The following is a 115343-nucleotide window of genomic DNA, read 5'->3' on the forward strand; positions in this document are numbered from 1 at the left end:
TTGCAGAAGGAGTTAGTTAGCGAATATGGGCCCAGCCCCGCTAGACCACAGAATTACCGTTGAGATAAGTACTGTCACTAACATCACTAAGCCTACGGTAACTAAACTACTGGCGAAGATGAATCCACGCTCTTCAGGGATATGCATAATAATTGGTACTCCCGTGTAGAGTAAGTAGATAGCGTAAGTAACGCCTACTAAGCCTGCCACCATAACAAACCAAGGTTCAGGATAGAGCGCTGCAAAGCCCACCATATACACTGGTGTAGCAACGTAAGCTGATAGTTCTAGAGTTTGTTGATAAGTGGTATCGGTATTAAAGGTTTTTGCCATCCATAACGCAGCATAAGCTAGGCACAATACCACCGTAACCAATGCGGCATACATCGCCACAGACATAAACACCGCACTTTCACTGGTGAGAGAGAAGCTATTTGCTCCTACTTTCCAGCCAATATGTACCGTAGAAAAGTAACCACAAATGGCAGGAATTAATGCCATTAATAATAAGTGAGATAAGCTCGCTCCGATCCCTTCGTGGTGCTTATCAATGTCTTGCCATTCTTCTTTTGTATGTGAAGCTAGTCCCCAAACATGACTAAATAACATAGGCGCATCCTCGCAAAATTAACATTAGTGCAACATTAATAATTAAGTTATGCGTGATGACTGCTAAGTCGTCAAGTAGTTTATAAAATAAACAAATCGGCTTTGGCGGTGCTTAATGATTGATTAGGCTAGGTTTTGCGCTATTTTTATAACAAATGGCAATAGCAAAGCGCGAATGCTTAATGTTGATTTTATTGACCAAGCTCAAGCTTCTGAGCCTGACCATTCGCGGTTAAAACTAAACCGTTGGTATCAACACTTAATATGCTCATTTGTTGATACCAATCGCCTAATACTACACGGTATTTGGTACCGCTTAATGCTAGCTGGTGGATCTCTGGGCGGTGGGTATGCCCATGAATCATGTAGTCAATTGGCTGCTCGGCAAAACGTTGCTCAACGGCTTGTTGGTTAACATCCATAATACCCAATGATTTACTGGTATTCGCTTGTTTACTTTTACTGCGAATTTTATTGGCAATGCGTTGCCGAACAAACAAGGGCAGTAGTAAAAACAGTCTTCTTAACCAAAGCTTTTGAGTGACTTCGCGGTATTCTTGATAACCAACATCGTCTGTACACAGGGTATCACCGTGAAGAATGAGCACTTTTTTGCCGTATAAATCAACAAGTTTCTCTTCTTCGAGTAAGGTCATGCCACAGCGTTTAGCGTAGGCTTTGCCAACCATAAAGTCTCGATTACCATGAATGAAGTAACTAGGTACGCCAGAATCGCTTAGGGCTTTTAAGGCTAATTCTACTTGTTTAGCAACGGGCGTTTTATCATCGTCACCAATCCAAAACTCAAACAAGTCGCCTAGTATGTAAAGTGCGTCGGCTTTTGGGGCTTGTTGCTCAATAAAGTCTAGAAAGGCCCGAATGATATCGGGCCGATCGTCACTAAGATGTAAATCCGCAATAAAATAGGTTAGCACCTAAGCTTATTCCGCAACACTTACAGATTTAATAACCACTTCTTCTAGTGGTACATCAGAGTGAACGTAACCAAAGTTGCCGGTATCTACACCTTTAATTTTGTTTACTACGTCCATCCCTTCAACCACTTCAGCAAATACGCAGTAACCCCAACCTTCGGTAGTTTCTGCTTTAAAGTCCAAAAAGGTATTGTCATTCACGTTAATGAAAAACTGAGCAGAAGCCGAATGAGGATCCATGGTGCGTGCCATTGCTAAAGTACCGGTTTTGTTTGATAAACCGTTGTTCGCTTCGTTTTTAATTGGCGCATTGGTTTCTTTTTCTTCCATGCCAGCAGCGAAACCACCGCCCTGAACCATGAAACCGTCAATAACACGGTGGAAGAGAGTGTCAGTGTAAAAACCGTCGTTTGCATAAGCTAAGAAGTTTTTAGATGTTTCAGGCGCTTCTGCAGTGTTTAATTTAACAACGATATCGCCAAAGTTTGTGTGTAAAGTAACCATTTTTTCAGCCTTTTTTGGTAAGTGAACCGATTCTAAACTTTCCCATGCGCAGTGACTAGTCACAGTGCTTAAATCGGCTGTTTTTCCTTATCGGCGATGGTAGAATAGCCAGCTTAAGAATTTACCCGTAGATGGAACAGGAAAACAAATAGATGTTACAGATATACAATACCTTAACCCGCAAGAAACAAGCTTTTAAACCTTTAGAAGAAGGGAAAGTGGGTATGTATGTTTGTGGAGTGACCATTTACGATTACTGCCATATTGGCCATGCTCGCACCTTCGCCGCTTTCGATACCGTAGCTCGTTACTTACGTTGGTCAGGCTATGAATTAAATTTTGTACGTAATATCACTGATGTTGACGACAAGATTATCAAGCGTGCGGCTGAAAATGGCGAAAGTTGTGAAGCGCTAACAGAGCGTTTTACCGATGCTATGCATGCCGACTTTGACGCTCTAAATATGCTACGCCCAGATATAGAGCCTCGGGTAACCACCCACATGCCTGAAATCATAGAGGTAATCGAGAAATTGTTAGCTAATGGTCACGCATATGTAGCGGATAGTGGTGACGTATTGTTTGAAGTGAATACTTTTGCTGACTATGGAAAGCTGAGCTTGCAGAACCTTGAAATGCTGCAAGCAGGCGCGCGGGTAGAAGTCGAAGAAGATAAACGTAACCCCTTGGATTTTGTGCTGTGGAAAAGCGCTAAGCCGGGCGAACCAATGTGGGAATCGCCTTGGGGTGATGGTAGACCTGGTTGGCATATAGAATGTTCAGCAATGAACATGAAGCACCTTGGCGATGTTTTCGATATTCATGGTGGTGGCTCAGATTTAGCCTTTCCTCATCACGAGAACGAAATCGCCCAGTCTTGCTGTGCCCATAAAACCAATTATGTGAACTATTGGATGCACTCGGGCATGGTGCAAGTAGACAAAGAAAAAATGTCGAAATCCTTGGGTAACTTCTTCACCATTAAAGATGTGCTAGAAGTGTACGATCCGGAAACGGTGCGTTACTTCTTATTGTCTGGTCACTACCGCAGCCAATTGAACTACTCAGAAGATAATCTTAAGCAATCTCGCTCTGCACTAGAGCGTTTATATACCGCTTTACGCGGAGTTGAACTGCAAGATATTGCCGGAGAAAAGGCCGAAGTTTACCGAGCGCAATTTAAAGCGGCGATGGACGATGACTTTAATACGCCAGAAGCCTTACCAGTATTGTTTGAGTTAGCCAAAGAGATTAACCGTGTTAAAGAGAGCGATGTGAAGTTGGCTGGGCAATATGCCAGTTTGTTACTTGAGTTAAGCAGCGTACTAGGTGTTCTTAACCAAGACGTAGATAGCTTTTTACAAGGCGGACACGATAGCGAAGTAGCTGAGATTGAAGCATTGATTGTTGCCCGTAATGAAGCCCGAGCTAACAAAGATTGGGCTGCCGCAGACATTGCGCGTAATCGCTTAAGTGAAATGGGCATTGTGCTAGAAGATGGAGCGGGCGGAACTACTTGGCGTAAGGCTTAAATAAAGTATTCAAACTAATAAAAGGGCAGCTTAGGCTGCCTTTTTTACATCTGGTATTTGTCTAGCAGGCGTTGATATTGCTCGGTAGCTGTGACTTTTGACAGTGCTCGGCGAAATCGTTCTAAATACTCAGGATCTGTGCCTTGGCTAAAGGCGTAACAACCTTCAAGTTTTCCAAGTGGGTAAACTGATTCAAACAACTCTTCTTCAAAACCTAAAGCCGCAGCGGTTTGGTTAATTACTTCCGGTTCAGACGCTATCACGTCAACTCGCTCACGCTTTAACATTCGTAGAGCTTTCTCAAGGTCATCAGTTAACGATATCTGTTCAAACTCTACACCTTTATAAAGCAACAACTGTTCACCAACACCGGCTTTCATTGCGCCATATAAAATTTTGGAGTCAGAGCCAACTTCGTCTATTTCTATGGCGCGTGACTTTAAGGCAATTAACTCTATATCTGAGGTGGTGATTGGGCAGGCCCAATGAAACATGTGTTCTCTACGTGGGCTACGCATGGTCAAAAACAAGGCCATATTAGGCCGATGTTGCAGTAAGTAGTAGGCTTTTTCCCAAGTTTTTACTTGAATTGGTTGTGGGTCTTCGCCCATTTCTTGCCAAACTAAGCGCAACAATTCAACCGAAATACCTGTTAAGTGGGCGTCTTCAACGTAGTTAAATGGGCGGAGGTTTTCCGTTACAAAATTAATTGTGGTCGCCCGAGAGGCGAGGGGCAGTAACAAAACACATGCCAATAAGTAACGGCCGAACATAAGCTATCCTAGTCAAGTTCCTTGTTTAAAATTAGCTTACTTTTGATTAAGTTGCATTAGAAAAGGCGAATACTTTGAGTAAAGTACTCGCCAGTTTTAATTATTGGTCGTGGAACTCTTCACAGGCTTCTAAGGTATTTTGAATCAAGGTGGCTACAGTCATTGGGCCAACGCCGCCTGGTACCGGCGTAATAAACGCTGCATTTTGACGCGCTACTTCGTACTCAACATCGCCGGCTAGCTTTCCGCTGTCTAATCGGTTAATACCTACATCGATAACCATCGCTCCTGGTTTAATCCATTCACCGGGGATAAATTGCGGCTTGCCAACGGCGACTACCACTAAATCAGCGCGGCGCACGTGCGCTTCTAAGTCTTTAGTGAAGCGGTGACATGTGGTGGTGGTGCAACCTGCGAGTAATAGCTCTAAGGTCATTGGTCGACCCACAATGTTCGATGCACCAACCACTACGGCTTCTAAGCCATAAGGGCTTACACCGGTAGATTCGATTAGCGTGATAATACCTTTAGGGGTGCATGGGCGCAAAGCGGGAATGCGCTGGGCTAAGCGGCCAATATTGTAGGGGTGAAAGCCATCAACGTCCTTATCTGGACGGATACGCTCAACAACTTTGGTTTCATCGATGCCTTTTGGTAGCGGTAGTTGAACTAAAATACCGTCTATTAGTGGGTCATCGTTTAGTTTGTCAATCTCTGCTAATAGAGTTAGCTCATCAGTATAGTCATCTAAATCGATTGATTTAGAAATAAAGCCTACGGCCTCACATACTCGGCGTTTACTGCCTACATATACTTGAGAGGCGGGGTTATCACCCACCAAAATTACCGCGAGTCCAGGAGCACGTTTTCCTTCAGCGACTCTTTGCTTTACCCGTTCAGCAACCTTATCTTGAACTTGCTGGGCGATTTTTTTTCCATCAATTATTTGTGCAGACATTGATTCTTCTTTAACGAATGATTGGCGATGTTAGAGGGCGCTATTTTGGCATGATAGGCGAAAAAATGTCAGATTTTTTTGAAGAGAATTGTGGCTTTATTAGTCACGGAATGAAAAAGCCCGCATTAAGCGGGCCTTTAAGATTACGCTGCTACCCAAAGCAACACGGCAATAACCTGTGGAGATAAGATGCGTAAACACATCACCAAAGGGTAAACGGTGGCATAGGCAAGCGCAGAAGCGCCTGAAGTGCTGTGTATTGAGTTAGCAAAGGCTAAGGCTGGTGGATCGGTCATCGATCCAGCCATTAAGCCACATAAACTGAGATAGTTAACTTTAAGTATGTAACGGCCAATAAACCCAATGATTAACAATGGGATTAAGGTGATAAACGCTCCGTAGAACATCCAACTTAAGCCATCACCCTCTACTAAGGTTTCAATAAAGTTAGCGCCTGAGTTAATTCCTACCACCGCTAAGAACAACACAATACCTATTTCTCGTAAGGCCAAGTTGGCACTCGGTGGCATAAACCAATACAAGCGACCTATACTACCGATTCGGGCTAATATAATGGCTACAATCAGCGGCCCACCGGCTAAACCTAGTTTTAGTGGGGCTGGCAAACTTGGAATAGCCAAAGGCATAGAGCCTAACAATACACCCAAACCAATGCCTATAAAGATAGGTAGCATTTGTACGTGTTGTAGTTTACTGCGCACATTACCGAGGCTTTTTGCCACTTTTTCGATGTCTTCACTGGGGCCGACAATATTTAGAATGTCACCAAATTGTAAGATGGTGTCTTTGTTGGCAACTAGCTCCACACCGGCACGGTTTAGTCGCGAGATGATAACGTCAAAACTGTGTTTTAAATCGAGCTCACTAAGCTTTTTACCAAGAATGCGTTCTTCAGTAACCACCACCCGTTCACTACGAAGTAGTGTACCTTTGGTGGATAATGACTCGCTAATTTCCTGGCCAATAATCAATGTGGCCTGGTCTAACTTAATCCGGCTGGGTCCAACTAAATGCAGGTAGTCGCCTTTGTGCATAAGCATGTCGGGACTAGGGACTTTAAGCTCGCCATCCGATTTAACCCGCGAGCAAATAACATCTTCACCAATAAGCTTACTTAAATCAGAAAATGCTAAGCCATTTAAATTGGGGTTTTCAATGATGACATTGATGTCTAATAGGCTTTGCTTCTTTTTACCTTTAGCGTTGTCAAACTCATCAGCTTCTTTATCTATATCTATTCTAAAGGCTAAGCGAATAATCCACATCGTTAGTAAGATGCCTAAAATGCCGAACGGGTAAGCCATGGCGTAGCCCAAACCAAGCACAGTGGTGTCCTCGGTTGCCATACCTAGTTCTTGCAATATTTGCTGCCCAGCCGCTAAAGAGGGGGTATTGGTTACTGCACCACTATATATGCCTAAAAAGACGTTTAAAGGAAGATCGAAGATATAATGTAAGGCTACGGCGGTCACACCGCCAAGCAATACAATGCCAACCGCGAGTAAATTAAGCCTTAGTCCACTGGCTTTTAAGGAAGCAAAGAAACCAGGACCTACTTGAATACCAATAGTGTAAACAAACAGAATAAGGCCAAATTCTTTAATAAAGTGCAGGGCATGGGGGTCGAGGTGCCAACCAAATTGCTTAATAAAGTGGCCAACAAATAAGCCGCCAAATAATACGCCGCCAATGCCTAAGCCAACACCGCGAATTTTTAAGCCACCAAACCAAAGGCCAATAACAGCCACGGCCGATAAGACCAAGATGGATAACGCTACATCACTCATGAGATTCCATTCCAACTGTAACAATTGAGTTGTGTTTAATGTGTGTTTTATAAAACACCCAAAGACTACTACTTTAGTCGTATTAGCCTTTTGATTTGGATTAACAAATAACAATGATCTTAATAATCACTTGTTGCGTTTAGAATGAGGAGAGTGCTGTAAGCTCATCTAACCTTTATAGAAGGTAAGTTGATGATAAATGGAGCGCGATACTGTCGAAAACTACTCAATTTGGCTATGCTGTAACCAATCGGTAAATAAGCGTTAAAAACTGTTTGACGCTGACCATCCAAGTGGGTAGTATTCGCCTCCGTTGAAGGGCACAAAGCTTTGCTTTAAACAAATCGGTGATTAGCGCAGCTTGGTAGCGCATCTGGTTTGGGACCAGAGGGTCGGGAGTTCGAATCTCTCATCACCGACCAAATTTTAAAGCCTAGTGTTTACACTGGGTTATTTGACGCTAAAGATGCGCCCTTAGCTCATCTGGATAGAGCAACGGCCTTCTAAGCCGTAGGTAGTAGGTTCGAGTCCTACAGGGTGCGCCAAATATGTGCTTTAATTAGCACGAAAAGTTTGTGGTGGGTATAGCTCAGTTGGTAGAGCCCCGGATTGTGATTCCGGTTGTCGTGGGTTCAAGCCCCATTACTCACCCCATTATTCGACTACATTGCCATAGCAATGTTGCGAAAAATAGTTTTGCGGAAGTGGCGGAATTGGTAGACGCGCTAGATTTAGGTTCTAGTATCGCAAGGTGTGAGAGTTCAAGTCTCTCCTTCCGCACCATTATTGGTGTAAGCGTGGGTAACGCTTAAAACATACCAACAAGTTTTCGGTGATTAGCGCAGCTTGGTAGCGCATCTGGTTTGGGACCAGAGGGTCGGGAGTTCGAATCTCTCATCACCGACCACTACAGGAAGCCTCGTCAGCAACGACGAGGCTTTTTTGTATCTGTAAGCTGCGATGGCGAGGATTCAGGCATAAAGTCGGGCGTTCGCTTTTAAACTTTGCTCATTACCGACCACTATATGATGCCTCGTCAGTAATGACGGGGCTTTTTTGTATTTGTTATTCAGTATTTACCACTCGCAACTCTCTCATCATGTGTTATCAGTTTACTCTCAGTAAATAAACTTGTTCCGGTAAAGCGTTCTTAATAATCGATTCGTCTACCAAGACGTATTTCATCTACTCCATTGAGGTTTATGTATTATTTGTGGGGGTGGAGTAAAAACTAAATCAGCCCTTAGGCTGATTTAGTGACAAATGGTGTTAAACAAATCGTTTACGATTAACACTGCTTAATAGTATTAAACCAATACCAAATATTGCCAGTGTAGTGGGCTCATCTACAGCGTATATTTGCATTTCGCCGGTGATGCTGACATCTCGAAACGCTGCCGTTGAATCACCTGTATAAAGGATCTCTTCCCCTCCGGCGATATTAAAATCCCAGCGCCAAGCTACGTCGCTACCTTGCTCCCATAAGTCATATATAGAAGTGATAGTATCGTTTACTTTAATATTGAAAAAGCTTGTGGCTAAGTCGCTATCAACCGTGTCGTCATACCAGTCATAGTTGAATAAACCATCTATATGGCTATTACCTACTTCTAGGTGGCCACCGGTGACCAGAAGCTCAGCAATTTTGTGGGTTTCTCCGTTTAACTTATTGTGAAGGTGGAAACCAAAGGTTTTATAGTCGTCGTAATATGATACGCCGTTAGCATAGCCTCCTGAAACATCTTCGTATTCGAGGTCTAGCACCCAATCAGTGCCTAAACCTTGTGTATCCAGACTAGCCGTATAGGGTAATAAGCCCATTAGGCCGCCCGTGCCATCATTGCTAAATTGAGAATTGTCATTGTGCTTACAAATCGTACCTACACAGCTACCCCCGGTTAAAGTGGATTTCGATTCGCTAACAACGCTAAGTGCTGATGCGCCATCAGTTAATCGTAAGTTATCAGCAAATGGGTCTAGGTAGATAGTTGCAGCAAAGCTAGTAAATGATGTGCTAGCAAACAATGCAGTAGTGATTATCTTTTTGTACGTTTCCATGGTCTATATCCTTTTAACTTTTTAGTTGTTTTATATCCTTACAATTAGTACGTGATTGCGAATGCATTAAGCGCGCCAAACCATAAGTGATTGATTTGTCACTAAGTGGTGTGACCTTTTGGTGATTGGTGTATAAGATGCTGACATCAAAAATGGTTTGATGTTTCTTGTGTGTTGCGGCGGTGTTAACTGATATTGCTTTTAGTTGAGCTGTTTGGCTGTTGAATTAGTGAGAATATTTAGGCCTTTAACGAGGTCGTTTAAGTCAGCTAACAGCCGCTAGTGATTAAATCGTATTGCGGAGGTGTAGTATCATTACTGGCTTGAGTATATTGAAAATAGCAGTTGTCGTCGGTGACTTGGCCGTTATCGTTTCTATCGTAACCTAGGTAAGTAAAAGCAATCCCTTGTTCTTGTAGTACAAAGGTATCGTCAATATCAATACGCTTAGTAATGTCGGTATTGTCTAAATAGCGCCATTTTAAGCGCACGTCTGGGCTATCGGGGTTAAACACATCAAAGTTACCATCACCATCCATATCAACGTCGATTAAATCCTCACGGTTGACAACTTGCTGAGCAACATAGCTGGGCATATAAGATTTTAGTGTGAGTAGATCGTTAGCGGCCTTAACGCTTACCTTGATCTGTTCGATGGTTTTAATCCGCGCGTCGCTTGAAAGGTTTAAGAGCTTGGGGGCAGCGGTAACCGCAAGAATGCCAAGAACAATAATCACCACAACTAACTCGATTAACGTAAAGCCTTGGTTCTTCATCTATCCCTAATAATTACACTTGGTTTATTGGGGGAGAGTATAAAAGTTAGTAATCGCCTTGCCTAGTATTCTAGAGTCGTTGGTCTATTTTTGTGCGGCCGAGCTAACAATAAGCAATCAATCTATCATTTAGCGCTAAAGGCTTATTTGGGCGCGTTTTGGGGTTTGTGCGTTTAAAATCGCCAAACGGGTATGCGTAGCAGCAAATATTTACGCGATATCTGTGATTATCGAGCAAACAGCCTCGACCTTGACCGAAACCATGGCTATAATGCGGCGTTTTGAAATTATGGGCCCTTATTCAAGGACAGCTGGTTCGCAGTAGTGAGCAGTTAAACTCCCATTGTTTACGTAAGTAAATTGTCAGCAGGGTGCTGACTATAGCCGAGGTAATAAAATGCAGGTTTCAGTAGAAACAACTCAGGGCTTGGAGCGTCGTGTTACGATTTCGATTGACGCTGCGCAAATCGAACAGCAAATTGAGCAAGCGCTTAGTCAAGAATCACGTCGTGCTCGCATCGACGGTTTCCGCCCTGGTAAAGTGCCAGTAAGCGTAATTAAGAAGCGTTACGGTGCTGCGATTCGTCACGATGTGACAGGTCAAGCTATGCAACGTTCATTCTACGAAGCAATCATTCAAGAAAAACTAAACCCAGCAGGTGCACCAGCACTTCAGCCTGGCGACACCAAAGATGGTGAGTTTAGTTTTAGCGCTACGTTTGAAATCTTCCCAGAAGTTGAAGTTTCTGGCCTAGATGCAATCGCAGTTGAGAAACAAGTTGCTACAGTAAACGAAAAAGATGTTGATGCAATGATCGACACTTTACGTAAGCAACAAGCTACTTGGAAAGAAACCAAGGGCATGATTAAAAACGAATTCCGCGTAAACCTAGACTTCTTAGGTAAAATTGATGGTGAAGAATTCGAAGGCGGCAAAGCAGAAGGTTTTGACCTAGCTATGGGCGCTGGTCGTATGATTCCAGGTTTTGAAGATGGAATCATGGGTAAGAAAACTGGCGAAGAATTCACTATCGAAGTGAACTTCCCTGAAGATTACCACGCTGAAAATCTAAAAGGTAAAGCGGCTACTTTCGATATTAAATTAAACAAAGTAGAGAAGCCTGAACTTGCAGAAGTTAACGAAGAATTCGTTAAACTATTCGGTATTGAGTCTGGTGAACTAGACGCACTTAAAGCTGAGATCCGCAAGAACATGGAGCGCGAGCTAGAGCAAACGCTTAAAGCGGGTGTTAAAGAGCAAGTGTTAGCTGGTCTTATCGAGCAAAACGAAATTGACGTGCCTGCGGCGCTAGTGTCTCAAGAAATTGAGCAGCTACGTAAGCAAGCTATGCAACGTTTTGGTGAAAATGCACAAAATGCTCCTGAGCTTCCTGATGAGCTATTCACAGAGCAAGCGCAACGTCGCGTACGCACTGGTTTGCTACTAGGTGAGTTAATTAAAGTTAACGAACTGAAAGCTGACGATGAAAAAGTTAAGCAACATATTGCTTCTTTCGCATCTGCTTACGAAGATCCAACAGAAGTTTTAGAGCACTATGCTAAAAACGAAGAGTTGATGAACAACGTTCGTAACGTAGTGTTAGAAGAACAAGCGATTGAATTTGTACTTGATAAAGCAAAAGTAACTGAAAAAGAAGTCGCTTTTGACGAAATTATGAACAAGCAAGGTGCAAACTAAGGTCTAATTTGACTTAGCCACCTTTATCTCGCATATAATGGCTCGTATGTACTACATACGAGCCATTTTTTTTAAGGAAGAGCGCATCAATGTCTAAAGAAGTTAATCAGTCTGCATTCGACCCCATGGCGGCTTTGGTGCCAATGGTTATTGAGCAAACCTCTAAAGGGGAGCGCTCTTTTGATATTTATTCTCGACTACTAAAAGACCGAGTTATCTTTTTAACTGGCCAAGTGGAAGACCACATGGCTAACCTAGTGGTTGCTCAGTTGCTATTTTTGGAATCAGAGAGCCCAGAGAAAGATATCTTTATCTATATTAATTCGCCGGGCGGCTCTATTAGCGCTGGCATGGCAATTTACGACACTATGCAGTTTATCAAACCAAATATTAGTACGGTTTGTATGGGAATGGCGGCTAGTATGGGCGCATTCTTACTGGCTGGTGGCGCAAAAGGTAAACGTTACTGTTTGCCAAATGCTAAAGTAATGATTCACCAACCTTTGGGTGGTTATCAAGGTCAGGCATCTGATATTGAAATTCATGCAAATGAGATCATTAAAACAAAACGTCGTATGAACGAGTTGTTAGCCGAGCATACCGGACAAAGTTTTGATACTATCGCTGCAGACACCGATCGCGATAATTATATGACGGCTGAACAAGCCAAGGAATATGGTATCGTCGACGATATTTTTGCACGTCGTGAATAATTAGTATTGTTTCACGGTCTGTACAGATAGAGCATAGTGAAAATAGCATTCTTAGCGGATTGATTTACACTGTAGATAAAAGCTAAGAGTGCTACATAGTTTGAGGTTAACGAATGACAGATAAGCGCAAGGGTGATGGAGATAGCAGCAAGCTGTTGTATTGCTCCTTCTGCGGTAAAAGCCAGCATGAAGTGAGAAAGCTGATTGCCGGTCCCTCCGTCTATATTTGTGACGAATGTGTTGAGTTATGTAACGACATTATTCGCGAAGAAATAAAAGAAATATCGCCGAAGAAAGAAGGCAATGCCTTACCTGTTCCTAAAGAAATTAGGGAACACCTTGATGACTACGTTATCGGCCAAGACCATGCTAAAAAAGTATTAGCGGTAGCGGTGTATAACCACTATAAGCGCTTGCGTAATGGTGATGTAGCAGACGGTATCGAGTTAGGTAAGAGTAATATCCTACTGATTGGTCCAACAGGTAGTGGTAAAACACTGCTAGCTGAAACGCTGGCTCGCCTGTTAGATGTGCCATTTACGATGGCCGACGCCACCACATTGACCGAAGCAGGTTACGTGGGCGAAGACGTAGAAAACATTATTCAGAAATTACTGCAAAAATGTGATTACGATGTTGAGAAAGCCCAACGCGGTATTGTTTACATCGATGAAATTGACAAAATTTCTCGCAAATCAGATAACCCGTCGATTACTCGTGATGTATCTGGTGAAGGTGTACAACAGGCATTGCTTAAGCTAATCGAAGGTACAGTTGCATCAGTGCCTCCTCAAGGCGGACGCAAGCACCCTCAGCAAGAGTTTTTGCAGGTAGATACCTCTAAAATCTTGTTTATCTGTGGCGGCGCATTTGCCGGTTTAGATAAAGTGATTGAGCAGCGTGCTTCAACCGGTACTGGTATAGGCTTTGGCGCAGAAGTAAAAGGCGAAGCGGATAAGAACTCGTTAAGCGAGACCTTCTCTAAAGTTGAACCAGAAGACTTAGTAAAATACGGTCTTATTCCTGAATTCATCGGCCGTTTACCAGTGGTTGCTACGCTAACAGAGTTAGACGAAGACGCCTTGATTCAAATCTTAAGTGAACCTAAAAACGCGCTAACCAAGCAATATGGCGCTTTGTTCAAACTTGAAGATGTTGAGTTAGAGTTCCGTGAAGACGCATTACGGGCGATTGCTCATAAAGCCATGGAACGTAAAACCGGTGCTCGTGGTCTACGTTCAATTGTTGAGGCAGTACTGCTTAATACCATGTACGACTTGCCATCGATTGATAACATTTCGAAAGTGGTTATCGACCAAACGGTTATTCAAGGTGAGAGTGATCCTATCTTGATTTATAGCAATGAAGATAAAGCCGCTAGTGCTGATTAATCAGTATTCGCGCTAAATGAAAAGCCAGTCTAAAGACTGGCTTTTTTGTACCCGGTGTTTAACGTTTTTGCCATACCAGCAAGAGGTTGTTTGCTGGCATGTCAATTTGCTCGCATAACTCTAGCCTTCCAACCGCTCCCCAGCTTATCAGCTCCTCAATGTCTCGTAGGCCACCGTAACCCTGTTGTTGCAACATTAGGTCAAATGCTTGGTTACTTTGGCCGCTGTAAGCGCCTGCTTGCTTAAATGGCCCCTAATGAAAGAAATAGCCGTTAACGGGCAAGCCTTTGCCAATGGCTGAATACATCTGTTGCACAATGGTTGGGCTCATTATGTGCGCGGTATTTGCGGTATACACTGCATCACACTCACAAGGCCAGCTGTCTTGGCCAATTTGGTAATTAAGCGGCTGAGTTTGGTGGTTTAATTCAAAGTAGCTGTGCCAATATTCAATGGCTGCTAAGTTGGCTTGTTGATCTGAGCACTGCCAGTGGAGATGCGGACAGGCTTGAGCAAAATATGCCGCATGTTGGCCAGTACCAGTGCCAATCTCTAAAACTCGTTGTGACGTTCCTAAACGAGGTGCTAACTGGCTGAGTATAGCCTGTTTGTTATTCTCGGCCGCTTGGTTAAAAAACTCAGCGGGGTGTTGATTAGTCTTCATCAGGCGCTTTATGTAAATAGGCTTTTGCCGAGAGATCTTTATTATAAGTGTCTTCTTTTAGCTTCACTTTATACTGCAGGCCAGCTTTGGCTAGCATGTGTGCAGCAATCGGTGCTGTAATAAATAAAAACATCGTGATGAGAAACTCTTTTAAGTTCAACCTGCCTAAGTCGAAACTAAAATACACCATAGAGGCAATTAGGATACAGCCTACGCCTAAAGTGCTAGCCTTGGTTGGGGCATGCAAACGGGTGAAATAATCAGGAAGCTTAGCTAGCCCAATAGAGCCAATTAACATGATAATAGCGCCAAGCACTAGCAGAAAACTAACCACAATTTCTAATATATTGGTCATCGCTTAGTCCTATTCTATGATGTCGCCGCGAAGCAAGTATTTACAAAAGGCGGCGGTACTTACAAAGCCTAATAACGCAATTAACAAAGCGCTTTCATAGTAACTGGTCGTGCCTTGATAAAGCCCGAGTAAAATAATTAGCGCGATGCTATTTATGTACATGGTATCTACTGCGATGATTCTATCGGGAGTCGTTGGCCCAACAATTAAACGCCAAGCATTTAGCGCCAGAGCGATACAGATTAAGCCGCTAGCAAACAAAGTGGCATAACTTAACATTGGAATATCTCCTTAATCGGCGCTTCATAGCGTTGCTTGATTTGAGCAATTAGCTTTTGTTCATCTTCTAAGTGCAATACATGCACATAAAGCCATTGCTTATCATCAGATAGCTCAACACTACAAGTACCAGGTGTTAGTGACACACTACTGGTGAAAATGGTCAGTGGCAGTGGTTCGCTAATGGTAATTGGTACGGCAATAAACGCTGGTTTTAGGTGGCGATTACTTTGTAGCACTCGTTTGGCGACTTCGAAGTTGGAGACAATGATGTCTTGTACCAAGCGCAGCAAGTAGAGCAGTACTTTTAGCGGATTTTTAGCCACCGGTTCTTTTTCGCTAAGGGGGGCAACAATCCAAGGAATAACGATGGCAAACACCGCTCCAAGTACCATGTGGCCGCGACTAAACTCATGCAGTATTTGCCAGACTAACCAAAGCAATAAACTGTGGTAGGGAGTAGGGAACCAAACAAACTTACTTTTCTTACTCATTATTTGGCTACCTCATTAAGTTGTTGCAAACTCAAACCTGCGTTGAGCTGCTCGGCAGCTAATTGTGCGTAATCGCTGATAGGTCCTCCAAAAATCACCATCAATGGTAACAGTGCAAGCAAAATACCAATGGCTAAGTACTGGATAGGACTTCCTTGCAGCGCGGTGGTGTTTTCACCACTAGTTCGCCAGAATAATGAAGTACCCGCGCGCGACAAGGCAATTAGCGAGATCAGTCCAGCGCCTAAAATGAGTGACCAAATCCAGGCCATTTGCTTGGTATCAGTTACCGATTGCAGTATTAAGGCTTTACCCACAAAGCCAGACAACGGTGGCATACCAATCAAGGCAATAGCCAGCAACGCAAATACAAAACCTAACTTAGCAGATTGCGGCATCGCTCTAGCGGTAACAAAGCGGTCTTCAGCTTTGCCTCGTTGTTGTTGAATCAAGCCCGCGAGTAAAAACATCGCAGCACAAGCTATCGTGCTGTGCACTAAATAGTAAATACCGGCTGTGCTAGCTTGTACGCTGTTTAAAGTAATTGTCACTAACAAGGTGCCAACCGAAACTATCACCAAGTTGCTACATAAAACCCTTAAGCTTTGGCTCGCTAATACCGAAATCGCACCAATAGCGATAGTAGCCAGTGCTATCGGCCATAGCCAAGGCAACGCGATGTTAGCCAGTTCGCCAGCTTGGTTTCCAAACATGACCCCATGAACGCGCCAAATGCTGTATATGCCTACTTTGGTCATAATCGCAAATAGAGCAGCTACCGGCGCGCTGGTATTTGCATAAGCCTTAGGTAGCCAAAAGTGCAGTGGTAGCATCGCAGCCTTTAAGCCAAATACTGCAAGCAATAGCAATGCGCCAGACTTGGTAATCATCAGTTCATTATTAGAAAGATGAGGGATTTTGTCGGCCATATCGGCAAAGTTCAGTGTGCCTAAGGTGCCGTAAAGGGTGCCTAAAGCAAACAAAAATAATGACGAGCCAATAAGGTTTAGGAATACATAATGTATGTTTGCCTGAACCCGTTGTTTGCCCCCACCGTGGATCATCAGTGAATATGAAGCAATTAATAGCACTTCAAAAAACACAAACAAGTTAAAGGCATCGCCAGTTAAAAATGCTCCGTTAATCCCCATTAGTTGGAACATAATTAAGGGGTGAAAGAAGGCGCCGTTTTTATCTTCGCCAGCACTTGCGTAAAGGATGACGGCAAGCCCTAAAATAGCGCTCAAGGCGATCATTAACGCTGAGAAAGCATCAGCAACTAACACAATGCCAAATGGAGCAGACCAGTTACCCAATGCGTAAACTTGAATACCAGTACTTTGCACTTTTATTAGCAGCATCGCGGCTGCTATCACCATTAATACACTAGTAGCAATGGTGAATACTTGTTGTTTATTCAGCGCACTACTAATGCTAGGGAAGAGCAAAATAACCCCGGCAAAAAATGGCAGCAGGATAGGAAAAATAACTAAATGATCTAATAAGCTCATTAGGCTTTATCCTCCCGCGCTAGTGGGTCTACAGGGTCATCACCATCAACGTGGTCATTGCCTAAGTCTGCGCGCCCACGCATTGCTAAAATCACCGCAAATGCGGTCATGGCAAAACCAATCACAATGGCGGTAAGCACTAAGGCTTGGGGGAGCGGATCAGCATAGTTTTCTGAGCCATTAAGTACCGCTGGCGAACCAATGGTTAAACCACCACTGGCAAATAAAAATAAGTTAACGGAATAAGACAGCAAGGTAAGCCCAATAACCAAGGTAAAAGTATGGCCACGTAGCATCAAAAATATGCCACAGGCACTCATAAATCCTACACACACCGAGTAAACGAGTTCCATTATCTTACTCCTACGGTGAGGCGTTCTTTGGTGGTGAGCTTGCCTAAATTGGCTAAAATCAACAATGTTGCTCCAATAACGGTGAGGTAAACGCCTAGGTCAAATACCAAGGCACTGGTTAATTCAAACTTACCTATCCAAGGGAGCGAGAAGTAATCGAACCACGAGGTTAAGAAAGGTTGTCCAAAGGCCCAACTGCCTAAGCCGGTAATTGCGGCTGTTACCAAACCAATGGCGATAAAGTAGTGGTAACTTACGCTTACTCGTTTGGTCATCCAATCTACACCATGCGCCAAGTATTGCTGAATGAGAGCGATGGAGGTGATCAGTCCAGCGATAAAGCCACCGCCAGGTAAGTTATGACCACGCATGAATATGTAGGCCGAAATCAACAAGAATAGCGGTAACAAACTCTGTGAAATAACCGATAGAAGCACCGGGTATTTATCGGTGGCCCACAAGCGACCATCGTGATCCTTGGTGCGCATCGACAAACGCATGCGTGCAATCAATTTGTAAATACCTAAGGCGGCAATACCCAATACGGTAATTTCACCAAAGGTATCAAAGCCCCTAAAGTCCACCAAGATTACGTTAACCACGTTAGTCCCACCGCCGCCGGTTTTAGCGTTAGCGATAAAGAACTCTGAAATGCTATCGAGTGGGCTAGTCATCAGCGCAAAACAAATACTTCCAATGATACAGCCGATTAAAGAGGCTACCGCCAAGTCTCGAACAAAGTGGCTGGGTCGGCTTTTACTGGTGGGGGTGTGCTGAGGGAAAAAGTACAACGCCAGTAGTAACAAAATCACCGTGACAATTTCTACCGACAGCTGAGTTAAGGCTAAATCTGGGGCTGAGAAGTAAGCAAAAGTAATTGATACCACTAAACCCACTAGCGACAACATGAGCAAAGCAATTAAACGATAGTGGCTCCAAATTACCGTCGCTAGCGAGCCCGCTACAAGCAATACAGCAGCAATGGCTACAGCACCGTTTAGCGGGTATTCCGCTTGAGAGCCTCGAGTTGTATCCAAATCTAATAGTGGCGGGGCAATTAAGGCTAAGGCAAAAAAGCATAACCAAAAGGCGTAACGCTGCAGCGAGCCAGATTCTAAGGTTTGATTCACTTTTTGTGCCCAGCGCACGCAGGCTTGAATTGCACCTTCAAATTTTATTTTGGCATCAATGGCAGGGAACAAACCTTCAAACCTAAACAAGGGCTTACGGTTTAAGTAAATCGCCAATCCACCGGCAATCGCTAAGCCACTCATTAGTAAAGGAACGTTGAAACCGTGCCATATCGCCAAGCTAAATTCAGGCAATGGATGGTTTAACACCGCTAACGAAGCACTATCTAGCAATGGGCCCACCGTGTAGGCAGGGAAGATACCGACGACTAAACACAGGGCAACTAATATCTCCACCGGCACGCGCATGTAACGAGGTGGCTCGTGCGGCGTTTTGGTTAAACCTTTAGGTTCACCGTTAAAGAATACATCGTGAATAAAGCGAAGAGAGTAGGCAACCGCAAAGGCACCTCCAATGGTGGCTAATACCGGAATTAACCAAGACAAAGATCCTAAAATGCTTTGGTCGAGAGTCTCAGTAAAAAACATTTCCTTGGATAAGAAACCATTGAGTAGCGGCACCCCAGCCATAGAGGCGGAAGCAACCATGGCTAAAGTGGCAGTAATCGGCATGTATTTCCATAAGCCATTGAGTTTACGCATATCGCGCGAACCTGACTCGTGGTCAATAATACCGGCAGCCATAAACAACGAGGCCTTGAAAATAGCGTGGTTAATAATGTGGAATACCGCAGCAATTGCAGCCAACTCAGTATTCAAACCCAGCAGCAATACAATTAAGCCCAAATGGCTGATGGTTGAATACGCAAGTAAGCCTTTTAAGTCGTGCTTGAATAAGGCCGTGTAAGCGCCAAGTAGTAAGGTAAATAAACCGGTTAACGATACCACCACAAACCATACTTCGGTGCCTGCTAGCACAGGGTAGAAGCGCGCAAGTAAGAAAATACCGGCTTTTACCATGGTAGCCGAGTGCAAGTAAGCGCTTACCGGAGTGGGCGCTGCCATGGCGTGTGGCAACCAAAAATGAAAGGGAAATTGCGCCGATTTAGTAAATGCACCCAGTAAAAACAAACTTAGAATAGCCAAGTAATAAGGGTGTTGTTGCACAAGTTCTGCGCTGTTAAGCACCACATTAAGTTGGTAACTACCGACAACTTCGCCTAATAAAACAATACCCGCTAACAAGGCTAAACCACCGGCCCCGGTAATGGTTAAGGCCATGCGAGCGCCTTTACGTGCGTCACTACTGTGCGACCAAAAACTGATCAGCAAAAACGAGCTAATGCTAGTGAGCTCCCAATAGAACCAGAGCTGCAGCATGTTGTTCGACATAACAATGCCAAGCATTGCCGTCATAAACATAATTAGGTAGCAATAAAAGCGGCCCATATGGTCTTTTTCAGACAAATAATAACGGGCGTATAAGATAACCAGTAAACCAATGCCTAAAATGAGCAGGCTAAATAACACCGACAAACCGTCTAGACGAAAGGAGAGGTTAAGCCCCAGCAAGGGGATCCACTCAATGCTTTGAGTAAAAGCCTGCCCATCAAGCACCGCTGGTAAATCAAATAGAATTAAGCCAAGCGCTAATGCAGGAAGTAAAGCGGTAGCTAAAGCACAGGTGCTGCGATTAAATTTATTGGTTAGCAAGGGAATGATAATCCCTAGCATGGGTAAGAAGGGTACCCAAAAATAGTGCATTTTGGCTTAGCTCCGGTCGCTAATTGTTTGGTAATTATGAAAAATAATAGTCATTAATTGAATGAATATCCACGCTTTGTTGAGACTAGTCTACTTAAGTTGCCGCTGTAATTATACGCTTGTTTTTGGGCTTGAGCTTAGGGGTGGGGAGACATAGACTATTGAGTAATCAACAATAAAATTATGGCTTTACTCGATGTTGAACAAGATTTTATATGGTTTTGCTATTTTGTGGCTGAGCCTACATGCTCAAATTGGCGCAAGCGCTGACTTAGAAAAATCAAGCTGGCCTATGCAGCAAGCAAGAATAGAGGCCTTATTACACAGCATTGAACAAACTGATTTGGTGTTTATTCGCAACGGCACTGAGCACAATGCGGAACAAGCGGGTGCCCATTTACGGATGAAGTTAAAACGCGGACAAAGCAGTTGGTTTGCTCCAAGTAAAGAAAAATGGACTGCTGAAATGTTTATCGACAAACTGGCCACTAAATCCTCTTTGAGTGGAAAAGCCTATCTGATTCGCTTGGCCAACGGCGATCAAGTTCCCTCTGCCATTTGGTTATACCAGCAATTAGCGGTATACGATCAGCAGGCTACACGATGAGTAAAACCAACTACCACCAAAAGTTTGTGCCGGTTATTCGCTATTTAGAAAAAAACTACGATCAAAACCTTAATCTAGATGAAGTGGCCAAGCTGGCTCATTTATCTCCTTATTATTTTCATCGCATTTTTAAAGCGGTCACCGACGAAACTCCGGCAGATTTTCTACGCCGTTTAAAACTAGAAAAAGCAGCTAGTCAGCTCTTCTACCATAAAGAACCCGTTACTAAAGTAGCTTTAGACTTTGGTTTCTCTAGCTCTCAAGCTTTGGCTAAAGCCTTTCGAAGTTATTTTGCCATTAGCCCTAGCGCAGTCAGAAGCTGCAAAGATATGGGTACCTATACGCAATTGCTGCGAGACAGCAAGATTGGACACCTACTGCGCAACAATGGACACGCTTTAGAACTCGCCTCGCAATATGCTAGCTCTGCAAATCAATCAAGGAGTGTAGCAATGAAAATTGAACATTTTGACCAAAAAACTTTAGCTTACGTTCGAGTCACCGGCCCCTATGGCGAAGGCTACGATGTTGCCACTGAAAAACTATATGGCTGGGCAGGGCCATTGGGATTAGCCAAGGGTGAATCAATATTCATTTATCACGATAACCCTGAACTGACCCCTGCGGATAAATGCAGAACTGATGTTTGTTTAGCTGTGCCAAGTGATGTAAACCCTCCGGCGGGCATAGAGTTACAAACTTTACCGAGTGGCCAATACGCCAGCATTCGCAAAACGGTGACCGAGAACAGCCAATACGCTTTGTTCTGGCAGCAACTCATGACCCAAGTGGTTAAAGCTGAGCTTACCGTAGATAATCGCCCCTGTTTCGAGCTATATCATCACTATGATATGGATAGTCACCATGCCGACGTGAGTTTTTGTACTTCCGTAAAATAGTAAGCCAAGCATGTGCTTTTGAGTTCATTTTTGCAGTCCTTCGGGGCTGCTTTTTGGTTATTACGCATCTGTCGTTAAATATCCATGTTGGTGGTTAATCTGTATTTGAGCGTGTTTTGTCACATGACCTCACCTAAATACTGAAACAAACTAGTGTGTGAATTCATCTTCAGAATGAATTTGTGAGTGCCTACAAGTTATCCTCAAACGGTTGGTTTTTTTACTATTTATATACATTTATTCTGGTTAGCCTAAGTCTGGAAAATAAGTGAGCGAAGGAAAGCAAGACCATGGGAAATCTAAAGAAATTAGTTTTAGTTGGAATGTTTAGTAGTGCAGCTGTCATGCTCAGTGCGTGTGGTGGAGAAGGAAGTTCTGTTGGTGCACCTAGCGATGCTGAAGTAGAGCTAGACGCCAGCTACTACACCGATACCTATGGTTGGAATGCCAGTGGCGGTATGGCGCAAACTCAACTTGGCCGTGGTTTAAATTTAGGCAACTATTTAGAAGCGCCAAATGAAGGTGAATGGACCGGTGGCCGCTTGCTGGTAGAGCAAGATCTACAAATCATCGCCGATGCAGGTTTTAAAACCGTGCGAATACCGGTGCGCTGGTCGAATCATGCAGGCGAAAACACCCCTTACCAAATTGATGCCAGCTTTATGGCGCGAGTTAAACAAGTGGTGGGTTGGAGTTTAGCGGCTAACTTAAAAGTGGTGCTCAACGTACATCACTACGAAGAAATGATGAACGATGGCCAAAACCAGCAAGAGAACCACATACTGCGTTTAGTGGGCATGTGGGCGCAAATTGCCGATGCCTTTCCACTTAGCGAATATGATGAAGACAGCCTAGTCTTTGAATTACTGAACGAGCCAAACGGTACGATTGGTTACGATGATTGGAATGACATTATCGGGAGATTGACTCAGCTAATTTGGACCACCATGGCCGATGAGCAAAATAATGGTACGGAGCAGCGCACCATTATGATCGGCACTGCTAACTGGGGCCATCCAGACGGGTTAACTCAACTCGATTTACCCAGCAGCGTAACCGCTAATAACACTATTATTACCGTGCATTACTACGAACCTTTCCATTTTACCCACCAAGGGGCTGATTGGGTTCAAGGGGCTGAAGAATGGATTGGCACTCCATGGTTGGGGACCGCATCCGATCAACAACCGCTTATTGATTTGTTCGACCGGGTAACCGCTTGGAACGCTGGAGCGGGTCGAGGTTTCGAAATCTTCATGGGTGAATATGGTGTGTTCTCACAATATTCAGATCCAGATCATCAACGCGCCTGGACAGCATTTATTGCTCGTGAAGCAGAGAAACGCAATATTAGTTGGGCTTACTGGGAATATGCCTCTGGTTTTGGAGCCTATGATCCAGACGCTGGAGAATGGCGCAGCGCCTTAATTGAAGGATTGATTCCTGCTCAACCGTAGTGTTACCCACAATTGCCTAGCCACCCTCCGGCTAGGCAAGCGTAGTTTGCCCGCTAATTGTCCTTTTTCGTTTCTTCACATTATCTTATTGCTAATCAAGCACTATAGTTTCTGTATCTGTTAAGAATATAACTTTCAAATTCAAGCCATTAGCCGCTCATACTAAGTGGTTTATATGTCCTGTTATTAGTGAAATTAGTGATGAAAATGACGCGTTGGTTAAAGCGAAGCCTTATTAGCTTTGCGGTTTTGTTGGGCATTTTGCTACTTCCCATTGTTTTGTTAGTGGTAGGCATAAAAGTAGAGATTGGCGATAGTCGCCAGTTCGTCACCAACTTACTGTCTGAGCAGTTGCAGCGTGATGTGCAAATAAGCGGCGAGATTAATTTGGAGCTGTCTTTTAGGCCGGCAATAAACGTAGAACAAATTGAAATAGCGAACTCCAGCGGCTTTAGCGAACCCTACTTTGCTCAAGTTCGTCAAGCCAGTATGCAAATAGATGTATTGCCGTTGCTTCGACGCCATCTGCAAATCGACCAAATTTTATTAGATGGTTTTTATCTCGAGCTAATACGAGCAGAAAGCGGGGAAAACAATTGGCAGTTTGCGGCCTCTAATACCTCTTCTCAAGCCACATCAGCAAAAAAAACTGGCAGTGAGCAAACTCAAGAGGGGCGTTTTTCGTGGCAAGGAATTAACTACAGCTTCGACATTAAAGAACAAATTCTGATTAGTGATGTCAGCATTAACTACCGTGACCAAGCTGCCGAAGCAGTACTTAACTGGCACCTAGAAGAATTAAAACTTACCTCTATTGATAGCGAAACGCTGGCCATGACTGCTTACGGCAGCATGTTAGATGAATCGTATTCTGTGGATTCAACATGGCAGTTAGAGCCCTTATTGCAAGGCCGCGCTGGCGATATTGCGTTAAACATGCAAGTTGCCGACGCCAAGTTAGGCCTTAGTGGCAAACTTGCCCCACAAAGCGACCAAAACAGCTATATGGAGCTGAGCGTAGATTGGCAAAACGCGCAATCTATTGGTCGTTTGTTGGGGGATGATCTAGCGCAACTTGCACCAATAAAGCTGGCCACTCGCTTTGATGGAAAGCCTGGTCAATATAGCTTATCCCCCATTAGTGCTCAGCTTGCTTCAAGCATTTTTAAGGGAGAGCTTGCCTTAAGTGGCCAAGAGCCCCTAGAGATTAACGGTAAGTTGAACATTGATAAAATTGATTTAGCGCCTTGGTTGGCAGAGCTACCAGATGAGACGGCTAGCAAGCCGTTAGCAGACAATGAATTACCGCAAGTTAACTCGGCCGAACCGCAAGCGCAATTGGCCGGCGCTCAAAACGCCGAGCCTGAAGAAGAAACCTTGCCGTTATTGCAGATTATTCGTTATTGGTTTAATCAAGCTAACGCAGATTTATCCTTAACCATTGGCAGCATAGAAGGGCTTCCACAAGAAATAGCAAATGTTAGCGTTGGCCTTAAGGTTGAGGGAGAAAGTTTAAAAGCACCCCTGAGGGCAGTGGTTGACGATATACGTTTCCGCGGCAATCTGAAAGCTAGCATTAAAGACGATAGTTTAAATACCTCTATGCGCTTAGTCGCGCAAAAGTCCCCATTAGATAAACTCGCCAGCCGTATTCCCATGCTTGCGGGCAGCACCGGTAATATTGGGCGTTCGGTACTGAGAATAAGTGCCAAAGGCACTACTGTGGCAGAGCTTTTTGCTAATAGTCACTTCAATTACAAAATTGAAGATAGCCAAATGCTATTGCCTGCTGGCACTGCCTTCAACATTAAACAAGCCAGTTTAACGGCGAGTGTCGATAGCGAAGTCAGCATTAATATCGACGGTATTTTATTAGATATTCCTGTTAAGGCCGAGCTTAAAACCAGTCCTTTAAGAGCCATGCTAAATCAACAAGCTTGGCGAGTGAACATGCAGCTAGATTCTCCGGCGATAGAGATGCAACTAAGTGGTGAGCTGCCTAGTGGAAAGTGGCAAGATGGAGCAAGTGTAGAGCTTAATGCCAGTGGTTCTCAGATTGGCTTGTTAGCGCCCTGGTTAGGGCTGGATAAACAAGCAAAAGGGGCGTTAAAACTGGCGTTGGATATGCAAATAGACCGTGGCGAATCACAGCTGCAGATTCGCCAGTTACAAATAGCCGATAGCCAAGGTTCTTTGGAGGCTTCATGGAACAAAGCCAAAACGGCGCAAGGTTTAGTCAGTATTAAATCAGATTGGCAGAAAATAGATGTTGGCCAACTAACGGCGTTACTCACCAACGTTGAACCCAAAAGTACCACCAAAACACCAGCCGAAACCGAGCCAAGCCTTACTCGCCAAGAGTTGAAAACGATTGATATTCGAGTGCCGATATTGCCTCAAGGCTTTGCCATTCATGATGCTGATTTGGCGATAAGCATTAACAAACTGTTATTGGGTGATCATCAATTAGAAAACGTGAGCTTTTCGGGTTTAGCACGTGATGGTTGGCTACAGAAAGCGCCATTTAGTGCCGAATTTGCTCAAAGTAAGTTCTCTGGTAATGCAGTATTAGACTTACGTTCATCACCATTAACGTTAGATTTTGCTGTTGCATCTAAGCAGCCAAATATCGGCCAATTGCTTAAACAATTTAATATTGCTGAACAAGCTGAGATTCGTTTAGACAAAGCTGAATTCAATTTAGCCTTAAGTGGCGATAACATTGCTCAACTACTGGCGAGTACCGAGTTAAGTGCAAAATTAAGCGGCGGATATTGGACATTGGTAGACCCAAACACCCAAGCCAGCGCACGCGTAGAGCTTAGCGAGGGCAGTGTAAGTGCCAGCCCTAACAAACCGCTGCAGCTAGCGCTAAATGGCCAGTTAAAGCAGTTGCCACTAGCACTGTCTATCCGCACCTTAAGTTTGGCAGAATTTACTCAAAAACCAGACGCTTTACCTATTGAATTAGACCTAGATTTGGCTGAAGTAGCCTTACACGCTAAGGCCAATTTACCTCGGCCCATTTCTTTGCAAAATCTTAGCTTAGCGGTAGACATAAGCAGCCCAAAGCTGAGTTTATTAGACAGTCTTCATGGTATTCAACTGCCGCCCTTCGGCCCAATTAAACTGGCTGGTGAGTTAGTGCTTAGCCCGCAAGGTTACGCCATTAACAAAATGCTTATGTCAGTGGCAGAGAGTGAGCTAAGTGGGGTTGCTAGCTTAGTCACCACTGGCGCCAAACCCATGTTAGACATTGCGATCAGTGCCAATAATATTCAGCTAGACGATTTTAAAACAGGCGGTTGGCAAGGCTGGGCAAATGATACAAGTTCTGAGTCACCGGCAAGGCCTGAGTCTGCCTTAAAAACATCAAACCAACAAGCCGCCACAAATCCAGAAACCGAAGAAAGTGTACAGGCTTTGTTGAGTCAGCAGGTGTTTGAACAGCTAAATGCCAAGTTTCGTTTAGACGTAGAGAAGGTGCAGTCGGGAGATGACTGGTTAGGCCAAGGTAAATTGTATTGGACCTTACAAGATGCGCGTTTTCAATTAGCACCTTTGTGGCTGGCCTTACCTGGAGGGGAAATCCACTTAAGTGGCGAACTTAGTACCCAAGGCGCGGGTTTTTACAGTGAGTTAACAGCCAAAGTTGAAAACTTTGATTACGGTTTGCTGGCGAGGCGAATTAAACCCGATACCGAGATGAACGGTGAGCTAAGTGTCCATTTAGATGTAAATAGCCGCTTTGAAACGCCACAGCAATGGCTAGAAAACATGAACGGGCAGGTGGGGTTTGGCGTGTGGCCGCAACAGTTTGAAGCAGGCATTATGGATTTATGGGCGGTGAGCTTAGCTAGCGCAGTAGTGCCAGAGTTAGACGATTCAGAAAAATCCGTCCTCAATTGCGTGGTGGCAGTTTTTGATAGTAAAGATGGCCAGTTAGCCCAAAACGTGTTGCTTGCGGATACCTCACGTATGCGAGTACTGGGTGAAACCCAAGTAGATTTCGACCAGCAACAGGTCAACATGATCCTGCGGCCACAAGCTAAACGGGCGCAAATATTTGGCTTATCTACGCCTGTTCAAGTGAGCGGTAGCTTTGAAGACTTTAAGATTGGCGTAGCTAGTGGCGGACTTATTGGCACTACTCTGCGATTTGTTACCAGCCCAGTGGTATCGCCATTACGCTGGATTGTAGAAGCGCCGTTAGAGGCCGATGGCAGCGAGCTGTGCAGGCAAGCTTGGCAGCAGGCTAAGCAGGTAAATGCTGCTGAGTAGCCATTGACGAGAGTGGATATCTTAATTTGTGCGTTGCCTCATAAGCCCAGTGCTATTGAGTTGCGAACTTAATGTTAGTGGCTAGGCTTATTACAGCGCTCACATAAAAAGGATCTCTATGCGATTGTTTGAAGGATTGAAACGCCCCGCATTAAGTATTGCTATTGCCGCTTGTTTATCTTTTCCGGCCCTTGCCGAACTCTCTATCTGTAACCGGCTTACGGTAACGGGCAATGCCGAATACCCACCTATATTGTGGCGCGACCAAAACAACCCTGGTCAGCTAACAGGCTTAGCCATAGAGCTGTTAGAACTAGCATTAATGGATACTGGTATTACAGTTGACGCTAAAGATCGTGGCGTATGGGCTCGCGCCTTACAAGAAGCAAAACATGGCGAAGTAGACATGTTAGCCGGCGCGTTTTTAACCGAAGAGCGGCAAACTTACATGGATTACATTGTGCCGCAGTTTAGTGATGTACCCAGTGTGGTTTGGACAAAAAAAGGTAAAGAGTTTGATTACCAAAAATGGGAAGACTTATTAGAGCTGCGAGGCGGTACGCTAATAAATAACAGCTTTGGCCAAGACTTTGACAGCTATTCCAAAAAGAATTTAGCCATTCTTACCAGCGCCACAGCTGAACGTTCGTTCGCTATGTTATTGGCAGAGCGTTTTGATTATGTGCTGTACGAGCTTTATCAAGGCTTAGCCATTTTGGAATCTGCGGGGCTAAAAGGCCAGGTGACTCCCTTAGAAAGCCCTATTTCAGTAGAAGGGCTCTATTTTACTTTTTCAAAAAAATCAGGCTGTAATAGCGAGGCCTTGCGCCGGCATTTAAGTGAGCGGGTAGCCCAGCTATCGGAGTTTGGTACCTTTGAACGTTTGTTTGATAAACACATGCAAGAGTGGCTTAAGCAGCAGCAACACCAAGGGGTTACCCCAGAAAACTAATTTAAGAATGGTTGGTTGTTTGTGAATAATGGCACAGTACAGTACTACTCGTTATTCACGACGAAACTGCTTAGGTGTTTTCCCATATGCCTGCTTAAAGCGTTTAGCAAAATAGGCGGGGCAATTAAAGCCTACATTATGCGCGACTTCAGTAATTGGGCGGCTAGATTCAATTAACTGGTTAGCTGCTTGTTGTAAGCGGTAGTGCAGCAAGTATTGATTAGGGCTGCTTTTTAACGCGCAGCTAAACAAACGATAACACTCACTTTCACTAATATTGGCGGCCTTGCTCATGGCGGCTGTAGATATACTGTCGCGATAATTCTGGTGAATAAACCCTAATAAAGCTTGAACTCTAGCTTGTTGAACCGACGATACCTGCGAACTCGCCAAAATGCTTGGCTGATTTTCGCAAAATAGCTGCCAAAACCTCATCAGGTGTAAGTTTACCGCCAGCTCATAAGTGGCGTTTTTCTGTTGGCTGGCAGCAAAGGCCCGCTCTAACTCTTTAATGGCGCGGCTTTGCCAAGGACTATTGGCAGAGAATTTATAATAGGGTAATTCACTATTGGTTATCACCGGGTACACATAGTGCTTATATATGCGGCTATTTTTAGCGCCGCCAATTAACTGTGGGGCTAATACAAAGTTTAAAATTCGGCAATCTTGCTCGCCAATTTGAGTCATTTTGTGCAAGGTGCCAGCATTCACAAACACCGCATCACCAACCGTTAATGGGGTACTTCCACCAACACACTCCAGCAGTGTGCTACCGGCAACAACTTGTACTAGTTCTATTTCATCGTGCCAGTGCCAAGGTACTTCACCACCAATAAACTCAGAAAATCTTTCGTCATAATATGCGCAGGGGAAATCATCGAAACCATGATGGGTTAACTCGCGGCCTTCGGCATCGGTTTGAATGTTGTAAATTTGCATCTCATAACGATTTGGGAGCTTTGTTATAGTTTAGGAGAGTATTTGGCTACTAAGCAATAGTTATTGGGAGTATCGTTTTTATAAAACCACTCCAGAGCCCTGTTTGATGTTGTTACTACTTGCCATAATCTATTTAGCCTTTATCAGTTTAGGCTTACCCGACTCATTATTGGGCTCGTCTTGGCCGATTATGAGTGGCGATCTCAACTCAAATCTCGAGTTTGCTGGGGTCATTGCCATTGTAGTGAGCGCAGGTACGGTGGTATCAAGCCTGTTATCTAGCCGAGTTACCCATCACTTTGGTACAGGCAAAGTGGTGGCGGTAAGTGTATTGATGACCGCCATAGCGCTTTATGGCTTTAGTTATGCTGATAATGTTTGGCTGCTAGTATTACTGGCAGTGCCGTTGGGCTTAGGTGCTGGCGCGGTAGATGCCGCTTTAAACAACTTTGTCGCGCTTAACTACAAAGCCAAACATATGAATTACCTACATTCTTTTTGGGGAGTAGGGGCCACCGCTGGGCCGCTTATTATGGCCATGTACTTAAGCCAACAACAGGGCTGGCGAGAGGGTTACACCACCATTTCTTACATTCAGTTTGCTTTGGTGGCCGTGCTTTTACTGGCACTCCCTTTATGGAAAAAAGCCGCCAGTGAAGCATTAAGAGCTGGTGGCGAGCCGCAAGCTTTAATCAGCAATAGTACCGCCTTAAAGATTAAAGGCGTGAAACTACAGCTACTCACTTTTTTCTGTTATTGCTCTTTAGAGGCGGGTACGGGTTTGTGGGCAGCCAGTTACCTAATTACCGAAAAGGGCGTGAGTGCATCGGTTGCCGCATTTTGGACCGCTATGTACTTTTTAGGTATTACTCTTGGGCGTTTTTTCTGTGGTTTTATTGCCGAGCGTGTAGCAGAAGATAAACTGATTAGAGTGGGCGTAATCACTATTTTTGTGGGTGTGGTCTTGTTGCTTGCTCCTATCTCACCTTTGGTTTCAAAATTGGGGCTAATTTTGATTGGCCTAGGCTGCGCGCCTATTTACCCCAATACTATTCACCTCACGCCAGTGCGTTTTGGAAAACAAGCTTCACAGGCCATTATTGGTTTGTCTATGGCCTGTGCTTATGTGGGGACTACTTTAATGCCACCATTGATTGGTGTGATTGCTGGTTCAATATCGTTTATCGCGCTGCCAATAGCCTTGTCTATCTTTAGTGGCGTTATGTTGTTTAGCACCGAACGGCTAAAGCAGTGGCCGCAAACTAATCTACTTCAGCATGCCGAAGTGCCAGCAAAGTAAGCTCAAAAAAAATCGAATAGTAACGACAAATAACAGTGAAAAGGTAGTGATATGAGCAATAAACACATTGGTGAGCTAGTGTTAAGCCAGCGCCAAATCCAGCAGGGCGTAAGCAAAGTAGCAGAGCAACTTAATCAAAAATACCATGGCGAGAGTGCAGTTATTATTAGTGTAGTACCGGGTGGCATATTGTTTACTGCAGATCTCGTGCGAGAATTAAGCTTTGATATTGGTATGGATACCATCTCTTGCCCGCATACGCCGGGCGACAGCAATAACAACTCTACCATTGTATTCCATCAAAATATCACGCTTGAGAACCAGCATGTGATTGTGGTTGATGACGCCATCGAGTCGGGCGGCACCATGAAGCGCTTGGTGACTTATTTAAGTGAGTCTTATGCGCTCAAATCCATCAGTATCGCCACCCTGTTTGTAAAGCCGGGGCGAGTGGATATTTCTGTACCTCAGCACTACGCCTATGAAATGCCAAACAACGACATGTTAATCGGCTACGGACTACCGTGGAATAACCTCCTCCGCAATATTCCCTACCTTTCGAAGCTGGTTAAATAGGCCGTATTTTAGCCACTTTATAAGGCATTCGACCAAGGGGCATAATTGGTGCGTGACGAGATCAATACCTCGCACTTTGGCACTTGAGTTGAATATTTTTTGACTTTAAAGTCAGTAGAATATGATTACTTGTTCTTTAGCGAATCGTTATCAATAGGAGTGACCTAGTGACAAGGATGGTCAAGAGTTTTTATTTTCGGGTAATGATCCTTATCGTACTGTGTACCGCTAATGCGTTGTTCGGTGATGAAGGCTCATTTCAAAGTAGTCTAGAAACAGTATCTATCACATATTGGGTCGCCATTGGCTATTTAGCTTACTTTGGGCTGTATGTGTTAACTCTTAAGTGCAATGATTGTGGAGAACCTGTTATTTACAAATCAGTAAATCCCTCTGGTTGGCAGTTGCCCACTAACTGTTGTAGTGAATGTGGCAAAGGTTTTGACTGAGAATAAAATAGGTCTGAATTTGTCTAATCAAACCACTCTGGCTTAAGGCTGTGTACTAAGCCTTCTATAGCAAAGCTTGGCTTGACCGATCTAAAGTATCCTCACTATTTAAGCTCGTTTTACTCTGTTAGTTTCTTCTACAATTATTTACTATTTCCCTAAACCTTAAAAGAAAGAGAATTTTATGACAAGCCGTGTATATGTATTAGCTCAGTTCAAACCAAAAGCAGGAAAGGAAGCTGAGTTATTTGAGGTGCTTAAAGCACTTGAGCCAGATTCTTATCGCGAGAAAGGCTGTATTCAGTACATGCTAACGCGACAAATTGACCATCCAAGCGCTACTAGAAACGAGTACCCAATTGTATTTAACGAAGTTTGGGATAGCCCGGAATCTTGGGCTGCGCATGGTCGTAGAAAACAAGTACAACACTTTTTCGAAACGCAGGTTCAGGCAGAAACTGGCTTAGTGGAAGATGCAATGGTTACCGCCTATTCCGATGAAGGCTATAACTATGATGCGCCTATTTACGAGTAATAACGAGTATAAGTAATAGTAGATGACCACAGTCATGCCCAGTTTAACCTAGGGCTTGGTGTTGCTATATCATGCTCTATTGGGTAATGGAGTTATCTTCATCATATTGAACGAGGAAAGGGATTGAAATTCGGACATATAGGGATGTTTTTAGGGGCCATTGCTTTTCTCGCTGCATTAGCGAGCTTTTGGGCTGGCCCTTTTTCGCCTCAACCAACCATTGAAACACTTGTTGCGGAAAAAGCGGTGTCGATTAGAACTGCGGCGTTAAATGCTTTATCTGGAAAACAAGTGGTAAGTGAAACACATAGAGCTGATTGGAGTACAGATAAAGTCATAGACGTCACAATTTCATTATTAGGTGGCCTAGCAACTATACTTGCAGTTGTTTCTTTTACTCAAAAAGAGCCTCCACGTATTGCAGCAGGTGCTGCAGTTATGGGGGGAAGCGCTATCACTTTCCAATTTGTCGCTATGTATGTAATTGCTCTACTGGTGGTTCTTTTAATTTTAGGTGCGCTAAACAGTATCGTAACGGTTTAAATCCGTTCAAAGTATGCTTGTCGTGGCTAGCTTATTACTAGGTTTAGTTCACGGCTTATATTCCACCTATTATCTTTCGCGCCTGCTGCCTACACGAAGTGAGAATTTCATACACTACCTTCTGGTCATCTATAGTTCTTGAAATAGCCACTGCACCAATGATCATTGATGTTAATGACAAAATATCAGCCTTGTTACTAGGTGAATTGAGTCCAGCATAATCCATAATAATTGCATTGAAGTTTTGGTAGGTGTTGGCATTGGCATAAGTTTCTTTGGTTGAACTATCTCTAGAAACTATATCTGTAGCTAAGAATGCAAGAGGGCAAGGTTTCTCCCCCCGCACATGCTCAATACTTAAGTAGCCGTCTAATTAGTAGCTTAGCCACTCTTTGGTAGATGTGTTTTTCGGCTTATTTTGTGTTAGTTGACTACTGGCCGCAGAAAACGTTAACGCTTCTTTATATAGCTCTGATTTACTTTTGAAATGTGCGTAAAAAGCGCCTCTTGTGAATGAGCAGTGTTCCATTACTTCGTTTACCGTTACTGCATCAAACCCTTTATTGGAAAACAGCGCCTTAGCACCAATAAGTATCCGAACTCTCGTTTTTTCTTTATGTGCTTTTGAAAAAGGCATGTTACCGCTTAAATCATTTTTATATGATCTTTATCATATAAAGGTACCCAGTAGAATCAAGCCTTGTTTAACTACTTAATGAGTTACACATGGTTTACGCCATTTTTGTTCTTTTTCTGCTGACTGGACTAGTGGGATTGATTAGCGTCAAAACACGGGCATTAAGTGTTAAAAATGGATTAGTATCAGCCGACTATTTTAAGCTGATGCAAGCACAAGATGTACCAGTAGAGATGATAAAAACGACGCGTTGCTTCAATAACTTGTTTGAAGTTCCTGTTCTTTTTTATGCGGTATGTTCAATTTACATTGGGCTAGGTATTGACAGTATTATAGGGCTTTTAGCGGCTTGGACATTTGTTATTGCTAGGTGTGCTCAAGCTTACATACACATCACGTATAATAAGGTAAAACATAGGCGGTTAGCCTTTGCGACATCTGTACTATGTGTAGCGACTCTTTGGTGTGATTTACTTATATTTGAAATGTAATAACGAATGCTCAAATAAGCGATACGTATGCAGTATAAGATTATAGATTTGTTTAAAAGCCGCTAACGCGGCTTTTTTTGGTGTTTATACTTTTTTACTTAAGGCTGGCTGAGAGAATGAAATCCCGTCCCACCCATTTTTTATAAACTGACGAATGTTTTGATGATCTTCACCTTGAGGGGTATCCAGTACATCCTGATAGTACTGGCCAAATAAGGCGAGAGTTTGTTGTTTACTTAAGGCTTGTAGCTGGGCAAAAGCAAACACTTTACATGAACCTGAGTTTTCTCCAGCGGCATTATTTTGTTCACCGTTGCTAAACGCGCACGGGGTAAAACTGTAGTTAGCCTCAATAATAGCCATGCTATCTTCAAAGCGAATTTGGTCTGGATCTTGGGTGAGGATTTCTATGAAACTTGTGGTATCAGCTTGTGCCATAGTGTACTTCCTGTAGCGTTTGCAAAAACTACGCACACCTTATTGGAGAAGCACAGCCTTGGTCAACAAAAATAGCGCTTATCTAGGCTCGTTTTGGATTAATAACATTGCTATCAAAATGAACGCTGCACCTGGTAAGGTTTGCCAATCTAGTTGTTCTATACCCATTAAAACGGTGAGTAAAATAACAAATAGTGGGGTTAAATAGCTGTAAGCTGCCACCTTAGTTGGCCCCAGTTTCAAGGTGCCAATTTGTAATAAGAAGAAGGTAATAAGAGTGGTAAATAAGGCTAGGTAACTAATGCCCGCATATACCCTAAATGTAACACTGCTCCAATCTATTTGGCTAAAGCTGGGGAACGCTAATACCAATAACCAAACGGCACCAAACAAGATAACCCAAAAGGTCATTAGCTCTTGGTGCTCGCCACGATAGCATTTTTTCATTAAGGGGTTATAAACACTTAAGCTTAAGCAACCCACCAAAAACAACAGGTCGCCACTGTTCAGCTGTAAGTTAACCAGAGCGCTAATTTGGCCGCGAAATACAATCCATAAAGCGCCTACGGTACCTATTAATAAGCCCAGTTGGCGACGCTTACTTATTGCTTGGTGATTGATTAAGTAACTAGCGAGCGCTGTCATTGCTGGCAAGGTGGTATAAAGTGCGCCAGTGTTAATGGCGCTGGTATGACGCAACGCTTCGAACATACACCAAAAAAATATCACCAAGGGAATGCTAAGTAAGGCATAGCCGAACAAGGCGCGCAGTGGCGGTAGTGCCCAGCCGTTTTTCGCTATTACATAAGGGGCGAACAATAGGGCGGCCATTAAAAAACGCAGAAACATCATCACCACTGGTGGAAGGGCATAAGTAATAGCTGAGCCCACGGGAAACGAGCTAGCCACCAATGCCACCATGATGAGCATTAAGCCGTGGGTGCCTTTGTTGGTGTTTATTAATGAGTTTGCTGGCGCTAAGTGCTGGCTGTTGATCATTGTGAATATCTCATTTAAGGAAGCAGCGCCAGTTTAATCGTAATCGTATTGACTGATAATTCCCTAAATTTGATAATAACTGTTGAGTTTAAGTTGACAGTGGTGAAGCTATGGATGGGTTTTCGGCAATTCCTGTGTTTGTTGCAGTGGTAGAAAGCGGCGGCTTTTCGCCTGCGGCGCGCAGTTTGGGTATTTCTAAATCGGCGGTAAGCAAGCGGGTAAACCAGTTAGAACAACACCTTGGCGTAAAGTTGCTACATCGAACGACCCGTAAACTCAGTTTAACCGAGGCGGGAAAACACTATTTTGAGCATGCTGCTAAAGCGCATAATGCCGCTAAAGATGCCGAAGACGCAGTGGCGCAATTACAAGGGGAGCCGCAAGGCTTGCTGCGTATAAACACGCCTATGTCTTTTGGTCGTTTGCATATTGCCCCGCTAATCGCCGAGTTTTTAACGCGTTATCCCAAAATCAGCATTGATATGATGATGGACGACAAGGTCAATGATTTAGTTGCCGAGGGTTTTGATCTTGCTATTCGCGCTGGCGACTTGCCCGATTCATCGCTTATTGTACGCAAATTAGCACCGCTAAATAGTGTATTGTGCGCCTCGCCAGCCTACCTAAAATTACATGGCACCCCCACGCAAATAGAGCAGTTAAGCCAGCATAACTGCTTACAGTTTAGTTATTCGCAAGATGTGAAAGAATGGACGTTTATGCGTGACGGACAGTCACAATCAATAGAGGTAAAAGGCAATTATCGAGTTAATAACAGTGAAGCCTTGCGTGATGCCATGCTGCAGGGATTAGGCATTGGCCGTTTGCCTACCTTTGTTGCTGGGCCAGATATTAAAGCCGGCCGTTTAGTGACATTGTTAGATGAATTTAAAATGCCTAACAAAACCATTCATGCGGTATTTGCCGAACGCCAATATTTACCAGCAAAGGTGAGGGCGTTTATAGATTTTGCTGTAGAGTACTTAGCGGTAGATCAGCCTTATTGGGAGCTTGGTAGTTAGTTGTATAAATATTGGTGAAGGAATTACCACCCTGTGATTATATTTGGTTTATTATCAATTATTCATTGATTTACAAAATATCTTTGCCTAATATCGTCACTCAATTATTTACTACATTATCTGTAAAGGAGAAACAATATGACTACATTAATCCCAACCTTTGCAGGTCTTGCTCGGTAAAAAAATCTTAGTTTGGTGCTTATATAATTGGGTTTCCAATACATTTAGATTCAATAATCCTTCGCTTTATTTCCTTCTTGTAAAGACCTGCCAATTCGTTTTTCGTTTTAAATCCTGATTAAAGGGAATTGGTATTATGGGCAAATCCGTCCAAAAAATAACAAATAAAGTTAGCCTTATAGCGTCCAAAGAAACTTGGATAGAAGGGCTGGCAATACAGCAACTCAAAAAAACTTCAGATCTACCGAGTATGAACCTTGTAGCTGGTATGCCTGATCTACACCCTGGAAGGGGTTACCCAATTGGTGCAGCTTTTCACACCAAAGAGCGGGTATATCCTGCGCTAGTAGGTAATGACATTGGCTGCGGTATGGCACTTTGGCAAACATCAATAAAACAAGCAAAGTTAAACTTAAATAAGTTAGAAAAAAAGCTTAAAGATATTGAAGAGCCTTTAGATGAAACTTGGTTATCGATCATTGATAAGCGCAAACATGATAAAAATATTGTTAATGCTGATTTTGACTACGCGCTTGGAACCATTGGTGGTGGTAACCACTTTGCTGAATTTCAGGCCATTGATGAAGTTTATTCTCAGCTGGGGCTTGATGAGCTTGGAATAGATAACAAACAACTCTTGTTGTTGGTTCATTCTGGATCGCGAGGCTTGGGCCAATCTATTTTACTTGAACATGTAACGCAGTTTAATCACAACGGGCTGTTGAATGGTAGCGCAGCATTTTTAAAGTACATTGATAAACACGATGAAGCTGTTCGTTGGGCAGAACTTAATCGAGAGCTTATTGCATTACGTTTCTTAGATGCTGTTGGTTGCTCAGGAACACCGTCGCTTGATGTTAACCACAATCTAGTAATGTCGAAGACAATTGGTAATCAACAAGGTTGGTTACATAGAAAAGGGGCCACTCCAAGTGACCAAGGTTATGTTGTCATCCCTGGTTCTCGCGGAGATTACACTTACCTAGTAAAGCCAAGAGCAGACAACACTCAAACAACCAATTTATTTTCTCTTGCGCATGGTGCCGGAAGAAAGTGGAAACGAGGAGAATGCCAAGGACGCTTAAGTCATAAATATAAGCGCGAAGACATGATTAAAACTGCGTTAGGCAGCAGAGTGATTTGTGGAAACAAAGAGCTTTTATATGATGAAGCACCACAAGCTTACAAAAGCTGTGAAAGTGTCATTAGCGATATGCTAGACGCCGGTTTAATCGAGTTGGGTGCAAAGCTTCGCCCTATGTTGACGTTTAAAACTAATGGGAGTTGTTCTGGATGATTTTATTACAACTCTCTGCGGGGCAGGGACCACTAGAATGTTGTAAGGCGCTTGGTTTAGCTTTAAAGGTAATTGAAAAGCAATGCAAAAAGAAATCTATACACCTAGAGCTGGTCGAAGTAGCCGAAACGAGTGAAATAGATTGCTTTAAATCGATACTGTTAAAGTTAGAAGCTGAAAACCCGAAAGATGCTTTGCAATATGCAGAATCATGGCAAGGGCCTTTGTTATGGGTTTGCCGTAGTACATTTAGGCTAAAGCATAAACGAAGAAATTGGTATTTTAGCGGACGTTGTTACGAAATTAATGAAGCTAAATATAGTGCTGAATTAAGCTTTCAAACATGTCGCGCTTCAGGGGCCGGAGGCCAACATGTAAATACCACAGACTCAGCGGTGCGAGCCATTCATATCGCTTCAGGCTTGTCTGTAAGGGTTGAAAGTGAACGTAGCCAGCATGCAAATAAACGGATGGCTCGAACCTTACTGATACAAAAACTGGAAATGAATGAACAGGAGAGCATTAGTAAGCAAGAAAAATTGCGTTGGCAGCATCACTGGCAGGTCGAGCGCGGCAATCCTATTAGAACATTTACGGGGGAAAAATTTAGGCTATTGACGTAGATAGATGAAAGTCGATCTTGTTGCTGTGCTCGCGCGCAGCAACAAGGCTTTGCATGTTTTTAACCAAGCTTTAAGTCGCTCGCCACTTAGGGTTAAGAATGGCCCAGCGTTCGTGGTCTTTCCAGCCTTTACCGCCAATGTTTAAGTAGCTTTTAGATAAGCCTTCTTTCACAAACCCTGCTTTAGCCACCAAGGATATCGAGGCTTTGTTACCGGGCTGAATATTGGCTTCTAAGCGGTGTAAATTTAACCCTTCAAAGGCGTAGTTTAGTAATAGGCGAATACCTGCTTTCATATAGCCATTGGCCTGGTGAGGGTGGAACACTTCGTAGCTAAGATAAGCCGACTGAAAATGCCCCCGAATGACTGCCGAGATATTAAAAGTACCAACGATTTCGCCGGTTTCAGCTAAACACACTAATTGGCGGTGTTCCTCTTCCAAATACGCGCGTACGTTTTTAGGCGGGTAGCTCCAAGGGCGATGAAAAATCTCGCTGTTTTGGTAACACTCGCTGAGTTCCTCTAAATCAGCGCGCTCTGGCTGTCTTAAATATACGTTCAATGTTCTTGCCTTTTTTACACCTAGCTTGTTGAAAAAACGATGAAAGCTTCATTATCTTAGCTGATGTTTAGGGTTTAAACATTATTGATACATCTCTTTTTTGAAGAAATAAGCGTGCAGTCTATTTATTGATAAGTGCATAGTAAAGACAGGTAAACTGTATACTTAAACTCAACAGTATCTTTACTATTTTCCGTATTATCACCAAATATGAAACAGATTAAGCTAAACAGGAATTGATTAACCTTCTTTAGCTTATGGAGCCACCATGGAACTGTTTACTGCCATACAACAACGCCGCGCCGTTAAACACTTTGATACAAATGCAGCAATGGAGCCGCAACACTTCACCCAAATGATGGAGGCGGTGCTATTGTCTCCTACCTCTTATAATATTCAGCATTGGCGCTTTGTTCGAATTACCGATGTCGGTATGCGAGAGCAAGTTAAGCAAGCTGCTTGGGGGCAAGCGCAGGTGAGTGAGGCGGCTGAGCTGATTATACTGTGTGCCGATACTCAAGCTTGGGCGAATAGCCCAGAGCGTTATTGGTCGGCTGTTGATGCTAAAACCCAAAGCTTGCTGGTGGGAATGTTAGGTAACTTTTACCAAGGTAAAGCAGAGCTGCAACGTGATGAAGCGATGCGCTCTTGCGGCATGGCAGCACAAACGTTGATGCTAGCGGCGAAGGGTTTGGGTTACGACAGTTGCCCAATGATTGGCTTTGATGCTGAGCAACTGGCCGAGCTGATAAAGCTTCCATCAGACCATGTCATCGGCATGATTATCGCGGTAGGAAAAGCCGCAAAACCTGCCGGTATTCGTGGAGGTCAATTAGCCATGAGTGAAGTGCTTAAGCAAAATAGTTTTGCTTAGCGAGATGAGTTACAGCTAAAACGCATTGCCAGCGTAAGCTAGTAATGCGTTTAATGTTTTAGCGTTTTTTACGGTTGGGCTAACAGTTGCTGTAGGCTTTGCCGCTCACTCTCGGTGATTTGGGTTTTGTTTAAAAACGGCATGTCTTTGGTGACTACTGAACGCTCAATGATTCGAGCACGCCAACGCTCTATATCCTGCCAAGTATCGAGATTCACCCCGCCAGGTGCGGCGCTAAAGGTGTCGTCGGTAGGCATACGACTATGGCAAGTGGTACAGCGCTGTTGAACAATACTCATTACTTGGCGCTGTTGCTCGCTCATCGAGCTTTCACCTTCAACACTGCTCTCGGTGCTAGCACTAGCTAGAGCCTGAGCATTTGATTTAGCCTGACTCCAGCTTAAAAACACCGCCAGTAACAGTAAACCTGCAGCGCCGCTGACAATAATGGCGGGTTTGTGAATACCTTGATGTTTTAAGTTAAAGAAGTGGCGAATCCAAGCGCTTAAACCAATTAAGGTACACAGTATTAACCAGCTGTGGCTATGTTGGTAAATCATTGGGTAATGATTGCTAATCATCAAAAAAATCACCGGCAGGGTGAGGTAGTTATTGTGCACCGAGCGGCGTTTAGCTTCTAGACCTGGTGCGGGGTCTACGGTTTCGCCTGCGCTAACTTGTGCCACCATTTGCTTTTGGCCTGGAATAATTTTAATCCAAACGTTGGCCACCATAATGGTGCCAATTAACGCGCCCATATGAATAAATGCCCCGCGGCCGCTAAATACTTGAGTGAAGCCATAACAAAATAGCGCGCCAATTATTACCAAGCTCAAGCTAAGTAGCAGAGGTTTGTTGGCAATGGGTGAACGTAATAGCCCTTCGTATAGGGCAAAACCTAAAGTAATACCGCCCACTCCTAAGGCAATGGCTTGAGTGGTGCCTAATGCCATTATTTGTGGGTCGATTAAGTAGGCGTCGGCACGTAAATAATAAATCCAAAACAGCAGCAAGGTGCCACTTATCCAAGTGCTATAGGCTTCCCATTTAAACCAATGCAGTTTCTTGGGCATTTTCTCTGGGCCGACTTGGTATTTGGCGACTTCGTAAAAGCCTCCGCCATGCACAGCCCATAAGTCGCCTTTAATGCCTTTTCGTTTTTTCCAATTTGGCGGTGTCTTTAGGTTGTTGTCTAACCAAACAAAATAAAAGCTCGCACCTATCCAGGCGATGCCTGCAATAACATGAAACCATTTAATAAATAGTGCTAACCATTCATACAGCTGTGGCCACATAGTGTTGTCCTTTTTTATAAACTTGCTTACCTGCTACATAGGTGGCGTTAATCACGCGGTCGTCACCTAAGGTGTTAATGGCAAATAACTGTTCACGTAAATCTCGCGCTTTATTTAAGCGCTGGCTAAGCATTGGTGTGGGCTGCATATCAAGTTCAACAAAGTCTGCTTCGCTGCCCACATTTAAATTGCCTATTTGGGTGTCTATGCCCATGGCAACGGCTGCGCCTTGAGTACACAAATACAAGGAATCGAATGGGCTTAGGCTGGTTTGTTGTAACTGACATACCTTGTAGGCATCGGCTTGATTAGCAAACATGCTAAGGCTAGTACCGCCGCCAACATCGCTGGCGAGGGCGACCGAAACCCCGTTGGCTTGGGCACGCTGGTAGTTAAATAATCCGCTGCCTAAAAACAGGTTTGATGAAGGGCAGAAATTGATGGTAGCACCAGATGCGGCTAAGGCAATGTATTCCCTGTCGGTGAGGTGGATACCATGACCAAATAGTGATTTTTCTCTAACTAAATCATGAGCTTCGTATACTGCTAAGTAGTCGGAATAATCAGGGAATAGCTCATTAATCCATTGCACTTCGTTAGGGTTTTCAGACAAGTGAGTTTGAATAAATGTGTCAGGATGTTCCTTGGCTAATTGGCCAGCCTTAGCCAGTTGAGCTTCACTAGAAGTGGGCGCAAATCGTGGAGTAATGGCGTACAACTGACGACCATTTTTATGCCATTGCTCAATCAATTGTTTACTCTCGTAATAGCCATTATCTGGAGTGTCTTGCAGCGCGGCGGGGCAGTTTCTGTCCATTAATACTTTGCCGCATATCATGCGCGCGTTATGGCTTTGGGCGGCTTCAAAAAAGCTAGTGACGGATTGCGGATGAACTGTGGCATACACGCTGGCAGTGGTGGTGCCGTGGGCAAATAGTTGCTGTAGAAAGAAATCTGCTTGGCCGCGGGCATAAGCAGCTTCAATAAACTGTTGTTCTGCAGGGAAGGTGTAGGTATTTAGCCAATCTAATAGTTGCTTGCCAAAACTGGCAATCACTTCAACTTGGGGATAATGCACATGGCTATCAATTAAGCCCGGAATGATTAAACCTTGATGTTTAACAATGGGTAATTGCGCTAGCGGCGTAGTCTCTGCCTGAAGGAAGTCTTTAGCGTCACCAAGGTGAGCAATAAGACCGTGCTTAACCACTAATACGCCATCTTCCCAGTATTGATAATGCTCACTGGGATTTAGGCTGGCTTTAGGAAAATGCAATATGCTGCCGCGATGAATCTGTCGCGTCATATTAGCTGCCTCGATATGTTGAGTAGCTAAAGCCACTTAATATCAGGGGAATGTGGTAATGGGCTTGGCTTTCTTCGCTGTTAAACACCACATCGGCTAAGGGGAAGAAGCACTGTTTAAAATGTTCATTACAGTAATCTTCGGTGATAAAACGCAGGCAGTAACAATCGGCGTCTAACTGTAATTCGGCAAAGCTAAATCGGCCGTCTTGATTAGTGACGCCTTTAGCTAAACTCTGGGTTTCGCCAAATCGGAAAATTTCTACGGGAATGCCAGCCGCAGGCTGGCCACAACTGGTATCTAGTACATGGCAGCTCAATGTGCTCAAAATAAGTTCTCCATTCTAAGAAGGCTGATTTGCTGCTGTTGCTTGGCAGCAGTGATTAATTCTTGTTGGCGACTTTGGCCATAACGTTGCTGTAATAAGTGCAGCATTTGGTCAGCTGACTTACCGCTAGCGCACACGATGAAAATGAAGCCGTAACGGCGTAGGTAATCTTGATTTAGTTTAAGTAGTGCGTGTAGGGTAGTTTGTTGAGCATCGGCCACTTGGGCTTGTTCAGCTTGGCTTAAGTCTTTGCCTTGGCTGTATTTTTTGTGCAGGCTGCTTAAATCACCAATCATCGGGTGACCCGCAAAGGCCTCTAACCAGTCCTGCTCAGTTAGCTGACTAAAGGCTTGAATGGCCATTTGATAACAATGCTCGGGTGATTGAAAAGGGCGTAAACTGGCCAGCTGTTGCTGCCACGTTTTACTGGTGCAAATGCTGGCCATTTGGCTAACAAACTGGCTAAGCGGCAAGTTGTTTAACTCACTTAGCGTTTGTTGCACTTGGTTATTGCTCATTGCTTTCTCCGGCCAGTTGTTTGCGCAGAGAGTTAACCGTTTGCCACTGTTGTTTATGTTGGTTTCTTTTAGTGTCGTTTAAGATTGGCTGATCAGCGTTTGAGTGATCGTTATGCAATAGGCTGATCAGTTGGGCACTCACCGACACGGCCACTTGCATTGGTAATTTACCTTTCACTTCAGGTAAGCCAATAGGGCAAACCAATTGTTCACTAAGTTCTGGCTTAGCGAGTTTTTCTGCTAGTCGGTATTTAAATCGCTGGGCTTTGGTGGCCGAACCAATCACGCCGACAAAGTGTAAATCTTGGCGCGTTAGTGCGGCCAAACTCAGTTCAAAATCTAAACTATGGTCTTGGCTTATAATCAGCACATTACTGGCTGGTTTTAGTTCGCTAATGGTTTGCACTGGCTCTGGATGATAGTGGGTGTTCACACCTAATTTGGCGATTGAGTCCAACCAGTCTTGTCGATTATCAATCACCTCTAGGCTAAACGGCAGTTGTGACAGTATTTGGCACAGTGCATGGCTAACATGGCCTGCGCCATAAATGGTGATATGTGCTTGTTTAACCGCGAAATATTCAAACAGTACTTGCACCGCGCCACCGCAACATTGGGCTAAATCGGCCGCTAATGAAAAGCGCTCTATTTGAGTACCGTTTTGACCGTGTTGCAGATGATCACGGGCGTGCTTGATCACCTGATATTCTAGATTTCCACCACCTAGGGTATCGAATTGCTGCTGTTGGCTAATCACCATTTTTGCACCATTCGCACGGGGAGTAGAACCCGCTTCGGCAATAACAGTAGCAATGCAATAAGCCTGTTGTTGCTCCTTCAAATAGCCACACGCGTCTAACCAATTGTGAGGCTGTAAACTCTGATTCCAGTTATGCATCTTGTGCCTCCAAGAAATCAAATTGGCGTTGGCAGGCCATAAGTATTCGCTCGCCAGTGGCGGGAGCATCTAACTGCGGTGCGAGCTGATGTTGGCTAATCGACGCAACCGCATCATAAATGGCGCACCAGGCGCTAATGGCTAACATAAAGGGGGGTTCGCCCACCGCCTTTGAGCGGTAGATGCTGTGCTCGGGGTTCATTTGGTCAAACAAACTAATGTTCATTTGTTTGGGGTAATCGCCAATAGTGGGGATTTTGTAGTTAGCTGGGCTTTGACTTAGCAGGCGACCTTGCTCATTCCACACTAATTCTTCAGTAGTTAGCCAACCTACACCTTGAATAAACGCGCCTTCAATTTGGCCAATATCAATGGCAGGATTAAGGCTAGCGCCCACATCATGCAAAATATCGACTCGGTCTAGGCTCATTTCTCCGGTAAGAGTATCTATGCTTACTTCGCTGCAAGCAGCGCCTAAGGAAAAGTAGTAAAACGGTCGGCCTTCGGCTTGCTCACGGTTGTACCAAATCTTCGGTGTTTTATAGAAGCCAGTGGCAGAGAGAGGCACCCGATGCATGTACGCTTGCTGCACCAGTTCACCCCAACTAATAGTATTTTCACCTAAGGTAACTTGGCCATTTTCAAATTGAATTTGCTCTTCGCTGACTTGGTAGTGGCTTTGCGCAAAATCTAACAAACGTTGCTTAATGTCTGCGGCCGCCAAATGCGCTGCCATGCCGTTTAGGTCACTGCCCGAAGACGCTGCGGTAGGCGAGGTATTCGGTACTTTGTCGGTACGCGTGGATTTGATGAGCACGTAGTCAAAAGGAATACCAAGAGTTTGCGCCACAATTTGCTGCACCTTGGTATGTAAACCTTGGCCCATTTCAGTACCGCCATGGTTTAGCTGAACACTGCCGTCGGTATACACGTTAATTAATGCACCCGCTTGGTTAAGGTGTTTGGCAGTAAAAGAAATGCCAAACTTAACTGGGCTTAGCGCCAGCCCTTTTTTAATGGTGGGATTACTGTGGTTCCATTGGTTTATTTGTTGGCGCCGCTTACGGTAGTCGGCATTTTGTTCAAGTTGTTTGAGCAGATTGCACATGTCTTGGTGTTGCTCAACGGGCATGCCGTAATGGGTGGTGGCATTGCCTGCGTGGTAAAGGTTTTTGTAGCGAACATCTAAGGGGTCTTGGCCGGTAGCAATGGCAATGTCTTGCATGGCTTGCTCGATAAGCATCATGCCTTGAGGGCCACCAAAACCACGAAAAGCAGTGTGCGATACTGTGTCGGTTTTAAGGCGATTACCCACTACTTCTGCCTGACTTAGGCTGTAGGCGTTGTCACTATGGAACATCGCTCGGTCAACAATGGCGTCAGACAAATCTGGCGAGTGACCACATAGCCCGTTTACTTCTAGCTTGGCACTTTCAATCACACCGTCACGGCTTACACCTAGTTGATAGCGATTGTAAAAGGGATGGCGTTTACCGGTTACCGCCATATCTACGCTGCGTGGTAAACGAATTTTTACTGGCTTACCGGTTTGCCAAGCCGCGAGGCTAGCCAAGCATGCCCATTGGGCGGCTTGGGTTTCTTTGCCGCCAAAGCCGCCACCCATTCGGCGCATATCTACCGTGACCCGATGAAAGGCAATATTGAGCACTTCGGCAATCAGTTTTTGTACTTCGCTAGGATGCTGTGAAGAGGTATACAGTAAAATGCCGTCTTCGCTTGGCATCGCTAGGCTTACTTGCCCTTCTAAATAAAAGTGTTCTTGCCCGCCGATGTGTTGATCTGCGCTCAGCAAAATGTCGCTTTGTTTAAGTGTTGCTTGGCTGACCGCTGTGCCCATACGGTGCGAGGGCCGTACAAAAGGTTCTGGGTTGCCGGTTTGGCTCGCTTGCTCTGCGTTCAATATGGGTTCAACTTGAGATTGATATTGCACTACATCTTGGCTAGCTTGCGCTGCAACTTGCCAGGCACGCTGGTGGTTATGGCAGAGCACTAGCGCAATCGGTTGCTGGTGATAGCGAATCTCCTGCTCACTGAGCAAGGGGTCACCTGGGAATATTGGCCCAATATCTTGATGACCGGGAATATCGTCGCAGCGAATAACCGCCACTACGTCTGGATTGTCATTGAGTGAGTCAAGTTGCTGCTCGCTGACACAACCTTTGGCAATTTGGCTGGTAATCACAGCAGCGTGTAAACACCCTGCGGGCAGGTTTTGGTCGTCTACAAATAGTGCCGCGCCAGCCACTTGTTTCGCTGCACTTTCGTGAGGAACAGATTGGCCTACAATCTCGCTAATACCCACTTGATGTAATTGCTGAGTCGTTAGCTTACGCATGGGCAGCTAACCTCGTTGGCAATTGGTGGCAGTACAAATAGAAGCGCTTGAACAAGTTTTGCACTAGCATCACTCGATAAGCTGCGCTGGCTCTTACATCGTCAATCGGCTTGATAAATTGCGGCACCAACGCTTGTAGTTGTTTAAGCTTTTGGGGGGTAAAGGTTTCGCCTAGCAAACAGTTTTCTAGCTCAGTTAAGCGCACTGACTTTGCGGCTACGCCACCGGCAGAAATCACGCAGTGGCTTACCAGCTTATTGCTGTCGTATTTGAGCGCTACGGCTAATACTACCGTGGCAATATCATCTTCATAGCGCTTACTGACTTTGTAGATTTGATGCTGAATGTCGGGATCTAAATCGGGCAAGTGAATTGCGCTAATCCATTGCTCTGGCTTTAAGCGCGTTTCACGGTAACCTGTGATGTAATCTTCTGGAGCATATAGTTCGGTGCTGTGGCCATCATCTAATTCAATTTTTCCGTTCAAACTGATTAATAGCGGTGCGATATCGCCAATGGGTGAGGCGTTACCCAAACTGCCGCCTAAGGTGGCGCGGTGGCGGATGGTGATACTGCCCAATCGTGCAAAAATCTCATCGGTAGTGGGGTAGTGTTGCCGCATAAAAGCATGAACGTCACTTAAGGGTACGGCGGCACCTATCCGCCAGCCACCTTCAAACCGTTTGATTTTGCTTAACTCTGGTAGGGCGGTGAGATCGATGATCTTGGGAATGCGCTGATGCAGTTGAGTAACTTCTAAGGCTAAATCCGTGCCGCCGCCTATCCATTTAGCGTCGGGGTGTTGCTGGCGAATTTCGGCAAGCTCTTGGCGGTTACTAGGTTGCCAATAGTTCACGCTATTTAATGGTTCGCATTTGCCCATCCAGTGCTGTACGGTGTCTTCACTTTGTTGGATATGGTCATTAGTGGCGGGCGCTGCTGCAACTTGTTGAGCAGCTTCTATTAAGGGGCCGTAACCGGTGCAGCGGCAAAGGTTACCTGCTAGGTAGTCTTCGGGATGTTCAGGTTGTTGCTCTTGGCGTGATAAGGCATATAAAGACATTACAAAGCCGGGAGTACAAAATCCGCATTGGCTGCCGTGTTTATCTACTACCGCTTGTTGAACTGGGTGTAATTGCTGGCCTTGCTTTAAATACTCTACAGTGATGATTTGTTTGCCATGCAAAGAATGTAGCGGAGTGATACAGCTATTAATTTGCTGGTAGCTTAATTTACCTTGAGCGGTCTTGCTCACCATTACCACGGTACACGCGCCACAATCGCCACTGGCGCAGCCTTCTTTGGTGCCGACTAAGCTGCGTTGTTCACGCAAAAAATTCAGCAGCATGGTGTCTGCCGCTTGCTGACTGAGCGCTATCGCTTGGTCGTTAATCATTAGCTGTAACATACTGCTCCTACCTTTGTTACAAACTTAAAGTTGTCTACATGGTCAACTTTAAGGTTAAATTTTTTAATTGGTTTCAGTGTCGCTGCGATAGGCGTAGGTATCTGCGAAGCGCGATAAAATCCATTCGCCGGCGCTAACTTCTGAGTACTTCGATGTTTCTCCCTCGGCTAAACAAGAGGCTAAGGTATTTACTGGTGTGTCAAAATCTGGCTCTACAAAAAAAGGCATAGAGAAGCGGGTCGCTTGCTTGTTAGGGCTGGTGACCCGATGTGGCGTAGATTTGTACTTACCATTTGTCCAACGCTGCATTAAATCACCGATATTGACGACAAAACTGTTTGCTAGTGGTGTGGCATCTAACCAATTGCCGTTTCTATCCTGCACTTGCAAGCCCCCAATGTGATCTTGATAAAGCAAGGTGATGCAACCGTAGTCGGTATGTGCGCCAGCACCATTGCTGCTATTTTTCTGTGGTGGGTAATGAATCAGCCGCAACACACTAATCGGGCAGCTAAAGTTTTTACTAAAAAAGTTTTCCGCTTGGCCTAAAGCAATAGCCATTGCCTGTAGTATTTTGAGTCCAACCTGTAGGGTGAGTTCGTAATGCTGCTGCATTAGCTGAGCAAAGCCGTCAAGATTGGGATACTGGTTGGGCCCGTACAGCAGAGAATATTTGGCCACTTGCGGGTGATAGGGGCTTAAATCCAAGGCCATATCATAGGTTTCTTTAAAATCTTTCGGCCCTGCGGGGTCTAATTGCTCGGCGCTAACTTGGCCCCAACCTCGGTGATTAACTGAGCGTTGTATATCGATTTTGCTTTTTTCATCTTCGCTTAAGGCAAAAAACTGGGCGGCCATGCTTTGCACTGCTGCAAATTGCTCTGGTGGAATACCATGACCGGTCACGTAAAAAAAACCTTTGTCTCTACAAGCTGCATCTATCGCGTCCACCACTTCTTGCCAACATTGGCTGTCTGCTTGGTTTAGTGCGGCAATGTCAATAATAGGTAAGGCTAAGGTCATGCTTGTATCTCTTAGTGAGCCCAGCTAAACGCTGGGCTTTTAAGTCAAATGCTACTTTGGAATGGTGGCGTCGATACCTTCTACGTACCACATCACGCTGGCTAGCTCTTTGTCGTTTAGAGTTTTACCCGCCGGGATAACTTCCTTGCCTTGGTTGTCTTTCATCGGGCCAGTGAAAGGATGGAATTGGCCAGACTTAATTTTGGCTTCTGAACTACTAATGGCGGTTTTTACCTCTTCGGGTAAGGTTGGGTTAACCGATACCACCTGGAGGATTTCTTCGGCAAAACCACCCCAATAATCTTCTGGCTTCCAAGAACCTGCCATCACTTCTTCTACAGTACGAATATAATGTGGTGCCCACACATCTCGAATTGAGAACATATGTGCGGTAGGGGCAAAATGACTCATGTCAGAGGCTTGGCCAATGCCCATCATGCCGCGTTTTTCTGCTGCGATAAGTGGCGCGGGGCTGTCGGTGTGTTGCAAAATAATGTCTACGCCTTGGTCCATTAAGGCATTGGCAGCGTCGGCTTCTTTACCGGGGTCGTACCAGGTATTTACCCAAACAATTTTAATTTGTACGTCTGGGTTAACGCTTTTAGCACCAAGGTATACCGCGTTAATATCGCGAATGACTTCTGGAATAGGGAAGGAGGCAATGTAACCAATAACGTTAGTTTTGGTGGTCATGCCTGCCGCTACGCCCGATACATAACGTCCTTCATAGGTACGAAGTATGTAGGTAGAGACATTTTTGCTGCGCTTGTAGCCAGTGGCGTGTTCAAAACGTACTTTAGGAAAACGCTTAGCCGCTTTAATAGTGGGGTTCATAAATCCAAACGAGGTAGTGAATATCACATCGTGGCCCGATTTTGCCAGCTGAGTAATCACTCGCTCGGCATCTGCACCTTCTGGTACATTTTCTACAAAAGTAGTGCTTACTTTGCCACCAAAGTGTTGTTCCATCTCTATACGACCTTGATCGTGCTCGTAACTCCAACCGTGATCACCTACTGGGCCAACGTAGACAAAGCCTACTTTTAGCGGCTCGTCTGCTGCCATGCTAGCAGGGGCAAGTAAACTGCTTACAGCAAACGCCGCTGCGCTTATCCATTTATTTAGTTTCATTAAGAACTCCGTTTCTATTTCGGCGGTGAGGTGTTGATTAGTGATAGCAAAAAGCTGGCCACTTGGTCATGTTTTTTGATTTAAGTCAAAAAAGCCCATTTGCACAAGCTTTGTTGAGATTACTGGTAATAATTGTTACGGGGCTAGTGGCTGTTGCTTGTTAAATAGTGGTGCAGCGTTTGATTGAAAACGCACCACACTTAGGCATTCATCAGCGTTTAGCTTTTACCAAGCATAGTTGATGTAGCCAAAATGTTGCGGCTGTGATTTATAGGGATAAAAAGGAGAGGGGAACTAGCCGCTAAGCTTGATGCCGCGGCTAGTGGTTTTGCTTTATTTTGCGCTTTATTCTACAAAGCGTATTAGTTGATTAGCTTGACTACCACACTGCCACTGCTGAATCGCAGCAGCTTTGTTAGCGCTGGCATTTTTTACATCAATACAGGCGTTAGATTTTTTAGCGCGCAGCTCAAACCAGCCGTTTTGCTTGTCTACTAACTTCCAAGCTTGGTTGGGGTTATTTGCCCCACAATTGTATTGCTGAATTGCCGCGCCATTGGCTTGGCTACCATTGGTTAAGTCCACACACTTTTCGCTTACTTGTGCTTTAATCGCAAACCAATTATCACCTAAGTCGGTAAACCTAAAACGCTGGTTAGTATTTTGAGTATTACAGTCCCATTGGTGGTATTGGCTGCCATTTTCAGTTCTACCGTTGGCTACGTCAATGCACTTATAGCTGTGTTTAAACTGTAGGTTAGTCCAGGATGTTGGTGGGGTAATGCCTTCTGCAACAACGCTTAAGTCGTTTATTTGGTCGCTAGCTATATTACTTTGCCATTCGGTACCTACTGGTCGAATGCTGTTTTTAAGCGTGTAACCGTTTGACGCTACAGGTATGTCATCTAATTCAAGATTTAGCTGAGCAATGCCTTCGCCTGCCTCTACCGTAGTAGTAGCTTGGGTCAGCCATTGATCGTTTAACCACAGCTCTACAACTATGTCGCGCTGTTCAGTGGCGCTATATTCAACATCAAATTGCTGTTGCTGAGCGTGCGCTAACATTTTCTCGGTTACGAGCAATTTAGTGCTGTCTTCGCTAGGAAGAGCATTCACAATAGTAATGTTAGTGATTTGCTCAAAATCGATGTTTTGTTGCCACGAAGCACCAACCGGGCGAATAGACCCTTTAAGAATGTAGGTGGTGCTACCTACCACAGGTGCAGTGCCTAGTTTAACGGTAACGCTCGCTCGGCCGTCACCGGGTTTCACTGTGGTTTTGCCGGCTGCTAACCAATTGTCATCGTTCCAAACTTCAACGACTAGGTCGCGCTCTATCATTGCCGAATAATCTAGTTCAACGGTGTATTGCAAGGCGCTAGTTAACTCACTGAAGCTGTCTACAAATACTAGTTGATCGAAGCCCGCGCCATTATCATCTTCAATACTAATGTCGTTGATCTGGCTTTGTTGAATAATGCTGGCAACGTCGCCACCTTGTGGGCGGATATTGGTTTTGAGTATGTAATCTTCTTCGCCTGCTTGAGTCGGCGTATTTAAGCTGATCTCGAAGGTTTTACTGCCTTTACCAGCGGCTACATTTTGGGTTTGTCCTGCTAGGTAGGTTTGGCCGTTCCACAGCGATACCACAAGATCACGGCTCATAGAGGCTTCATAGTTCACCGTTACGGCGTAATTGCTACCAGGTGCAAGGCTGATGATTTGTTCTGCAAAGCTAATTTTGTCTTCGTTTGTGGTGGCATTGCTTTGGTTATGAACCTCTAAAACTACCGAGCTAACACGGCCGTCAGAGTCAGGGAAGGTAAGGCTAATGGTGTTATTTTTCGCTAGCAGTTGATTGTTTACAGGTATGCGTAATGTACCAAAAAAGTCATCTCGCGAGCTTTGGTCGCCACCTTTCCAGTTACTGGGTACCGAAACTGCGGTGCCATTTACTTTCACAATTGGCTGCTTTGATTTGTTGTGTTTACGGCCAATACTCACTTTAAGTATCGAATCGCCATTAGCTAAATCAACATTGTTAATGTCAAAGTTAAGCACTTGATTAGCTGTAATTTTTTGCAGGTTAGTACTGCTGTAATAGTTGTTTACCTTAACGGTATTATTTAATTCAAGGTTTCCGTTGAAGCGATAAGCCAATACTACGGTTTCACCAGGAATTAAATCTACAGAATTAGGTGTGTTAATGCTGGCTTGGTCTTGGTAAATAGGCGCTTTGTTGGTATAAATCTTTAAGGATTTTTTACTCACATTGGCAATACTGCCAAAGCTATTTACAAAATCTAAGTTCACTTGTTGATTGCTTTCAGACAAGCTATTTAGCGCTACGTAAGCGGTATTACCATCAACAAAAGCATGTACTTGTACATCTTCATAATCAGAGAGTGTTTTTACCCGTAGGCCTTTTACCTCAGACCATAATTGGTAGAAGTGGATCCGCGGTGTCCAAAAGAACTTGGTGGGTTTGCCATTCACAATGCTGGTGGGATCGGGGCGTGATACTACGGCTCCGTAAGGTTCCCAGTTATTGGTAGCGTTATAGTGCCACGCGGCTTTACCGGTAATAAACGGAATAGACGTAAGCAAACGGTCTTGGCGGTCTATTAGTTGAAATAACATGTTGTTAATTGAGCGAACCGACTGCACGCTGGCAATGTCGCTGTAACTATCGCCATAGCCTTTTTCAATTCCACCGTATTCGGTAATGGCTAGGGGTTTAACTTGGTCCCACTTGTGGTAACTGTAGCTTTCAACTAAATCTAAGATTGCGTCTAAGTTACTGCCAGAACGCTGACTATTTGCTCCGGTTACGTTAACTCCATCGTATAAATGCACCGAAAACGCATCCATGTATGGACCTGCGCTATCCATAAACATCTTCATACGTGTATCAAAGTGTTTAAAGTCCCACAATTCCATGGATGGCCAAGCACCGGCATAACCAATTAACTGGGTATTGATGTTTTCTTGGTCAAACTTTTTGCCAATTTGCTTAAATAGCTCGGTAATTTTGCTACGCGCTAAATCGTCATCGATGCCAAATTCACCGGCATGTACAAAGGGTTCGTTGATTGGCTCATAGAAAATAGGGCGTGTGCTGTCGTCAAAGTAATATTTGAAGTAGTTGGCGGCCCATTCTGCGGCTTTTACCGGATCTTGGTTAGCTGCGAACGCATTGCGAGGGTGATCGGTAACGATGTAACGATCTGAAAAGTAGGCATAGTTTCTATGATTTTTAGTGTTAGCCACATTTTTTGCGCCGTTGGTTTTGGCGGTGGCTTCATTAGGGTAAGAATCGTGCCCTTTGTGCGCTGAGAAGGGACTCCAAAAGCCGCGACCAAAGCCTGCGTTTAGCTCGTTAGTTAGGTAATCCAATTCGTCACTGGTGACTTGGTTTTCTGAGTGGGTGGTATGTAGATTAAAGTACTTCTCTCGGTCTAACTTAGACACGCCACCAATAAATTTTTGGGTGCTTAAATCAATCGTAACGGTGGGTGCTGCATAAGACCCGCTGCTGACTAATAAGCTAAACGTCGCTCCGATCAGTGCCGAGGCAGTTGATAATCGCATTTGTATCTCCATGATAGTGTTTTAAAAAACATGTGGCATGGGTGTTAGTTAAATGCCTTGTTATAAGCCTGAATCTTAGCGACTCAAGTTTGGCTACAACAAATCTAGTTTGCGCAAGGTAACACTCATATCATCCTGATATTGCTAAGCTTTGTCCCTGTATCTTATTACTTGCTTGGATTACTTTTATTGGGGGGCGAACTTAAACCAGTTATGGCTGGGCAAGATACTAGAACAGGCTTAATTGATATTTAAATTAAGAATTGAGTTTGTCACTAAGCTGTGAGGTACATCACGCAATATTCTTGGTTTTAGTGCTTATGTGTCGTTAATGAAAGACAGTTATCTGACTGTTATTTATAGTTTTTTAATGCTTGTTTATGATTAGCACTTTTAGTGACTCTAGAAATGGTAAACAGCAGAAAAACGGATAAAGCTACCGGTTTAAACGAATCGCTTATTAGGCTTTTGGAAGTGACACCATGTGGTGCATGGTTTGCGAAATTCGCACCATGATCACGCTTGCTACAGATGTTTTTGCTGGCATATTTTACTCGACATTATTTTCTCCCTTCGCGCTCTGCACCTTTGATACAGGCGGCTTGTAGAACTCCCGAATGTTACAAAAAGGTAAACTGGCAAGTTTGTTGCGTTATTAAACTGACTGAATGGTCAGGTTGGGCGGCGATAGCCGAATGTTAATGAACGGAGCCAAAGATGAAAACCGAAGCATCGCAGGAACTCATTTACACGCTAGACGAGCAGCCCAAAGCGGCCGAAGCTTTTTTTGCAGGATTACAGCATGTGTTGGCTTGTTTTGTTGGGGTGATTACCCCAACACTGATTATTGGTGGCGTACTAGGTCTAGGTGAACACATCCCTTATTTGATTAGCATGGCCTTGATTGTATCGGGTGTCGGCACCTTTATTCAGGCGAAGAAAATTGGCCCAATAGGCGCAGGCATGATTTGTGTGCAAGGCACTAGTTTTGCCTTTTTAGGCTCGGTATTGGCGGCCGGGTTTATTGCAAAAAGCCAAGGTGGCGGGCCAGAAGAAATGCTATCGCTTATATTTGGCGTATGTTTTTTAGGTGCCTTTATCGAGATATTTCTTTCTCAGTGTTTAGTGGCGATGAAGCGCATTATTACACCGCTGGTGACCGGTATTGTTATCACTATTATTGGGATCTCACTGATTAAAGTGGGCATGACAGATTTGGCGGGTGGCTTTAAAGCGCCTGACTTTGGGAGCTTACCAAACCTTGGTTTAGGGTTTGTGGTATTGGCGGTGATTATTGGTTTAAACCGCTGCTCAAACCCTTGGTTACGTTTATCATCGATTGTTATTGGATTGGCGATAGGCATGGTGATTGCTGCGTTCATGGGTAAGTTCGATTTCTCTGCACTTGGCTCTCAACCGTGGTTTAGTATTCCTGTGCCTTTTAAGTATGGCTTTAGTTTTGATTGGGTCGCGTTTCTACCCATAGGGCTTATCTATTTTATTACTGCCATTGAATCCGCCGGAGATATCACCGCAAATTGCGTTATTTCGCAGCAGCCAATTAAAGGCGACGCTTATTTAAAACGTATTCGGGGCGGCGTATTGGCTGATGGAGTTAACTCTTTGTTAGCGGCAACATTTAACACCTTTCCCAATACTACTTTTAGTCAGAACAACGGAGTGATTCAACTAACTGGCGTGGCTAGCCGTTATATTGGCTATTACATTGCGGCCATTTTGGTGGTGCTGGGTTTGTTCCCACTATTGGGTGCGGTGCTGCAACAGATCCCTAAACCCGTGTTAGGTGGAGCAACCCTTGTTATGTTTGGTACGGTTGCTGCCGCGGGCATAAAAATCATCGCCAGTGAGGCACTTAATCGCCGAAAGCTACTCATAATGGCGGTGTCTTTTGGGGTAGGGTTAGGTGTGACGATGGTGCCTGATTTACTGCAACACGCGCCCAAACTGGCTCAAAATGTTTTTGGTTCTGCGGTGACTTCGGGCGGCTTAATTGCTATTGCACTAAGTTTATTGCTACCCGAGGAACAGGTCGAATCGTCAAGTTCGGTGGAGACTTCTGCTCGCGATTCATCAGGTTAAAGTTTGTTCATTAGTCGGCTTGAATAAACGGCGAGCTTTTGGCAGAATGACGGCAGGTGCTAAAGGGGCGCCTGCCCGCCAAGAGGAACTCACCCTTAAGTACGCTAAGCTTAGCGACCTATCATTACGACACTGTATGTCATTCTGAATATTGTTTTGCGGGGAACAACATAAGTATTTAGGAACATAGAGATGTTATCTGCTATTGAAGAACTTAAGATCCGCAGTAAAATTTTGCTTAAACAGCGTCATACTGCTGACTCTCCGTTACCCGCCTTAGCCAAAGGCAAATCACCACAACTTAAACACGCTTTGTTATATGTAGCACGCCAAGCTGGCTTTAACGATTGGCAACACGCCCAAGCGGTATTGTCCTGTGAGCATAGCGAGCCTAAACAACAAGATAGTGGCAAGTTTTGGTATTCCAATGCTTGCATGGCGTTGCTTAACCACTGGTGTGCTAGCTACCAAGAAGCCCTAGCACTGCAGACTAAAAGGGGCGGGGTAATACTGCCTTACAAAAGCCAGTTTGTGGTGGCCGACGGCGTGTATTTGCAAGCACTGGGTTTAGCCGCCAACGATCCCTTATGGGAAAGCCTTAACCATGATTGGTGCCAAGGTTCGCAAGCCGTTCGACAAGAATTAGCTTATAAGCGTTTATTATCAATGCAAACTGCCCGTTATAAAGTGTGTTAAAACGTCAGTGATCCTTAAAACTAAAAGAGGTGAGTGTTGATCGCCTCTACTATTGCTTTTTGTCAGAATGTATAAATAGTTTTGAATCGCGCTTTTGTATTGGCCGTTTCGCTAAACAATGCCAAAGTGTTGCAAACGTGATTATTTATCAAACCTATCTCAAGACATTTTAATGCAAACGATTATCGAGTTAGTAAAACAAGATCTTCCTCGAGTACAGGCGCTTGAGTACGTTCAGGCCCTAAACTTGCCCGATTGCTATATTGCTGCTGGTTTTGTTCGAAACTTAGTGTGGGATCATTTGCATCACAAGGTAGTACCTACCAAGCTAAACGATGTAGATGTTATCTATTTTGATAGCAGCGAAACTGACCCTGACAAATATTTGGCCTATGAGAAAGTGCTTAGTAGCGCAATGCCTGGTTTAAATTGGCAAGTACGTAATCAAGCCATCATGCATAAACGCAATGGCGACCCGCAATACCTGAACTCATTAGATGCAATGCGTTATTGGCCTGAGAAAGAAACCGCGGTGGCAATTCGCTTGCTGGATAAGCATCGCTTCGAGTGTATTGCTGCATTTGGTTTTGACTCTTTGTTTAGGGCACAAATAAGCTATAACCCTAAGCGGCAGAGAGCGGTATTTGAGCAGCGGGTAAACGCAAAAGGCTGGTTAATCGCATGGCCAAATCTACAGCTTATTTATGAGTAAAAGCAGATAAGTTGATACGAGCGTTCCACTTCTTCACACACTAAGCCTAGGCCATTGAAAGAGCAGATTATTCTAGCTATTGCTCTTACTGGCTTTTTGTTTGATGCTAATGATTCACTTGTTAATCGACAGGCTTAAACAAGTCTTTTACTGTGTTACTAAATTGATTCTTAGTGCGCCTAACAAGAACGCGCTAATTATGTAGGATACATAATGGCTGAATTTGTAATGAATGCGGGTGGGGAGCGGTTTCGTTTCGCCAGCTTAAAAGAGTTAATGGCCAAGGCTTCTCCCTTGCGCAGCGGTGACCAATTAGCGGGTTTAGCGGCATTAAGTGACCATCAGCGAGTAGCGGCGCAAATGGCCTTAGCCGAACTGCCTTTAAGCCACTTTCTTAATGAAGTGCTTATTCCTTACGATTGTGATGAAGTAACACGACTGATTGTTGATAGTCATGATGCTCAAGCATTTAAGGCTATTGCTCATCTGAACGTGGGCGATTTGCGTAATTACCTGCTAAATGAGCAGGTTGGCGCGGCGGAGCTAACAGCGTTAGCACCCGCGTTTACGCCTGAAATGTTGGCTGCAGTTAGCAAGTTGATGCGTATTCAAGATCTCATTTTGGTTGCTAGCAAGTGTGAAGTAGTGACGGCATTTCGCAATACCTTGGGGTTAAGTGGAACCTTGTCGACGCGCTTACAGCCTAATCACCCTACCGACGATCCTGCTGGTGTGGCGGCGAGCATTTTAGATGGCTTATTGTATGCCAATGGTGATGCGGTGATTGGTATTAATCCCGCTACCGATAATTTGCAGGCTGTTACCACCTTAATGAAGATGCTGGATGAAGTGATTCAGCATTATCAAATTCCCACCCAAAGTTGCGTGCTTAGCCACGTAACTACCCACTTAGAAGCGATCAGTTTAGGCGCACCTGTAGATTTAGTGTTTCAATCTATTGCGGGTACCGAGCAAGCTAATCAAGGCTTTGGTATTAACTTAGCCTTGTTAGATGAAGCCTACAGTGCAGCGCTATCGCTCAAGCGTGGCACTAAAGGCAACAACGTGATGTATTTTGAAACCGGGCAGGGCAGTGCGCTTAGTTCCAATAGTCACCACGGGGTTGACCAGCAAACCTGCGAAGCGCGAGCTTACGCTGTCGCGCGGCGCTATAAGCCCTTATTAGTTAATACCGTGGTGGGTTTTATAGGGCCAGAGTATTTGTATAACGGGAAGCAAATTATTCGAGCCGGTTTAGAAGATCATTTTTGTGGCAAGTTAATAGGCTTACCTATGGGCTGCGACATTTGTTACACCAACCATGCTGATGCCGATCAAGATGACATGGACATGTTATTAGTGCAGTTAGTCAGTGCTGGGGTTAACTTTATAATGGGCATTCCTGGCTCAGATGACATTATGTTGAACTATCAAACCACCTCTTTTCATGATGCCTTATTTGCTCGGCAGATTTCTGGGAAAAAACCTGCGCCAGAGTTTGAGGCTTGGTTACAACAGCAACAAATCACCGATGACCATGGCCATTTAGCGCTTAAGCAGCAGTTGCCAAAAGCCTTTGATGTGGTGAGTAAGGAGTTGCGCAAGTGAGCGATGACAAATCTAACTCATTGGTGACTAAACCTGCGCTCGCAGAGTTGGTGATTGAGAACCCTTGGCAATCATTAAAGACACACACCGATGCGAGAATTGCTTTAGGCAGAGCGGGTTCTAGCTTACCCACCAAGGCACATTTAGCTTTTCAATTAGCTCATGCGCAAGCGCGAGACGCTGTATTAATGCCTTTGGATTATCAAAAGCTAGCCGTGGAGCTAACCCGTTTTGAATTAGGTGTTAAACACCTCAGCTCGCAAGCCTGTGATAGAGCTACGTACTTACAACGTCCCGATTTAGGCCGGTTGCTTGATGAGCCATCGAAGCAAACCTTAGCGAATGACCTCGCTAGTTACGATATTGTGCTAGTGCTGACCGAAGGACTATCTTCAGCCGCAATTAGAGAAAACGCCAGCTCAATGTTAGCGGCTTTGCTGCCTAAGGTGGTTGGCTTAGGTTTATCTATCGCGCCATTGATAATTGTTGAGCAAGGCCGAGTAGCTGTAGGTGATGATGTAGCCCACGCCTTGGGAGCGAAAATGGTGGCAATACTGGTGGGCGAGCGGCCAGGTTTAAGCTCGCCCGATAGCTTAGGCATTTACTTCACTTATCAAGCTTATCCCGGCATTGAAGAAGCCAAACGCAACTGTTTATCTAACATTCGCTCGGCAGGCATGTCGGTTGACGACGCGGCATTTCGCTTAGCCTATTTAATTGAACAAGCTAATCAGTTGGGGTACTCAGGCGTGGAGCTAAAGGATAAAACTGAAAGCAGTAATGCCAAAGTAGGCCAAAACTTTCTACTCCCTTAGGCAAAGTTACAATAGAGTTGTCGACCTTAGAGGGTAAGTGCTCATTAGTGACCCTAAAGAGGCTATGTTTAGGGTAATGACTATCGATAATGGGGGGCTCAATGCCGCACCCATTGTCGATAAAAGAGGTGAAGGATTAACGGAACTGAGGCATGAAGTCTAAATTTTCGTCAATCGTTTCATTTAACGCTTCTTCTAAAATGCAGCCTGTTGTGACTAATGGATTCAGAATTAGCGCTCGGTGGGCGATATTACGATCACCTGCTACTGCTGCTTCAACGGTTAGTGTTTCAAAATCTTTCATCATTTGAATAAGGCGTAATGTATCTGAAGGGAACGGTGCAACGTTTAGTGGTACGGGGCCAGAGCGAGTAATCATACTACTTACTTCAACCGCACAATCATCTGACAGACCAGCTATAGTGCCATTGTTGCGTGTATTAACGTGCATGATGGCACGTTTGTCGTTGTAAATTGAGCTCATTAGCTCACAAGCTGCTTCAGAGTAATATTGACCGCCTCGTTTCTCTAGCTCTTTAGGTTTCTCGCTAAGAGCTGGATTACGATAGATATCGAACAGGCGTTCTTCCATTGCTTTAACTACTTCACCACGGGTGCCCTCGCCATTCGCCTCTACAATTTCTTGCTGCATGATATCTTGGCTAGTGTAGTAATAACGCAAGTAAGCACATGGAATCATGCCCATGTTACGCAGTAACTGTTCTGGCCAATCAAATGCCGGTATGTTTGCAGGAACCAGCGTATCGTTACCTGACAGCATCTCATCAACGATGTCTTCGAGTTTGTCTTGACCGTTAATAAGTACTTGTCGAGCAAAAATGAAGTGGTTTAATCCCGCAACTTGTAAGACAAAGTCTTGCTCGTTTACATCAAGCATTTTGGCAATGCCTTTTTGCATGATAACCGGCACATTACATAAGCCGACCGCTTTCACCTTGGTATGCTTAAGAATAGCTTCGGTCACCATGCCTGATGGATTGGTAAAATTGAGTAACCAAGCATCTGGACACAACTCTTCCATTTCATGGGCAATTTCAAGTGCGATAGGGATAGTACGGCAAGCATTAGCAAAACCACCAAGACCGTTGGTTTCTTGTCCAATCATGCCGTATTTTAGAGAAATACGTTCATCGCGAATACGACCTTCGAGGCAACCCGCGCGGAACTGAGAGCAAACAAAATCAGCATCTTTTAAGGCTTCTTTACGATCCAGCGTGACATGCACATTTATGTGTTCCAAATTGTTTTTAGCGAGCATACGGCGTGTTAGCTCACCGATAATGTTGACCTTGTCGTGGCCTTCTTCGATGTCTACCAACCAAAGTTGACCGATAGGAAGTTCGCTGCTGCGATGAATTAGGCCTTCAACAAGCTCTGGAGTGTAACTAGAACCAGCACCAATAATGGTGATTTTAAGTTGGTTTTTCATATGAGGATTCTCTATACGGATTAATTGAGTTAATTAAAAGCCTTTCCATTAAGGGCGACAAACTAAAATATATGTTATATACATTAGCTACACTAATTCATAAGCATAATGTTTAGTTTAATGGACAAAAAACAACAGCAACTCACCAACATGCACACATTCAGTGTGGCGGCTAAGTTTTTAAGCTTTACCAAAGCGGCGGAAGAGTTGTTTATTTCTCAGGGGGCGGTAAGTCAACGAATCAAGCAGCTAGAGCTGCAACTCGGCTTTATGTTGTTTGTAAGGCTGACAAGGCGTTTAAAACTCACCGTAGAAGGAGAGCGCTTACTACAAGCGCTTAATCAATCTTTTGACCTGATTTTTTCTGAGATAGACGATATTAGGTTTAAGGAGTTAAGGGGAGAGTTGTATCTTGGCGTTGCGCCGACATTTGCGCAAAGCTGGTTGTTAAAGCGTTTACCTGAATTTCAAGCGATGTACCCCAATTTGAATATCAAGCTAAGAGTGAAGGCGAGTCCGTTAAATTTTCAACATGAACCAGTGGATTTGGCTATCTATTATAGCGAGAGGCACCACGCTGAGTTTTTCAGCCAAAAGTTATTTGATGAATACATTACTCCGGTTTGTTCGCCTAGTTATTATGAGAATCAATTGAATACTGTTGATAACAAAGGTGAGCCACTTGAAAGTAACCAGCTGTTAGCTGAAAATTTTAGTGACCTGACTTTAATCCATTGTTCTGAATCGCTTGAATCGAACCAACCTCAACATGAATGGAAGTTATGGCTTGAAAAGCAAAGTGATGAGCAAGTGAAACGATTAGTGCTTCCTGAGGCTAGCATGATAGTTAACCATGCCGACATGGCAAATTCAGCCGCGAGTTACTCCATGGGTATGGCGATGGGAAGAATTGCGCTAATAGAAGAAAAGTTGCATACGAAGGCGCTAATCGCGCCTTTTGAAAGCGTATCTTCAGGGCGTGCTTATCATTTAATTTGCCCTCAAGGTCAGCAAACAAGGCCAAGAAATAAAGCTTTTATTGATTGGTTGATGGCTTGCTTATCTAAGGCATAAGCCATCAACTACTACAATACTTGGTCAAACTGACTAACGGCTTAATATCTCGTAGCCATCAACAAAGGTGTTGTAAAACTGAGCCATTACTTGTTTACAGTGATTAGAGCAGTAAGCGTTGGTTGACGGAAATGTTTAGAAGGTTGCGATAGTTTAAGTAGCTAAGGTTTTAAACATAATTAAACAATCCACCAAGCCTTGTTCGCTGTGTTGATAACCATTGGGAATGGTACCGATAACATCGAATCCCAGCTTTTTCCACAGAGCAATGGCCGTCTCATTGGTAGAGACTACCGAGTTAAATTGCATGGCGCTAAAGCCGAGTTGTAATGCCTGCTGTTGAGAGTGCAAGCACAGCTGCTTAGCGATACCTTTGCCGCGAGCCGTTTCACTAACCATATATCCGCAGTTACACACATGGCTACCAGGCCCCATGGCATTAGCTTTTAGGTAGTAGCTTGCTAGTATTTCACCATTTTCTTCATATACAAAACACTTAGCTGGCAATATACACCAAAGCTCATAGGCTTGTTGCTCACTCATATTCGGATCAAAGGCGTAAGTCTGTTGGGCGCGAATCACTGCCTCGAAGCTTGGCCAGAAGGCGCTAAAATCCGCTTGGGTCATGGCTCTTATCATTTGAGTCGTCCTTTGGTATTCGCCGCTTCGCTTTGAGGAGTGCAGAGAGTTATGTGTTTACACTAACTGTTTTTGTTGGCTGGCAAAAGTCACAAAACTGTCGCTCATGGTCATGCCTAGGTCTTGATGATCCCAGCTATCGAGCAAGGCATGATAACCCTCTTTCCCCGCTAAGGTGTAAGCCGAAGAGACCCCTCGGTAGTTCTTTTTTAGCTCAAGCGCCTGCCACATATCGCCGCAGCGTAGTTCTACCTTGCTTACACGTTGGCCTGCAGGTTTATCACCTTGGTAGTGGTAACGCAGTTTGTAAAAGTAGGGAAAGCTGCCGTCTCCAGTGCCTAACAAGCCATTGTTCGTGGCGTTATCTATCGAGCTTTCAATAACTTGCAATAATTGTTTACCTGATACTAGATAGCTAACAATGGCAATTTCAAAGGGTAATAAGCGGCCGCATATTTCTGCTTTAGTAAGCGGGCCCGCTTTTAAAGAAACACGCACACCGCCGGCGTTATGTAAGGCAAAATCGGTGGGCTGTTTGGCGTTAGCGGCTTGATAAAAACCTTGGCATACCAGTGGTGATATTTCACTGCCCTCGGGCAGTTGGCTGGTGGGCATTCTAGAGTGTAACAATGGCTTGCTCAGTGTAGTCACAACTTGGCGGCGCATTTCGTCAATTACTGGGCGATATTCTTGGTTGATGATCTTGGTCATTTGCTGATCATCAGGGTAATGGCTCACTAATGAACTCGCCGCCAAATAATCAGCAATTTGAGCGCGTATCTCGGGTGATACTGGCTGACCATGTTGCAAAGCTTGCCACTGGTTATCGATTAAAAAACTCACGCCGCCATCTACCGAAATAACCTTACCTTCGCTATCAAATTCTAAGCGCTCTAAGCCTATAGATTCAGCATGTTTACCTGCTTGTAGAATGAGGCAGCCATGATGCCAGTGCTGGCTTTGTTGAGTACTTTCAATACCCATTTCAGAGAAATCACCGGTTAAAGTGTGTGAGTGGCCACCAACGATCAGGCTTATGCCGGATACGGCTTCCGCTAAGGCTAAATCTCCGCTATGGCCTAAATGGCTTAATACCAAGATGTGTTTTATGCCTTGTTGTTGTAAATGCTTAATCGTTGCTTGAGTCGTTTCAATGGCGTTCAAGAAATGGCAGTCAGCATCGGGGCAACCAATGTTATGCATCAGGTCGTGGGTAATACCAATAATTGCCAGTTGTTTATCGCCTAAAGGCTTGAGCAGGTACTCAGCTATTTGTTGCTGATTATCGTAGCGATAGAGGTTTTTATGTGGCGCTAAAGGTTGAGGTTTATGTTGATCTTCTTGGCTTAAATCCATGTTACCAGCAAGCAAGGCAAACTCAGCTTGATCAACAAATTGTGATACTGGCGCGTTACCAAGATCAAACTCATGGTTGCCAATGGTCATGGCGTCAGGCATAAGCAAGTTAAGTAAACGGGCGTTAGCTAAGCCTTTGAATTGGCTGAAATACAAACTGCCTTGAAAGCTATCACCTGCATGTAGCAATAAACTAGGTATCTGCTGTTGTTTCGCTATTTTTCGTTGTTCGGCTACTGCGCTAGCAATACGCGCATAACCTCCGCATTGCGCATCAATTTGGTAGCGTTGTCCATGTAAGTTGATGTAAAAATGGACTAAAGAAGACTCAAAATGGGAGTGGGTATCGTTGATATGAGCCAAGTAAAGCGAATAAGTCATAGAGTCTCCAACAAGCGGGAAGGCATGATACGCCAATTTATTACTTTGCTTGAACCATTCAGTGATATTTATTTTTTACTGGCGCTGTTAGTCACCAAAAGAACAAAGCCTCTAATAAATAGAGGCTTTGATTCAGCTTGATATCTAGAGAGTTAATGGCGTCTAGAATCAAAAGGTTTGGCCAAGCTCATGGGGGCTGCCAGCTTTTGCCGAATAGGGTTAGAGCTAATAATTACCATCACTACAATAGTGGCTACATAAGGCATCATTGCTAGCAAGTTGGGTGAAATGGTAAAACCGATACCTTGCATCACTAAGTGCAAGATAGACGCAACACCAAACAAGTAGGCGCCAACCATTAAGTAACCCACACGCCATGAGGCAAATACAACTAAAGATAAAGCAATCCAGCCGCGGCCTGCGGTCATGTTTTCCATCCACATTGGGGTGTAAGAAAGAGACATATAAGCGCCTGCTAAACCAGCAAATGCACCACCAGTAAGTACCGCAATATAGCGAACTTTTATCACTTTAATGCCTAAAGCGTTGGCCGAGTAGGGGTTTTCGCCTACCGCTCGTAAGGTTAAGCCTGCACGTGTTTTGTTTACCACCCACCAGCATATTGCTACCAATACAAAGCTGCCATAAACCAGTATGTCGTGGTTAAATAGCAGCGGTCCAACAAAAGGAATGTCGCTCAGTAAAGGGATCGCAATGGGCTTAAATCCATTAACGGTAGAGCCCACTAAGCTTGCGCCCAAAAAGGCACTTAAGCCTGAACCAAAAATGGTTAAGGCCAGGCCAGTGGCTACTTGGTTGGTATTTAAGTTAAGTGATAGTAGCGCAAAAATACCCGCCATCATCATGCCTGCCACCATGGCAAGCAACAAACCTAAGGCTAAATTGCCACTAAAGTAAGCACCGGCAAAACCGGCCATGGCACCCATTAACATCATGCCTTCTTGGCCTAAGTTAAGTACGCCCGATTTCTCGCAAATCAATTCGCCCAAGGCAACTAGCAATAACGGTGTGCCTGTTTTGATGGCTGCCACCAAAATTTGTTGAAACAGTTCCATGTCCATTAAGCGGCTCCTTGCTTGGTGCTAACTGGGGCAGTTTGAGAGTTTGATTTATTGGGCTGCCAGATGATTTTGTAGTGAATGAGAAAATCACACGCGAGTAAGAAAAACAGCAATATACCTTGGAATAGGCCAGTAATTGCTGTAGGCATACCCAACTCAATTTGGGCTAAATCGCTGCCCATGTATAAAGTCCCCATAAAGAAGGCCGCGAAGATAATGCCAAAGGGGTTAAGCCTGCCAAGGTAAGCCACAATAATGGCTGCATAGCCATAGCCTGGCGATACTTGCGGAATGAGCTGACCAATGGGGCCGGTCACCTCTGCCACGCCAGCAAAGCCTGCTAGCGCACCAGCACTCAGCATCACGCTCCAAATAATAAACTTACTGCTGTAACCGGCGTATCGCGCGGCCGGTTGGTCTGAGCCAAATACGCGCAGCTGAAATCCCGGTAAGGTGCGGTACAAAATAATCCCCGAACCAATGGCAAAAACTACCGCTAATACAATGCTGATTGAGGCACGACCATCTTCCATAATGGTGGGGAGCAATAACGCGTCGGCAAATATGGCTGACTCTGGAAATCCAAAGCCTTCAGGGTCAATAAGTGGGCCGTGTACTCCCCATAGCAGCAAATACAAACCAATGTAATTAAGCATAATCGTGGTAAGAATAAGGTTGGTGTGGAACAGCTGATGCAGCAGGGTAGGTATAGCTGCCCAAAACATGCCTGCCACCGCGCCGGCGAGCAGCGTAATGGCTAACCAGCCATAACCTGAATCATCATTGGCTTGCAGCGCAAAATATGAGCCCACCAACGCGCCAACTAGCAATTGTCCTTCGGCACCAATATTCCAAATGTTCGCTTTGTAACACAGCGCTAATCCGGTGGCACACAATAACAAAGGCGTGGTTTTTACCATTAATTCGCCTAGGTTATAGCTGTCGCTAAGCGGACCGATAATGAATACTTTAAATGCGGTGGTGGGGTTAATGCCTAAGGCCAAAAACATAATGCTAGATACCAGCATAGTGAGCACAATCGCAATCAGTGGTGACAGCCAAGACATCAGTTTGGAAGACTCTAAACGCGCTTGAGTTTTAAGCATGTTTTACATCCTCCTGCGGCTTATCTTCATTCATGAAGCTGCCAGCAATCCATTTACCTACCTCTTCAATGTTGGTTTGCTCGGTGTGTACCGCATGTGATAACTGCCCTTCGTATAAGGCGGCAATGCGGTCTGAAATCATGAACAATTCATCAATATCTTCCGATACCACTAAAATGGCCGCGCCGTTATCACGCAGCTCAATGAGTTGGCGATGAATTGAACTGGCTGCGCCTATATCTACCCCCCAAGTAGGGTGAGCACAAATCAGTACTTCTGGGTTTTGATCCACTTCGCGACCAATAATAAATTTTTGTAGGTTACCGCCCGATAAGCTCTTAGCTTGCGCGTGGGCGTTGTGGCATTTCACGTCGTTGCGGTGAATAATCGACTTGGCTAACTCAACCACTTTATGCGGCAAAATGAGACCGCGATTCACCAAGCCCTTGCGCGCGCTAGTCAGCAAGGTGTTGTCGGCTAGGCTCATGTCTGGCACTGCACCTTGGCCTAGGCGATCGGCTGGCACGTAACTCATGCCCAGTAAGCGCCGTTCACCAGCATTTAGCTTGGCCACTTTGCGGCCATTTATTAGTATGCTGCCGGCCTCTGCTCGAGTATCTTCGCCACTTAAGGCTTCTAATAGATCTTCTTGGCCATTACCGGCTACGCCAGCAATACCGAGTATTTCGCCTTTATGCAGGCTAAGGTTTACCTTTGTGAGTCCGGTACCAAAAGGATTAGTAGGCGGTACGCTTAAATCTCGGGTGACGAGCAGCTCGTCGGAGCCAATGGTTTTATGGTAGCGCTCCGACAACACGGCTTCACTGCCAACCATCATTCTGGCGATAGAATCTGGTGTTTCATTAGCGGGTACACATTCACCGCTTACTTTACCGCCGCGCAATATTACAGCCCGGTCGCACAATGCTGTGACTTCTTTCAGTTTGTGGCTAATAAATAAAATGCTGCAGCCTTCACTGGCTAGAGTGCGCAATACGTTAAATAAACCAGCGACTTCTTGCGGGGTGAGTACCGAAGTCGGCTCATCAAGAATCAGCAGTTTAACGTTTTGAATTAAACAGCGAAGTATCTCTAAGCGTTGGCGCTCGCCAATGCTTAAGTTATGTACGTAGCGGTCTGGGTCTACTTTCAGCTCGTAGGCTGCGCTGAGTTCAATTATTTTGGCGCGCAAAGTGGCTGCGTCTTTCACAAAGCCTGCATCAAGGCTCAGCTCAATGTTCTCTTGCACGGTGAGGGTTTCAAATACCGAGAAGTGTTGAAACACCATACCAATGCCCATGCTTCGAGCCATATTGGGAGAGCGGATCGCTACTTCCTTTCCTTGCCAAAGTAGGCTGCCTTCGTCTGCCTGTACGACGCCGTAAATCATTTTTACTAGGGTAGATTTTCCTGCACCGTTCTCTCCGAGTAAGGCCAGTATTTCCCCTTTGGCTAGCGTTAAGCTCACTTTGTCGTTGGCCACTACGCCGGGATAGCGCTTAGACACTTGCCATAACGACAACAAGAGATTGTCTTGTTTCATTTTGAGTCCATTCTTATTTTTCTATCGATCGGTAAGCCATTTGCATTGCATAAATCTGACCAAGTGTTCAACTTCACTATTGTAGCTAATAAGTTGCAATTGTTTGTTTTTTGTTGTGCTTAGTTGGTGCGAAGTATGGCAATAAATGGCGCTTTATGGTGCGTTCATGGCTTTTTTTAGCAAACTGCAGTTTGCACTAGTGATTTATAAGTTAATCATTAATAATGCTTTCGTAAGTAATATGACGCTTAAAAAGGTGGAACAAGGAGAGTGACTCAGCATGGCTAAAGCTACGGCAACCCAAAGTGGCGCAATTAGAAAAAAGAATGAAACGGTCATCTTAAGAGCGGCGACCAATGAGTTCGTGAAACACGGTTATCAAGGCACTTCGTTGCAAGCCATTGCCGATAGAGCTGAGCTGCCAAAAGCCAATATTCTCTACTACTTTAAATCTAAGCAGGGTTTGTATCGCGCCTTGTTAGAAGACATTCTTGCCATGTGGAATGACGCCTTTGAACATACTACCGCCGATGATGACCCGGCCGTGGCTATTAGTGCTTATATTCGCTCCAAAATGCGTTACAGCCGCAGCCACCCTAAAAGCTCACGTATATTTGCCATGGAAATTATCCAAGGTGCGCCTAATCTAAAAGACAATTTGCAGTTTCCCGTTATTGAATGGAGTAAGCAAAAATGCAGCTTGATTCAAACTTGGATAGACCAAGGAAAAATTCAGCCCATTGAACCGATTTATCTGTTATTTTTGATTTGGGGAGCGACGCAGTTTTACGCGGATTTTGATACTGAAGTACGAATGATTCACGGTAAAGCCTTAAGCGTTGAAGAGTTTAGCCAAGCTGAACAAAACTTAGTGGATATTATTCTTCGTGGTATTGGTTTAACGTCATAAATTTATTTTCTTGAGCGATTGGTCAGCTTTTTGCTTATCCTTTTAGCTATACGCTTAAAAAGGATAAGAGCAGCCAAATGCTTGCAAACAACCCATCAGCCAGTAAAACTCTGTGGATAAAGAATCCCTTAGCTGTTTTTAGTGGGGCATTAACTGGCCCTAACGCCGAGCGTGACGTAGCCGGTGGCTTAGTGATTCAAGGTAGCCAAATTATTGAATGTGTGGCTGCCGGCAAACAGCCCACTGTTACCGTAGACCAACAACTAGACGCCAGCGACATGGTGTTGCTGCCTGGCCTTGTTAATACTCATCATCATTTTTATCAAACATTGACTCGTTGTTTACCCGCCGCTATTAACCAGCCTTTATTCCCATGGCTTAAAACCTTGTACCCCATTTGGAGTGGTTTAACACCCAAGCATATTGAGCTAGCCACTGAAATAGCCTGTTGGGAATTAATGCTAAGTGGTGCGACTACGGTGGCCGATCATCACAATGTTTTTAATCACGCCCTTAGTGAAGCAATAGACATACAAGCGGAGGTAGTGGGGCACTTAGGTGTGCGCGCTATGCTAACGCGCGGCAGCATGAGTTTGTCGCAAAAAGATGGCGGCCTACCGCCTGACAGCGTGGTACAAACCGAGCAGCAGATCCTCGACGATAGCCTACGTTTAATAAAGCGTTATCACGATGCCAGCAACGGTAGCATGCTGAACTTGGCGTTAGCGCCATGCTCGCCGTTTTCGGTTACCGAGGCATTAATGTGCGAAACCGCCCGCTTAGCTAAGCAGCAAGGTGTGCGTTTACATACTCACTTAGGCGAAACTATTGATGAGAACGACTTTTGCTTAGAAAAGCTGGGCATGCGACCGGTGGATTACTTAGAACATTGTGGCTGGATGGGTCCACAAACATGGCTTGCTCACGGCATTCATTTTGATGAGCGCGAGATACAGCACTTAGGTGCAGCCCACGTTGGTATTGCTCATTGTGCGACTTCTAACATGGTGTTGGCGTCGGGCATTTGTCCAACGCTAGAGCTAGAAGCCGCTGGCTGCAAGGTAGGTTTAGCGGTAGATGGTTCAGCCTCTAACGACAGCTCGAACATGATTCAAGAGTTACGTCATTCGCTTATGCAACAACGCTTACGTTATCGCGCCGACCAAATCACTCACCATCAAGTACTGAACTGGGCAACCCAAGGCAGTGCAGCGGTGTTAGGGCGCGATGACATAGGTGTATTAGCGCCAGGCAAACAAGCCGATATTGGTTTATATAGACTAGACCGGCTTAACTTTTCTGGCGCTCACGACCCATTAGCTGCGCTAGTTTTATGTGGTGCGAGTCAAGTGAGTAAGTTAATGGTGGCCGGTAAGTGGGTGATTGAAGATGCCGAGGCCACTCGTGAGCAATTAAACCAACTTAAGGCACAGCATCACCAATTAGCGCGTCAGCTGGTGGGTTAGGAAGCAACATGACAGATAAAAAAAATAAGCAAGATGACTACCCCAGAGATTTAGTCGGCTATGGCCAACATCCCCCTCAGGCCAACTGGCCAAACAAGGCTAAAATTGCCCTGCAGTTTGTGGTTAATTATGAAGAGGGCGGCGAAAACTGCGTATTACATGGTGATAGTCATTCCGAGAAGTTTTTATCGGAAATTGTTGGGGCAGAGGCATATCCCGATCGCCATATGAGCATGGAGTCTATTTACGAATATGGTAGCCGAGCGGGTTTTTGGCGCTTGCATCGTTTGCTTGTGAGCCAAGGGATCCCAGTAACCGTGTTTGCCGTTGCCATGGCCCTGCAGCGCAACCCGGAAGCGGTAAAAGCTATGTTAGATGCCAACTGGGAAATTGCCAGCCATGGTTTAAGATGGATTCACTATCAAGATTTTAGCGAGCAGCAAGAGCGTGAACACATAGAGCAAGCCATTGCTATTCATCAACAAACTACTGGCTCGAAACCTAAAGGCTGGTATACCGGCCGCACCAGCCCGCATACCCTAAAGTTAATTGCCGAACGTGACGATATTCTCTATTGCGCTGATAGCTACGCCGACGACTTACCATATTGGGACAACAACTACAGCAAACCCTTGTTAATGGTGCCCTATACTCTAGACACCAACGACATGCGCTTTGCTACCCCACAGGGCTTTAACAGCGGCGAGCAATTTTACCAATATTTAAAAGATGCTTTTGATGTGTTGTATTTCGAAGGAGAAACCACACCCAAAATGCTTAGTATTGGCTTGCATTGCAGAATAGTTGGGCGGCCAGCTAGGCTAGCCGCGTTGCAACGGTTTATTCAATATACCCAGCAGTTTGAAGGGGTGTGGTATGCCACACGAGAGAAAATTGCAGAGCATTGGGTGAATAAGTAAAGGCCTTTGAGTATTTGCTGTTTTCTTCATAGTAAGTATGTAGGTTATTTGACCTGAGCATTATCGGGGACGCGCAGTAGCGTCATCTTCACCTCAAAGTGTTGGTTTTGAATTATTTCCTTCCTGATGCTTGCGGTGTGTTAGTATGTTTTTTCTCCCTACCGCTTAGTAGGGACTTCTTTTCTTTTCCGAACTTACATCTCGGCACTCCTTAGTCGCCCTCCTAAGCCTTATCCACAAGGCTTTAGTTATGTCCAGCTCTACAGTAAATTTGCCAAATGCAACTCAGTTTAACAGTAATGAAGCATTAGAAATTGACCTAATTTCGACGGATTACCCCGCCGTTGCTCCGCTCTACGAATGCTTAACCCCTTTAATACCTTCGGCCATTGTTTTTTGTGAGGGTAACTTTGGAAAAACCGATGGGAAAACTGCCAATGGTTTGGTTAGGCATTCGCAAAACTATCGAATACTGTCGGTTATTGATAGTCAGTCTGCTGGCTTAGATTCTGGCGAGTTGCTCGACAATAAGCCAAATGGCATTCCAATAGTAAGTGATATTGAAGAGGCAATAGCCCTTGCCGAAACTGTCCCCGATTACTTTATTTTTGGTATTGCACCGTCTAGTGGGTTGTTGTCCCACGCTGAAAAAGACATGATTTTGCAAGCCATGTCGCTAAACATGAATATTGTTAATGGCCTGCATGAGTTTTTGAATGATGACCCCATTTTCAAGCAAGCAAGTATTGCCAATAACGTGCATATTCTCGATATTCGTAAACCTAAGAAGCAAGAAGACTTGCACACATTTAGCGGTAAAATCCATGATGTTAATTGCCCAAGGGTAGCAGTAATGGGAACCGATTGTGCATTAGGCAAGCGCACTACCGCCACAATACTCGCAGAGAAACTGAGAGAAAAAGGCCTAAATGTGGTGATGATTGCAACTGGTCAAACAGGTATTATGCAAGGTGCTGCTTACTGTGTGGCTTTAGATGCCGTTCCCTCGCAGTTTTGTGCTGGAGAGCTAGAAGCAGTGGTGCTAAAGGCTTATCAAAAAGAAAACCCTGATATTATTATTGTTGAGGGGCAAGGTGCTTTGAGCCACCCGGCATTTTCTACTAGTTCATTTATTTTGCGCGGCAGTTGCCCTACAGGGATAATCTTGCAGCATGCACCTAAGCGAATGTATAGAATAGATTTTCCTTCTATGCTTGTGCCTTCTATTGCATCTGAGATAAACCTTATAGAGACCTTTGCAAATACTTCCGTTATTGGCATTTCATTGAATCACGAGGGAATGTCTAACGAAGAGATGTTGTTAGAGATCTCCGCTTACACCAAAATGTATGACATGCCGGTGACAGACCCTCTTACTCAGCCTACGCAGAAACTGGTGGAAATGGTGTTAACCGCTTACCCTTTATTGGCGCAAAAACTGGTCGACAGTAAGTGAGTTACCCAAGGGTAAACATTGACTGTTACAAAATTCAGCATAATGCCCGGCTGCTGATTCGCCAACTGGCAAAGAAAAATATATCAGTTACCCCGGTAACTAAAGTGTGCTTAGGGCATCCAATTATCGCGAAACTGTTGCTCGATGCTGGGGCAAAGATGTTCGCCGATTCGAGAATTGAAAACATTAAAAGAATGGTGGAGTCGGGGATTAGTATTCCAAAAATACTGATTCGCACCCCCATGCTTAGCCAGGCTGATGAAGTTGTAAAATACTGCGATATTAGCCTTAACTCAGAAATTAAAGTTATTGAGCGGCTTTCCCTAGCGGCCACCCAGTTAAATGTAAATCACGGCATCGTAATTATGGTGGAACTGGGCGATTTAAGAGAGGGGGTAATGCCTGATCGAGTGATCAATTTTATGCGTAAAGTTCTACCGTTACCCAATATTACGATTAGGGGGATAGGAACAAACTTAGCCTGCCGTTACGGGGTTGCACCCGATGACCAAAAGATGAAATTGCTATCTGAACTTGTGGATGAAGCCGAGAGCGTTTTTGGGCTCAAACTGGATGTGATTTCCGGGGGAAATTCTGCGTCAATTAACTGGGCTTTAGACAATATTGAGAAAACTCGAATTAATAACCTGCGTGTTGGCGAAGCGATTTTTTTAGGCTGTGTGCCAGCTGAGCAAGCGCCAATAGAGGGTTTATATACAGATGCCATTACCCTAAGCGCAGAGGTGATAGAGGCCAAGGTTAAACCCACTTTTCCTTGGGGAGAGCGAGGAATAAATGCCTTTGGCGAAAAAGAGTACGTTAAAGATAGAGGGGCAGTTGCCCAAACCATTTTAGCTTTAGGACGACAAGATGTTTGTGTTACTGGGCTTAAACCACCTGATGGCATAAGTGTTGTTTCCTCGTGTAGTGACCATCTCATTGTTGAAGCCCCCAACGCGTCGCTAATGGTAGGAGAAAAAGTAACATTTGCACTTGAATACAGTGCTTTTTTAGCATCAATGTCTGCTGCTTCAGTTAATAAAGTATTTAATAATCAGCCTGTTGTATATGAGTCGTCGATGAGTTGTATTTGTTCTAATTAGTATTGGTGCTTATTCTTGAAAGGTTGGTGGTAACGAGAGGTTTGTTAGACACCACTTTGTTACCACCTATCACATACTGATAAACTTCATAACTATAGTCAGATAGTTGCTCTTGGCTGAGCCCCTTTTTAACTAAGGTGTTTAAGTAATCGTGAGTCAACTTTTATTCCTTTATTACTCATAAAGCTTCCTATCTTATTTGAGGTTTTACTTTAAAAACATCAGTCGCCGTTTATTACAACTTTGATAAAGCCACATTGGATACTGTTTTAAGTTCTAAAGCAGTATCCCATAACAGTAGTTTATATTTATATTATTATCATTAAAAATAACAAAAAGGTCATTTATTGCAACTGAAGACTTCGTATTGTTGTTCTCGGGAGCTTCAATGTGGCTGTTTAGCAGGGGAAATAATTAGTGAGTATATTTAACAAACATAAAAAAGCAGCACTTAAGCGCTGCTTTTAAATCGATAACTTGAACCGGTGCTAGCCGTCTAATAGCTCATGGTCTTTAGGTAATTGACCCGCTAACCACAATACCAACTTGTGGCGCATTTCTGGGCCGGTGATTTTGTCTTTGGGGAGCGGGGTAAGTCGCTTGTCTTCGGCCAACAGCATGTATAAAGCTTCTACTTTGTCTTTCTCTGAAATGCCGGGAGGAAACTTGGCAAAACCGCGTTGCAGTGCGTATACCTCGCCAATTTGTAAGGCTTTTTTGAGTAACTGCGCTTCATGTTTATACTTTTTCACTAATGGTCTCGCTACTGAGCAACTTTGTTCCAACATACGGTAAAGCGACCTTTAATAACAGCGCTTAAATCACTAATTGCAGGTCGCACCAATAACAATGGTTTAGTTGTCGAAAAAATAGTCGCTTAGGCTAAGTGCTCCATGCCGAGGCAAAGGTTTAGATAAGCAAGTGACATCAGTTCTTTTTCATCAGCTCTGCAAATCGTGTTGAAGCAAAATTTAGCCCCGCGCTGCCTCCACCTAATAAACCACCGGTAACTAATACGTCTGCAATTCTTATTAAGTGGCCGTGTATGCCGGATATTTCAGTTAAGTTCATCATTACATCGCTAAGAATACTAAGCCCTAGTGATGCCAGCACAATACCCGAGATAAACACAAAAAAGGTCACATCGCGGTTGCAGGTAGATTGATGCCTAGCTAGCGAGAATTCGTAACTGTGTTTAATGCAAAGTAGCGCAGCACGGTACTCATCGGCGTTGTCTTCTGGCGGAATAAGCAAATCAACCATTTGCTTATCTAAGACTTTTTGGGCGACTTGGATTTCCCTCTCAAATACCATTTTTAGTACATTAAGGTGTTGGCTTTCATCTGACAGGGTTTCTTTAATTCTGGATATTCTTAAAGTCCAGTCAGCTACTTTTCGATTTCGGTAGTTACTCACAAACACCGCAGCAGCGCGCTCTACCGCAACCACAATAAATAGGTATTTGAGAAAAATATCGCTGCCTTTATCGGATAGCTCGGGATTGACCACTAAAAAGTGAATGTCTTTGTAACCCCAGTAGAACGCAGCAATGAGGCTGGTCACTAAGATAATAACAGCAACCACCACTTGCCAAGTGCCGGTAGATTTTTTGCTAGGGTATGAATTGCTATTAGCCATAAGCTTTAGTCCTGATTGTTCGAGCAATCGGTCATTTGCTATTAAGCGCCCACCATAAGCTGTGGGTTCTACCCATAGTTTAGTCGCTGCTTAGTGGCTTGTGGGATGAATCGCCAAAGTAAGCTTGGCTAGCGGCAAGTGATATAGCCTGGAATGACTAAATGCAATGGGCTCAATAACTAAGATTGGACGAAGTTAGTTAACTGTAGCAATAGTGTTCGGTTGCCGTTAAAATCCCGCGCAGTAAAAATAAGGCTGTTAGCCCAAGTAAAGTGAGTTTGAAACAATGACTAGAAAGATAGAGTTGCTTGCCCCTGGTGGTGATGTAGAAGCCATTAAAGCGGCGGTAATTGCCGGGGCTAATGCGGTGTATTGTGGTTTAGATACGTTTAATGCCCGTAACCGAGCCTCTAACCTTTCTTTTGAAGATCTCAGTGGCATATTACGCTTAGCGCATAAGTACGACTGTGAAGTGTTTTTAACGCTAAATGTGGTAATTCTTGAACAAGAAATTCCCGCCATGGTTAAGCTGCTGAACAAACTGGTTAATTCCGGTATCGACGGCATTATTGTTCAAGATTTGGGAGTATTTAACTTAGTTAAAAAGCACTTTCCTAGCTTGGACATTCACGCTTCTACCCAGCTTACTACACATAACGAAGGCCAAATTGAATTCTTGGCTAAACTCGGTGCTACGCGAGTGAACTTATCGCGAGAGCTAAATCTACCGGAAATTAAAACCTTAACTGCCTTAGCACACCAGCACGACGTATTAACCGAAGTTTTTGTGCACGGCTCTTTGTGTATTGCCTTTTCTGGCCAGTGTTACTCAAGCTCGGTAAGTGTTGGTAACTCTGGTAACCGAGGCCGTTGCAGCCAAGCCTGTCGCGACGAATACGAAATTACCGCTGCTGGCAATCGTTTCCCGCTTAACCTAAAAGATAACTCTGCTTATTTTGATTTGCCGCAGTTGGTTGATGCTGAAGTAGACTCACTCAAAATTGAAGGCCGAATTAAAGGCGCTCACTATGTTTACACGGTTGTCGATAGCTGGCGTAAGCAAGTGGATAAGTTTGTAGAAAGCGGCCAGTTGCTGGAAGATGACTCAAACCTACACCGAGTGTTTAACCGCGATTTCACTAACTCGTTTCTGCAGGGCAACCTGACCAAAGATATGTTTATTGATAACCCACGCGACCACAGTGTGCAGCATGCGGTGCAAAAATATAACGCCATATCGGTGGTAGAAATTAAAGAAGCCAGAAAAGGCCTTCACGCCGAGCGTAACGAAATTGGTGAAGAACTGGCCGAAAAAATTAAGTACCTAAGTATTGCCAAGCAACCTTTGGCAATGGCGTTCTCAGGCTCTTTAGATACACCGCTATGTGTAACCATGACCATTGGTGATAACGACAAAGTGCATCGCCTGCAAACGACATCTTCGTTGCGAGTAGCCTCTAAAATTACGCTAAATGCCGAAGCCATTGAAAAACGTTTTAAAAACTTTGCTATTAACGACTTTAGCGTTGAGGCGTTTGATTGCAGTGAGCTAGATGAAAACTTAAGCATTCCTTATAAAGAGTTAACCGAACTTAAAAACCAAGCGGCATTTCTACTGAATAACTCGGTGCCTATAGTGCCAGTGGTAGAAGTACCAGCGCTTGAGAAACACCAGCGCATTACTAGCAAGCCAAGTATGTCGATACTGATTGCGGATGAGAAAGACCTGCCGCTATGTGATTTAACCGAATCGGATATTTACTTTAAGTTGCCAGAGAGCTTTAAAAAGGGCTGTAACAAGTACATAGATATTTTCTTGCGTAACCCGCGTTTAATCCCTTGGTTTCCTGCAGTACTTATTGGGAAAGACTATTTAGAAGCGGTGCGCTTATTAGAACAAGTTCGCCCAGCAAAAATAGTAAGCAATAATACTGGTGTTGCTTACAAGGCATTTGAAATGGACATAGAGTGGATAGCGGGCCCATTCTTAAATACCACTAACTCTTACGCTTTGCTTACCCTTAAGGAAGAGTTGAATTGTGCGGGAGCCTTTATATCTAACGAAATAAACCGCCTACAAATTAGAAACATTACTCGCCCAGACAACTTTAAAATGCTCTACAGCATCTACCATCCTATTTTGATGATGACCAGCCGCCAGTGCTTTTTCCAACAAACTGTTGGCTGTAACAAACCCGCGATTGAAGACGGTTGCATGCTCAAATGTACTAAGGCTACCACTATCACTAACGTGAAAGGTGTGTCGTTTGCCGTAGATAAACAAAAGGGCGGTTACCCGAGTATTTACAACCACGAGCAGTTCTTAAACTTTGATATTGTGAATGACCTCGCTGGGCAGTTTGACGAATTCTTTATCGACTTAACCAATATTGGAGCTGGCTCTAAAGCAGAGTTAGATAAAGCTGAATTAGTCACTCAATTTGAGCGCTTCTTGCAAGGCGATGAACAAGCGCAGCAACACTTAAGTGAGATGGTCACCGTACGGACCAATGCACAATATAGCCAAGGTTTGTAAGTAGGCGCTTGATATAGCGTTAGCTATCTAGGGACTATTTTAAAGGCCGTTTGTTAGAAAGCAATCTAGCTTTGCTTAGCCCTTAAGTGGCTAGATTACTTCGCGAACGCATTTCTGCACCAACAACGGTAAACCTGTTTTAGCTAGTTGTGTTCACTAGATTGATTAACCTTCGGTTAAGCGCGATGCAGCTGTTTGTCACCCCTTATATCTATTCATTTATCTTTCTATTCCTCTATTTACTGATGTTCTTGTTTTTATGTCTTCAGGTTGCTGATAATATTGGCTTTATAAGAAGAGCGCTTGCTTATAATAAGCGTTTGTAATGATTTAGATAGCATAACAAGGAGTAGTGATGAATAAAGAACAGGCTCAAGAATACATCAAAGATAATCTGAATGAGGGCGATGCGCTTATTGGTTTTTTTCAAGCTATTAGCCCTCCCAATATTTGGTTATTTTTCTTGATCGGACCTCTTTTTATATTAAGTATGAAATCCTATTTCTTAGCGGTAACTGAAAAAGGTATCTCGTTCCATAAACTCAGCATGTTAGGTAAGTTTAAAGAGCATGACTTTTTCGAATTTGATGAGATTGAAAGCGTAAAAATAGGCAAGGGATTGCTTCAAAGGCCAATGAAGTTTACCTTTAAAAATAATCGAAAAGTAACGGTAAAAGCCCAGCTTAAGGGTGTAGAAAAGATTGCAAAGTTACTGCCTGATGTGCAGCAACACATCGAGAAAAATATACCATTCGCTCAATGATTCTATTCCTTATCACAGTAACCATTTATGTTGGCCTATTAGTTTCTATCAAGCCTGCGCCAAGCAGTTTGAAGGCCAGTGCTGTCACTTATAAAGAGAACCTTCAGAGTGTGTGGGCATCGGTATGTTCGGGAGTCTTAATCATTGTGGTATTTCTAGTCACCACTAACTTTGGCTTTATTACTGTAGATGAATATTTGTATCACACATTGGCTTTGAGTAATGATGGCGAACAGTTTTTTAAATGGCCATTACAGCCGATAACCCATCTCTTTATTCATGGGAATTTAGTCCATCTTGCAGCCAATATGGTTGGTTTAGGCCTCGCTTCTGCTTATGAGCGCAGAGTTGGAGCTAAAAGGTATTTTGCTGTCCTTGTTGTTGGCGCTTTCGCATCTATACCGTCAATACTATTCTATTCAGAAAATATTGCTGTATGTGGTATTTCAGGCGGTGTCTTTGGTCTTGCTGCAGCCTATTTTACCGATGAAGAGGAGTTAACGCTTAAAGAGTGGTTGTCTGCCATTTTTCTGTTCTCGTTTATGGCATTAATGCTGGCTTTCTACTCAGAGTTTGACAGTGATTCTAACGACCCCTTGGATATGGGCGTTGACCATATAGGCCACCTGCTCGGTGCGTTAGGGGCAATTTTATACTGCCGCTTAAAACCGTTGAGCGTGGTGCAGTGAAAACCGAATCACTAAGCGTTAGCTTTGAAAGATGAAATACCAAAGGCCTAAGGTATTCCTTTGGCCTTGGTATTTTTTTACTTACTTTTTGTATGTGTTAATTAGCTCATCACAACTTCTTCGCAAGCTGAAATATCTCGCACAAAATCCTCGTCATGACTCACTAAAATAAACGCACCTTTATAGGTGTTTAATGCCTCTGCCAGTAGTTGCTTCGACTCTATGTCTAAGTGGTTATCGGGTTCATCTAACAGCAGCAATGGCGAATTAACCATGTGGCTCACCATTAACATGGCTAGTTTCATTTTTTCGCCACCGCTTAGCAGAGCAACTTCTCGGTGTACTAAGTCTCGTCTAAAACCAATACCTGCTAAGAGTGTGCGCGCAGTGCTGTGATGCAGGCCGCTGCAATGTGTGGTTAAGTTATCTAGCAGACTCGTTAAAGGATTGAGCAAACCAAAATGCTGATCCATATACACGGTGTTGGTATTCACTGTAATAAGGCCGCTATATTGAGTCTCTGCTCCGTTTATTGCTTTTAGTAAGGTGGATTTACCACAACCGTTCGCGCCACTTAAGTGGACCCTTTCAGTTTGCGATAGGCTAAAGGTAACAGGTTCGCTGTTGCCTAAGGCTAGGCAACATTGCTTAATGCTTAACAAGCTACGTTTTTTGGTTTGCTCCGATTGTTGCAAATACAAAGCTTGCGGTTTTAGCTGTTCTTTTTGTTGCTGTAAGGCTTGCAGTTTATCTTGGCTTCGCTCACGTTGGTTTTGTTGCATAGTGGCCGTTGCAGAGAGGCTTTGGCCTGCGCGTTCTTTCATTGCGTCGAGTAAAATCTTTGGCTGGCTGCCCGATTTTCTTATTCGGTTTCCTTTCGCTTCCCGTTGCTGAGCCTTTTCCTTATTGGCTTGGGCTTGCCGTTCTATCTTCTTTTGCTCTGATTTTACTTGAGTAATTTGCTTGTCTAAAGCGTCACTTTGCGCAGAAGATTGAGCCCAATACTCGTCGTAGTTGCCGCTATAAAAGCGCAAACCTAAACGCGTGAGCTGATAAATAGTGCTCACTTGTCTTAACAGTTGGCGGTCGTGGCTAACTATTAATGCTTGGTCTTGGTAGTGCTTTAATTGCTCTATTAACCACAACCTGCCATTTGAATCTAGGTGGTTAGTGGGCTCATCCAGCAACAAAATGTCGGCGTCGGATTCAAATAAGCGATGTAGTTGGAGTAGGGCAAGTTGCCCACCGCTTAAGGTGTGGCAATACGCATCAAGGCTTTCAGCAATATTTAGTTTTTCTAAGGTGTGCTGAGCACGAGTTTTTACCTCCCAGTCTTCGCCCAGTAAATCAAAATGCTCTGGTTTACAGCTGCCTTGCTCAATCGCATGGTAAGCCGCCAATTTTTCGCTAATACCCAAATATTCATCAATCCGAATATTGCTGTCTAATAAATGCGACGGTAATTGTGAGTAAAAGCCAATGTTACCTTGGCGGGTTACGCTGCCTTGGGTGGCGTTAAGCTGGCCAAGTAACAAGGAAACGAACAAAGATTTGCCCACGCCATTGCGGCCCACTAAGCCGCTTAAACCTGGCGCTAAGTTAAAGCTTATATCGCTAAATAACCATTCACCGTTATCGAGCTGAAATGATAATTGGGTGGTTGATAATACAGGCATAATTCTGCCTCCCTTTACGTTAAACGTGTAAAAGGGGTCGCGCCATTCTATTCAATGAGAATGGCTTAGCCGTTACTTAGGTGAGATTGCCAAGACAAAGATCGAACGGGATCTAAAACAGCAATATGCTCAAATTTTGTAGATAAGAAATGACGAAAGTAACGCCCACTAACCCCGAGTGTCCAAATGGTTGATATAAATTGGATGTCAGGTGGTTAGTACTTCATTATGGCGTTAGCTCCATTAGATTAGGTGGAGGGATTATAGAGAACTACTGGCTAAAACTTCAACAATTATTTGTGGTCTTTACGACGCTGATTATGATGTTTTCGTTAACCCCCCATACTATTTGACTCACGCTTTCTACTATTTACGCGAGTGTTCAGACTACTTCTTACTTTTATTTATATTATTGTTAATTTTATCTTTATTGATTTAGCTAGCTGATTTAAATAGGAAAAAATGATAATTTCTTATAGTGTCATTACATATTTATGTGGAGGGCTGAAATAACTATACACGAGCTTTAACGCAGGTTGTGTTGAGCTACTAGTGTTATCGAAAGTAAATGGAAGTTTCAGTTCTTGAGCGGTTCTAGTGGCCGAGTAGTGAGATAAACTACTAAACATTAGTTCTGATTCTGGCATTCCAACTGGAGTTTTTCAGTTAAATACGGTGCTCTACTCATGCATAGATATCACCACATAATGTCCATTTAGCGTAATAACAGCAGTTAACAAACAATCATCTAATAAACAAAGGTAGCATCGCTTTGAATAGGTGGACGGATTTTCCGTTACTGTTTTCGGCGTATGTAATTTTAAACAAGGAAAGTTCATGCCTGTATTTACTAAAGTTCCCTTATTGTTTCTATTTTTGGTTTTTTCGACCACCTCATTCGCAAACGAAGATAGTAGTTTAGCAATTGATAATTCATCGGTGATAATGAGTGATTACAAAGATTCAGTGTGGGTATCCGTTGTAGGGGAGATTAAGAATAGCGGAACGTACCCTGTTGAGGATGTCATTTTGGAAATACGTTTTTTCGATGATAAAGGTAATTTGATAGATGCGATTACAGAAAGTCTCTACTCAATCGTTATTCCCAGAAATGATAGTGTAGTGTTCAAGCTGGGTACGTCAGCCACAATGCCTGAAGAATCATATTCTTCTCACAAAGTTCGCGTTATTAGTTCGTACGGCAACTACCCATCAGGTAGTTGTGATAGTTCTAGCGTTCCCCAAAAAACGGATAATCGGTGGAAGAAGCTGCTTATATCTTGGAGCCCAATGCTCCTGTTGATCGCTGTATGGGTACTGTTGGCTCGAAGATATTCTGGGCGTAAGTCCCCGCAGCAAAAGATGGTTAACTTGATGGAACAGCAGGTAGAAACAGGTGAACAGACAAAATCTGATATACAGCGTTTAGCCGATGCCGCAGAGCAGTTGGCGAAATCATCAATAGATAAAAGTACATAATAAGGATTTAACTGGAAAAAGAGTTGGTCATTACTCCGTGTAAAAGGCCAACATATTTCTATTTGTGCGAGGAGAAAACAGTAAAAAGCTTTATTCGTTTTACTTATTGTATTTTTGCCGAAAATGATAGCAACCTCATACAGGGAGAGAGCGTTAATGAGTATTGAAGTTAACTTGGTCAACTCATTTACTGTAGATGGTAAAGGCGGAAACCCTGCTGGTGTTGTTCTTAATTCGGAACAACTATCGAATGCTCAAAAACTAAACATTGCGCAAGCTGTTGGGTATTCTGAAACGGCTTTTGTTTCTAGTGATGATGAAGCTGATTACGAAGTCTCTTTCTTTACTACCACTGGGGAAGTTGATTTTTGCGGCCACGCTACACTCGCTGCGTTTTTTACCCTTTACCAAAACGGTATTCTTGCTGCAGGCTGTTATGTTCAGCGTACAAAAGCAGGATTGTTGTCTGTGACTATCGAACCAGATGGTAGGGTCGTTATGGACCAGCAACTACCTAAAAAAATTGATAGTTTTACATACCAAGAAATTTCAAATGTTATAGGTATTGAAAGAGGCATACTAGCAAGCACTAAGTTGCCTATAGAGGTTATTTCAACAGGACTAGCGGATGTGATTATTCCTGTACCTAAAGGGTGTTTAGATTCAATTGAACCTGATGATGCGCTTATCGCTGATTTTTGCGAACAGAATAAGCTGGTAGGTTTTCATGTTTTTGAACTTTGTAAGTTGGAAAATAAACTTACAGCTAGCTGTCGTAACTTTGCCCCGTTGTTTGGTATCCCTGAAGAGTCTGCTACAGGTAGCGCTAGTGGCGCCTTAGCGTGCTATCTTTCAGAGCATTTAGCGCTGGGTAGTGATTATGTTTTTGAGCAAGGCAGGGCGATGGGAAGTGCGTCTATTATTACCGCATCTATTCAATCTGAACATTCAAGAGTAATTGATGTAAAGGTGGGCGGTTTTGCAACTAGCATTGGTACGCTAGTCATCTCCTTGTAACAGGCACATATAGATGGATTGTTCCCATCCCCAATTTAGTCGCGCGAATTCTTATCCTCAACCAACAGAATCTTTTTAAGCCATCAAAACCCTTTTCAGTTATGTCCTTAAGTATCTTTGCTGAGTGCATACTATTGCCTTTGGGTTTGAGTACCAAAAGCTTGGACACTCAATAAAGTGGTCAACTTGTATTGCCTACCGAGCTAAACTAAATGCTAGTCTTATTGGCCATGAAGTGTATTAGCCCGCATTAAACAAAGGATTGTTAAACGCATAATGAAAACCTTACCCATTTTGTACTCTCTGCAAAACTGCCCTTACGCAATGCGTGCGCGCTTGGCAATATTACTTGCTCAGCAAACAATACACTTACGCCCCATAGTGATGAAAAACAAACCCGCAGAGATGCTGGCAGTATCACCTAAAGCTACTGTACCAGTGTTAGTTATTGAGCCTTTAGCCGATGGAAAGCAGAGCGCTAAGCAGCATTCTAGGGAAGCACAGATTATTGATGAGAGCTTAGACATTATGTTATGGGCGTTACAACGTAATGACCCCGAAGATTTACTGCGTGCATCTAATCCTGATGCGCTTGCTGAAATGCTTAATGTTATTGAACAAAATGATAAACAGTTTAAACCCGATCTCGAGCGCTACAAAGACGCTAAACGTTACCACCACGGTGACTTAGAAGCATGTAGATTAAAGTGTGAGCCTTTTGTTCAGGCGCTAGAGCGGCGCTTAAGCCAGCATGCCTTTTTGATGGGGGAGAAAGCCAGCTTATTGGATTACGCCTTATTACCTTTTGTTCGCCAGTTCTCAAAGGTGAATCGTCAGCTTTACTTGCAGGGGCCATATACCCATTTGCAAGCTTGGTTAAATGCCCATTTGCAAAGCCGTTTGTTCTCAAAGGCAATGTTCAAATTTCCACTGTGGCTAGACACGCAGGAAGATATTTTATTTGGTGATTAGCTCGCTTTTCTCTAAAAATTTGAGCAAAACAGAGAAGGACACCCATGCTTCTTTTGTGGTTTGCCTAGCAAATACAAATTCATGTGGAAAATTTGCTATTGATCACGCGTTTTTGACCAAAAATAAAGTGCTAGGTTTTACACTCCGCCTTATTAATAATACAATAGTATTAATTATTTTTATTGAATCCCTCTCCACTTTTTATTGAATAAGAGAGCAAGTATGAGCAAGCAAAAATCCCTTGATGCCATTAGAAAAATGAAGTTAGAAAATGATACTTCAGCTGGCAACCTGGTAGATCTACTTCCTATCGAAGTACAAAAACGCGATTTTGATTTATCGTTTTTAGATAACTTGAGTGAAGCGCGACCGCGCCTTCTTGTTCAAGGTAAAGACCTTACTGAATTTCAAGCCAAGGTGAAAGCTGATCCATCATTTTGTATGTACGATGATTTCATCAAAAACTCGACAGTTAAGTTCTATGAAACAGCACCATTTGACGAGCCTCAAGCCTATCCTGAAGAAACAGTAGGTAAAGCCTCTCTTTGGCGACCTTACTGGCGCCAAATGTACGTTGACTGCCAAATGGCGCTTAATGCCACACGTAATCTCGCTATTGCGGGTATCGTAAGTGAAGACGAAGAGCTTATTGCAAAAGCCAAGGCATGGACTTTAAAGCTGGCCACCTACGATCCAGAAGGTGTTACGTCGCGAGGTTACAACGATGAAGCAGCATTCCGTGTTGTGGCCGCCATGGCGTGGGGTTACGACTGGTTAAATGGTCACTTTACCGACCAAGAGCGTGAAACTGTAAAAGATGCCTTGATTGTTCGCTTAGACGAAATTATGCACCACTTAAAGGTAACGGTTGATCTGCTGAACAACCCACTAAACAGCCACGGTGTACGTTCAATCTCTTCTGCGATTATTCCTACCTGTATCGCGCTTTATCACGATCACCCAAAAGCCGGTGAGTACATTGCCTACGCTTTAGAGTACTACGCAGTGCATTACCCACCATGGGGCGGTGTAGATGGCGGTTGGGCAGAAGGTCCAGATTACTGGAATACTCAAACAGCCTTCTTAGGCGAAGCATTTGACCTATTAAAAGCCTACTGTGGCGTAGACATGTTTAATAAAACATTCTACGAAAACACTGGCGATTTCCCACTGTACTGTATGCCTGTTCACTCTAAGCGTGCTAGCTTTTGTGACCAATCATCTATTGGTGATTACCCAGGCCTTAAACTGGCTTACAACATTAAGCATTACGCGGGTGTTAACCAAAAGCCAGAGTACGTGTGGTACTACAACCAACTTAAAAGCCGTGATACTGAAGCACATACTAAATTCTACAACTTTGGTTGGTGGGACTTTGGTTATGACGATCTTCGCTTCAATATCCTTTGGGATGCACCAGAAGAAAAAGCGCCGTCTAATGACCCGCTACTTAAAGTATTCCCGATCACCGGTTGGGCTGCATTCCACAATAAAATGTGCGAGCGCGAAGAGCACATTCATATGGTATTTAAGTGTTCTCCGTTTGGCTCTATCAGCCACTCACATGGTGACCAAAACGCGTTTACATTACATGCCTTTGGCGAAACGCTTGCTTCGGTAACCGGTTATTATGGTGGTTTTGGGGTAGACATGCATACTAAGTGGCGTCGTCATACCTTCTCTAAAAACTTGCCGCTGTTTGGTGGTAAAGGCCAGTACGGCGAGAACAAGAACACCAAGTTTGAAGGTCACCAAGATCGATACTGTATCGAGGCGGGTGGTAACATCACTGATTATGATACAGAATCTGATGTGAAATTTGTTGAAGGCGACGCGACCGCTTCTTACACGTTCTTTACGCCTGAAATTGAGTCTTACAAACGTAAGGTTTGGTTTGTTAAGGGCAAAGTGTTTGTCATGCAAGACAAAGCAACGCTAACCGAGGAAAAAGATCTTACGTGGTTAATGCATACAACTTATGCAACAGAGACCGCCGACAAATCTTTTGCTATTCAAGGTGAAAAAGCTAACTTAAACGTTCAATTCATTAATGAAAGTGCAGATAAGATCTTATCGGTGAAAAACGTTGAAGGTTTCGGTGAAGTAGACCCATACGAATTTAAAGATCTTGAAGTACACCGCCATGTAGAAGTTGAGTTTAAAGCCGCGAAAGAACACAACATTCTTACGCTGCTAGTGCCTAACAAAAACAGCGGCGATAGCGTAAACGTTTCTCACAAGTTGGTGGGTAATACCTTAGAACTAAGCGTTGATGGTGAAGTAGTTACTATTGAATTGTAATTGCTTAATGAGTTTGCATTAATAACTCGGCCACGAAGCGTTATCAAAAGCCACCCTTGTTGAGGGTGGCTTTTTTGCTTATGTATTAGGTTTTAGTTTAGCCGTTAGCTACTTTTAGCTGTTGTTCTTGGCTGGCCAAGTACTCTTCGTAAGTACCTTGGAAGTCCACCACCTGTTGGTCTTTAATTTCAACAATGCGGGTTGCTAGTGATGAAACAAACTCGCGGTCGTGGCTGACAAAAATAAGCGTGCCGTCGTAGAGCTCTAATGCACTGTTTAGGGCTTCAATTGCTTCCATGTCTAAGTGGTTGGTCGGTTCGTCCATTACCAGCACGTTGCGGTTTTGCAGCATTAATTTGCCAAACAACAAGCGGTTCTTTTCACCACCAGAACATACTTTTGCTTTTTTGTTAAAGTCGTCGGCAGTAAATAATAAACGACCTAGTAAACCACGTACCATTAGGTCGTCGTGTTTGGCATTACGCCATTGCGACATCCAATCGAATAGAGTCAGATCGTTATCAAAGTCACTAGTACTATCTTGAGGGCAGTAACCTACTTCAGCGTTTTCAGACCACTTAACAGTGCCGCTATTAGCCGGTAGTTGCTCAATTAAACAACGTAAAAAGGTGGTTTTGCCTGCACCATTCTCACCAATTACCGCTAGCTTTGCGCCCGCTTCTAAAATGATGTTGCCATTTTTAAATAGCTGGCCGTCTTCAAAGCCATGGCTTAGGTTTTCTGTTACTAGCGCTTGGCGATGTAACTTTTTCTCTTGGCTTAAGCTTATTGATGGGCTGCGGCGGCTAGAGGCTTTTACTTCATCGAGTGTGATCTTTTCCATGCGTTTAGCACGAGAAGTAGCCTGTTTCGCTTTAGAGGCGTTTGCCGAGAAGCGGTTAACAAAGGCTTGTAGCTCGTCTATTTCAGCACTCTTTTTAGCGTTTTCAGTATGTAGCTGTTCTCTAATTAGCGAAGACGCTTCAATGAATTTTTCGTAGTTACCTGGGTAAATACGCAGCTCGCCGTAATCAATATCAGCCATGTGAGTACATACCGAGTTTAAAAAGTGGCGGTCGTGCGAAATGATAATCATGGTGCATTTACGCTGGTTAAGCACCGTGCCTAGCCATTCAATGGTATGAATGTCCAAGTTGTTGGTGGGCTCGTCGAGTAGCAGAATGTCTGGGTTGGCAAACAAGGCTTGAGCTAACAATACGCGTAGTTTCCAGCCGGGAGCCACTTGAGCCATTAAACCGTAATGAAACTCTTCGGCAATACCGGCTTCTAGTAAAATCTCGCCAGCGCGGCTTTCGGCACTGTAGCCGTCCATTTCGGCGAACTCTGTTTCAAGGTTGGCTACTTTCATGCCGTCTTCTTCAGACATCTCTGGCAGCGAGTAAATGCGGTCACGCTCTTGTTTTACTTTCCACAGTGCTGCATCACCCATAATTACCGTATCAACCACGGTGTATTCTTCAAAGGCAAACTGGTCTTGGCTTAGGGTACCTACTGTTTCACCAGGCGTGATAGATACGTTGCCAGAGCTTGGCACCAATTCACCACTTAGAATCTTCATAAAGGTTGATTTACCGCAACCGTTAGCGCCAATTAAGCCATAACGATTACCGTTACCAAACTTAGCTGAGATGTTTTCGAACAAAGGCGTAGCGCCAAACTGCATGGTGATGTTTGCGGTAGAAATCAAAAGGTAATCCCGATTAGATAAATAAGGCTGTTAAGCAAGCACGCAAAGACAAGCGTATAAGGGGGCGCACTATAAAGAAAAGTGTGACCAATGTCGAGTTAAGTTGTATGAAGTTTAAACAGTACTTACTAGCGGCGGCCTTATTTGAATGGGTCCTTCATTTGGCTTTAAGCCACTAGCATTAGAAAGTGTGCGTAGACTTATAAGGTTGTGCCAATTGGCAAGCGAAAGAGCGGCTGAGTAGGGGGGAGGCGATTTTCGCATCGCCTAGTCCTTAGCCACTATGTCTGTTATCAATAACCATGAGAAGCGAATCCCCGACCGCCGCAAAACATTGCTTGGTAATATTGAAAAAGCAGTCTGGTTAGACGATGAAAAGCTACTCGATGCAACGCTTGATTCTATCGACCACTTTAATGATAAAAAACCTGAGTTTGGTATTGGCAGCAAGAATATTGAGGCCAGTTTGAAAGCCAGAGCGCGGTCTAGCAGTAAAACGCTCAACGGTATATATCTCGATAAGATGTCAGAACACTTGCGAGCGCAAGGACGCTTTGCTGATTACGATTAGAAACAAAAGCCCCGCATAGAGCAGGGTTTAATTACTTACTATAGTGATAACGACAGCTGACAATATTTATTTGGCTATCTGTAATCTGATAAACGATTCTATCGGCGCTAGTTATTCGTCTAGACCAAAATCCGCTCAGATTTCCTTTAAGTGGTTCAGGCTTTCCAATGCCTTTAAATGGTTCTCGCTGTATCGCTTCAATAAGCTTGTTTATTTGCTTAACTATTTTGGCGTTTTCCGTTTGCCAACCCTTGTAATCCTTCCATGCAATATCTGTAAAATTAATAGTGCGTTTCGGCATCGATTAACAACCTATACTTTCATCAATTCACGCTCTTTAGCTTCGCCAGCTTTAAGCTGCGCTATTGAATCGTTTAAGTGTATGGCATTCGCTGGATTGGATAATAAATGTAGTGTTTCTTGCCAGCTGTTAAATTCACTAACTGACATTACCACTACGTCGTCACCTTCACGCCTATGTATAAGCGCTTGATCACAATCATTAGTCACCGAATCCAGCATACTCTTAAGATTGGCTCGCGCCTCTGAATAAGAATAAGCCTTCATTATTGACACCTCTTTTTAAAGTTCTACCTAGCTGTACAATCATTTAGTTGTACTTATTTACGTACAAGTATAAAGCGACTTAAATTTTTTATCAATAGATGGCGTTTCATACTTGAAGCTAAGACTTTAACCCCCATCTATTTAGTAACGTTAACTTACTGCTACCGAAATCTGGTACAGATAGCGGTACATATTTTTAAATCGAGGTATTTACAAAAATGACAAACCCAGTAACGCAGGGCTTTGGAGCGGATACTAAACGCTTACTTCAATTGGTGATCCGCTATCTCAACTATTGAATAACTACCCTTAAATACACCCACGCCAAAATTGGCTTTATCCGACTTTAAAGACTCACTAGCGTTAACCAAAGTAAACAATCTATTTTACTTGGTATCTCAATAGCACCTTGTTATCTAGTACAACGTTTGTTGACCATATAAAGCTGGCCCCGGCACCACTAAATTTCTCAATAAAGTTCATGTAGGCTTTTTTATTGTTCACGCCTATTTCATCTTCAGTATATAAAGTCGCCCGAGGCCAAGACTGCGCGTCAAAGCCTTTTGCCATCCAATCTTGTGGTGTAGGCCAGTGCACCGCATAAGCATCTTTCCCATCATCGGTGCCTTGAGTGCTACAGTTTTCTGATAAGCGTCGACCTTTAATTTCCTGTAGGCAAGTAAGATCATATATCGGCGAGGTATAGAATGTTTGCGCTTGCCAATCGCTATTGGTAACCGTTCCGTCGCTAAAGCTGGCAATAAAGCCTCCGTCGCCAGGGTGAAAAGCCTTACCGCGGTTATCCTCTGAACCCAGCCCTAGGTTTTCTTCCCAATCAATGACTTTTACCGCAATGCTATAGGGTTTGCTGGCTTTAAATCTCACGACACTTGAATTGAAAGGCGTAAATGGCACGCTATCCACGGCAATGAGCACACCATTGATATACAGCTCAAAGTAATTGTCTGCAAAAATATAGCCGGTTATTTCGTCTCCCTCAGGGTCGACAATTACAAGAGGGACAGATGTCTCATCGACATCAGCGATACTTTTATGAGTAACTCCTGCACACTCTTCATACAAATCGACAGCCTTAGGCCCAGAAGCAAAGTTGTTGTTTGCTGGCACCGTCCATACTTGGCCGTTGGAGTCGGTAATTTCTCCTATACCTGCAACACGGCTGCGGCCGTTTTTACACTCAAAAATATTCGACTCAAGGGTTTTAGCAAGGCCTTGGGTAATGCTGCCAGAACCGCTGTAGTTGTTAATACCATTGGCTGACGTTACTGGCGACATAGATAAAAGGGTAGTGAACATGATGGCTGAAGAGGCGGTGATGCCTCGTTGAGAATTGAGGTTCATTTAGAGCCTATATTATTGATCCCTGATTCCCTTCAGCTTAGTTGCTAAGTGATTTACACACAAAAAGAATAAAGGTTATAGAGCCTGCGAGTAGGAAATGCTTGGCGTTTAAGTCAGGCTTATTAGCCCTCACCACTTCAAGCCACTTATTAGGCTATTGACTAGAACAGTGGTAGGCAACTCAACTGACTAGCATGTATATCTCTATTCATTGGATGCTTTTGATAGATGAATCAATGATGGTATCCAAATAGTTGGCTGACTTTGTCTTCCATTTCCCATTGATTTTCTCCATAAACGTTAGCCAGGTGGGAGGCTTGTCGAATTGGTTTTGTATTAAGACTGTTGGGTATCCTTTACCACCCAAAGATTCGAATAATAAACTTTCGTCATCCCCGGCTTCGGGGGATATATTTACCTTAATTATGCGCTTCAAAGAGGTTTTCCCTCTATATGTTGATAATAACTCCTTTTCCAACAGCCGACAGTAACCGCACCAATCTGCTTGAAAATATAATAAAACGGGTACATTAATTCGTTCACTAAGCTCTAGTGCTTCTATATAACCTGGGTAATTACGATACCATTTAGAGTCATTATAGAGACCTTTAACTTCCTCAGAAGAGTTACTGTTATTAGCCTTAAGATTTACGATTTCTCCGTCGCATTTTTTATCCGTAAACACAACTTTTCCTGCTACATTACATTTATATATTTGGCTCGCATAACAATCGCCGATTAGACAAATAGTAAATAGAAATAGTGCGATTTTCATATCGGCTAATCTCCAGTATTGAGTGAGTAAACGTTCTACTCAGCCGGCGCATTAGCGCGTGGCTGGGTTCGCTTGTCAGAGCTTCTAAAGCTCATGCTTAGTTTTCCACTCTTAGGTCCATGCATATAGCTTTACATGATGAACTTGAGTACACCCATTAATTCTCTCGGATTCTAGCATTGTGTTTGTAAGTTCATATCCCGCCCAATCTTCAGTATGAAGATGGTCGTGATCACAAACACCAGATTCCAACTCGGTGATCATTGAGTCAATAGAGCCTCTTAATCGCTTTAGGCCACTTAAATCCGCATGAATGTAGATTACATCCCCATCGGTTTTTGTCACCACGCTAAGAAGTTCCGGCTTTTCTATCATTGTCTTATAGCTCTAACAGTCTATTAAGAGGAAAAGTGCCTTGTTTAAACAAAGGGGCGGACTCTTTTCATATATTTTGTAACAGCAAGGCTATCACCTTTTCTTTTTTATATCAGCCATCTAGGTTATTATTTGATTAAAATGTCAATATAAATATCAGTTAATGAAAAAGCCTGTGGAAAGAATGAGTCAAAAATTATGGGTAAATAATCGCAGTTTTTTCCCCGCCAAAAAGTAAGAAAGTGAAGGGGAAAGTAGGTCATCAGGAGTATTTCCGGGAGCTTCTGTAACTGGTAACTGGGTAGAGCATTAGTCACAAAAACGAGCCCCTTGCACTGTACTCGCTTTTGTCGTCTTACTCCTATTCTTGTTCCAATTTCAATTCGCCTTCATCTAACTAAAACTGCTCCAGATTATAAAGGGGGCTTTGTTTGGCCTTAAGTCAGTGCATTTAAATAAACGCTGCCTACAACGCGCTGATATCCACTCTGAAAATACCACCGTAGATAAATTGGCTGAGGGTGTTGAGGCCAAAAAGCCTATAGATCGCAGTGCTATAGCGATGATGCTACCCAATCAATCGGGGGCAAGTACTGGCATCAATAACAAAGCCCTCTGGCGAGGGCTCTACATTGCTTCACATTGGCAACTTTCTATGTTGCTGAGTGGTGTCAGATTTAATCAGAACTTACGCATTTAAAATGGCCAACAAGCGCATCCAAATCTAATGCCATTGATTTGAGTTGATCACTAGAGGTTTCGATATTCTGTGAGGCCAATAAGCTGCGTTGGCTGCTATCGTTGATATTGACAACATGAGTGTTTATTTCGTTAATCACGATTGATTGCTGTTCAGTCGCTGTTGCGATTTGGGTATTGAGATCAGAGATGTGCTTCACTCTGTCTACTACTTGGCTTAGTTGCGCACTGGTTTGGCTAGCGGCCTCTACGCTTAACTTTGCGTGTTCGCGGCTTCGATGAACTGAATTAACGGCATCTTTAGCGCCGTTTTGTAAATCAATAATCATTTGATTTATTTCTACTGTAGATTGATTGGTGCGTTGAGCAAGGTTACGAACCTCGTCAGCAACCACGGCAAACCCACGGCCTTGTTGTCCAGCTCTTGCGGCCTCAATGGCGGCATTTAACGCGAGCAAATTGGTTTGTTCTGATATTCCTTGTATAACCTCTACTACCTTAACAATAGCAATACTCTGCTTTTCTAAGTTATCGATGCTAGCGTAAACCTGTTCCATTTCTTTAGACATTACGTCAATGGTTTCTGAGGATTTATTCACCACTATTTGTGCGCCGGCCATTTTATCGGTGGCTTCATTAGTAGCTTGCGCAGCAACGCTAGCGTTTTGGGCAATATCGGTAATGGTTGAGCTCATTTCATTCATGGCCACCGAGACTTGATTCGCTTCTTTACGCTGTTTATCTAACGCTATCTTTGATTCTTTTGCGTCGTTGTTTACGTTTCCAGAAGCCGCTTTAACTTTGGTGGATGTTAAGGACACATCTTGTACAACCGTTTGCACATTTTTGACGAAGTTATTAAATCCAGAGGCTAAACTGGCAATTTCTCGTATGTTCCCTTCCTCGATTCGAGAAGTTAAATCTCCGTTATCTTCACCTAGCTCTTGAAACGTTTGCGACATCTTTTCTATTGGTTTAATTAAGCTATTGGCGAGAATGGTACAAACAGCAATGAAAGCGCCAATAATAATGATTAAAACGATAATAATGTGCGTTCTAGCTTCATTTAATCCAGCGTAAAGCTCACTCTTGGGCACTTCTGCAACAACGTACCAATCTAAGCTTTGTATATAACTAGATGCAATAATGTATTTGTCGGTATGAATAAATGAGAAGTCTCGTTTTGTAAATAGCGATTGAGTATCATAGCCCTTATAGAAATCGGCCACTTTTTGATTATCGTTAAATGCATATTGCTTATGCACTTTAGTGAAACCTTCATGATCAACCAGATAGACAAAGCCTGTTTTCTCAATGGTGTATTCGTTTAAGGTATTAATCATGGTATCAAAGGACTTAGATACTCCAGCAAGTCCTCGGCCATTAGGCTGTTGGTAATTGATGTATACATCGGTTTTTCCATTACTGCCTTTATAGACACTTGAGCCTACAGCCACACCGCTATTTTTTAATCGTTGAAACCAACCATCACGCGGTAAGTTCATTACTCGAAGAAACCCATCTTGGTTCCAAAATTTATCTGTTTTCTTATCTGCAAAAGACGTATTGCTAAATTGATTGTCTTTGGCAATGCCATTTAAATATTGAGTTAACAGTTGTTCGCCTTGCGCGCTTTCGCCTTGCTCAAGCCAACCAATAATCATTGGGTTATGGGAAATAGAGCGAGCGATCATTTCCATCGAAACTATTTCGCTGTCTATAGAGTTTCTTATTTTCTGAACAAGATTAGGTAAGTCCAATTGTTCCAGGCGGGTTACCATAAGGTTTCTTGATGTTGATTGTCCAACGTAAGCGACAATAGCAGTGGAAGCAATAATGGCTAAAAGCATCGTTGTTATCATACGGTTCTTTATTGATAACGTAAGAAATCCTTTCATTTATATGTCCTTGTATATCTAAAGCTTATTTCAATGTGTAGCCGTGATGATTTAAAACAATAATGTATGAATATTTTGTTTTTCGAACGTTTTTTAATCTGCACCCGCTTTTTGTTATTTTAATACCATTTTTTATTTAAATAAATGGTTTGATTTTTTAGCTGGTGTTTATTTGATCTTTATCTTGTTTGTCTAAGATTTTAATTTTTAGATGGTTTGTGTGAAAATGTTATTTAGTTGAATCTTTATTGTCTTCTAAGGCTTTTAGGTGAATGCTTATTCGTAAGGGGATGATTTATTTATTTTTATTGCTCTTTATGTTTTTGTTTGTTTTATATTTTGGCTTCTTAAGTTATTGATTCGTTTGAGCTGTTTGAATATATTCGCCGGGTGTTTGGCTTCAATACTATTGAAGCGGTGCTTTAATGTTCACTTGTTAATGGTTTGTTTGTGAGAAGTTTATTTAAGGGCGCTTTTTACATCTTATCTTTTTATATTAAAATGAATCAAAGGGATTTAAATGAAAAGGAATGCAATTGCATTTTCTATTGCAGCTTTATTGGGAATGGGTTTAACCACTTCTGTATCAGCCATTACTTTGTATGAAACGGCTGAGGGCGATTACGTAAAACTGAATGGCCGCATAGAAGTAGGCGGTTGGTTTGGCAAGTCTCACAATGACCTTGGAGAAGAGTGGACTTGGTATCAAGGCTACGCCGATGACACTTTTGCCGATATTAGTTTTGAAGGCAGAACTGGGGATGTGTACGGTGTACTGGATATCGATTTTGAACGCATGACTTGGACTCAAGACAATGAATTTCAAACTGTTTTGGATAAGGTTTATGTTGGCTGGGAGTTTTTGCCAGAGCACTTTGTAGAATTTGGTAGAAACGATACCGCTTATGATGATGTTGACTCTCACGGTGATTTCTCTGTAGATAGCGCACGCGAAGTAAAAGAGGCTGGCGACCAAGATAATACGATTAAATATCAAGGAAGTTACAACAACGTACAGATGGGTATGTCTTACTCATTGAGAGGCTGGGATGAATACCTAACAGACTCTCGCGAAGGCGCGGTATTTAATGGTTATGTGGGTTACTTTGCTAACAACTGGTCATTACTATTTGGTGGTGAAACAGCAAAAGAATACGGCGAAATATATTCTCTACACGGCACTTATTTCCTCGGTGATTGGGGCTTTGGTGGTTTAGTTTCCGTTGAAGACCGACAAGAGGAGAATGGTTACTTATCTCAAGATAATATTATTGCTGTTTTATCCGCTTCTTATCAAATTACAAGTACTGTAGAAGCCGTTGTAACGTATTCTAATATTAGCTTTGACGAAGAATATAAGTATTACGAAGAAGAGCAGGTTAACGAAGATTGGTTCACCGTAGGTGTGAACTATCATTATCGCCCTAATGTACGTCTTGCAGCGGAAGTAACAAGCGGTGGCGAAGATGGAACATTCAGTTATGCCAAGCTTTATTACAGCTTCTAGTTGTTCACTAATCATGATGTTTTTTGAAATATAAGCTACTAACCACGAGTGTTTAGGCAATGTTTGGTATGTTTTTAATCATTGCCTGATTTTTCTCCTGTGTATAGTTTATGTTCAAAAATTAAATGACATTACATGAAGGGTTTTTCTACTAGATTAAGAATGTTGTTTATATTAAACCCATCTAATTACGCTTATATACTTATGGTATTTTATTTTTATTTTACATAAATAATAAAAGTGACTTAGTTAGCTTGTGTGATTTTTTTTGGTGTGCCTGTAATGAATGCAGAAAATATAGACAACTACCCTGTGTTTACTATTGCCGAAGCTTAATAGAGGTGTCGTAAATACCAAACTATTAGCAATGGTAAGCACAGCTTGTAGCAATACTTATATTAAAGGTTACACATATGGATATTTATAAATACTCTGCTGTATCGTTAGCGCTGTTTGCACTAACAGCAAATGCAGAGGTGTTTAGCCCGCAGGCCGCTAATGCAGGGGCGGAGTCATCACAAAAAACAACCGAAACAATGTTGTTTACTGCGCAAAGCCTAGCGGCAGAAGAGCCCGCTTTTGACCAAGAAGCCACCATTGCCACCTTGCAAGGAGAGGGGCCTCATTCGCCATTTACCGATCCAGATAACAATAAATTTTACTCAGATGAAGTGTTTAAAGTACAGGGTGTTATTACTTACCTTAAGGCCTCAAATGGGGTGATGACACGGGGTTTTTACATTCAGGATCCTCAAGTTGATGAAAGCAGTTGTGCATCTAGTGGAATATTTGTTTATCAAAATCCTTATGGATTAGATCTGAATGTAGGGGATGAGGTGTATGTTTATGCCAAGGTTCAGGAATACTATGGCTTGTCTCAATTAACCAGTGTACAAGGTGTTGTAAAGACCGGCGTAACCAGCGTTATTGAGCCTACCCCGTTACAGGTTAAAGATTGTGTTGTTGATGGGGTATCAGAGCAAGATAACTTTGAGATTACGCTAGAGCGTTACGAGAACATGCTAGTGCGCTTTGATGAGCTATCACACATGAAAGTCGCGCGTACGTTTGGTTTTGACTACAGTGATTTCCGCAATAATATGACCGCCTCTCACGGTACTCTCAACTATCATCCTAATCAAAAAAATGTGCCAGGTTCAGACGAAGCGATTGCCGCTGCGCAGGCAAATAAAATGCGTAGGGTGATTATTGAGTCAGAAGATAAAGCGGAAAATGGTGTTTTACCGTGGTATCCCAACTTTGGTAAAGATGACGGAACGGGAACTACTGCTGATTATATTCGTGTTGGCGCCACGATAGATGGCATGGAAGGGATTGTTAATTACTCATACGATGAGTATCGCTTGTTTGTAACAAATACCGCCGACGCCAGTTTTTTCAACCATAGCGGAATTGAACGAACGGCGCGTCCTGATGTGAAAGAAGCAGATGTTAAAATTGGTGCTTTTAACGTTTTAAACTTCTTTACGTCTCCTTTTGGTGGCGCTAATAACCCTTTAGAGCAAAATCGAGGAGCAGAGAAATTTGCCGACCTTGAAACTCAGGGAGCCAAGTTAGCAAGCGCTATGTTAGCCATTGACGCCGATATTTTTAGCTTTTTAGAAGTAGAAAATAACGGTTACGACGCCATGTCATCAATCGTTACCATTACTCAATTACTGAACGCAGAACTGCCACGTGAGAAGCACTATGCGGTTATGCGCCACTCTGACTCAAAAATTGTGGGCAGTGACGCCATTAGTACCAAAATTATCTACCGTCCTTCGGTAGTGAGTCTCGAAAGCGTAAAGATTATTAATATGCCTGAGCAGCATGTTCATCCTCGCTATTGGCCAACAGGTGTTGAAGCTAGCTCTGCATTTCAGCGTGCTTCAATGACGGGTACCTTTACAGTAAATGGCAGTGGTGAGCGGCTAATTTTGTCTACCAATCATTTTAAATCGAAAGGATCAGAATGTTGGGAAGATTACGACCAAGAAACCGGTGAACTAACCGATATAGATGCGCAAGGTTATTGTGAGAATTTTCGCGTTTCTGCTGCTTATCATTTAGGCGAGACTTTAGCGGAGTTAGAGGGGCACAAAATCATTCTTGGTGATTTAAATTCTTATGCCAAAGAAGACGCCATAATGCTGTTAACTAATACTGCGCCCTCTGGTTATCCGCTTAAAGCGGCACGCAATACTTACGTAAATGGCAATGAGTTGCACGGCAATGGAGGCGCAGTGCTCAGTGATCGCTACAACTACGTTGACATTATTGGCCAACTGCACCCTGATGGTTTTAGTTACGCTTATGGCGATACCGTTGGTAATTTAGATTACACCTTAATTTCACCAAGCCTTGTTCCGCATGTTATAGATGCAACGGAATGGAATATTAATTCTCGTGAATCCACTTTGTTTGAGTACTCAACGGCGTATACCGGGGAGTTTCCCAAATATCGAGACCCTTACCGGTCGTCTGACCATGATCCTGCCATTTTAACCTTAGCGTTTTTAGATAAGCATGAGTTAGGAGAGTCTATCGACTTACCTACCGTGCCTAAGGACATGCCAAGTGAAAACCATCCTAAGCAGGGTGATACCTTTACTGCCGTTGTGGATTTAACCCAGTTAGGTGTAACGAGCCTACAAATAGGGGAAACCATTCAAACGATTATTTCAGATAGAAATCAATATGACGTGTCTACTTACTCACGCAGTCAAATTCGCGTATTGAATAGCAGTGATATTCAGCGAGGGTGGGTTTCTATGCCGTTAATCAACGTTGGGTATGGAGAAAACCTTGTATCTTACTTTCACAACGACAGCCTAATCAGTGAGCGTTCAATACTGGTGAATGAGCAAGATAAAACGCATGGCGGTAGCGCGGCGGGTTACTTAATGATGATGTTAGTAATGGTGGGCTTTATTCGCCGCCGTCAGGCTTAGGGATAAAAGGAAAACCTTATGAGACTTAAAAATACCTATGCTGCCATGGCGTTATGTTTACTTGCTGTTGGGTGTGCAAAGGAGCATGAATACGACAATACCATGTTGGTGATTGAAGTGATGACCGACAGAGCTGCGGGTGAGTTATCTTGGGCTTTGTATGATGCCGACGCGAATAAAATTCGTCAAAGCCAAGACTATGACAACGAAACCTATTATGAAGAAGTGATTGCTCTACAACCGAATAGTTATCGTTTTGTGCTAACCGATACCGGTAATGATGGGATTTGTTGTACTCATGGTGCAGGGCGAGTGACGCTAAAGCTTGATGGAGAGGTAATTGCTAACGTCGAGGAGTTTGACGAAAACGGCGAACTGTTTGTTGACGAATACATTTCTCGTTTTGACGTTGCTAACTACTCGGGTCACACTGCCACAAACTTACGGTCTGAGTATCAGGCCGCCGAAGGTTTACGTGGCTACGAACTAAAAACAGCGCTGCATCAGATAAGTTCTTCCAACCACACAATTCAAAGCACTAGCTTAATCAATGACTTTATTGCTGAAAATGACTTGGACGTATACTTCGATGATAAGCAAGGTGTGGACATTGTCGATATATTTTCAGAAAACCCTACTGGCCAGGACCCTTATAATTACCTGCCCATTGTTGATGTTTGTGAAAGTGGTTCATATCCCGATGAAGAAGGCGTTTGTTACAGCTATGCCCGCATGTTCCGTACAGAGTTGCTAGGCAGCAGCAATCGTTATCCGATGGATCGTGATATTCACCATATTTTTGGTGTAGACAGCAGTATTGGGTCGTTACACCGTACCGATAGTAATAATGCTAAACCCTTTGGTTTTGTTAGCCCTTACGATAGCCAATGGAAGGGGAAAAATGGTACCGAATATGGTTATGGGCACCCAGAACGAGGTAACCAAAATTATTTCGTATTTGAGCCTATTAACGAGTTTAAAGGTGATATTGCTCGTGCGTTGTTGTATTTGGCTATTCGTTATGAAGATAAGGTGTCTAATTGGATAGATGTATCTAACAGCAACGTATCGGTAAGCCGTATTCTTGATGGAAGTAACGATAAAGTGTTTAAAACTTGGCAGTTACGCACCTTAATGGAGTGGCACCTTAACGATCCTGTTAGTCAAAAAGAACAAGATCGTAACGACGCTGCACAACGTTACCAAGGTAATCGAAACCCATTAATTGACCACCCTGAGTTGGTAAAACTCATTTGGCAAGTTGAAGGGACTACAGCATGGGAAGCCTTTGAATAAAAGGTACTAGCGCATGAGATGGTAATCACCAAGTTTAGTTAAGGGTAAACCGCTTTTTAGTCAGCGTCCTACACTGGGTCGTGACTCCCTTTTTACATTTTTTGCATATAGCCTTGTCCTGGTGTTAACCAACCCAGGATAAGGCTTTTTTGTTCGCATTTACTTTTGATTGAAGCACTTTGAATAAGCTTAAATCTTGCTTGCTAAAGCAAACTGTCGGCTTTAGTTTTTGCATATAAGTAAGCAGGTAGCGCACAACTTAAGCCAATGGTGAGGTTCAGTACAATGAACAAGTAGGGCTTGGGTGAGTGAGCTTGTTGGTTTTTAAACATGAATAGCCAAAACACTAATGAGCTAATTAGCAAGTCGGCACTGAAGCCCGCAGCGGCGCCATTGGCAAATAAGGCACTAACAAACAGCGTTAAGCTTATTCCGTGTAGATTAAAAAACTCAAAGAAAAACAGGTAAGGAACTACCGCACCCACAATGGCTAACAATAAGTAGAGATGTTTCATATTCTGTCCTTATGTATACTTGGTTGACATAAGCCTAGTGAGAGGAAATGACTATGTCAACAAGGTTGACAAATAAAGGCGTGGCAATGGTAGACAGCCGCTCGCTACAGTTGGTTATGACGGGTGCTAAGGTTCAAGATTTAGCGGGTCATTACTTGTGTACAGCATTGACGGGCAAAGGTTATCTCTCAATCACGCCAAATACTCTGCACTTCTTAAGTGCCTTAGAGTGCGGTATTAACTACGGTTCTGAGATTGCTCGAAACTTAGGTGTTAGCCGACAAATGGTGGCTAAAACAGTGAAAGATTTATGCTTAAAGGGCTATTTAGAGCAAACCGATGGCGTGGGTAAGCAAAAGCAAATAGTGTTTACTACGCAAGGCGAGTTGTTGATGGCCGACGCTAGGTTACTGTTGGTTGAGCTAGACAATAAACTCACTACAGAAATAGGGAGTGAGGGTTTAGCTCAAGTGCTTAAAGGTTTATCGGCTATTCAAGCGGTGTTAGCCAACACCGAGTAAACTTAAGGCTGAGCCAAGTAGTAATGCCATGCATAGTTACTTTGCTCAAACTGATAAATACAAAACTCTTTTCGCTCTGCTTGGTAGTCTTTTTCTATTTCATCTAATAGCTGCTTATGGCGCTCGGGATCTGAACCATATACCAAGCAAAGGGTGGAAAAGTAACGTTGTAAATCAAAGCTATGCTCGGCGATGTATTCGCTCATTTCGTAATATCTGGGTTTTTCATCCGATTCAAAGGCAAACATATCAGCGGCACTAATCGCAATATCATCGCCGTGCTCAACATAATTCAACAACATTAACGTTGCCAGATTATCGGCTGCATCTTCTTCTTTGCCCAATATTGGAATCTGTTGGTCTGCAATATAAGCGTGGGCGGCCTCGTGCAATAGGGTATGTAATAGCGTATCTAAGGCGGCCTTTTCAGCGGAAACGCCTTGCTGCTCGGCGTAGTTATTGTTGGTGAAAAACTGCAGAGATTCACTAACAAAAGAGTAGGGGATGAAAATGGTGTGTTGCTCGGGATCATACAGTGGCCCATCGCTGCTGCCGTATTGCAGCGTAACAGCATGTTCAAAGGGAAAATGTTGCTCTAACAAACGCTCGAATTGCTGATTAACTTCACTGTGTTTAATAAGCTCATAGCTTGCTTGCTCTTGGGCTGCCGGCTGCTCTAAGACTATTGAAACAACCTTATCTGTTTTTGGTGCAGGCGTTGCGCTTACACTCTGACTAAATGCTAAGCAAGTTAATACAAATAACAATCTAGAAAACGTCATAATAATTTTTACTCGCAGCGTTATTGTTTCTTAAAGCATACCGCAGTTTGATTAGTGACATGAAGAACATACAGAAGGCTCAAGCAAAGTAACCAGAGCCTAATAAAGCCAAGCCTTTGCGTTAGCTAGCCGTGAGCGGGTAGCGTTTTTTCATACGCAACGCGATGTTCACTAATGCAATCAATACTGGCACTTCAATCAGCGGACCAATCACGCCAGCAAAAGCTTGGTCTGAATTAATACCAAATACAGCAATAGATACCGCGATGGCTAATTCGAAGTTATTACCAGTAGCGGTATAAGCAATAGAGGCGTTTTTGTCGTAAGGAATGCCCATTTTTTTGCCCACCATAAAGCTGGCAAAGAACATTAATACGAAGTAGATCGCCAGCGGTATCGCAATGCGTACAACATCCATCGGCAGCTCTACAATCATTTCGCCTTTAAGGCTGAACATCAGCACAATGGTGGCGAGCAAAGCGACTAAGGTAATTGGCGAAATACGAGGAATAAATACCTCGTTATACCACTGCTCACCTTTAGCTTTAACCAAAATTTCGCGACTCAAAAAGCCTGCTAGAAAAGGAATGCCCAAGTAAATCAATACGCTGCTAGCAATCTCTAACATTGAAATATCAACGGCCATGCCTTGATACCCAAACAACGGCGGTAATACGGTAATAAACAACCACGCCATAAAGCTGTAGGTAACAATTTGGAACAGGCTATTTAATGCCACTAAGGCTGCGCCGTATTCTTTATTGCCGCCACCAATATCATTCCATACCAATACCATGGCGATACAACGGGCGAGGCCAATAAGAATAATGCCCACCATGTATCCTGGGTGGTCGCCTAAAAAGATCAGCGCCAAACTAAACATTAAAATAGGCCCAACAATCCAATTCATAATGAGCGAGAGCTTTATGGCTTGTTTGTCTTTAGCCACCTTGCCTAGCAAGCGGTAATTCACTTTCGCTAACGGTGGATACATCATCAAAATGAGGCCAATAGCTAAAGGAATATTGGTGCTGCCTACCGACATGGCTTCATTCAGCTCTACAACCTGTGGAAAGGCCACGCCAATTGTTACACCTACTGCCATGGCAACAAAAATCCATAGGGTGAGGTAGCGGTCTAAAAAGCTAAGAGTAGGTTGGTCGGGTTTTGTATTCATGGTTAAACCTGTTGTGAGTTAAGTGGTTTACTCGTACTTTCGTTATTCGTCGAATAGCGATTGATTTATTTGTAATAAAGAGCAAATTGGTCGAACTGATCAGCTCTTAACCAGTGAGAGTATTCAGTAATTCTTTATATGCTGTCAGTGTGCCGTGATTTACTCGATAACACATTTTAGGCGGCATAGGCTCTGCGTTAATAAACCCAGCTTGCTTAAGAATGCGTAAATGCTCCGACACGGTAGATTGCGCCAAACCTAGCTGTGAGACTAAATCACTATTCAGGCAGCCACCTAATTTATCTAAGTTAATCAAAATTGATAATATTCTTACTCGCGCAGGGTGTGCTAAAGCTTTAGACCAAGCAGCAAATTGCTGTTCTTGAGCTAATTGTTGTTCGCTTGTAGAAAACGCTTGGCTACTGGCCTTGTGGCGTGCTGTTGTCATAAATCACTCGGTGTTGGTTTATATATAGTCAATCGTCGATTTGCGATTGATGTTACGCCTTTCATTCTTTTTCTCAAGGTTTTTTTTATTAAGCAATTTAGAGAGCACGCTAAGCAGACAGCGCTAAGGCTAACAGAGGTTAAATAATTGGCCGATGATTAATCGGCCAATTATGAGTCGGTTATGCGGGTACCGCGTAGGTGCTAATATTCATATTTACTGCTTCTTCGCGCAAGGGAATAAGGGCTTGGTAGTTGTCACTTTTATACCAATTTTGCAGGGCGTCCATAGTGGGGAACTTAATCACACCTACTGCATCATGTTCGGCTGTTCCTGCAAGCGCTTCTGAAAACTTACCTTTAATCACCAACTCTCCCTGAAACTCAGAAAGTGTGGAAGCCGCCTGTTGCCCGTAGCGGGCAAATTTTTGAGGATCTTTAATTTGGCTTGTTGCAATAAAAAACGCAGTCATAGTTCGGTAATCCTTTTGTTTAGCTATCACACCACGCAGTGATGAATTGCGTAGACATGTAAAATGTACATGTATGTACACTATATTCATGGTAATTGGTTTTGTCCACATGTGAACAAAATTAGTTTGTTAAGCGTTGTTTGCAAAGCACTGTTACTCAATGTGCAGGCGCAACGGATTAAGGGGTTTAGCGATAAAAGAGAATGACACTGCAAACGGCCTGGTTGAGCTCTACATTTTCCACATAAACTCTTTTGTTATTTGGCTCTTTATCTAATGCGTAGGTTTAGCTTATGGTTGGTTCTATGCTAATTTGTACATAAGTGAACAGTAATTAAGTAAAGTGCGCAGAGGCAGAAATGGGTAGAGCAATAAAGTTTGATAGGGCAGTCGCTGTAGAAACGTGCATGAACGAATTTTGGTTAAACGGTTATGAGGCCTGCTCAGTAAAAGCCTTATCCGAAAAGCTCGGTATTACCCGCTCAAGCTTTTATAACGCGTTTGGCTCTCGCCAAGATTTGTTTCTAGAAACTTTAGATTTATACGCTACCAAAACGCCAGACCAAGTGCTGAACCACGCTGAGTCGGCGAGTTCTGTACTGGGATTATTATCTGACTTTTTTGCCGATGTTTGCCGCTTTAGAGCCAGCGATCCACAAGCACGTGGTTGTTTGGTGATCAACTCAGTTTCTGAGTTAGCGGCAGTTGATGAGGCATTGGGCGAGAATCTACAAAGTATGGTGTTAGAAAACGTTTCACGTTTTGAGGGTTTACTCGATCTAGCGGTCACCAAGGGAGAATTACATCATATTAATGTACGTGAGAAGGCGCTAGCCTTACAAAGCCTACTGATGGGGGTAAGTGTGTTATCAAAAGTGCTTACTAGCGAACAAGAACTATTAGCCATTGTTAGGCAAACGCTGACTGGCTTGTTTCCCTCCAATTAACCACCGCAAACACTATTTGACACCACACTCTCCATTTTACACTACCTAGGATCAACTCATCATGGCTAATCTATTCGCTAAACTTCCTACAGATGTAAACCAAGAGCACTTTAACGATTTGCTAAAAAGTGAACATGTTCGAGTTGAGCGAATAGTGTCTTATGGGCAAAGCTCCCCAGAACAAGGTTGGTATGACCAAGATGAAAATGAGTGGGTAATAGTGCTAGAAGGTTCAGCTACCTTAGCTTTGAAGAGGGTAAAAGCCTTGAACTGGGGAAAGGCGACTATATGAATATTCCCGCACACCAAAAACACAAAGTACTTACCACAGCTACCAAGGGCGCAACCATTTGGTTAGCTGTTTTCTACCGTTAAACCGCTGACAAAAAAGGCTGCCGCAAGCGCTTAAAAATACGACCTAGCGCAATAATAAGGCTGCATTTTTGGCTTATGTTTAAGCAATAAGGTGCAGTTAACTGTGGGAGAATAACCATGTTTACCGTAACTAGAGTGGCAGATAATCGTTTAGACATTGAATTTGGTGGCAAGCTCGATAGTGAAGAGATGAAAGCTGCCTTGGATGACTTAAGTAGCAAAGCAGTAGGCATCGATAACGGCCTGATGCTTTATCGTATCGAAGACTTCGCATTGCCTACCTTAAGTGCCATTGCAGTAGAATTTACGCGTATTCCTGAAATGTTTAAGCTGATTCGCCAGTTTGAACGTGCTGCAGTGATGTGCGACAAGCAATGGATACAAACCATTAGCGAGTTAGAGGGAAAACTGATCCCTGGCTTGCACATTAAAGCCTTTGATATGAACCAAGTGGACCAAGCTGAATTGTGGCTGACTAGCCCTTAAACCTCGCTGGGTTCTTACAAATCTTTGCTATTCAAGTTTTGCCTTTGCTGCTAGGGTTTAGCTATCTCGCCCAGCAGCTAATAAGGTTTACTCATGCAACGTCAATCTGTTTATTTGTCTCGCTTTATTCAAGCATGCTATGTAGCCGCCAGCTTGTTGGTACCGTCGGTTTTTGCCAATGATGTCACCATTGTCGCGGCAGAGTTTACCCAAGACGGCCAACGCACTTGGAAAGTAGATGTCTCTTTGCTGCATGAAGATAGCGGTTGGGATCATTATGCCAATATGTGGCGAGTGGTAGATGCTAAAGGTACGGTATTAGGCGAGCGTGAATTGCTTCACCCCCATGTTAACGAGCAGCCATTTACTCGCAGCTTGAGCAATGTTCCTCATCCAGAAGTGGGCTCTATCGTTTACATTGAAGCCCGCGATAAAGTTCATGGTTGGTCTCCACAACGCTTCGAAGTAGATTTAAGCCAAGCTCAACAAGGGCATTTACTTATAGAAATGCCAAAATAGAATCTTCAATTTACCTGCAGTGCTAAACCTCCATCATTTGGGCATGTTAAATAAGTTCATCTAATCTGGCGGCGTTTTTAGTTTATGATAAATAAACAGTTACGCGATCTTACTGACTTTTAGCGTATTTATTGCCGTAATTTAAGCTTATTTGTTTAATTATAAAAATAAACATTGCCACAATTTGTTCGCTGTTTGTGTGTTAGTCTGAAGCCGGAAAGGAAGCAAGCAGAACAACATGGATATTCAAAAAATACTAAATGTGGGGGCCGAAGGGCACTCATTTGCAGCCGTTAGTCGTATACGTCTCACCAATATTATCACTCTAATTACCACCATTATTTCAGGTGTATATTCGTTAAACTATTGGTTACTGTTAGACAATACACAGGTAGCTTTAATCAATTTTGGTTTCACCTTAGCCTATCTCGCGACTATCGCTTTTATGGCTAAAGGTTATGTATCGGGTGCTAAAACCTGGTTTTTTTCTGTGCTGATGGTACATCTGCTTATCTGCACCAACGTGTATGTAACCAATGCTAGTGGCTTTCACCTTTACTACTTCTTAGTGCCAACCGGTGCATTTTTACTGTTTGAGTTGCGCCAGCGACGAGAAATGTTAGCGCTGAGTGCTGCCTCCGTAGGCTTGTTTCTATATTGCGAAAATACAGCCAATTTAACACCGCTAATTGAGTTAGATGCTGCTACCAATCATTTGCTTTATCAGTCGGTAGTGTTGGTGAACATGATTGAAGTGGTGTTTGTTTTAACCATTTTCGCTCGCCAAATCGAAGCCAATGAACAGCAACTCACGCTACAAGCTTCTACCGATTCACTCACTGGTTTAGCAAATCGCCATTGTTTCTTTGCCCAAGGCAATGCCATGTTGCAGCAGTCGCATAAACTTCACCAGCCTTTTAGCTTGGTATTGCTCGATTTCGATTATTTTAAAAGTATTAACGATCGCTATGGTCACATAGTGGGGGACTTGTGCTTGGTGGAAATCAGCAAAGAGGTAAAAGCGATTTGCCGTGAACAAGATTTGTTTGCGCGCATTGGCGGTGAAGAGTTTGTCATTGCTATGCCAAACACTGGGCTCGAACAAGCGCAGCAAGCCGCCGAGCGTATGCGAGAACGCGTATCAAAGCACATTATTCCCATTGTTGGCGAGAAATCCTTTAGTTGCACAGCCAGTTTTGGCGTGGCTAGCAGCCTACGTAACCAAGCGCTAAAAGAAACCCTTCAACAAGCAGATAAAGCGCTGTACCTGGCCAAAGATCTGGGCAGAAATTGTGTGCAATTGTATAGGGCATAGTTGTTTAGCTTGGACTACTTCTCTTTATTGATAAACCGTGAGGCCAACAGGGCTTCTAATAAATAACTTACCGCGTTAGTTCGTTAAGTATCAATAAAGCAACTTTTCGGCGACTAGGCTCCAGATAATGCGCGTAGACTTAGCTACGGGCATTTTGCAAAGACTGGTTATGCGTACCATCATTTTTACATTCAAACTGTTGTTGATTGTTGTTTTTGCTTTAGTCACTTTTTCCTCTTTAGTTAGCGCTTTTGGCTGGTTTTATACCGCGTTCGCCGTGTGTGTTAGGGTCGCTTTGGATAAGCCTGTATTTGGTGATGAATAGCTAGCGGTAAACGTCGCCTCGTAAGCTCTAAAATGTTTTAAATCTAGCCTCATTTGTATCATCTTTGTTGTTTCTTGCCTATTAGTTAAACTTAAAGAACCTGGTTAATTGTTAACTTAAGTTTATGTTTTACTAGCACCAAGTTAAGTGAAGTTTAGCCAACATTGGCTAGCTTGCTAAAACTAATGGGTAGCCGGATCTTCGGCCAAATTTTCCCCAAGGATTGGGTAAGTTTAAAGAGAAGATGAAATGAAAAAATCAATGATTGCTTTAACTATCGCCGCAGTAACGTTTGGTGCTTTACAAACCGCTAATGCTTGTTCTCGTATTACCCTTGATACGCCGCATGGGGTGTCGCAAGTTCGTACTTTAGATTGGGGCCAGCAATTGGGCACTGTTGCGATTATGCATCCAGTAGGCACTGAAGTAGAGACTAAAGATGTACCTTCTTATCAAAAAGCTGCCGCTTGGACAGTGAAATACCCAACCTTGATCTTAGAAGAGCGCAAGGTATTTGTTGATACCGCTGGTGAAGCGATAAATGCAGAAGGCTTGTCGGCATCAACCCTATATTTATATGATTCGGTAGCGTTTATTAAAGACTATCAAGACACTGGCGCACCAGCGGTAAACTGGGGCGACGCCGCCACGTTTATGGCAGAGAACTTTGCCACCGTAGACGAAGCAGTTGCAGCTTTTGAAGCTAATCAATTTCAGTTTGCTTGGGCCGATGGCATTCATGGTGACCAGCACGGCTTGCATATTTCAGTACAAGATAAAACCGGTAATATCGCATTGTTTGAGCTAAACGAAGGCGGAGAAATGCAAGTGCACCGTGGTAGCGTAAATGACCATATGCGAGTAATGGCAAACGCACCATTGCAGCAACAGCACGATGCCAATGCTAAAGCAGTAGGTGACATGAGCAAGCCTGAAAACGGCAGCAAAATTGGTTCTACTATTTCATCTTCAGATCGGATGTTACGCGGTTTATACAATTCAGCTAACGTAGAGTTCAAGCAAGATGCTGGTTGGGCACAAACCGAAGGTAAATTGCAGTCTACTTTCGATAGCGGCAACCTTGTAGCTCAAGATATTATCGACCCCGTTAATGGCGAAACCTATGCCACTTGGATCCAATATACCTACAACTTTGATAATGGTTCTTTCAAAATGCGAAATCTAGATACTTACGCTGAGATACGCATTGATCTTAATGACGCATTCAAGGCGAAAGAGGTGTCTTGTGCAGACTTAGTTGAGCAGGCCGAGCAGCAAACCACCGCTACTTTTGGTGTTTGTAGCTAAGGCTAACCGATAGGCGTTTTGTGCAAGTATGCGCAAAATGCCTTTTAGCTTAGGATTTAAAAGGGGGCGAAGTTGTCAGAAGCAGCGTTTGGCAAAGTCCAACGCACTTGAGCATCTTGTGTTCTCAGGATTAACACTTTGCTGTGGTAATCGTCCACGGTCTCCATATAGCCAAAGTACAAAGTTAGTGCGTTCACCACTGGTTATCGCTTGAGTGGCTGTTGTTATTCCAGATCTGATGAACGCAAGGGCCACGCTAGAGTATTGCTTCTCTCAAAGGTAATTCTAAATCGCGTACACTCTGTAATTAATTAAGTAACATTCTGGGTATTAGCACCTGAATTTATGCAAGGTAATTGCTCTCACCTCGACGGTGGAATCAGTTAATTACAGCCGTCTTGCTAGATAAACAACTCCCAGAAGGAATGAGTATTACGCTTTCTATATAATCGGACTTCGAGGCAGTGTTAGCCAGCAAAGCCCCGCTTAAGCTGTTGAGGGCTTCCCCTATATTGACTACAATGACGCACTTTTACTTACCTTGAGCCCAAGCCATGAGCAATAACGAATCACAACCTACTTTACCTGATCGCCTTTCTGGCAACCCTCGTAGCCCGCATCACGTTGCTGAGGTGTTTGAACACGACATCGGCATTAAGCTTAACGGTAAAGAGCATTTTAATGTTGAGGAATACTGCATTAGCGAAGGTTGGGTAAAAATTCCGTCTCCTAAGGCATTAGACCGTCGTGGCCAGCCGTTAATGGTGACGCTAAAAGGCACTGTTGAAGCCTTCTATCTTTAGTCGAACGGCTAAATTTTTATAATTATTGCTTCGGCTAAGCGGTATTCTCATCACTCACTTAGCCTAAGCTTTCTATCAATTCAGTCATCAACCCTTTAAGCGTTAAGCATACTTAGTACTATCGCTGGCATCGCCATCTATTCACCAAACTTTCTACCAGTTTTTGCCAAACTAAATGGGCATTTCCTCTTAACGTATTAAACAAACTCCGTGTTAATCTTGTGAGCTAGGCCACATGGCGCAAAGCTAACGGAGTAGTAGCAATGTTAGGCATTAATGATTTCTGGTTATTTGTGGTGTCGGGAATACTGCTTAACCTAATTCCTGGTCCCGATTCTCTATACGTTGTTGCACGCAGTGCTAGCCAAGGCTTTAAAGCCGGCTCGGTAGCGGCTTTTGGCATTGGCGCAGGAACATTTGTACATATTAGTGCTGCCGCATTTGGGCTTTCTGCCATTCTTGCGAGTTCTGCTGCTGCCTTTACCATATTAAAAGTGGTTGGCTGTATTTATCTTTTGTACATGGGGCTTTCAATGGCTTTACGTAAAGAGCAAAGCCAGCCTAAAGCCGAACAACTCTGTAGTACGGGTTACGCAAAAATATTTCGCCAAGGCTTTCTTACCAATAGTTTAAACCCAAAAGTGGCGTTATTTTTCTTGGCTTTTGTTCCCCAATTTATTGATGCAGCTGAGCCCAATAAAGCCTTAGCTTTTGTTGTGTTGGGTTTGGTGTTTAACCTTAATGCGATGATTTGGGGGCATATATTGGCGTGGTTGAGTGCGTCTATTTCTCATCGGGTGCAAACCAGCCAAGGGGCTAAACGCTGGCTAAACCGCGCGTTAGGTGGAGTGTTTGCTGGTTTTGGCCTTCGTTTGGCATTTTCTGAGCTAAGTTAAGCCCGCTTGTTTGATGAATTAAAGGATTATGATGCAACGTTCTAAAAAGCAATTGCTGTTGATGATGGCATTTTTAATGCCGTTTAGCTTCTCGATTTGGATGGTATTGCTAAATAACTTTGCCATTGAAGTGGCTCAGTTCACTGGGCGCGAAATTGGCATTTTACAAAGCCTACGCGAAATTCCCGGATTTTTGGCCTTTACCGCTATTTTTGTATTGTTAGTGCTTAAAGAGCAAACCTTTGCCTTAATCAGTTTATTGGTGCTGGCTATCGGTATTACGCTTACCGGCTTTTTCCCCAGTGTATATGGCTTGTATTTTACAACCGTTTTAATGTCGGTGGGGTTTCACTATTTTGAAACAGTGAATCAATCGCTTACTTTACAATGGATACCTAAAGCCGAAACCCCGGCTTTTATGGGGAAAGCGCTTGCGGTTAAAGGTGCTGCAGCGGTATTAGCTTATAGTTTGTTGTGGGTATTGTTGGAATACAGTGAGTTTGAGTATGTGTCGCTGTACGCCTTGTTTGGCGGCATTACCATATTAGCGGTACTGTTTATTGCCTTGCGTTTTCCGCATTACACCGCCGAGCACGAGCAACATAAAAGGCTGATTTTACGCCAGCGTTATTGGCTGTTTTATACCTTGGTGTTTTTAAGCGGCGCGCGCAGGCAAATCTTTGTGGTGTTTGCTGGCTTTTTGATGGTCGAAAAGTTTGGTTACTCAGTATCAGAGATTGCCTTACTTTACCTTGCTAACCAAGTTCTGAACATTATCTTTGCCGGTAAAATTGGCCAGCTAATTGGTCATATTGGTGAGCGCCGAGCATTAATGATTGAATACACCGGCTTGGTGTTCGTTTTTGGCGGCTATGCTTTGGTAGAAACAGCAGAGTGGGCGGCAGGTTTGTATATTATCGACCATCTATTTTTTGCAATGGCGATTGCGATTAAGAGCTACTTTCAAAAAATTGCCGATCCGGCAGATATTGCCAGTTCAGCGGGGGTGAGCTTTACCATTAACCATATAGCGGCAGTAATACTGCCAGCACTATTAGGTTTTGTTTGGTTATATTCGCCGTCGTTAGTATTTTGGTTTGGCGCTGCTATTGCTGTGGCTTCTCTGGCGTTCTCATTCTTGGTTCCGCGTCACCCAGAGCAACACCGAGAAACAACTTGGGCGCTTAAAACCCAATAATTTACACCATAATGGCGATGATGCTGCCTACTGTTCCAATGGCTTTAAGCACTTGGCCTGCGGTATAAGCGCCATCTTCGTTTTCTTCTACTTCGTTAGGCTTGTCCATGCCTAGTGCGCCATAAGCAAACGATTTTACACTGCTGTCTTCTTCTGCTTTATCTGTTTTTAACGGTTCTGGCATAGTGGGCTGTGCTTGCTTGGGTTCAACCGGTTTATCCATAACGGGCGTTTGTTTAGCTTTTGCCTGAGCCATGTATGCATTACTTGCTGCTGAGTTGATTGACGATATCGACACTGCTGTTCTCCGATTAAATCCCTTTAACTCTTTCTATATCGGCGGTATTGAGTAAGAGTTGAGCAACAGTTTTGTTAAACTCAAACTATTTTAAAGTTTTATATTTTAATCAATTAAATCAAAAGTTTAAGATGTAAAAATAAAGCCATTATGAATTAACTGATAATTATTGATCCTCACCATAAAAAAACGTAAATCAGATTGCTGAAAATGTTTACCCTCGCTAAGTTGCTACCAGCACTATGGAAAGAGATGTTGGTAATGGGGTACAGCATGTTTAAAGATTTTCAGGTTTTTTCATTTCTAGGTCGTTTACGTAAAATGTCTATTCCTAGGCAGGTGTTAATGGTGGTTGTGGTGATCGCAAGTACCTTTGTTACCGCTATTTTAATTGCCATTATTGGCTTGAATACCATTCAAAATCGTAATCAGGAACTGGCTAGTCATTCGTTAGTTGCTTTGCAAAATGCCTCTGATGCCGAAGCCGCCTATTTACAAATGAATCACTTAGTGCTGGCTATTCTCACATCAGAAGACCAGTCGCAGCTTGATGTTCTTTATGCCGATTGGCAAGAGTTGCGCGATAGCACTGAGCAATTACTGGCGCAAGCGGTCACTCGTTCACAAGTACAACAGCAAACTAACGCCGCCACTGGTTTTGAATCTTCTCGACAAATGATAGATCACTTGGATAAGGAGTTGTCTCTGGTTTACCAAGCGCTTTCTCAAAGCTATACCGAAGAGGCTGAGTTAAGGAAAATATTTAGCCAGTTTGTTTTACAGTCAACCGAGTTGTACAACGACATGGGCTATCAAGTAGAGCCATATGCCTTAGAAGATCAATATATTCGCGACATTTATCGAAACTATATGTCTGCATCGCAGCGGGTGCAATTAAAGAGCTTTGAGCTGGTATCTGTAGACAGTCCTGCGGCCATTACCAAATTATTAGAAACGATTCGTGCCAGCACCAAGCGCTTAGCGAGTAGTTTTGACGATCTTGGCTTTGAAGTGGAATCTATTACTAAACACGCAGACATCACAAGTAACTGGGCGTTTTTTATCAAGCATGTAAATGAGCCACAAGGTTTGTTATCTAGGGTGCTTAAAAACCAGCAAAGCATTGAACAAGTTGGGCTAAAGCGTACCCAGCTAGAAGCTGATATCAAGGCTCAAATAGTTGAACTAAAACATTTGGTTACTAGTATTGACCAGCAAAGCACACTAATGGTAAGTGATGCTGAGCGGTTAGTTACAAAGGTCAGCTTTAGCGCCAGTATTGCCGGTATTATTGCTTTGTTGGTTGCAGTTGGTTCGTGTATTTCAATCAATCGCTTGATTAAGCGGCCGATTGACGACTTAGCAACGGTAACCCGCGCGATGGCGAATGGCGACTTTACTTTGCATATGCAAAACGGATGGAGCGGGGAGTTTGCTAAAGTGGCTGGCTGGGTGAATGAGGTAGCAGAAAATACCAATCATTCATTGAGTGAAATAGTGCAAGTGACTAGTGAGCTAGAAACTATGGCCACCAGTAACGCCAGTATAACCGGTGACATTAAAGGCAAAAACGACAATCAAAATACCAGCTTAGGCAGTGTGAGTTCGGCGATTGCGCAAATGGCTAATGCCAGCCAAGAAATCGCCGGCATTGCGAGTGACTCTTTCCAGCAAACAGAAACCGCCGATAAGCGACTGAAAAGCGGTACCGCGGTTATGCAGCAAAATCAGCAAACTATTCAAGCCTTAGATCAGCATATTAATAGTACTCATGGAGCAATGGAAAGCTTACTGAAAGATATTGGTGACGTTAAAACGGTGTTAGAGGTGATTCAATCCATCGCGGACGCTACCAACTTACTGGCATTAAATGCGGCTATTGAAGCGGCTCGTGCTGGGGAATATGGGCGCGGGTTTTCAGTGGTCGCTGATGAGGTGAGAATGTTATCTAAGCGCAGTGGCGAGCAAACTGAGCAAATAGCTAAAGTTATGGCGCGTTTAGAAGAACAAGCGAGTACCTCTATGCAGTTAATGGG

General features: G+C 43.6%; 105 protein-coding genes, 5 tRNA genes and 1 pseudogene (1 of these 111 only partly in view). 58 read left to right on the forward strand and 53 right to left on the reverse strand.

Annotation, left to right across the window (positions count from 1 at the left end):
• Positions 1–12 precede the first annotated feature (12 nt).
• The 3 genes from ACLD71_RS13925 to ACLD71_RS13935 form a co-directional block, all read right to left on the reverse strand.
• A complete protein-coding gene (locus ACLD71_RS13925) occupies positions 13–609 on the reverse strand; it encodes a Yip1 family protein (RefSeq protein WP_137675357.1) in 597 nt (198 codons plus the stop codon).
• 191 nt (positions 610–800) lie between these two features.
• Positions 801–1544, reverse strand: a complete 744-nt coding sequence (lpxH, locus tag ACLD71_RS13930) for a UDP-2,3-diacylglucosamine diphosphatase (RefSeq protein ID WP_411991061.1) — start codon at positions 1542–1544, stop codon at positions 801–803.
• Positions 1545–1550: 6 nt separating this feature from the next.
• Positions 1551–2048: a peptidylprolyl isomerase gene (locus ACLD71_RS13935; RefSeq protein WP_411991062.1), complete on the reverse strand. Its 498-nt coding sequence runs from the start codon at positions 2046–2048 to the stop codon at positions 1551–1553.
• Between the two features lie 152 nt (positions 2049–2200).
• Between ACLD71_RS13935 and cysS the strand changes: the two genes are divergently transcribed.
• Positions 2201–3580, forward strand: coding sequence for a cysteine--tRNA ligase (cysS, locus tag ACLD71_RS13940; protein WP_411991063.1), 1380 nt, complete (start codon positions 2201–2203; stop codon positions 3578–3580).
• Positions 3581–3624: 44 nt separating this feature from the next.
• Here the strand turns inward: cysS and ACLD71_RS13945 are convergent, their stop codons facing one another.
• The 3 genes from ACLD71_RS13945 to ACLD71_RS13955 all read right to left on the reverse strand — a co-directional run bounded on the left by ACLD71_RS13945 (position 3625) and on the right by ACLD71_RS13955 (position 7119).
• Positions 3625–4353, reverse strand: coding sequence for a substrate-binding periplasmic protein (locus ACLD71_RS13945; RefSeq protein WP_137675361.1), 729 nt, complete (start codon positions 4351–4353; stop codon positions 3625–3627).
• A gap of 100 nt (positions 4354–4453) precedes the next feature.
• Positions 4454–5311 carry a bifunctional methylenetetrahydrofolate dehydrogenase/methenyltetrahydrofolate cyclohydrolase FolD gene (folD, locus tag ACLD71_RS13950; RefSeq protein WP_411991064.1) on the reverse strand — a complete coding sequence of 286 codons (858 nt, stop codon included), beginning with the start codon at positions 5309–5311 and terminating at the stop codon, positions 4454–4456.
• A gap of 143 nt (positions 5312–5454) precedes the next feature.
• Positions 5455–7119: a putative transporter gene (locus tag ACLD71_RS13955; protein WP_411991065.1), complete on the reverse strand. Its 1665-nt coding sequence runs from the start codon at positions 7117–7119 to the stop codon at positions 5455–5457.
• Between the two features lie 345 nt (positions 7120–7464).
• Here ACLD71_RS13955 and ACLD71_RS13960 point away from each other — a divergent pair.
• The 5 genes from ACLD71_RS13960 to ACLD71_RS13980 all read left to right on the forward strand — a co-directional run bounded on the left by ACLD71_RS13960 (position 7465) and on the right by ACLD71_RS13980 (position 8026).
• Positions 7465–7541 (forward strand) — tRNA-Pro (locus tag ACLD71_RS13960).
• A gap of 46 nt (positions 7542–7587) precedes the next feature.
• Positions 7588–7664 (forward strand) — tRNA-Arg (locus ACLD71_RS13965).
• Between the two features lie 33 nt (positions 7665–7697).
• Positions 7698–7773: transfer RNA gene (locus tag ACLD71_RS13970), tRNA-His, on the forward strand.
• Between the two features lie 44 nt (positions 7774–7817).
• Positions 7818–7902: transfer RNA gene (locus ACLD71_RS13975), tRNA-Leu, on the forward strand.
• 47 nt (positions 7903–7949) lie between these two features.
• Positions 7950–8026, forward strand: a tRNA-Pro gene (locus ACLD71_RS13980).
• Positions 8027–8388: 362 nt separating this feature from the next.
• Here the strand turns inward: ACLD71_RS13980 and ACLD71_RS13985 are convergent.
• Both ACLD71_RS13985 and ACLD71_RS13990 read right to left on the reverse strand, forming a co-directional pair.
• A complete protein-coding gene (locus tag ACLD71_RS13985) occupies positions 8389–9177 on the reverse strand; it encodes a hypothetical protein (protein WP_411991066.1) in 789 nt (262 codons plus the stop codon).
• A gap of 269 nt (positions 9178–9446) precedes the next feature.
• Positions 9447–9953 (reverse strand): Tfp pilus assembly protein FimT/FimU, encoded by a 507-nt coding sequence (locus ACLD71_RS13990; protein ID WP_411991067.1) that lies wholly within the window; start codon positions 9951–9953, stop codon positions 9447–9449.
• 397 nt (positions 9954–10350) lie between these two features.
• Between ACLD71_RS13990 and tig the strand changes: the two genes are divergently transcribed.
• The 3 genes from tig to clpX all read left to right on the forward strand — a co-directional run bounded on the left by tig (position 10351) and on the right by clpX (position 13756).
• Entirely contained in the window at positions 10351–11652 is a 1302-nt protein-coding gene (gene tig / locus ACLD71_RS13995) for a trigger factor (RefSeq protein ID WP_137675366.1), read from the forward strand.
• A gap of 89 nt (positions 11653–11741) precedes the next feature.
• Positions 11742–12365 carry an ATP-dependent Clp endopeptidase proteolytic subunit ClpP gene (gene clpP / locus ACLD71_RS14000; RefSeq protein ID WP_137675367.1) on the forward strand — a complete coding sequence of 208 codons (624 nt, stop codon included), beginning with the start codon at positions 11742–11744 and terminating at the stop codon, positions 12363–12365.
• Positions 12366–12478: 113 nt separating this feature from the next.
• Positions 12479–13756, forward strand: coding sequence for an ATP-dependent protease ATP-binding subunit ClpX (gene clpX / locus ACLD71_RS14005; RefSeq protein WP_137675368.1), 1278 nt, complete (start codon positions 12479–12481; stop codon positions 13754–13756).
• Between the two features lie 58 nt (positions 13757–13814).
• On the opposite strand, the pseudogene ACLD71_RS14010 reads toward clpX, so the two are convergent.
• The 7 genes and pseudogenes from ACLD71_RS14010 to ACLD71_RS14040 all read right to left on the reverse strand — a co-directional run bounded on the left by ACLD71_RS14010 (position 13815) and on the right by ACLD71_RS14040 (position 20207).
• A pseudogene (locus ACLD71_RS14010) lies at positions 13815–14420 on the reverse strand (DUF938 domain-containing protein).
• Positions 14410–14775: a Na+/H+ antiporter subunit G gene (locus ACLD71_RS14015; RefSeq protein WP_137675139.1), complete on the reverse strand. Its 366-nt coding sequence runs from the start codon at positions 14773–14775 to the stop codon at positions 14410–14412. The pseudogene ACLD71_RS14010 and the gene ACLD71_RS14015 overlap by 11 nt, the downstream one beginning before the upstream one ends.
• A gap of 9 nt (positions 14776–14784) precedes the next feature.
• Complete coding sequence (locus ACLD71_RS14020) at positions 14785–15054, reverse strand: K+/H+ antiporter subunit F (RefSeq protein WP_137675140.1); 270 nt, start codon at positions 15052–15054, stop codon at positions 14785–14787.
• Positions 15048–15548 (reverse strand): Na+/H+ antiporter subunit E, encoded by a 501-nt coding sequence (locus tag ACLD71_RS14025; RefSeq protein WP_137675141.1) that lies wholly within the window; start codon positions 15546–15548, stop codon positions 15048–15050. Before ACLD71_RS14025 ends, ACLD71_RS14020 begins: the two co-directional genes overlap by 7 nt.
• The gene (locus ACLD71_RS14030; protein ID WP_411991068.1) at positions 15548–17059 is read right to left on the reverse strand and encodes a monovalent cation/H+ antiporter subunit D; all 1512 of its coding nucleotides are present in this window, start codon (positions 17057–17059) and stop codon (positions 15548–15550) included. Before ACLD71_RS14030 ends, ACLD71_RS14025 begins: the two co-directional genes overlap by 1 nt.
• Positions 17059–17412, reverse strand: a complete 354-nt coding sequence (locus tag ACLD71_RS14035) for a Na+/H+ antiporter subunit C (RefSeq protein ID WP_137675143.1) — start codon at positions 17410–17412, stop codon at positions 17059–17061. Before ACLD71_RS14035 ends, ACLD71_RS14030 begins: the two co-directional genes overlap by 1 nt.
• Positions 17412–20207, reverse strand: a complete 2796-nt coding sequence (locus ACLD71_RS14040; RefSeq protein ID WP_411991069.1) for a monovalent cation/H+ antiporter subunit A — start codon at positions 20205–20207, stop codon at positions 17412–17414. The genes ACLD71_RS14035 and ACLD71_RS14040 overlap by 1 nt, the downstream gene beginning before the upstream one ends.
• Before the next feature lie 196 nt (positions 20208–20403).
• On the opposite strand from ACLD71_RS14040, the gene ACLD71_RS14045 reads away from it, so the two are divergent.
• From ACLD71_RS14045 to ACLD71_RS14065, 5 genes are all read left to right on the forward strand, one after another.
• On the forward strand, positions 20404–20814 hold the full coding sequence (locus ACLD71_RS14045; protein ID WP_137675145.1) for a DUF5329 family protein: 411 nt from the start codon (positions 20404–20406) through the stop codon (positions 20812–20814).
• Complete coding sequence (locus tag ACLD71_RS14050; RefSeq protein ID WP_411991070.1) at positions 20811–21713, forward strand: AraC family transcriptional regulator; 903 nt, start codon at positions 20811–20813, stop codon at positions 21711–21713. Before ACLD71_RS14045 ends, ACLD71_RS14050 begins: the two co-directional genes overlap by 4 nt.
• A gap of 290 nt (positions 21714–22003) precedes the next feature.
• Complete coding sequence (locus ACLD71_RS14055) at positions 22004–23170, forward strand: glycoside hydrolase family 5 protein (protein ID WP_137675146.1); 1167 nt, start codon at positions 22004–22006, stop codon at positions 23168–23170.
• 207 nt (positions 23171–23377) lie between these two features.
• On the forward strand, positions 23378–27451 hold the full coding sequence (locus ACLD71_RS14060) for an AsmA family protein (RefSeq protein WP_411991071.1): 4074 nt from the start codon (positions 23378–23380) through the stop codon (positions 27449–27451).
• A gap of 118 nt (positions 27452–27569) precedes the next feature.
• Positions 27570–28403, forward strand: a complete 834-nt coding sequence (locus ACLD71_RS14065) for a substrate-binding periplasmic protein (protein ID WP_303515341.1) — start codon at positions 27570–27572, stop codon at positions 28401–28403.
• Positions 28404–28454: 51 nt separating this feature from the next.
• Here the strand turns inward: ACLD71_RS14065 and ACLD71_RS14070 are convergent, their stop codons facing one another.
• Entirely contained in the window at positions 28455–29342 is an 888-nt protein-coding gene (locus ACLD71_RS14070) for an AraC family transcriptional regulator (RefSeq protein WP_411991072.1), read from the reverse strand.
• 106 nt (positions 29343–29448) lie between these two features.
• Here ACLD71_RS14070 and ACLD71_RS14075 point away from each other — a divergent pair, with 106 nt between their 5' ends.
• The 4 genes from ACLD71_RS14075 to ACLD71_RS14090 all read left to right on the forward strand — a co-directional run bounded on the left by ACLD71_RS14075 (position 29449) and on the right by ACLD71_RS14090 (position 32745).
• Positions 29449–30642 carry an MFS transporter gene (locus tag ACLD71_RS14075; RefSeq protein ID WP_411991073.1) on the forward strand — a complete coding sequence of 398 codons (1194 nt, stop codon included), beginning with the start codon at positions 29449–29451 and terminating at the stop codon, positions 30640–30642.
• Between the two features lie 51 nt (positions 30643–30693).
• On the forward strand, positions 30694–31218 hold the full coding sequence (locus ACLD71_RS14080; RefSeq protein WP_411991074.1) for a phosphoribosyltransferase: 525 nt from the start codon (positions 30694–30696) through the stop codon (positions 31216–31218).
• Between the two features lie 633 nt (positions 31219–31851).
• A complete protein-coding gene (locus ACLD71_RS14085; RefSeq protein ID WP_137675152.1) occupies positions 31852–32202 on the forward strand; it encodes a putative quinol monooxygenase in 351 nt (116 codons plus the stop codon).
• A gap of 123 nt (positions 32203–32325) precedes the next feature.
• Positions 32326–32745: a hypothetical protein gene (locus ACLD71_RS14090; protein ID WP_411991075.1), complete on the forward strand. Its 420-nt coding sequence runs from the start codon at positions 32326–32328 to the stop codon at positions 32743–32745.
• A gap of 373 nt (positions 32746–33118) precedes the next feature.
• Here the strand turns inward: ACLD71_RS14090 and ACLD71_RS14095 are convergent, their stop codons facing one another.
• Positions 33119–33382, reverse strand: a complete 264-nt coding sequence (locus tag ACLD71_RS14095; RefSeq protein ID WP_411991076.1) for a TetR/AcrR family transcriptional regulator — start codon at positions 33380–33382, stop codon at positions 33119–33121.
• A gap of 89 nt (positions 33383–33471) precedes the next feature.
• On the opposite strand from ACLD71_RS14095, the gene ACLD71_RS14100 reads away from it, so the two are divergent.
• Positions 33472–33873 (forward strand): MAPEG family protein, encoded by a 402-nt coding sequence (locus ACLD71_RS14100; protein WP_411991077.1) that lies wholly within the window; start codon positions 33472–33474, stop codon positions 33871–33873.
• A gap of 84 nt (positions 33874–33957) precedes the next feature.
• Here ACLD71_RS14100 and ACLD71_RS14105 read toward each other — a convergent pair whose 3' ends face one another.
• Complete coding sequence (locus ACLD71_RS14105; protein WP_303553577.1) at positions 33958–34311, reverse strand: HopJ type III effector protein; 354 nt, start codon at positions 34309–34311, stop codon at positions 33958–33960.
• A 78-nt stretch (positions 34312–34389) separates the two neighbouring features.
• Positions 34390–35310 (reverse strand): DMT family transporter, encoded by a 921-nt coding sequence (locus ACLD71_RS14110; RefSeq protein WP_411991078.1) that lies wholly within the window; start codon positions 35308–35310, stop codon positions 34390–34392.
• 110 nt (positions 35311–35420) lie between these two features.
• On the opposite strand from ACLD71_RS14110, the gene ACLD71_RS14115 reads away from it, so the two are divergent.
• The 3 genes from ACLD71_RS14115 (at position 35421) to prfH (ending at position 38432) form a co-directional block, all read left to right on the forward strand.
• Positions 35421–36332 carry a LysR family transcriptional regulator gene (locus ACLD71_RS14115; RefSeq protein ID WP_411991079.1) on the forward strand — a complete coding sequence of 304 codons (912 nt, stop codon included), beginning with the start codon at positions 35421–35423 and terminating at the stop codon, positions 36330–36332.
• 316 nt (positions 36333–36648) lie between these two features.
• A complete protein-coding gene (locus ACLD71_RS14120) occupies positions 36649–37809 on the forward strand; it encodes an RNA ligase RtcB family protein (RefSeq protein WP_411991080.1) in 1161 nt (386 codons plus the stop codon).
• Positions 37806–38432 (forward strand): peptide chain release factor H, encoded by a 627-nt coding sequence (gene prfH / locus ACLD71_RS14125; protein ID WP_411991081.1) that lies wholly within the window; start codon positions 37806–37808, stop codon positions 38430–38432. Before ACLD71_RS14120 ends, prfH begins: the two co-directional genes overlap by 4 nt.
• Positions 38433–38502: 70 nt before the next feature.
• Here prfH and ACLD71_RS14130 read toward each other — a convergent pair whose 3' ends face one another.
• Positions 38503–38994 carry a GNAT family N-acetyltransferase gene (locus ACLD71_RS14130; RefSeq protein ID WP_411991082.1) on the reverse strand — a complete coding sequence of 164 codons (492 nt, stop codon included), beginning with the start codon at positions 38992–38994 and terminating at the stop codon, positions 38503–38505.
• A 268-nt stretch (positions 38995–39262) separates the two neighbouring features.
• Here ACLD71_RS14130 and ACLD71_RS14135 point away from each other — a divergent pair, with 268 nt between their 5' ends.
• On the forward strand, positions 39263–39868 hold the full coding sequence (locus ACLD71_RS14135; RefSeq protein WP_137675159.1) for a nitroreductase family protein: 606 nt from the start codon (positions 39263–39265) through the stop codon (positions 39866–39868).
• A 68-nt stretch (positions 39869–39936) separates the two neighbouring features.
• Here the strand turns inward: ACLD71_RS14135 and ACLD71_RS14140 are convergent, their stop codons facing one another.
• The 10 genes from ACLD71_RS14140 to ACLD71_RS14185 all read right to left on the reverse strand — a co-directional run bounded on the left by ACLD71_RS14140 (position 39937) and on the right by ACLD71_RS14185 (position 53722).
• A complete protein-coding gene (locus ACLD71_RS14140) occupies positions 39937–41163 on the reverse strand; it encodes a urate hydroxylase PuuD (RefSeq protein WP_411991083.1) in 1227 nt (408 codons plus the stop codon).
• On the reverse strand, positions 41144–42469 hold the full coding sequence (guaD, locus tag ACLD71_RS14145; protein ID WP_411991084.1) for a guanine deaminase: 1326 nt from the start codon (positions 42467–42469) through the stop codon (positions 41144–41146). Before guaD ends, ACLD71_RS14140 begins: the two co-directional genes overlap by 20 nt.
• A gap of 1 nt (position 42470) precedes the next feature.
• On the reverse strand, positions 42471–42797 hold the full coding sequence (gene uraH / locus ACLD71_RS14150; RefSeq protein WP_303515302.1) for a hydroxyisourate hydrolase: 327 nt from the start codon (positions 42795–42797) through the stop codon (positions 42471–42473).
• Entirely contained in the window at positions 42794–43315 is a 522-nt protein-coding gene (uraD, locus tag ACLD71_RS14155; protein ID WP_137675163.1) for a 2-oxo-4-hydroxy-4-carboxy-5-ureidoimidazoline decarboxylase, read from the reverse strand. Before uraD ends, uraH begins: the two co-directional genes overlap by 4 nt.
• On the reverse strand, positions 43305–44213 hold the full coding sequence (gene xdhC / locus ACLD71_RS14160; protein ID WP_411991085.1) for a xanthine dehydrogenase accessory protein XdhC: 909 nt from the start codon (positions 44211–44213) through the stop codon (positions 43305–43307). Before xdhC ends, uraD begins: the two co-directional genes overlap by 11 nt.
• The gene (xdhB, locus tag ACLD71_RS14165) at positions 44206–46569 is read right to left on the reverse strand and encodes a xanthine dehydrogenase molybdopterin binding subunit (protein WP_411991086.1); all 2364 of its coding nucleotides are present in this window, start codon (positions 46567–46569) and stop codon (positions 44206–44208) included. The genes xdhC and xdhB overlap by 8 nt, the downstream gene beginning before the upstream one ends.
• Positions 46562–47977, reverse strand: coding sequence for a xanthine dehydrogenase small subunit (gene xdhA / locus ACLD71_RS14170; RefSeq protein ID WP_411991087.1), 1416 nt, complete (start codon positions 47975–47977; stop codon positions 46562–46564). The genes xdhB and xdhA overlap by 8 nt, the downstream gene beginning before the upstream one ends.
• A gap of 63 nt (positions 47978–48040) precedes the next feature.
• Positions 48041–49000, reverse strand: a complete 960-nt coding sequence (locus tag ACLD71_RS14175; RefSeq protein WP_411991088.1) for an isopenicillin N synthase family dioxygenase — start codon at positions 48998–49000, stop codon at positions 48041–48043.
• A 51-nt stretch (positions 49001–49051) separates the two neighbouring features.
• Complete coding sequence (locus tag ACLD71_RS14180; RefSeq protein WP_137675168.1) at positions 49052–50131, reverse strand: BMP family ABC transporter substrate-binding protein; 1080 nt, start codon at positions 50129–50131, stop codon at positions 49052–49054.
• A 345-nt stretch (positions 50132–50476) separates the two neighbouring features.
• Entirely contained in the window at positions 50477–53722 is a 3246-nt protein-coding gene (locus ACLD71_RS14185) for an RICIN domain-containing protein (RefSeq protein ID WP_411991089.1), read from the reverse strand.
• A gap of 717 nt (positions 53723–54439) precedes the next feature.
• On the opposite strand from ACLD71_RS14185, the gene ACLD71_RS14190 reads away from it, so the two are divergent.
• The 5 genes from ACLD71_RS14190 to eutC all read left to right on the forward strand — a co-directional run bounded on the left by ACLD71_RS14190 (position 54440) and on the right by eutC (position 59653).
• The gene (locus tag ACLD71_RS14190; protein ID WP_411991090.1) at positions 54440–55822 is read left to right on the forward strand and encodes a nucleobase:cation symporter-2 family protein; all 1383 of its coding nucleotides are present in this window, start codon (positions 54440–54442) and stop codon (positions 55820–55822) included.
• Positions 55823–56014: 192 nt separating this feature from the next.
• Positions 56015–56518, forward strand: a complete 504-nt coding sequence (locus tag ACLD71_RS14195) for a hypothetical protein (protein WP_411991091.1) — start codon at positions 56015–56017, stop codon at positions 56516–56518.
• Between the two features lie 172 nt (positions 56519–56690).
• A complete protein-coding gene (locus ACLD71_RS14200) occupies positions 56691–57230 on the forward strand; it encodes a nucleotidyltransferase family protein (RefSeq protein WP_411991092.1) in 540 nt (179 codons plus the stop codon).
• Between the two features lie 213 nt (positions 57231–57443).
• Entirely contained in the window at positions 57444–58838 is a 1395-nt protein-coding gene (locus tag ACLD71_RS14205; protein ID WP_411991093.1) for an ethanolamine ammonia-lyase subunit EutB, read from the forward strand.
• On the forward strand, positions 58835–59653 hold the full coding sequence (gene eutC / locus ACLD71_RS14210; RefSeq protein WP_411991094.1) for an ethanolamine ammonia-lyase subunit EutC: 819 nt from the start codon (positions 58835–58837) through the stop codon (positions 59651–59653). Before ACLD71_RS14205 ends, eutC begins: the two co-directional genes overlap by 4 nt.
• A 136-nt stretch (positions 59654–59789) precedes the next feature.
• On the opposite strand, the gene ACLD71_RS14215 is transcribed toward eutC, so the two are convergent.
• Positions 59790–61103, reverse strand: coding sequence for a 6-phospho-beta-glucosidase (locus tag ACLD71_RS14215; protein WP_411991095.1), 1314 nt, complete (start codon positions 61101–61103; stop codon positions 59790–59792).
• Between the two features lie 120 nt (positions 61104–61223).
• On the opposite strand from ACLD71_RS14215, the gene ACLD71_RS14220 reads away from it, so the two are divergent.
• Positions 61224–62177, forward strand: a complete 954-nt coding sequence (locus ACLD71_RS14220; protein ID WP_411991096.1) for a LysR substrate-binding domain-containing protein — start codon at positions 61224–61226, stop codon at positions 62175–62177.
• A 153-nt stretch (positions 62178–62330) separates the two neighbouring features.
• On the opposite strand, the gene ACLD71_RS14225 is transcribed toward ACLD71_RS14220, so the two are convergent.
• From ACLD71_RS14225 to ACLD71_RS14245, 5 genes are all read right to left on the reverse strand, one after another.
• Entirely contained in the window at positions 62331–62816 is a 486-nt protein-coding gene (locus ACLD71_RS14225; RefSeq protein WP_411991097.1) for an N-acetyltransferase family protein, read from the reverse strand.
• A gap of 57 nt (positions 62817–62873) precedes the next feature.
• The gene (locus tag ACLD71_RS14230) at positions 62874–64553 is read right to left on the reverse strand and encodes a bifunctional metallophosphatase/5'-nucleotidase (RefSeq protein ID WP_411991098.1); all 1680 of its coding nucleotides are present in this window, start codon (positions 64551–64553) and stop codon (positions 62874–62876) included.
• A 152-nt stretch (positions 64554–64705) separates the two neighbouring features.
• Positions 64706–65635, reverse strand: coding sequence for an ABC transporter permease (locus ACLD71_RS14235; protein ID WP_137675178.1), 930 nt, complete (start codon positions 65633–65635; stop codon positions 64706–64708).
• Entirely contained in the window at positions 65635–66741 is a 1107-nt protein-coding gene (locus ACLD71_RS14240; RefSeq protein WP_137675179.1) for an ABC transporter permease, read from the reverse strand. The genes ACLD71_RS14235 and ACLD71_RS14240 overlap by 1 nt, the downstream gene beginning before the upstream one ends.
• Complete coding sequence (locus ACLD71_RS14245; protein WP_411991099.1) at positions 66734–68284, reverse strand: ABC transporter ATP-binding protein; 1551 nt, start codon at positions 68282–68284, stop codon at positions 66734–66736. Before ACLD71_RS14245 ends, ACLD71_RS14240 begins: the two co-directional genes overlap by 8 nt.
• A 280-nt stretch (positions 68285–68564) precedes the next feature.
• Here ACLD71_RS14245 and ACLD71_RS14250 point away from each other — a divergent pair, with 280 nt between their 5' ends.
• The 5 genes from ACLD71_RS14250 to ACLD71_RS14270 all read left to right on the forward strand — a co-directional run bounded on the left by ACLD71_RS14250 (position 68565) and on the right by ACLD71_RS14270 (position 74139).
• Positions 68565–69194 carry a TetR/AcrR family transcriptional regulator gene (locus tag ACLD71_RS14250; RefSeq protein ID WP_411991100.1) on the forward strand — a complete coding sequence of 210 codons (630 nt, stop codon included), beginning with the start codon at positions 68565–68567 and terminating at the stop codon, positions 69192–69194.
• A gap of 77 nt (positions 69195–69271) precedes the next feature.
• Positions 69272–70660 (forward strand): 8-oxoguanine deaminase, encoded by a 1389-nt coding sequence (locus tag ACLD71_RS14255; protein ID WP_411991101.1) that lies wholly within the window; start codon positions 69272–69274, stop codon positions 70658–70660.
• 8 nt (positions 70661–70668) lie between these two features.
• Positions 70669–71580: an allantoinase PuuE gene (puuE, locus tag ACLD71_RS14260; RefSeq protein WP_411991102.1), complete on the forward strand. Its 912-nt coding sequence runs from the start codon at positions 70669–70671 to the stop codon at positions 71578–71580.
• 250 nt (positions 71581–71830) lie between these two features.
• A complete protein-coding gene (locus ACLD71_RS14265; RefSeq protein WP_137675184.1) occupies positions 71831–73036 on the forward strand; it encodes a DUF1611 domain-containing protein in 1206 nt (401 codons plus the stop codon).
• A complete protein-coding gene (locus tag ACLD71_RS14270) occupies positions 73033–74139 on the forward strand; it encodes an alanine/ornithine racemase family PLP-dependent enzyme (RefSeq protein ID WP_137675185.1) in 1107 nt (368 codons plus the stop codon). The genes ACLD71_RS14265 and ACLD71_RS14270 overlap by 4 nt, the downstream gene beginning before the upstream one ends.
• Here ACLD71_RS14270 and ACLD71_RS14275 read toward each other — a convergent pair.
• The 3 genes from ACLD71_RS14275 to ACLD71_RS14285 form a co-directional block, all read right to left on the reverse strand.
• On the reverse strand, positions 74132–74299 hold the full coding sequence (locus ACLD71_RS14275; protein WP_154675883.1) for a hypothetical protein: 168 nt from the start codon (positions 74297–74299) through the stop codon (positions 74132–74134). The two genes, ACLD71_RS14270 and ACLD71_RS14275, sit on opposite strands and share 8 nt — an antisense overlap.
• A 328-nt stretch (positions 74300–74627) precedes the next feature.
• A complete protein-coding gene (locus ACLD71_RS14280; RefSeq protein ID WP_137675131.1) occupies positions 74628–74891 on the reverse strand; it encodes a DUF5062 family protein in 264 nt (87 codons plus the stop codon).
• A 175-nt stretch (positions 74892–75066) separates the two neighbouring features.
• Positions 75067–75777 carry a hypothetical protein gene (locus ACLD71_RS14285; RefSeq protein WP_137675130.1) on the reverse strand — a complete coding sequence of 237 codons (711 nt, stop codon included), beginning with the start codon at positions 75775–75777 and terminating at the stop codon, positions 75067–75069.
• 286 nt (positions 75778–76063) lie between these two features.
• On the opposite strand from ACLD71_RS14285, the gene ACLD71_RS14290 reads away from it, so the two are divergent.
• The 3 genes from ACLD71_RS14290 (at position 76064) to ACLD71_RS14300 (ending at position 79765) form a co-directional block, all read left to right on the forward strand.
• Entirely contained in the window at positions 76064–78313 is a 2250-nt protein-coding gene (locus tag ACLD71_RS14290) for a peptidase U32 family protein (protein ID WP_411991103.1), read from the forward strand.
• A gap of 355 nt (positions 78314–78668) precedes the next feature.
• Positions 78669–79076 (forward strand): PH domain-containing protein, encoded by a 408-nt coding sequence (locus ACLD71_RS14295; protein WP_411991104.1) that lies wholly within the window; start codon positions 78669–78671, stop codon positions 79074–79076.
• Positions 79077–79222: 146 nt separating this feature from the next.
• On the forward strand, positions 79223–79765 hold the full coding sequence (locus tag ACLD71_RS14300) for a rhomboid family intramembrane serine protease (protein ID WP_411991105.1): 543 nt from the start codon (positions 79223–79225) through the stop codon (positions 79763–79765).
• Between the two features lie 101 nt (positions 79766–79866).
• On the opposite strand, the gene ACLD71_RS14305 is transcribed toward ACLD71_RS14300, so the two are convergent.
• Positions 79867–81441, reverse strand: a complete 1575-nt coding sequence (locus ACLD71_RS14305) for an ABC-F family ATP-binding cassette domain-containing protein (RefSeq protein ID WP_411991106.1) — start codon at positions 81439–81441, stop codon at positions 79867–79869.
• Between the two features lie 837 nt (positions 81442–82278).
• Between ACLD71_RS14305 and ACLD71_RS14310 the strand changes: the two genes are divergently transcribed.
• The 4 genes from ACLD71_RS14310 to ACLD71_RS14325 all read left to right on the forward strand — a co-directional run bounded on the left by ACLD71_RS14310 (position 82279) and on the right by ACLD71_RS14325 (position 87210).
• A complete protein-coding gene (locus ACLD71_RS14310) occupies positions 82279–82920 on the forward strand; it encodes a hypothetical protein (protein ID WP_411991107.1) in 642 nt (213 codons plus the stop codon).
• 156 nt (positions 82921–83076) lie between these two features.
• Positions 83077–83937, forward strand: coding sequence for a PhzF family phenazine biosynthesis protein (locus ACLD71_RS14315; RefSeq protein WP_411991108.1), 861 nt, complete (start codon positions 83077–83079; stop codon positions 83935–83937).
• Between the two features lie 276 nt (positions 83938–84213).
• Positions 84214–84909, forward strand: coding sequence for a glutathione S-transferase (locus ACLD71_RS14320; protein ID WP_411991109.1), 696 nt, complete (start codon positions 84214–84216; stop codon positions 84907–84909).
• A 222-nt stretch (positions 84910–85131) separates the two neighbouring features.
• Positions 85132–87210: a DUF4962 domain-containing protein gene (locus ACLD71_RS14325; protein WP_411991110.1), complete on the forward strand. Its 2079-nt coding sequence runs from the start codon at positions 85132–85134 to the stop codon at positions 87208–87210.
• A 97-nt stretch (positions 87211–87307) separates the two neighbouring features.
• Here the strand turns inward: ACLD71_RS14325 and ACLD71_RS14330 are convergent, their stop codons facing one another.
• The gene (locus ACLD71_RS14330) at positions 87308–88918 is read right to left on the reverse strand and encodes an ABC-F family ATPase (protein ID WP_137675120.1); all 1611 of its coding nucleotides are present in this window, start codon (positions 88916–88918) and stop codon (positions 87308–87310) included.
• Positions 88919–89201: 283 nt separating this feature from the next.
• Here ACLD71_RS14330 and ACLD71_RS14335 point away from each other — a divergent pair, with 283 nt between their 5' ends.
• Positions 89202–89489: a hypothetical protein gene (locus ACLD71_RS14335; RefSeq protein ID WP_411991111.1), complete on the forward strand. Its 288-nt coding sequence runs from the start codon at positions 89202–89204 to the stop codon at positions 89487–89489.
• Positions 89490–89520: 31 nt separating this feature from the next.
• Here the strand turns inward: ACLD71_RS14335 and ACLD71_RS14340 are convergent, their stop codons facing one another.
• The 5 genes from ACLD71_RS14340 to ACLD71_RS14360 form a co-directional block, all read right to left on the reverse strand.
• Positions 89521–89790 (reverse strand): Txe/YoeB family addiction module toxin, encoded by a 270-nt coding sequence (locus ACLD71_RS14340; RefSeq protein ID WP_137675118.1) that lies wholly within the window; start codon positions 89788–89790, stop codon positions 89521–89523.
• An 11-nt stretch (positions 89791–89801) separates the two neighbouring features.
• Positions 89802–90056 carry a type II toxin-antitoxin system Phd/YefM family antitoxin gene (locus ACLD71_RS14345; RefSeq protein ID WP_137675117.1) on the reverse strand — a complete coding sequence of 85 codons (255 nt, stop codon included), beginning with the start codon at positions 90054–90056 and terminating at the stop codon, positions 89802–89804.
• A gap of 381 nt (positions 90057–90437) precedes the next feature.
• Positions 90438–91418, reverse strand: a complete 981-nt coding sequence (locus tag ACLD71_RS14350) for a hypothetical protein (RefSeq protein WP_411991112.1) — start codon at positions 91416–91418, stop codon at positions 90438–90440.
• Positions 91419–91626: 208 nt separating this feature from the next.
• Positions 91627–92193, reverse strand: coding sequence for a thioredoxin family protein (locus ACLD71_RS14355; RefSeq protein WP_411991113.1), 567 nt, complete (start codon positions 92191–92193; stop codon positions 91627–91629).
• Between the two features lie 111 nt (positions 92194–92304).
• Positions 92305–92568, reverse strand: a complete 264-nt coding sequence (locus tag ACLD71_RS14360) for an Imm32 family immunity protein (RefSeq protein ID WP_411991114.1) — start codon at positions 92566–92568, stop codon at positions 92305–92307.
• A gap of 427 nt (positions 92569–92995) precedes the next feature.
• Between ACLD71_RS14360 and ACLD71_RS14365 the strand changes: the two genes are divergently transcribed.
• Entirely contained in the window at positions 92996–93268 is a 273-nt protein-coding gene (locus ACLD71_RS14365; RefSeq protein WP_411991115.1) for a hypothetical protein, read from the forward strand.
• Here ACLD71_RS14365 and ACLD71_RS14370 read toward each other — a convergent pair.
• The gene (locus ACLD71_RS14370; RefSeq protein WP_411991116.1) at positions 93246–95048 is read right to left on the reverse strand and encodes a methyl-accepting chemotaxis protein; all 1803 of its coding nucleotides are present in this window, start codon (positions 95046–95048) and stop codon (positions 93246–93248) included. The genes ACLD71_RS14365 and ACLD71_RS14370 overlap by 23 nt on opposite strands.
• Positions 95049–95685: 637 nt before the next feature.
• Here ACLD71_RS14370 and ACLD71_RS14375 point away from each other — a divergent pair.
• The 3 genes from ACLD71_RS14375 (at position 95686) to ACLD71_RS14385 (ending at position 100922) form a co-directional block, all read left to right on the forward strand.
• Positions 95686–96672 carry a hypothetical protein gene (locus tag ACLD71_RS14375; RefSeq protein ID WP_411991117.1) on the forward strand — a complete coding sequence of 329 codons (987 nt, stop codon included), beginning with the start codon at positions 95686–95688 and terminating at the stop codon, positions 96670–96672.
• Positions 96673–97085: 413 nt separating this feature from the next.
• Entirely contained in the window at positions 97086–99626 is a 2541-nt protein-coding gene (locus ACLD71_RS14380; RefSeq protein ID WP_411991118.1) for an ExeM/NucH family extracellular endonuclease, read from the forward strand.
• Positions 99627–99644: 18 nt separating this feature from the next.
• Positions 99645–100922, forward strand: coding sequence for an endonuclease (locus ACLD71_RS14385; RefSeq protein ID WP_137675109.1), 1278 nt, complete (start codon positions 99645–99647; stop codon positions 100920–100922).
• 203 nt (positions 100923–101125) lie between these two features.
• Here ACLD71_RS14385 and ACLD71_RS14390 read toward each other — a convergent pair whose 3' ends face one another.
• Positions 101126–101437 carry a DUF2834 domain-containing protein gene (locus ACLD71_RS14390; protein WP_137675108.1) on the reverse strand — a complete coding sequence of 104 codons (312 nt, stop codon included), beginning with the start codon at positions 101435–101437 and terminating at the stop codon, positions 101126–101128.
• 53 nt (positions 101438–101490) lie between these two features.
• Between ACLD71_RS14390 and ACLD71_RS14395 the strand changes: the two genes are divergently transcribed.
• Positions 101491–101958: a MarR family transcriptional regulator gene (locus ACLD71_RS14395; protein WP_411991119.1), complete on the forward strand. Its 468-nt coding sequence runs from the start codon at positions 101491–101493 to the stop codon at positions 101956–101958.
• Between the two features lie 2 nt (positions 101959–101960).
• Here ACLD71_RS14395 and ACLD71_RS14400 read toward each other — a convergent pair whose 3' ends face one another.
• From ACLD71_RS14400 to ACLD71_RS14415, 4 genes are all read right to left on the reverse strand, one after another.
• Complete coding sequence (locus tag ACLD71_RS14400) at positions 101961–102740, reverse strand: DUF4344 domain-containing metallopeptidase (RefSeq protein WP_411991120.1); 780 nt, start codon at positions 102738–102740, stop codon at positions 101961–101963.
• 121 nt (positions 102741–102861) lie between these two features.
• Entirely contained in the window at positions 102862–103917 is a 1056-nt protein-coding gene (gene arsB / locus ACLD71_RS14405) for an ACR3 family arsenite efflux transporter (protein ID WP_411991121.1), read from the reverse strand.
• A gap of 106 nt (positions 103918–104023) precedes the next feature.
• Positions 104024–104365, reverse strand: a complete 342-nt coding sequence (locus ACLD71_RS14410; RefSeq protein WP_411991122.1) for an ArsR/SmtB family transcription factor — start codon at positions 104363–104365, stop codon at positions 104024–104026.
• Positions 104366–104546: 181 nt separating this feature from the next.
• The gene (locus ACLD71_RS14415) at positions 104547–104837 is read right to left on the reverse strand and encodes a DUF1330 domain-containing protein (RefSeq protein WP_411991123.1); all 291 of its coding nucleotides are present in this window, start codon (positions 104835–104837) and stop codon (positions 104547–104549) included.
• A 359-nt stretch (positions 104838–105196) separates the two neighbouring features.
• On the opposite strand from ACLD71_RS14415, the gene ACLD71_RS14420 reads away from it, so the two are divergent.
• The 10 genes from ACLD71_RS14420 (at position 105197) to ACLD71_RS14465 (ending at position 113009) form a co-directional block, all read left to right on the forward strand.
• Complete coding sequence (locus tag ACLD71_RS14420) at positions 105197–105784, forward strand: TetR/AcrR family transcriptional regulator (RefSeq protein ID WP_137675103.1); 588 nt, start codon at positions 105197–105199, stop codon at positions 105782–105784.
• 61 nt (positions 105785–105845) lie between these two features.
• The gene (locus ACLD71_RS14425) at positions 105846–106076 is read left to right on the forward strand and encodes a cupin (protein WP_373681419.1); all 231 of its coding nucleotides are present in this window, start codon (positions 105846–105848) and stop codon (positions 106074–106076) included.
• A gap of 200 nt (positions 106077–106276) precedes the next feature.
• A complete protein-coding gene (locus tag ACLD71_RS14430; protein ID WP_411991124.1) occupies positions 106277–106645 on the forward strand; it encodes an STAS/SEC14 domain-containing protein in 369 nt (122 codons plus the stop codon).
• Positions 106646–106738: 93 nt separating this feature from the next.
• Complete coding sequence (locus ACLD71_RS14435) at positions 106739–107164, forward strand: hypothetical protein (RefSeq protein ID WP_411991125.1); 426 nt, start codon at positions 106739–106741, stop codon at positions 107162–107164.
• A 238-nt stretch (positions 107165–107402) separates the two neighbouring features.
• Positions 107403–108479: a GGDEF domain-containing protein gene (locus ACLD71_RS14440; protein ID WP_411991126.1), complete on the forward strand. Its 1077-nt coding sequence runs from the start codon at positions 107403–107405 to the stop codon at positions 108477–108479.
• Positions 108480–108606: 127 nt separating this feature from the next.
• A complete protein-coding gene (locus ACLD71_RS14445; protein ID WP_137675099.1) occupies positions 108607–108804 on the forward strand; it encodes a hypothetical protein in 198 nt (65 codons plus the stop codon).
• 249 nt (positions 108805–109053) lie between these two features.
• Complete coding sequence (locus ACLD71_RS14450; protein ID WP_411991127.1) at positions 109054–110112, forward strand: linear amide C-N hydrolase; 1059 nt, start codon at positions 109054–109056, stop codon at positions 110110–110112.
• Positions 110113–110666: 554 nt separating this feature from the next.
• A complete protein-coding gene (locus tag ACLD71_RS14455; RefSeq protein WP_137675097.1) occupies positions 110667–110915 on the forward strand; it encodes a DUF3297 family protein in 249 nt (82 codons plus the stop codon).
• 263 nt (positions 110916–111178) lie between these two features.
• Positions 111179–111811, forward strand: coding sequence for a LysE family translocator (locus ACLD71_RS14460; protein ID WP_411991128.1), 633 nt, complete (start codon positions 111179–111181; stop codon positions 111809–111811).
• A gap of 31 nt (positions 111812–111842) precedes the next feature.
• Positions 111843–113009: an MFS transporter gene (locus ACLD71_RS14465; RefSeq protein ID WP_137675134.1), complete on the forward strand. Its 1167-nt coding sequence runs from the start codon at positions 111843–111845 to the stop codon at positions 113007–113009.
• 1 nt (position 113010) lies between these two features.
• On the opposite strand, the gene ACLD71_RS14470 is transcribed toward ACLD71_RS14465, so the two are convergent.
• Positions 113011–113307 carry a hypothetical protein gene (locus ACLD71_RS14470; RefSeq protein WP_137675095.1) on the reverse strand — a complete coding sequence of 99 codons (297 nt, stop codon included), beginning with the start codon at positions 113305–113307 and terminating at the stop codon, positions 113011–113013.
• A 273-nt stretch (positions 113308–113580) separates the two neighbouring features.
• On the opposite strand from ACLD71_RS14470, the gene ACLD71_RS14475 reads away from it, so the two are divergent.
• On the forward strand, positions 113581–115343 hold the 5' portion of the coding sequence (locus ACLD71_RS14475) for a methyl-accepting chemotaxis protein (protein WP_411991129.1). 295 nt of this gene lie beyond the right edge of the window; the window shows 1763 of its 2058 coding nt (coding positions 1–1763); the start codon lies at positions 113581–113583; its stop codon lies beyond the right edge, outside the window.

The sequence above is a fragment of the Agarivorans sp. DSG3-1 genome (genome assembly GCF_046774965.1).
GTDB lineage: Bacteria > Pseudomonadota > Gammaproteobacteria > Enterobacterales > Celerinatantimonadaceae > Agarivorans.

Excerpts from the sequence above, each read along its gene's own strand:
- ACLD71_RS13925 (WP_137675357.1), bottom strand. The coding sequence starts at position 609 with ATGTTATTTAGTCATGTTTGGGGACTAGCTTCACATACAAAAGAAGAA.
- ACLD71_RS13935 (WP_411991062.1), bottom strand. The coding sequence starts at position 2,048 with ATGGTTACTTTACACACAAACTTTGGCGATATCGTTGTTAAATTAAAC.
- cysS (WP_411991063.1), top strand. The coding sequence starts at position 2,201 with ATGTTACAGATATACAATACCTTAACCCGCAAGAAACAAGCTTTTAAA.
- ACLD71_RS13945 (WP_137675361.1), bottom strand. The coding sequence starts at position 4,353 with ATGTTCGGCCGTTACTTATTGGCATGTGTTTTGTTACTGCCCCTCGCC.
- folD (WP_411991064.1), bottom strand. The coding sequence starts at position 5,311 with ATGTCTGCACAAATAATTGATGGAAAAAAAATCGCCCAGCAAGTTCAA.
- ACLD71_RS13955 (WP_411991065.1), bottom strand. The coding sequence starts at position 7,119 with ATGAGTGATGTAGCGTTATCCATCTTGGTCTTATCGGCCGTGGCTGTT.
- ACLD71_RS13985 (WP_411991066.1), bottom strand. The coding sequence starts at position 9,177 with ATGGAAACGTACAAAAAGATAATCACTACTGCATTGTTTGCTAGCACA.
- ACLD71_RS13990 (WP_411991067.1), bottom strand. The coding sequence starts at position 9,953 with ATGAAGAACCAAGGCTTTACGTTAATCGAGTTAGTTGTGGTGATTATT.
- tig (WP_137675366.1), top strand. The coding sequence starts at position 10,351 with ATGCAGGTTTCAGTAGAAACAACTCAGGGCTTGGAGCGTCGTGTTACG.
- clpP (WP_137675367.1), top strand. The coding sequence starts at position 11,742 with ATGTCTAAAGAAGTTAATCAGTCTGCATTCGACCCCATGGCGGCTTTG.
- clpX (WP_137675368.1), top strand. The coding sequence starts at position 12,479 with ATGACAGATAAGCGCAAGGGTGATGGAGATAGCAGCAAGCTGTTGTAT.
- ACLD71_RS14015 (WP_137675139.1), bottom strand. The coding sequence starts at position 14,775 with ATGACCAATATATTAGAAATTGTGGTTAGTTTTCTGCTAGTGCTTGGC.
- ACLD71_RS14020 (WP_137675140.1), bottom strand. The coding sequence starts at position 15,054 with ATGTTAAGTTATGCCACTTTGTTTGCTAGCGGCTTAATCTGTATCGCT.
- ACLD71_RS14025 (WP_137675141.1), bottom strand. The coding sequence starts at position 15,548 with ATGAGTAAGAAAAGTAAGTTTGTTTGGTTCCCTACTCCCTACCACAGT.
- ACLD71_RS14030 (WP_411991068.1), bottom strand. The coding sequence starts at position 17,059 with ATGAGCTTATTAGATCATTTAGTTATTTTTCCTATCCTGCTGCCATTT.
- ACLD71_RS14035 (WP_137675143.1), bottom strand. The coding sequence starts at position 17,412 with ATGGAACTCGTTTACTCGGTGTGTGTAGGATTTATGAGTGCCTGTGGC.
- ACLD71_RS14040 (WP_411991069.1), bottom strand. The coding sequence starts at position 20,207 with ATGCACTATTTTTGGGTACCCTTCTTACCCATGCTAGGGATTATCATT.
- ACLD71_RS14045 (WP_137675145.1), top strand. The coding sequence starts at position 20,404 with ATGTTGAACAAGATTTTATATGGTTTTGCTATTTTGTGGCTGAGCCTA.
- ACLD71_RS14050 (WP_411991070.1), top strand. The coding sequence starts at position 20,811 with ATGAGTAAAACCAACTACCACCAAAAGTTTGTGCCGGTTATTCGCTAT.
- ACLD71_RS14055 (WP_137675146.1), top strand. The coding sequence starts at position 22,004 with ATGGGAAATCTAAAGAAATTAGTTTTAGTTGGAATGTTTAGTAGTGCA.
- ACLD71_RS14060 (WP_411991071.1), top strand. The coding sequence starts at position 23,378 with ATGACGCGTTGGTTAAAGCGAAGCCTTATTAGCTTTGCGGTTTTGTTG.
- ACLD71_RS14065 (WP_303515341.1), top strand. The coding sequence starts at position 27,570 with ATGCGATTGTTTGAAGGATTGAAACGCCCCGCATTAAGTATTGCTATT.
- ACLD71_RS14070 (WP_411991072.1), bottom strand. The coding sequence starts at position 29,342 with ATGCAAATTTACAACATTCAAACCGATGCCGAAGGCCGCGAGTTAACC.
- ACLD71_RS14075 (WP_411991073.1), top strand. The coding sequence starts at position 29,449 with ATGTTGTTACTACTTGCCATAATCTATTTAGCCTTTATCAGTTTAGGC.
- ACLD71_RS14080 (WP_411991074.1), top strand. The coding sequence starts at position 30,694 with ATGAGCAATAAACACATTGGTGAGCTAGTGTTAAGCCAGCGCCAAATC.
- ACLD71_RS14085 (WP_137675152.1), top strand. The coding sequence starts at position 31,852 with ATGACAAGCCGTGTATATGTATTAGCTCAGTTCAAACCAAAAGCAGGA.
- ACLD71_RS14095 (WP_411991076.1), bottom strand. The coding sequence starts at position 33,382 with ATGCCTTTTTCAAAAGCACATAAAGAAAAAACGAGAGTTCGGATACTT.
- ACLD71_RS14100 (WP_411991077.1), top strand. The coding sequence starts at position 33,472 with ATGGTTTACGCCATTTTTGTTCTTTTTCTGCTGACTGGACTAGTGGGA.
- ACLD71_RS14105 (WP_303553577.1), bottom strand. The coding sequence starts at position 34,311 with ATGGCACAAGCTGATACCACAAGTTTCATAGAAATCCTCACCCAAGAT.
- ACLD71_RS14110 (WP_411991078.1), bottom strand. The coding sequence starts at position 35,310 with ATGATCAACAGCCAGCACTTAGCGCCAGCAAACTCATTAATAAACACC.
- ACLD71_RS14115 (WP_411991079.1), top strand. The coding sequence starts at position 35,421 with ATGGATGGGTTTTCGGCAATTCCTGTGTTTGTTGCAGTGGTAGAAAGC.
- ACLD71_RS14120 (WP_411991080.1), top strand. The coding sequence starts at position 36,649 with ATGGGCAAATCCGTCCAAAAAATAACAAATAAAGTTAGCCTTATAGCG.
- prfH (WP_411991081.1), top strand. The coding sequence starts at position 37,806 with ATGATTTTATTACAACTCTCTGCGGGGCAGGGACCACTAGAATGTTGT.
- ACLD71_RS14135 (WP_137675159.1), top strand. The coding sequence starts at position 39,263 with ATGGAACTGTTTACTGCCATACAACAACGCCGCGCCGTTAAACACTTT.
- ACLD71_RS14140 (WP_411991083.1), bottom strand. The coding sequence starts at position 41,163 with ATGTGGCCACAGCTGTATGAATGGTTAGCACTATTTATTAAATGGTTT.
- guaD (WP_411991084.1), bottom strand. The coding sequence starts at position 42,469 with ATGACGCGACAGATTCATCGCGGCAGCATATTGCATTTTCCTAAAGCC.
- uraD (WP_137675163.1), bottom strand. The coding sequence starts at position 43,315 with ATGAGCAATAACCAAGTGCAACAAACGCTAAGTGAGTTAAACAACTTG.
- xdhC (WP_411991085.1), bottom strand. The coding sequence starts at position 44,213 with ATGCATAACTGGAATCAGAGTTTACAGCCTCACAATTGGTTAGACGCG.
- xdhB (WP_411991086.1), bottom strand. The coding sequence starts at position 46,569 with ATGCGTAAGCTAACGACTCAGCAATTACATCAAGTGGGTATTAGCGAG.
- xdhA (WP_411991087.1), bottom strand. The coding sequence starts at position 47,977 with ATGTTACAGCTAATGATTAACGACCAAGCGATAGCGCTCAGTCAGCAA.
- ACLD71_RS14175 (WP_411991088.1), bottom strand. The coding sequence starts at position 49,000 with ATGACCTTAGCCTTACCTATTATTGACATTGCCGCACTAAACCAAGCA.
- ACLD71_RS14180 (WP_137675168.1), bottom strand. The coding sequence starts at position 50,131 with ATGAAACTAAATAAATGGATAAGCGCAGCGGCGTTTGCTGTAAGCAGT.
- ACLD71_RS14185 (WP_411991089.1), bottom strand. The coding sequence starts at position 53,722 with ATGCGATTATCAACTGCCTCGGCACTGATCGGAGCGACGTTTAGCTTA.
- ACLD71_RS14190 (WP_411991090.1), top strand. The coding sequence starts at position 54,440 with ATGAAAACCGAAGCATCGCAGGAACTCATTTACACGCTAGACGAGCAG.
- ACLD71_RS14195 (WP_411991091.1), top strand. The coding sequence starts at position 56,015 with ATGTTATCTGCTATTGAAGAACTTAAGATCCGCAGTAAAATTTTGCTT.
- ACLD71_RS14200 (WP_411991092.1), top strand. The coding sequence starts at position 56,691 with ATGCAAACGATTATCGAGTTAGTAAAACAAGATCTTCCTCGAGTACAG.
- ACLD71_RS14205 (WP_411991093.1), top strand. The coding sequence starts at position 57,444 with ATGGCTGAATTTGTAATGAATGCGGGTGGGGAGCGGTTTCGTTTCGCC.
- ACLD71_RS14215 (WP_411991095.1), bottom strand. The coding sequence starts at position 61,103 with ATGAAAAACCAACTTAAAATCACCATTATTGGTGCTGGTTCTAGTTAC.
- ACLD71_RS14220 (WP_411991096.1), top strand. The coding sequence starts at position 61,224 with ATGGACAAAAAACAACAGCAACTCACCAACATGCACACATTCAGTGTG.
- ACLD71_RS14225 (WP_411991097.1), bottom strand. The coding sequence starts at position 62,816 with ATGATAAGAGCCATGACCCAAGCGGATTTTAGCGCCTTCTGGCCAAGC.
- ACLD71_RS14230 (WP_411991098.1), bottom strand. The coding sequence starts at position 64,553 with ATGACTTATTCGCTTTACTTGGCTCATATCAACGATACCCACTCCCAT.
- ACLD71_RS14235 (WP_137675178.1), bottom strand. The coding sequence starts at position 65,635 with ATGGACATGGAACTGTTTCAACAAATTTTGGTGGCAGCCATCAAAACA.
- ACLD71_RS14240 (WP_137675179.1), bottom strand. The coding sequence starts at position 66,741 with ATGCTTAAAACTCAAGCGCGTTTAGAGTCTTCCAAACTGATGTCTTGG.
- ACLD71_RS14245 (WP_411991099.1), bottom strand. The coding sequence starts at position 68,284 with ATGAAACAAGACAATCTCTTGTTGTCGTTATGGCAAGTGTCTAAGCGC.
- ACLD71_RS14250 (WP_411991100.1), top strand. The coding sequence starts at position 68,565 with ATGGCTAAAGCTACGGCAACCCAAAGTGGCGCAATTAGAAAAAAGAAT.
- ACLD71_RS14255 (WP_411991101.1), top strand. The coding sequence starts at position 69,272 with ATGCTTGCAAACAACCCATCAGCCAGTAAAACTCTGTGGATAAAGAAT.
- puuE (WP_411991102.1), top strand. The coding sequence starts at position 70,669 with ATGACAGATAAAAAAAATAAGCAAGATGACTACCCCAGAGATTTAGTC.
- ACLD71_RS14265 (WP_137675184.1), top strand. The coding sequence starts at position 71,831 with ATGTCCAGCTCTACAGTAAATTTGCCAAATGCAACTCAGTTTAACAGT.
- ACLD71_RS14285 (WP_137675130.1), bottom strand. The coding sequence starts at position 75,777 with ATGGCTAATAGCAATTCATACCCTAGCAAAAAATCTACCGGCACTTGG.
- ACLD71_RS14290 (WP_411991103.1), top strand. The coding sequence starts at position 76,064 with ATGACTAGAAAGATAGAGTTGCTTGCCCCTGGTGGTGATGTAGAAGCC.
- ACLD71_RS14295 (WP_411991104.1), top strand. The coding sequence starts at position 78,669 with ATGAATAAAGAACAGGCTCAAGAATACATCAAAGATAATCTGAATGAG.
- ACLD71_RS14305 (WP_411991106.1), bottom strand. The coding sequence starts at position 81,441 with ATGCCTGTATTATCAACCACCCAATTATCATTTCAGCTCGATAACGGT.
- ACLD71_RS14310 (WP_411991107.1), top strand. The coding sequence starts at position 82,279 with ATGCCTGTATTTACTAAAGTTCCCTTATTGTTTCTATTTTTGGTTTTT.
- ACLD71_RS14315 (WP_411991108.1), top strand. The coding sequence starts at position 83,077 with ATGAGTATTGAAGTTAACTTGGTCAACTCATTTACTGTAGATGGTAAA.
- ACLD71_RS14320 (WP_411991109.1), top strand. The coding sequence starts at position 84,214 with ATGAAAACCTTACCCATTTTGTACTCTCTGCAAAACTGCCCTTACGCA.
- ACLD71_RS14325 (WP_411991110.1), top strand. The coding sequence starts at position 85,132 with ATGAGCAAGCAAAAATCCCTTGATGCCATTAGAAAAATGAAGTTAGAA.
- ACLD71_RS14335 (WP_411991111.1), top strand. The coding sequence starts at position 89,202 with ATGTCTGTTATCAATAACCATGAGAAGCGAATCCCCGACCGCCGCAAA.
- ACLD71_RS14340 (WP_137675118.1), bottom strand. The coding sequence starts at position 89,790 with ATGCCGAAACGCACTATTAATTTTACAGATATTGCATGGAAGGATTAC.
- ACLD71_RS14345 (WP_137675117.1), bottom strand. The coding sequence starts at position 90,056 with ATGAAGGCTTATTCTTATTCAGAGGCGCGAGCCAATCTTAAGAGTATG.
- ACLD71_RS14350 (WP_411991112.1), bottom strand. The coding sequence starts at position 91,418 with ATGAACCTCAATTCTCAACGAGGCATCACCGCCTCTTCAGCCATCATG.
- ACLD71_RS14355 (WP_411991113.1), bottom strand. The coding sequence starts at position 92,193 with ATGAAAATCGCACTATTTCTATTTACTATTTGTCTAATCGGCGATTGT.
- ACLD71_RS14360 (WP_411991114.1), bottom strand. The coding sequence starts at position 92,568 with ATGATAGAAAAGCCGGAACTTCTTAGCGTGGTGACAAAAACCGATGGG.
- ACLD71_RS14370 (WP_411991116.1), bottom strand. The coding sequence starts at position 95,048 with ATGGTAACCCGCCTGGAACAATTGGACTTACCTAATCTTGTTCAGAAA.
- ACLD71_RS14375 (WP_411991117.1), top strand. The coding sequence starts at position 95,686 with ATGAAAAGGAATGCAATTGCATTTTCTATTGCAGCTTTATTGGGAATG.
- ACLD71_RS14380 (WP_411991118.1), top strand. The coding sequence starts at position 97,086 with ATGGATATTTATAAATACTCTGCTGTATCGTTAGCGCTGTTTGCACTA.
- ACLD71_RS14385 (WP_137675109.1), top strand. The coding sequence starts at position 99,645 with ATGAGACTTAAAAATACCTATGCTGCCATGGCGTTATGTTTACTTGCT.
- ACLD71_RS14390 (WP_137675108.1), bottom strand. The coding sequence starts at position 101,437 with ATGAAACATCTCTACTTATTGTTAGCCATTGTGGGTGCGGTAGTTCCT.
- ACLD71_RS14395 (WP_411991119.1), top strand. The coding sequence starts at position 101,491 with ATGTCAACAAGGTTGACAAATAAAGGCGTGGCAATGGTAGACAGCCGC.
- ACLD71_RS14400 (WP_411991120.1), bottom strand. The coding sequence starts at position 102,740 with ATGACGTTTTCTAGATTGTTATTTGTATTAACTTGCTTAGCATTTAGT.
- arsB (WP_411991121.1), bottom strand. The coding sequence starts at position 103,917 with ATGAATACAAAACCCGACCAACCTACTCTTAGCTTTTTAGACCGCTAC.
- ACLD71_RS14410 (WP_411991122.1), bottom strand. The coding sequence starts at position 104,365 with ATGACAACAGCACGCCACAAGGCCAGTAGCCAAGCGTTTTCTACAAGC.
- ACLD71_RS14415 (WP_411991123.1), bottom strand. The coding sequence starts at position 104,837 with ATGACTGCGTTTTTTATTGCAACAAGCCAAATTAAAGATCCTCAAAAA.
- ACLD71_RS14420 (WP_137675103.1), top strand. The coding sequence starts at position 105,197 with ATGGGTAGAGCAATAAAGTTTGATAGGGCAGTCGCTGTAGAAACGTGC.
- ACLD71_RS14425 (WP_373681419.1), top strand. The coding sequence starts at position 105,846 with ATGGCTAATCTATTCGCTAAACTTCCTACAGATGTAAACCAAGAGCAC.
- ACLD71_RS14430 (WP_411991124.1), top strand. The coding sequence starts at position 106,277 with ATGTTTACCGTAACTAGAGTGGCAGATAATCGTTTAGACATTGAATTT.
- ACLD71_RS14435 (WP_411991125.1), top strand. The coding sequence starts at position 106,739 with ATGCAACGTCAATCTGTTTATTTGTCTCGCTTTATTCAAGCATGCTAT.
- ACLD71_RS14440 (WP_411991126.1), top strand. The coding sequence starts at position 107,403 with ATGGATATTCAAAAAATACTAAATGTGGGGGCCGAAGGGCACTCATTT.
- ACLD71_RS14445 (WP_137675099.1), top strand. The coding sequence starts at position 108,607 with ATGCGCGTAGACTTAGCTACGGGCATTTTGCAAAGACTGGTTATGCGT.
- ACLD71_RS14450 (WP_411991127.1), top strand. The coding sequence starts at position 109,054 with ATGAAAAAATCAATGATTGCTTTAACTATCGCCGCAGTAACGTTTGGT.
- ACLD71_RS14455 (WP_137675097.1), top strand. The coding sequence starts at position 110,667 with ATGAGCAATAACGAATCACAACCTACTTTACCTGATCGCCTTTCTGGC.
- ACLD71_RS14460 (WP_411991128.1), top strand. The coding sequence starts at position 111,179 with ATGTTAGGCATTAATGATTTCTGGTTATTTGTGGTGTCGGGAATACTG.
- ACLD71_RS14465 (WP_137675134.1), top strand. The coding sequence starts at position 111,843 with ATGCAACGTTCTAAAAAGCAATTGCTGTTGATGATGGCATTTTTAATG.